Origin of the sequence: Kutzneria sp. 744 (assembly GCF_000568255.1) — a bacterium.
GTDB lineage: Bacteria > Actinomycetota > Actinomycetes > Mycobacteriales > Pseudonocardiaceae > Kutzneria.
In genome coordinates this window covers 10253935-10349476 of the sequence record NZ_KK037166.1, presented here as the reverse complement: position 1 = coordinate 10349476, position 95542 = coordinate 10253935, and the positions used below count along the sequence as shown (strand labels likewise).

Sequence of the window (95542 nt, the reverse complement as noted above, 5' to 3'; positions counted from 1 at the left end):
CGAACCACGGGTCGTCCGGGCCGGACAGCACGGCGGTCCAGGGCGCGTCGGGATCGTGCACCACGACGGCGAGCCATTCCGCGCGGGCACCGTTCACCTGATCCTCGCCGTAAGCGTCGGGGGTGAACACTTCCACGAGGCCGGGGTCGACCGTCGGCAGCCGCCAGAACCAGCCGCCGTAGCCGGCTCCGGGTCGACCGTTGCTGCCGGGGCTGTTCAGCACCACGTCGGTCTCGGCCGACAACACGCTGTGCCACACCAACTCCCAGCCGGCGGTGTGCGGCCGGAGCTCGATTCGGCGTCGTTCCCGCAGGAGTCCGTTGCCTGCGGCGTCGCACCACTCGACCACGTCCGGTTCGATCTCGCGCACCTGCCCCAACTCCCCCTCGACGTAGCCGAGGCCACGACGATAGGTCGGACCGCCCCACAGGTTGACCCCGTTGACGTCCGGCAGCGCCAGCCCGATCCCGCGGTGCCAGCGGTGATCCTCGGGGTGCTCGGCGGTGACCACGGTGCCGTGCAGGGTCCGCACCGGGTGCAGTGCGGGCCGAGGGACCACCTGCGGCAGGGACACTTTGTCCCAGCCGTACTCCGTCACGTCCTTGAGCAGGCCGGTCACCCACGGCGCCTCGAGTTCGGAGAAGGTGCGCAACTCCTCCGCGGCCAGGCCGACCACGGCGTCGACACCGACCACGTCGACATACTCGCCCCGTCGGCGCGCGTTTTCCGGGCCGATCGGCAGTGGATCGGGGGCGGTGCGGATCGTCTCCAGCACCCGCGTGAACCCGCCGCAACGCTGCACCGGCGACTGCAACGGCACGGCCGGATCCGCCAGGTGCGCCAAGAGATTCTCCAACGGGGACACGCAGCCGAAGTCCTCCGTGCGCCCTGGCCGGACCAGCCGGTTGAGGGTGTAGTGCAGCTCCGCGCGGCCCGCGGTGCCGTGCACGATCAGCACCGGTTCCTCCTCGTCCTCGGCGCACAGGGTCACCGCGATGACGACGGTCGTGCCACGCCCGGTCCGCAGCCGCAGACAGGAGGTGTCGTCGGCGTTGATGTCCCTGGCACGGAACAACTCCAGCTCGATCGACGGCACGTCGAGGACACCGGTGCTGCCGTCCAGTTCGAGCGCCGTGGCGATGCCGTGTGCGAAGGGATTGGCCAGCGCGCCGTCCCCGAGCTCACGCCGGCCGGCCCACGATGCGCGCCGGTAGTAGTCGTCGGGGCGCCTCCACCGGCCGCGCACCCCGATTCCGGTCACGATGCCCAACTCGCCGTCGCGAATGAGCGAAGCGAGGCGCGTGAACGCCTGCGATCCCAGGCTCTGGAAGCCGATCTGGCAGGCGACCCCGGCCTCCCCCACTCGCGTGACGAGCCGGTTCCAGTCCCCCAACGTCATCGTCGGCGGCTTCTCCAACAGCAGATGCGCCCCCGCGTCGAGGACCTGGTGCGCGAGAGGAACGTGCGTGGGGATCGGTGTGGCGACGATTCCGATGTCGGCGCCGGTGGCGGCGAGCAACCGTCCCAGCTCGGTGTCGACGGGTCGGGCGCCGACCAGAAGCCTTCCCTCGTGGTCCAACGGATTCACCTCGCACACCCCGACGAACCGGAGCCGGCCGGCTGCGTCGAGGTCGACGAGTTGCCTGAGGTAGCTGCGGCCGTAACCGGAGGCGCCGGCCAAGACCACCCGCGGCCTCATCGCGTACGCCTGCGGGCCACGGCCGCCGTCGACAGCACGAGCAAGCCAGGCGCCAGCACGACAAACGCCGGTGCCTGCGCGACAACAATCGCCAGCACCACCAGCGCGGCGGCCACCAACGCGCTGCCCCGCCAGTCCCGCAACGGAAGCGGGTCGGCCAGCAGCCCGGCCCATGACGTGCCGGGTATCCACCGCGCGGCACCGCGCACCACCACGACGGAGACCGCCAGCAGGGCCAGTCCGATCAGCGGGCCGCCGGGAACACCGGCCAGCAACGCCACCACGTCTACCGCACCGACGGCGAGAAGAACGGCCGGCACCAGCAGCGCCACCGGATCACGCAACGCCCGCCCCAGCAACGACACGAAGCGACCGACCGTGGGCGTCCGGCCTTCCTCGAGAAGTTCGCCCAACAGCGCCGACCCCGCCGCCACCGCGCCGAGCGACGTCACCAGCGGCGCGGACGCGACGCACACCAGCACGCCGATCAGCGCGACCTCCGCGAACAGCCCCAGTGACCGCGTCATCCCTTCAGCCCCGACGTCGCCGCGCCCTCCACCAAAAGCCGTTGGAATGCCAGGAAGAACAGTCCGATCGGCACCAGCGCGAGCACGGACATGGCGAACATGGGCCCGTAGGCCGACTGCGTGCTCTGGTCGACGAAGATCTGCAGCGCCAGCGGCAGGGTGAACCGGCTCGGGTCGTTGAGGTAGATGATCTGGCTGAAGAAGTCGTTCCAGGTCCAGATGAACGTGAAGATCGCGGTGGTGACCAGCGCCGGCCGCAGCAGCGGCAGCACCACGTGCCGGAACGTGCCCACCGGCCCGCAGCCGTCCAGCGTGGCGGCCTCGTCGAGCTCGCGCGGCAGGCCACGGATGAACTGCACCATCAGGAACACGAAAAAGGCATCCGTGGCCAGGAACTTCGGCAGCACCAGCGGCCAGAACGTGTCGACCATGCCCAGCTTCTGGAAGATGATGTACTGCGGGATCAGCACGACGTGCTGGGGCAGCATGATCGTGCCCATCATGAAGCCGAACATCGGCCCCCTACCGCGAAAGTGCAGACGGGCGAAGGCATACGCGGCCAGCGAGCACGAGATCACGTTGCCCAGCACGGCCCCGGCCGACACCAGCAGGGAGTTGCCGAGGTAGTGCCACACACTGAACCCGCCCACGCCGGCGAACACCTGGGCGTAGTTGTCCCCCGTGGGTGCCTTCGGCAGCAACGCGAGACCGGACAGCACCTCCTGCGCCGGCTTGAACGACGTGCTCACCAGCCAGATCACCGGGTACAGCAGCACCACCAGCACCAGGACGACGAAGACATGCCACACCAGCCTGCGTGTCATCGGTCCTCCCCCGCGTAGAACACCAAGCCACGCGCGCCCCGGAACAACAGCAGGGTGACGCCGGCGACGACGACCAGCAGCACCCACGCCATCGCCGAGGCGTAACCCATGCGAAAGTCGGTGAATCCCCGCTGGTAGAGGTAGAGCGTGTAGAGCAGGGTCGAGTCGCTCGGGCCGCCGCGCCCGCTGCTGACCACGAAGGCGCCGGTGAACGCCTGGAACGCGTGGATGGTCTCCAGCACCAGGTTGAACAGGATGACCGGCGACAGCATCGGCAGCGTGACGCTCACCAGCCGCCGCAGCGGCCCCGCGCCGTCGATCGCGGCGGCCTCGTACAGCTCACGGGGAATCTGCTTGAGGCCGGCCAAAAAGATGACCATCGGCGCACCGAACTGCCAGGCCGCCAGCGCGACCAGGGCCAACAGGGCGTACTGAGGCTGGTCCACCCAGCCGCCGGTGGTGATGCCCACCGCCGCGAGCACGCGGTCGACGGTGCCGCCGCTGGCGAACATCGCCCGCCACACCAGCGCCAGGCTCACGCTCGCGCCGAGCAGCGACGGCGCGTAGAACGCCGACCGGTACAGCCCGCTGCCGCGCCGCGGCCGGTTCAGCAGCAGCGCGACGGCCAGCGCGAGAACGAGCTTGAGCGGCACGGAGAACAGCACGTACCGGGCGGTGGTGCCGACCGCCGCCCAGAACCGGTCGTCCTCGGTGAACATGACCCGGTAGTTGTCCAGGCCGAGCCACTTCGGCGGGTCGAACAGGTCGTAGTCGGTGAGCGACAGGTACAGCGAGGCGAGCATCGGGCCGACCGTCAGCAGCGTCGCGCCGATGATCCACGGCGACAGGAACAGGTACGCCGCCCCCTGGGTGCGCCTCACGACAACGAGTTCTGGGCGTTCTGCACGACACGCTTCGCGCCGTCGGAGGCACTGATCCGGCCGAAGATGACGTCGTCGTAGGTACGCTGGAAGTCCCGCTTGATCGCCGACGACCCGGTGGGCCACGCCCCGAAGGCCGGCCCGACCTTGTCCCGCTGCGCGGCCTCGTAGTCGCACACCGCCTTGTTCGCGCCGGTCGCCGCGCCGCACACCTGGGTGCGGATGTCCTGGTTCGGCGGCAGGCCACGGGTGGCGCCGAGGATCTTGCCGGCGTCCGGGTCGTTGACGAGGAAGTCGAGCAGCTTCGCCGCCGCGTCCTTGTGGCTGGAGCGCTGCGAGACGGCGAACGAGACCGGCGGCATCGCGGCCATGCCGGTGTCCTTGCCATCGCTGGGCAGCGGCGCGGCGGCCAGCTGCGCGCCGTAGGAGGACAGGTAGCCCGTGAGGCTGGAGTCGTAATTGATCTCCGACGCGGACTGCTTGCCCACCAGCGCCGAGTTCTGCGTGGAACCGTCCATCTTGGTCGTCGCGGTCGCAGGCGTGACGCCCTTGCGGTCACGCAGCGACCCGGTCAGCGTCCAGAAGGTCTGGAGGTCGTTCGCGTCGAAGCCGAGCTTGCCCGCGGTGTAGAGGGACTTGCCGTGCTGGTGCAGCCACACCTCGAACCAGTCGATGGCCCAGCCGAAGTCGGTGGTGCCGGCCACGCCGGTCGCGCCGACCTTGGTGATCGCGTCGGTGAACTGCGCCCAGGTCCAGCTCTGGCCCTTCGCGGTCGGCACGGTCACGCCGGCTGCGGTGAATTTCGCCGGGTCTAGCACCAGCATCTGGGTGGTCTGGCCGGCCGGCACGGCGTACTGGCCGCCGTCGACCTTGCCACCGGCCAGCAGGTTGGCGTCGATCTTGTCGAGGTGCAGCGACATGCCGGCGAGGTCGGCCAGCACGTGTCGGTGCTCGTACTCGCCGATGGTGGCGCGGTCCAGCTGCATCAGGTCCGGCCCGGCGCCGCCCGCGACCTGGGTGGACAGCTTCTGGAAGTACGCGTCGTAGCCGCTGTACTCGGTCTCGACCTTGATGTCGGGGTGCAGCTTCTCGAACTGGGCCACCGCGGCCTTGGTGGCGGTGGCCCGGTCCTCGTTGCCCCACCATACGAAGCGCAGCGTCGTCGGGCCGCCCGACTCGCCGCCGCACGCGGTCAGCGTCGTGGCGGCCGCCGCCACGACGGTGGCCGCCACCACCGCTCTGACACAACCCCGGGACAGCCGTTCGAGCATGGCCACACCTCTCGTTGAATCGTTTCAATCTCGGTGAGCGACCCAGGGGCCGCCGCAGTGCCGCGGTCAGCCGGCCGTCAGCTCGGCGATCTGCAGGAACCCGTTGCCGGCGCCGGGATGGCTGCTCGCGAGGTCCAGCCGGATCTTCGTGGTGGACACCGGATCGAAGGCGACCCGCGTCGGTCGGTCGGAGCCGGCGGCCCAGGTGATCTTCGGGTTGGTCACCGGCACGAAGGCCCGGCCGTCCCACCAGGACACCTGGATCGATGCCGGCAGCGAATGCACCGCGTCCACCGTGAAGTAGGCCCCGAGCTCACCGACGCGGCGGGTCGCGGACCACGACTCGGAAACCCAGTCGCTCGCGTGGGCCTTACTCACGGCCGGCAGCAGCGCGGTGGCGGCCTTGCTGTAGTAGTTCGACCAGCCGCCACTGGTGGTGACGCCGTCCAGCATCGCGGCGGGCAGGGTGTTCGGAGCGCCGGAGAAGCTGGCGTCCGCACCCGGACTCGCCTTGACGGCGGGCCCCGCGGTCGACGGATTCCCGTTCAGCGAGCCGGAGAGCAGACCTGGCGAGGTCACCGTCAGGCTCAGCGGACCCCGGACCATGGCCAGCGCCTTGCCGTTGAACGCCGCCCGCGAACTGGACTGGTAGTTCTCGGCGCTCTCCTGTTGCCCGTTGTCGAGACCGACGAGCTGGCCGCCGGACGCGTGGAAGGTCAACTCGTTGTCGGCGTCGGGCACGGTCACGCCGTTCGCGTCGACGACCTCGGCCGTGACGAAGGAAAGTGAGCTCCCGCGGTCCGCGCTCAGCCGAATCGCCGCCGGTGCGCCGGCCGTCCGCAGCTCGTCACGGGCGACCTCCACGCCGCCGCGCTTGGCCACCGCCACGAGCTGGCCGGGAGCGAACGGCACCGTCCACGTGAGATTGAGCTTGCCGGCGCTGCCGTTCGGGCTGGTGTAACTGCCCGGATGCGGCCCGCCGGTGACGGTCTTGTCGTCCCCGGTGGCCTCGGTGGTCTCCAGGTACTGCCGGCCGTCGGCCGTCGTCTTCTGGTCGAACTTGCGTACGCCGAGGGACTTGCCGTTGAGGTACAGCTCCACCGTGTCGGCGTTGCTGTAGGCCCACACCGTCACCGGCTCGCCCGGCCGGTGGTCGGTCCAGTTCATCGGGACCAGGTGCACCATCGGATCGGCGCTCCACTGGCTGCGGAACAGGTAGTACTGGTCCTTGGGGAAGCCGGCGGTGTCGACCGCGCCGAAGAACGAGGACTTCACCGGGAACACGTCGTCGAACGGGGTCGGCTCGCCGATGTAGTCGAAGCCCGACCACAGGAACTGGCCGGCGAAGAACCGGCGGTCCCGGTCCTTCTTCAGCGAGTACTGCCCGCTCATCGTCCACGACGCCAGGTTGTTGTCGTACGAGGACGCCGTCCGCCGGCCCGGCGTGTAGTTCTCACCGGAGTTGAGCTGGTCCGGGCTGTCGTAGGCGCCCCGGGTCGAGGTCTCCGAGGAGGACTCCGACTCGAACAGGAACTTGGTCGGGTACTTGGCGTGCAACGCGTCCACGGAGGCGGCCGTGTTGTAGTTCAGGCCGAGACCGTCCAGCATCCGCAGGATCTGGTCCTGGGCCGAGCCGTTTGCCGGCACCGTACGGTACTTGTCCGAGCCCATCACGATCGGCCGGGTCGGGTCGGCGGCGCGGACGTCCGCGATGAGCCGCTTCGCGATCGGCACACCGATCGTGACCGAGGTGGAGTCGGGGATCTCGTTGCCGATGGACCACATGACCACCGCCGGCGAGTTCTTGGCGGCGTTGACCATCTCGGTGACGTCGGCGTCGCTGTTGGCGTCGAAGAAGCGGCCGTAGTCGTACCGCACCTTGGGGGTGCGCCAGGTGTCGAAGGCCTCGTCCATCACGACGATGCCCAGTTCCTCGCACACCTGCAGCATCTGCGGCGACGGCGGGTTGTGCGAGGTGCGCAGCGCGTTCACGCCCATGCTCTTCATGATCCGCATCTGCCGGCGCACCGCGTCCAGGTCGATGGCGGACCCGAGCGCGCCGAGATCGTGGTGCATGTCGACGCCGTGCAGCTTCATCGCCGTGCCGTTGAGGGAGAAGCCCTGGTCGGCGTCGAAGGTGAACCAGCGCACGCCGAACGTGGTGCTGGTCTCGTCGACCACCCGGCCGCCGACGGACAGTGTGGTGTCCACCGTGTAGAGATAGGGGGTGTCGGTCGACCACAGGTTCGGATGGTCCAGACGCAGGTCCAGCCCCGTGGTAGCAGCGTTCCTGCCCAGTCTGACGTCACCGGACCTGCTGGTCACCGGCCTGCCGGCGGCATCCCGCACCGTGACCGCCAGCTGGGCCGGGCTGTCGCCGGACTCGCTGACCGCCGTCGTGTCCACGTGCACGGTCGCGTAGCCGGACTTGATCGTGCCGGCCAGATTCGGGGTGGTGACGAAGGTGCCGTGCCGGGCAATGTGCACCGGGTCGGTGGCCACGAGGTGCACGTCGCGGTAGATGCCGCTGCCCGAGTACCAACGGCTGCTCGGCACCTGGTTGCGCACCTTCACGTCGAGCACGTTCGGCGTGTGGCCGTCGGTGTGCGCGAGCGCCGTCAGGTCGAGGTTGAACCCGGTGTAGCCGTAGGCGTGCGTGCCGATCGGCTTCCCGTTGAAGTACACCGAGGAGTCCATGTACACGCCGTCGAATTCGATCGACAGCTTCTTGCCCGCCATCGAACTCGGCAACGTGAACGTCTTGCGGTACCAACCGAGTCCGCCGGGCAGGTACCCGGTGCCGGCGGTCGTGTTCGGGCCGGCGGTGGGGTCGAGGCCGATGCTCCAGTCGTGTGGCAGGTCCACCGATCGCCAGGACGAATCGGTGGCCGCCGGCTCGGGCGCGTCCGCTCCCGTGGTGTTCACCAGGGCGAAGCGCCAGCCGTGGTCGAAGTCGACGGTTCGTTCGCCGGCCTGAGCCGGTGCCGCGACCACGGGCGTGCCCGCCGTCGTCAGGCCGAGCAGAACCGTTGCCACCGCCGCAAGAAAGCGCTTACCTGAGGTGAACATGAGCCCCCTGCCTTCCGGAACAGCGAGTCATGCTGCCCGTGCTTTCGCGGCACTGTCAACGAACCGTCGATATTCGACGATATTCGACAGCGCCGTGCAGCTCGGCCGGTCGTCAGCGACCACGGCGCCGGGCCGGCGCGCGGTCGCCGCGCGCCGGCCGACCGGCCAGCTGTAGGGGCACTTGCGTTCAGTACAGGTGTCGGCCCCGGAGATCTGCGCGAACAGGCTCCTCGTCGACGCCGGTGTGGCTTTCCCTTGGCCGGGCAGCCAAAGCGGTGAAGGTGGAGCCAGGCGCGCGAACCGGAGGCCTGGTCCCTACCGGATCGCCGCCGCGCTCACCGGCCCCACGCCCTGGCCAGGCGGTCGGCGCCACTGCCGTTGGTGACGGTCAGCGACAGCGCGGTGCCGGTGCCGTGGAGCGCGGTGAGGGAGTAGGTGTCGCCCGTGCGCAGACCGGGCCAGTAGACCGAGCCCATGTGCAGCTCGCGCAGCCGGGTGGTGACGGACTGGAGGTAGGCGATCTCGTTGGAGCCGTTGATCGGTCCGTTGTAGTTCAGCCCGGTGGTCATGCTCGCGCCGAACTCGTCCAGGATCGTCCGGCCGGAGCAGGTGCCGAGCCGCTGGTCGAAGTCGGCGAGCCACTGCCGCGGGTCGGTCCACGTGCTGTGCCAGAAGCCGTAGAAGTGCAGGGCGAGATGGGTGCCGGCCAGGCGGTTGTCGGCGCACACCGCCTTGACGTCGTCGGCGTAGCCGGTGCCGTCGACCACGACCCGGGACCGCGGCACGTACCAGTAGGTCGACAGCCAGGAGGCGACGACGCCAGTCCATTCCTGGGTGCTGTAGCCGAACGGCTCGTTCATCGGCTCGAAGTAGACGTTGGGGTAGATCGCGAACCGCGTGGTGATGCGCTGCCACATGGCGGCGAACGTGGACTGGTCGTCGATCCGGCCGTCCTTGGCGGTCGGCGACTCCCAGTAGCCCAGGATGACCTTGAAGCCCTTGGCCGTGGCGGCGTCGACGGCTGCGGTGTAGGACTGCCAGAACGGGCCGTTGACCGAGGCCGGGTTCACCGGCAGGCGCACGGTGTTGGCGCCGACCTTGGCCCGGAACTGGCTGATCACCGCGCTGGCCTTGGCGTAGGTGGTGGCGTAGCTGTCCGATGTGGACAGACCGGACGGCACCACCGCGTCGGCGGCGTAGTTGTCGCGAGGGTCGGCCCAGTTGACGCCGCGGAACTCACTGGTGGTGGCGGCGCCGGCGGCCGGAGCGCTGGCGACCATCGCGCCGGCGACGCCGACGGCACAGCAGACCGCGGCGAGCCGGCGACGCAACGTTGAGCTCATTGTCGACCTTCCTCAGGCTTCGGTGTGGCCGAGGCGCGCGTGCGGGGCGCAGCGGACCACGGGGTCGATCATCGTGTCGAGTTCGAGCACGACAACGTCGTTGGCGCCGGCCCGGACCAGCGGTGCGGGCACGTAGAGCGTTCGCTGCGGCCCGCGGCGCCAGTAGCGGCCGAGCAGGAACCCGTTGAACCAGACCATTCCCTTGCCCCACCCGGCGGTGTCGAGGAACAGGTCCGTCGAGTCGGCGACCGTCAGCCGGCCGCGGACCAGCACCGGTCCGGCCAGCGGCCCGGTGACGGCCGGGCCGTCGACGCTGCCGGGACAGCGGTCCGGCAGCGTCGCGGCGTCGATCGGGAGCACGTCCCAACCGGCCAGCGCCCGCCCGTTCAGGCTGACGCCGTCCATGATCCCCTTGGGTTCGCCGAGCCGAGGGCCGTAGTCCACGCGGCCGAGGTCCTCGATCAGCAGCGTCAGTTCACCGCTGGTCACCGGCATCCCGACGGCCTCGTCGTGATGCTCCCGCAACAGCGTGCCCAGCCGCACGTCGTCGAGGAAAACCGTGACCCGGTCCCGAATCTCGCCGAACACCAGCACCCCCGGCTCATGGCTGGCGATCCGCGTGCGCGCTAACATCAAGCGGGGAACCGGTGTCAGGTCGTCGAAGGCGGGCAGTGTCGGCCACTGTCCCCAGTGCCCCGACACAGCCAGCAGCGGGAACGGTTCGTGCAGGGACGTGACCGGCGTCGGCAGCGGCTGCGCCGGCGGCGGCACGCTGTCGGGCACCTTGTGGTACCGGGCGATGACGTCCCGGAACGCGTGGTACTTGGCCGTGGGGTTGCCGGCCTCGTCCAACGGCGCGTCGTAGTCGTACGAGGTGACGATCGGCTGGTACGTGCCCTTGTCGTTGGCCCCGTTGGTCAGGCCGAAGTTGGTGCCGCCGTGGAACATGTAGATGTTGACCGAGGCGCCGGCCGCCAGCAGCGCGTCCAACTCCGCCGCGGACTCCTCGACGCTCGTCGTGTGGTGGTGCGCGCCCCAGTGGTCGAACCAGCCGCACCAGAACTCGCTGCACATGAGCGGGCCGGTGGGTTGGTGGACGCGCAGGGTCGCAAGCCGTTCGGCGGCGCGGGAACCGAACGACGCCGTGCGGTGCAGGCCCGTCGAGACCGCCGGCCGCGAGCATGCTGTCCACCGGCTGGTCCACTGTGGTCAGTGGCACGGTGATGCCCGCTTCGCGGGTGTGCCGGGCGAGCTCGGCGAGGTAACGCTCGTCACTGCCGTACGCCCCGTACTCGTTCTCGATCTGGACCAGCAGCACCGGACCGCCCCGATCGACCTGGTGCGGCACAACCACTTCGTACACCTGGTCCAGGTACTCACGAACGGCGTCGAGGTAGCGGGGCTCGGAGGTGCGGGGGTCGCCCGGCAGCCACGTGGGCAGGCCGCCGTTGTCCCACTCGGCGCAGATGTACGGACCGGGCCGCACGATGGCGTGCAGGCCCGCGTCCGCGATCAGGCCGAGGAACCGGTCCAGATCGAGACCGCCGGACAGGTCGAACGTGCCGCGTTCGGGCGCGTGGGCGTTCCACGGCACGTACGTCTCGACGGTGTTCAGACCCATCCGCCGGGCCTTGTCGATCCGGTCCGCCCACTGCCCGGGGTGCACCCGGAAGTAGTGCAGCGCACCGGAAAGGATCCGGAACGGTTGCCCGTCGAGCAGGAAGTCGGTGTCGCCGATGGCGAACTCAGCCATGCGTGGTCGCGCCTCCGGTCAGGTCAGCCCGCGCTGACGGTGAAACCCTGCTGGTTGCCGTAGTCGACGAGCGAGGCCTGCCAGGCCTTCAGTCCACCGCCGATGGCCGTGCCGTCGAGATAGGACTTGCCGACGGTGTCGACGAAGATGGTGTTGGCATAGAGCTGGTACGGCAGATAGCTCCAGCCCTTGGCCACCGCGCCGCTGGCTGCGGTCAGCACCTGGTTGACCTGCTGGCCGCCGAAGTACGGGTCGGCGGCGTTCAGGAACGCCGGCGAGTTCAGATCCGCGGTGGTGGAAGGGAAACCGCCGCTGGCGATGAACGGCTTGATGCCGTTGCCGTGGTTGAGCCAGCGCACGAACGCCGCGGCCAGCGCCGGATTCGAGCTCTGCTTGAGCACCGACTGCGCGCTGCCGCCGTTCTCCGCGCTGACCGGCTGGCCGTCGTAGGTCGGCATCGGGGCGACCGCCCACTTGCCGCTGCCCGCGGTCACCGAGGACTTGAACACGCCGGGCATCCAGGCGCCGGTGACCAGGGTGGCGATCGTGCCGTCGCCCAGCTCCCGGTACCAGTCGTCGCTCCAGCCCTTGACCGTGGACAGCAGCTTGCCCTGGACCAGCTGGTCCCAGACCTTGGTCCACTTCTGCGCGCCCTGATCATTCAGGTTGATCTTGACGTTGCGGCCGTCCGTGCTGAACGGGTGGCCGCCGGCCTGCCAGATCATGCTGGTGGTGAAGCCGGGGTCGCCGGTGTCGGAGGTGATGAACTTGGTCGGGTCGGCGGCATGCAGCTTCTTGGCCGCGTCCAGGTACTCGTCCCAGGTCTTCGGCACGGCGATGCCGTACTTGTCGAAGTCCTCCTTGTTGTAGAACAACGCCATCGGGCCGGAGTCCTGCGGCAACCCGAACAGCGCGTTGCCGACGGTGACACTGGACCACGTCGAGGCCGTGTAGTCCTTCTGGAACGCGCCGAAGCCGTACTGGTTCAGGTCGACCAACGAGCCGGGCAGCGCGAACTGCGGCAGCGCCTGGTACTCGATCTGGACCACGTCCGGACCACCGGAGCCGGCCTTGATCGCGTTCTGCAGCTTGGTGTACTGGTCCTTGCCGGTGCCGGCGTTGACCAGGTTGACCTTGACGTTCGGGTACTCCTGCTCGAACGCGGCGACCTGCGCCTTGGCCGACGGCGTCCAGGTCCAGTAGGTGATCGAACCGCCGGCCTTGAGCGCGGCGTCGACCGAGTCCTGGGTTCCGGTGGCCTTGGCCGTGTCCTGGGCGGGCGAGCCGCAGGCGGTGGCGAGCGCGGCGGCCAGCGCCAGCGCGGCAATTGCTCTGTGGCGGCGGAATAGTGCCATCGGGAGGTTCCTTCGCGACGTGGTGACTGTTACTGCTTGACGCTTCCCGCGGCCAGCCCGGACTGCCAGAACCGTTGCAGGAAAAGGAAAGCGATCACGAGCGGGATGATCGTGAGCACCGAGCCGGTGATCACCAGGTGGTAGACCGGCTGCGCCGCGGCGCCGATGGCCTGTGCGTTCCACTGGTTGAGCCCGACCGTGAGCGGGTACCAGTTCGGGTCGCTGAGCATGATCAGTGGCAGGAAGTAGTTGTTCCAGGTGGCCACCACCGCGAACAGGGCCACGGTCACGATGCCCGGCGCCAGCTGGCGCAGTGTGACGGCGAGGAAGATGCGGATCTCGCCGGCGCCGTCGATGCGGGCCGCCTCCATCATCTCGTCCGGGATCGCGTCGACGGCGTACACCCAGATCAGGTACAGCCCGAACGGGCTGATCAGCGACGGGATGATCACCGCGAGCGGGGTGTCGATCAGGCCGAGCCGGCTGAACAGCAGGAAGGTCGGCACGGCGAGCGCCGTGCCCGGGACCGCGATCGCGCCCAGCACCACGGCGAACACCGCCTGCCGGCCGCGGAACCGGTACTTGGCCAGGCCGTAGCCGGCGGCCGTGGCCAGCACGGTCGCGCCGCCCGCGCCGACCACGACGTAGAGCAGGGTGTTGCCCAGCCAGCGCAGGAAGATCCCGTTGTCGTAGGTGAACGTCTGGCCGATGTTGTCGAACAGGGCGAAGACCCCGCCGAAGGACAGGCCCGGCGTCGACAACAGGTCGGGTTGGGTCTTCGTCGCGCTGATCACCAGCCACGCCAACGGAATCAGCGTGTAGAGCAGGTAGAGCGCCATCACCGCGGTCAGCGTGCGAGAGCGGCGGGGACGCAGCACGGAGGTCATGGTCACCGCTCCTTCCGCTGGCCGCGCAGCTGCACGGCGTAGGCGATGATCGCCGTGATCACGCCCATCACGATCGCGACCGTGGCCGAGTAGTTGTACTGCTGGCCCGCGAACGACAGGTTGTAGGCGTACATGTTCGGGGTGAAGTAGGTGGTGATCACGTTGGGCGCGAGCGAGCGGAGGATGTTCGGCTCGTTGAACAGCTGGAAGCTGCCGATGATGGAGAAGATGGTGGCGACCACGATCGCGCCGCGGATGGCCGGCAGCTTGACGCTCACGATCGTGCGCAGCGTGCCGGCGCCGTCGATCGCGGCGGCCTCGATCTGGTCCGGCGGCACGACCTTGAGCGCCGAGTAGAAGATCAGCATGTTGTAGCCGACGAACTCCCAGGTCACGATGTTGCCGATGGACGTGAGGATCCAGTTGGCGGACAACGGTTGCACGGCGTCCTGGCCGAGCAGGTGGTTCAGGTCGGCCGCCAGTCCGAAGTGGTCGCCGTAGATGAAGCCCCACATCAGGACCGCGACCACGCCGGGCACCGCGTACGGCAGGAAGATCACCATCCGGAAGAAGCCGGCGGCGTGCAGGCGGGCGCTGTCGATCGCGAAGGCCGCGATCAGGGCCATCAGCAACATGATCGGCACCTGCACGGCCAGGAACAGCAGCACGCGCAGGAAAGCGTCCCAGAAGTTGGCGTCGGCCAGCGCCTGGGTGTAGTTGCCGAGGCCGACGAACACCGTGCCGCCGAAGAAGGCCTGGTCTCGGAACAGGCTCAGGCCGAAGGCGTAGACCAGCGGGGCCAGGAACGTCAGCGCGAACACCACCGCGAACGGCGCGACGAAGATCCAGCCGCGCCGACCACGCGCTCGGACCGCGCCCACCCTGATCCGGGGTGGGCCCACGGTGGACGTCATCGTCCCTCCGGTTTCGAACGCCGAATCGACGACCCGGCACGGATGTTTACGTCAACATGAGTTGGGCGAGGCTAACCTGTTGACGTAAACATGTCCAGGGGCGGAAACCAGGGAGAGTTCGGTGCGACAGAGTCCCGGTGCAGGTCAGCGCGGGCCGTCCATGGCCGATGTGGCCCGGGAGGCCGGCGTTTCCGGGCAGACCGTGTCGCGGGTGGCCAACGGCCGGTCGAACGTGGACGCCGACACCCGCGAGCGCGTGCTGGCGGCGATGCGTCGCGTTGGCTACCGGCCCAACAGCGCCGCCCGCGCCCTCTCCCGCGGTTCCGCACCATCGGCGTGATCGTCTCGTCGCTGTCCACCTTCGGCAACAGCCGGACGCTGGACGCCATCGCCGCCGCCGTGGTCGACCAGGACTTCTCGATCGTGCTCATGACCGTGCCGAGGTCCACCCAGGGCGAGGTCACCGGGGCGTTCAGCCGGCTGGGCGAGCAGGCCGTGGACGGCGTGATCATCCTGATCGAACAGCACCAACTGGACCGCAACGAGATCGAGCTGCCGCGGGGCCTGCCCGTCGTGGTGATCGACTCCAGCGCGCGGCACCCCTCCCCGGTGATCGACACCGACCAGGCCGAAGGGGCCGCTTCCGCGACCCGACATCTACTGGAGTTGGGGCACAGCACCGTCTGGCACATCGCCGGCCCGCCCCAGTCCTACGCCGCGGAGCGCCGGCTCAAGTCGTGGCAGGCCGTGCTGGAGGCGGCCGGCCGGCCCGTGCCGCCCGTGCTCGTCGGCGACTGGTCCGCCGCGTCCGGCTACGCGCACGGCCAGCGGCTCGCAGCGGATCCGTCCGTCACCGCCGTGTTCGCCGCCAACGACCAGATGGCGCTCGGTCTCATCCGGGCCCTGCACGAGGCCGGCCGCGACGTGCCCGGCCAGGTCAGTGTCGTGGGCTTCGACGACATGGCCGAGGCCGCCCATTTCTGGCCCCCGCTCACCACCGTGCGCCAGTCCTTCGACGACGTGGGCCGGCACGCCGTCGCCGCGCTGGTCGGAGAGATCACGAACGATCGTCGGGAACCCGCCGCGGTCCGCATCCCGACCGAGCTCGTCATCCGGTCCAGCACCGCACCGCCGCCGAAGTGATCACCCCCGGCGGGGTGAGCGCGGGCTTCGAGCCTTGACCGTCGACCTAACAGGAACTTAATGTCGAGGTGCGCTCGGAGTGTTAGCGCTAACACAACTGTCATCCCAGGGCGCGCGGCGAGAAAGAAGACCACAACGATGAAGTTGTCCCTGTTACGCCGTCTCGGCGTCGCGCTGGCCGTGGCGGCCACGGTCCTTCCCCTCGGCGGAGGGATGGCCGACGCGGCGCCACGTTCCGCCGTCCACACCGAGGCCGACTCACCCGTGCGCGACGCGGCGAACGCGCTGTCCGTGCCGAACATCGACGATGTCCGCGGCAACCTGACCCTGCCCGCCGCCGGCCCGAACGGCGCTTCCGTCACGTGGACGTCGTCCGACCGCAAGGTGATCACGCCGACCGGCGAGGTCACCCGTCCCCCGGCGGGCGGCAAACCGGCCAAGGTCACGCTGACGGCGACGGTGCGGCTCGGACGGGACAGCGCCAGCCGGCGGTTCGCCGCCACCGTCACGCCGCTCCCGCCGAAGGAACCGCTGGCGGGGTACAGCTTCTTCTACTTCACCGGCGAGGGTACCTCGAACGGGGAACAGATCTACTCCGCCGCCAGCAAGGGCAACGACCCGCTGAACTGGAGCGAGCTCAACAACGGGCAGCCGGTGCTCAAGTCCAGCCTCGGCGAACTCGGCGTGCGCGACCCGTTCGTGATGCGCTCCCCCGACGGCGACAAGTTCTACCTGCTCGCCACCGATCTGAAGATCAACGGCGGCCGCGGCTGGGACGCCGAGCAGCGCACCGGCAGCCGGTCGATCATGATCTGGGAGTCCGACGACCTGACCCACTGGTCGCGGCAGCGCAGCGTGCAGGTCGCGCCGCCGAGCGCCGGCAACACCTGGGCCCCGGAAGCCTTCTGGGACGCCAAGCGCGGCGACTACGTGGTCTTCTGGGCGTCCAAGCTGTACGCGGACAACGACCCCGGCCACACCGGCGACAGCTACAACCGCATGATGTACGCGACCACCCGCGACTTCGTCACCTTCAGCGCGCCCAAGGTGTGGATCGACCCCGGCTACTCGGTCATCGACTCGACGGTGATCCAGAACGGCGGCAACTACTACCGGTTCACCAAGGACGAGCGGAACAACTCGTCCTCCTCGCCGTGCAGCAAGTACATCCTGGAGCAGAAGGCTGCCGACCTGCTCGACCCGGACTACGACTTCGTCGCCGAGTGCATCGGCAAGGCCACCGCGACCAGCCCCGGCCTGTCCGCCGGCGAGGGACCGACCGGCTTCAAGTCCAACACCGAGAACAAGTGGTACCTGTTCATCGACGAGTACGGCGGCCGCGGCTACGTGCCGTTCGAGACCACCGACCTCGACTCGGGCAAGTGGACCATGTCCACCGGCGCCCATCTGCCGGCGTCGCCGCGGCACGGCACCGTTCTCCCGGTCACCCAGGCCGAACTGAACCGGCTGACCGCTCCCCCGGCCCCGGTCAAGGCCGACCACGACGGCCTGGTCGCCCACTGGCCGCTGGACGCGAAGTCCGGCCTGGTCGCGGCCGACACCACCGGTCACGGCTACGACGGGGCACTGGCCGGCGACGTCGCCTGGTCCGGGGGCGCGCTGTCCTTCGGCGGCACGAACGGCCATGTCCAGCTGCCCAACAACCTGCTCACCGGAGCCGACGCCGCCACGGTCTCGGCCGACGTCCTCGTCGATCCACGGCAGCAGACACCGTACTTCCTCTGGGGCTTGGGCAATACGGCGCCGTCCGGCGTCGGCGACGGCTACCTGTTCGCCACCGGCGGCACCGCGGACGGCGGCCTGCGCGGCGCGATCGCGACCGGAAACTGGGCCACCGAACAACAGGCGCCCGCCAGTGGCGCGCTGCCACGCGGCGTCTGGAAGAACCTGACCCTGACCGTCGGCAACGGCGTTGAGGTGCTGTACCTGGACGGGGTCGAGGTCGGCCGGAACACCAGCGCCACGATCAAGCCGTCGGACATCGGCGGCGGCCTCACGGCGGCGAACTACCTCGGCCGCTCGGTGTACGCGGCGGACAACTACTTCACCGGCAAGATGAAGGACGTCCGCCTCTACGACCGGGCACTGTCCGGTGACGACGTCGCCGCGCTGCCGTCGAACAGCACCCTGATCCGCTCCGTCGACCTGGCCTCGCTCAAGGCCCCGGCCGTGATCGACAGCACCGCGGGCACCGTCGTGCTGCCCGTCCAGCCGGGCACCGACCTGCGCCGGCTGGCCCCGAAGTTCGGGCTCGCACCGGGTTCGCGGATCGAGCCGGGCAACGGCCGCCCCGTGGACCTGAGCCGGCCCAGGACGTACACCGTCACCGGGCCGAAGGGCGGCAGTCGCGTGTGGACGGTCGAGGCGCACGAGATGCGCAGCCCGGTGCTGCCCGGGCTCAACGCCGACCCGAACATCGTGGCGTTCGGCGACACGTACTACATCTACCCGACCACGGACGGCTTTCCCGGCTGGGGCGGCACCAAGTTCTCAGCCTGGTCGTCCAAGGACCTGGTCAACTGGACCAATCGCGGCGTGGTGCTCGACCTCGGCCCCGACGTGAGCTGGGCCGACAAGAACGCGTGGGCGCCGACGATCGCCGAGCGGGGCGGCAAGTACTACTTCTACTTCTGCGCCGAGGCCAAGATCGGCGTCGCGGTCGGCGACTCGCCGACCGGGCCGTTCAAGGACTCGGGCAAGCCCCTGATCGCCGCGAATCCCGACGGCGGCCAGGCCATCGACCCCGCGGTGTTCATCGACCACAGTGGACAGCCCTATCTGTACTGGGGCAACGGGAACGCCTACGTGGTGCCGCTGAACTCCGACATGGTCTCCTACGACCCGGCCCGGATCACCCGCCTCACCGGCCTGGCCGACTTCCGTGAGGGCATGTTCATGGTGGAGCGCCAGGGTACGTACTACCTGAGCTGGTCGATCGACGACACCGGCAGCGAGAACTACCGGGTCGGCTACGCCACCTCGGCCAGCCCGACCGGGCCGTTCACCAACCGCGGCGTGATCCTGAGCAAGGACCCCAAGCTCGGCATCCTGGGCACCGGCCACAGCTCGATGCTCCAGGTGCCCGGCACCGACGACTGGTACATCGCCTACCACCGGTTCGCCATCCCCGGCGGGGACGGCACGCACCGGGAGACCACCATCGACAAGCTGGTCTTCAACCGGGACGGCACCATCGCCCCGGTCAAGCCGACGCTGGAAAGTGTCAAACCGCAGTGGATCTCGCCGGGACACTGCGGCCACAACCGGTACTACTGAGCCCGGGCCTCGAACCCCGGTCGGTGACGTGAAGGAGGCCACCTCGACAGGTAAGCTCGTCGAGAACTGAGCAACCGACGAAGCGCCCCTCCCCGCACGGGGAGGGCGCTTTGTCGTGCCTCAGGGGATTCGGTGGCTCTCGGGCGGACCGAGGTAGCTCGGCCGCAGGCCGCCGGTGTCCACCACCAGCTTCTGCAGCACCACGGTCGGGTCCACCATCCAGAACTTCAGCACGTGGGCGCCGGGTCCGGTGACGGTGTGCTTCGTGTCGGTGAGGTTGACGTTGTCGGAGATGGTCCACTCCCACTGGCGGTTCATCGCGGTGGAGTCGGCGCCTGTTGCCTTGATGATGTCGACGACCTGCGGCTGCGCGTCGTCGAAGGCTAACGCGTAGCGCAGGCCCGGCGAGGCGAGCACGTTGCTCCGCGGCGAGAGATAGGCCCACACCGTCAGGGTTCCCGCGGTGAACAGCGTCATCCGGTACTCCAGCCGCGGACCCTGCCCCGGCACTTGGGAGGCCGCGGCGACGGGGAAAGGCTTCATCCCCGACCCGGTGCGGCCGAGGTCCGGGACGCGCCGCCACGACACCGCCGCCGTGCCCACCTGAGCGGTGCAATGCTCCGCCTCCATGGACACGTAGCCATTCGCCTCCACGAAACCGTTGCGCCACCTCGAAGGAAGCGATCGGTTGGCGACAACGGCGTGCACGGTCACGCTGCGGCCCGCACCGCTGACCACGATCGGCACCTGCGTCGTGCCCTGGGGCGCCTTGGACCAGTCGACCCGCAACGTCACGCGCACCTGCTTGTCGACCCGCCCACGCGCCGGCTGCGCCTGAAGCCACGACGCACCGGGCGTGATCGTGTAGTCGAATGCCGTCGTGCCGCGGTTGAACACGTCGATGTACTGCACGGGTTGCGACTGGTACGGGCTGAACTCGGGCAGCACCGGTGTCGTCGACTCCGCCGGCCACCAACGGTCCGAGCCGTCGATGGCGACGCCTAGTTCGGCGGCCTCGGACGGCGTGACCCGCCACACGGCGGGGAAGATGACGTCGGCGATAGCGGCGTTGTCGCGCTGCGGCTGTTGCCAGGACGCGTCCTGGCCGTAGCGGGCCACATCGCCGTAATCGATGTGCGGCTGTGTCTGGAAGCCTTTCCACTTCCCGCCGGCGATCGTCGCGTTGAACTTGTCGGCCAGCGCGAGATCGTCGGCGAAACGGGCCTGCGCGGTGGCCGCCAGGTCATTGGCCGAGGTCCTGCCCTGCGCGGCGTAGAGGATGTTGGTGAATTCCGCCCGCCGCAACGCATACAGGTTCGCGCTCGCCGTGACCTGGTAGAGCACCAGCTCGTAGTAGGCGTCCTGGTAGCTCGCGGGAAGCTCGCCCGCGATCCGCTCGGCGCGATCCGCCAGCTGCCGCCACTGCTCGGTGACCCGGTCGAGCTCCTGGTAGTCGACCAGGCTGAACGGGCTGGCCTGGTCGTCGTAGACGATCGCGGACCGGTCGGTCGCCGGGTCCTTGCCCGGGACGATGGTGATCTTCCGGTTGAGCAGCTCCGGCTTGCGCCGGGACTGGAGCATCCCGTACGTGTGCAGCACTCCGGCGATGTCGGCGGCGGTCCGCTCACCGAAGCTCTGCCGGGCGTACTCCTGCTCCCAGGCGGACAGCTGCTCCGCCGGGAAGGGGTTCCAGGCCTGGTCGAGAAAGAACTGCAACGGCAGCTCGTTGCCCTTCATGTCGCCGACATTGGCCACCCACAGCCGGTTGACGCCGTACCCGGCGGCCTGGTTCAGCTGCTCCCAGGCGTTGGCGATCAGGCTGGTGTCCACCCACTTGTAGCAGCGGGCGGCGCCGACGTAGTCGAAGTGGTAGTACAGGCCGTAACCGCCGGCTCGCGGCGGCAGCGTGGGGTCGGGCAGCTTGCACATGTTCCCCCAGTTGTCGTCGGGGAACACCACGGTCACGTCGTCCGGCGGCCGCAGCCCCTGCTGCCAGTACCGCAGAACCTCCTTGTAGAGCGTCCACACCTGCGGCGTGGTCGCCGGGTCCTTTCCGGTCTCCTCGGCCAGGATCGCGCGCTGTGCGGCGATGATCTCCTGCATCAGGTCCTTGCTGTCGCCGTCGGGCAGCGCGGTGTCGCCGTTGCCGCGCATCCCGACCGTGACGACACCGTCGATGCTCTGGTCGACCATGCGCCGGATGCCGTCGGTCCAGTACGCCCTCAGCGCGTCCGGGTTGCGGCGGTAGCTCCACTCCCCCGTGCCGCCGTACGCGTCGTGCCCCGGCGTCACGATCTTGCCGTCGGCGTCCCGCACCGCGGCCACGGCGTGCCGGTTCCATTCCTCGATGCCGCGCAGCATCGGCGCCTCGTGCGAGGTGCCCATGACAATGCCGTACCGGGTGGCGGTCGCGTGGTTGGCGGGGTCGTCCTCGGCGAAGGCACGGCCCCACACCGCCGGCCACAGGTAGTTCGCCCGCAGCCGCAGCATGGTCTCGAAGACCTGCTCGTAGAACTTGTGGTTGAAGCCGTCGGCGTGCCCGGGCGCCAGCCCGGGACCGAAGAACGCCGGCGCCCACGTGCCCAGCGCCGGGTTCTCGTCGTTGATGAACAGCCCCCGGTACTTCACGAACGGCGTGCCCAGGCTGTGTCGGCCGGCCTGCACGTGCAGCTCGTCCTGATGTGCCACGGGGACGTCGTCCCAGAAGTGCCAGGGCGAAACGCCGATCAGCCGGGAGATGTCGTAAGCGCCGAAGATGGCGCCCCGCTGGTCGCTGCCGGTGATCACCAAAGCCCGCGCCACTCCGGGACGCGGATCGGCCACGACCTCGGTCAGCGAGGTCTCCCACTTGCCGGCGATCCCGGTCACGTCGAGGCGGCCGGCGGACACCAGGTCGCGGACGAGCGGGCTGCGGTCGATCGACCCGATCAGCACCAGCTGCGAGGCCGTCGGCATCTCGTCGACGTGCAGGGCCGGCCGGATCCCGGTGACGCGTTCGAGGTCCGCCTGCAGGTCGCCGGCCACCCGGAGCACGCCGGGATGATCGCTGCCGCTGACGACCAGCGCGGTGGCCTTCCCGCCCGACACCAAGGGAAAACTGCCCGTGCCGGCCCGGTCGGACACGTAGCCGGGCGCGGCGAACGCCGTCCCGGCCCGCGCGGTCGCCGCGCCCGCGGCGAGGATTCCGAGCAGTCGCAGGAAGTTCCGTCTGGCCAGTTCGGCCGGTGAGGTCATCGTCGTCCTCCGGAGATCAGCGGCTGGAGCGGGTTCGGGCGAGCAGCCAGAGCCGCCACGGCACGCCAGGCGTGCGGTCAGCCCGCCGAAGGATCCAAGGCTTGGCGACGACCCCCGCACAAGGCCCGCCTCCACGGGGAGAACCTCGGTGTCGAAAACGTTCTCCTGATCAGGCCGTCGGATCGCGAATTCGACGGTAGAAGGCGGGGTCAGCCGAGTCAAGCTCGCTTCCTGCGAAACATTTTTCGATACTCCGTTCACCCGACCAGCCGTCCCCGGCGCCGCGACGAGGACGTGGGACCCGACGAGGCCAGGAGGCTGACGCGCTCGTCGCTCGTCGGTGGAACGCGGCGCCCGGCCCTGAAATATTTCAGTGCGAAACGGGAATCTTTCAGCGCGAAACCGGCGCTGACCTCGCGAGCCACCGTCGGAGAATTCAGTCCGTTGACTTCTCAATCGCGGCGGCCAACTCTCCGACCAGCCGTCCTCACGGTCGGTAGCCCCTTCCGCACCTCCGTCCCGGACACCGTGGCGGACGTCTTCAAGGAGTGAGGACCGAGTGTCCCGAACCATCCAGGCGCTACGCGCCGGCGCGGTGTCGCTGGCCGTCGCCGCGTCGGTGCTCTCGCCGCTGACGGTGACCGCGGCGCACGCGGCCACACACGTGGCCAACCCGTACGTAGGCGCCACCCAGTACGCGAGCCCGGACTACGCCGCCGAGGTCAACGGCCAAGCCGCCGCCGACCGGGGCACGAACCCGGCGCTGGCCACGGCCGAGGACAAGGTCGCGAACGACCCGACCGCGGTGTGGATGGACAAGATCGCCGCGATCACCGGCGACGGCGTCCACCACGGCCTGCAGTGGCACCTCGACCAGGCGCTGGCCCAGCGGCAGGGCAGCACGCCGATCACGGTCGAGGTGGTCATCTACGACCTGCCCGGACGCGACTGCGCCGCGCTGGCCTCCAACGGCGAGGTGCCGCCGACCGCCGCCGGCCTGACGACCTACGAGACCCAGTACATCGACCCGATCGCGGCGATCCTGGCCGACTCGAAGTACGCCGACGAGCGCATCGTCGCCGTCATCGAGCCGGACTCGCTGCCCAACGCCGTCACCAACGCGAGCAAGCCGGCCTGCGCCACCGCCGCCCCGTACTACGAGGCGGGCGTCGAGTACGCGCTGAACAAGCTGCACGCGATCGCCAACGTCTACAACTACGTGGACATCGCGCATTCGGCGTGGCTGGGCTGGTCGAGCAACATGCCGCCGGCCGCGCAGGAGTTCGCCAAGGTGGCCAAGGCGACGACCGCCGGTTTCGCCAGCGTGGACGGCTTCATCTCCGACACCGCCAACTACACGCCGACCACCGAGCCGTTCCTGCCGAACTCCACACTGCAGGTGGGCGGCCAGCCTCTGGACTCGGCGAAGTTCTACCAGTGGAACCCGTACTTCGACGAGAAGAGCTACGACGAGGCGATGTACTCGCAGCTGGTGGCCCAGGGCTTCCCCGCGACCATCGGCATCCTCATCGACACCTCACGCAACGGCTGGGGCGGGCCGAACCGGCCGACCTCGCTCAACTCCTCGCCGACCACGCCGGACGCCTACGTCGCGGCCAACAAGACCGACCAGCGGTCCTTCCGTGGCGACTGGTGCAACCAGAACGGCGCGGGCCTGGGCGCGGCGCCCACCGTCCAGCCCTACGGGGCGGCCGACCCGATCATCGGCTTCGTCTGGATCAAGCCGCCGGGTGAGTCCGACGGCGACTACCCGACCGCCTCGCACAGCCACGGCGATCCGCACTGCGACCCCGCCGGCACCAACTCCGACGGCAACGGCGGCACCTACCCGACCGGCTCGATCCCCGGCTACGACGTCCCGGCCGGCCAGTGGTTCGGCGCCCAGTTCCAGCAGCTGGTGACCAACGCCTACCCGTCGCTGATCTCCGGCACCGGCACCGGCTCGGTCACGGTGACCAACCCGGGCAGCCAGACCAGCACCGTGAACACCGTTGCCAGCCTTCAGATCTCCGCGACCGACACCGCCGGCGGCACGCTGACCTACAGCGCCACCGGACTGCCGGCCGGCCTGTCGATCGACGCCACGACCGGTCGCATCTCCGGCACGCCCACGACCGCCGGCGTCTCGACGGTGACCGTGACGGCCCGGGACTCCAGCGCCGTCGCCGGCTCGGCGTCGTTCACGTGGACGGTCACCTCGTCCACCGGTGGCGGTGGCGGGGGCTGCTCCGCCACGTACACGGTCGGCAGCTCCTGGGACACCGGCTTCACGGCGACCGTGACGGTGACCAACACCGGCGCCTCGGCCGTCCGGTCGTGGCAGGTCACCTGGACGTGGCCGGGCAACCAGCAGATCACCAACGCCTGGAACGCGACCGAGTCGCACAGCGGCCAGCACGAGACCGTGTCGAACGCGGCCTACAACGGCGCGCTCGCCCCGGGGGCCAACACCTCGTTCGGCTTCCAGGCCGGCTACAGCGGAACGAACACGAGCCCGACGCTGACCTGCTCGGCGAGCTGACCGGCGGGAGGCCCCGCCAGGCCGCCCGCATCGTCACGGCCGCCACCGTGACGCGTACCAGACCCCCTGCGCCACAGGCACTTCCCGGTCCGGCTTGGGCCGGGAGCGCTGCCGCCGCCCGAGTGCGGCGGACTTCCGAAAAAGGTGACACCTGATGTTCCTACGCTTCACCAGGCTCCGCGCGGCCGTGGCCGCCGCGGCGTTGACGCTGGCCGCCTCAGCGATCGCGGTGGCGGTCGGCGCGCCGACCGCGGCGGCCGCCACCTCCACCTGTTCCGGCAGCGGCACGATCTCGGCCGGGGACTACATCATCCAGGCCAACGAGTGGAACTCGTCGACCCAGCAGTGCCTCGACTACTCCGGCGGCACCGCGTGGTCGGTGAGCCAGGCCAACTTCAACCTGCCGACCAACGGCGCCCCGGCCACCTACCCGTCCATCTACAAGGGCTGCCACTGGGGCATGTGCACGGCCAACAGCGGCCTGCCGATCCAGGTGAGCAACCTCGGCAGCGCGGTGTCGTCCTGGAGCACCGTGCAGCCCGGCTCCGGGGCCTACGACGTCGCCTACGACATCTGGTTCAACTCCACCCCCACCACCAGCGGCCAGCCCGACGGCACCGAGATGATGATCTGGCTCAACAGCCGGGGTGGCGTGCAGCCGTTCGGCTCGCAGACCGGCACGTCCAACGCCGCGGGCCACAACTGGAACGTCTGGACCGGGCAGCAGTCCTCGTGGAAGATCATCTCCTACACGCTCGGCTCCGGCGGCACCTCGTTCGACAACCTTGACATCAAGGCGCTGGTCAACGACGCGGTCGCGCGCGGCTCGCTCAACCCCTCGCACTACCTGATCGACGCCGAGGCCGGCTTCGAGGTCTGGCAGGGCGGCCAGGGCCTGGCCACCACCAGCTTCTCCTTCAACGCCACCCCCGGCAGCAACGGTGGTGGCGGCGGCGGTGGCGGTGGTGGCGGCACCGGCGGTGGCAGTGGATGCTCGGTGGCCTACACCGTGGGCAACCAGTGGGCCACCGGCTTCACCGCCGACGTGACCGTCACGAACACCGGGACGGCGCCCACCCACGGCTGGAAGGTGACCTGGTCCTGGGGTGGCAACCAGCAGATCAGCAACGTCTGGAACGCGACCGAGAGCCACAGCGGTTCCAGCGAAACCGTGACGAACGCCGGGTACAACGGCGCGATCGCCCCGGGCGGCGCCACCTCCTTCGGGTTCCAGGCCGGCTATTCGGGCGCCAACCCGGCGCCGACGCCGGTCTGCACGGCAAGCTGACGAATCGAGTCGACGTGCATTCGACGGGTCCGGCCGACGCATCACGGCCGGACCCGTCCGTTCGTTCGAAAGTTACATGTCACCGACGTGGGCCCGGCCCGACACCGCCGCGGCCGCCCGCCGGCCCGGCGAGCAGGCAGGACAACCGATCGACGGTGGACCGCCTCCGGCGCACCGGAATTCGGCCTTCCCTGCCGTCAACGCGACTCTTTGACCGCCGACACCCTCGACCCTAGCGTCCGAATCGAATCGCTTCGATTCGAGGCCGCGCGTCGACGCACAGGTCGACCCGACGGCGACTCGCAGCGGCAGGGAGGGTCATCGATGCACCTGGCCGATCAACGCAGATCCACGTCACGACTGCTGGTTCCTCAGCGCACCGGGCTGGCCGGCCTGGTCGGCATCGCTCTGGCGGTGGTCACCGTGTTCGCGGCCACCACCGCCGGCGCGGCCACGCCGGCCGAGGTCGTCGCCGTGGCGCCGTCGGACTCCCCCGGCACGATCGTCGCGAACGCGGCGAACGTCGTGCCGTCGGCCCGGCAGCTGGCCTGGGAACGGGCCGAGCGGATGGCGTTCATCCACTTCGGTGTGAACACCTTCGACGGCCGGGAGTGGGGCACCGGCACCGAGGACCCGAACATCTTCCAGCCCACCGGGCTGAACACCGACCAGTGGGCGACCTCGCTGAAGGACGCCGGGTTCAAGGGCGCCGTCCTGACCGCCAAGCACCACGACGGCTTCCTGCTGTTCCCCTCGAAGTACTCCTCGTTCGGCGTCGCGTCGGACCACGCCTGGCAGGGCGGCCAGGGCGACGCGGTGAAGAACTTCACCGACTCCATGCACCGCGACGGCCTGAAAGCGGGCATCTACCTGTCGCCGGCCGACCTGCACGAGAACCAGCCCGGCGGCAAGTTCGCCAACGGCAGCCCGTCCCGGCCGGTGACCATTCCCAGCGACCCCTCCGAGGTCGTCAACGGCATCACGTTCCACCTCAACTCCGACGACTACAACGCCTACTACGAGAACACGCTCTACGAACTGATGTCCCGCTACGGCAGCATCGACGAGCTGTGGCTGGACGGCGCCAACCCGACCGGCCGCAACCAGCCGTACAACTTCAGCGACTGGATCCAGATCGTCCGCGCGCTGCAACCCACCGCGTCGATCGAGAACGACGGCGGGCCGGACATCCGCTGGGTCGGCAACGAGAACGGCTACGCCCGCCAGTCCGAGTGGTCGGTCGTGCCCTACAACGGCAACGCGGCGACCGCCGCCGACACCATCATCAATCCGCCCGGCGGCTACGCCGCGCCCGATCTGGGCAGCGACGGCCTGCTGTCCCAACGCAAGCAGGACGGGACCAGCGCCTGGAACCTGCTGCGCTGGTCTCCTCCCGAGTGCAACGGCACGCTCTCGGCCAACCACAACTGGTTCTGGCAGCCCGGTGACACCTGGCGCAGCGTGCCGGACCTGGAGGACATGTACTACAACTCGGTGGGGCGCAACTGCAACTTCCTGCTGGACGTCCCGCCGAACCGCCAGGGCGTATTCGACCAGTCGGCGGTGACCGTGCTGTCCCAGCTCAACGCCAGGATCACCGGGACGTTCGGCGTCAATCTCGCCGGCGGCGCCACCGCGGCCGACGACGGCGGCACCTCGAACACCACGGGCCACGCCCCGAACCTGACCCTGGACGGCAACCTGGACACCTCGTGGCAGCCCACCGGCGCCACCGGCGCGCTGGTGCTGACGCTGCCCGGCACACAGACGTTCGACGTCATCTCGGCACAGGAGGACCTGCACGTCGGCCAGCGCGTCGAGTCCTATGCCGTGGACGCGTGGAACGGCAGCTCCTGGAACCAGATCGCCAACGACACCACCATCGGCCAGAAGAAGCTCATCCGCCTGTCCTCGCCGGTCACCACCGATCGGGTTCGGTTGCGTATCACCGGTTCCCGGTCCACGCCGACCATCGCCGAGTTCGGTCTGTTCAAGCGTCCGGGCGGTGCCACCGCGCCCGGGAGCGTCGCCTCCGCCGCGTCCGGCAAGTGCCTGGACGTCAACGGGAGCAGCACGACGCCGGGCAGCCAGGTCCAGATCTGGGACTGCGACGGCGCGGCCAACCAGGGCTGGACCCACACCTCGGGCAACCAGCTCGCGGTGTACAGCGGAAGCAGCCAGCTCTGCCTTGACGCGTACGGCCAGGGAACCACGTCCGGCACGAAGGTCGTCACCTGGACCTGCAACGGCCAGGCCAACCAGCAGTGGAACGTCAACCCCAACGGCACCATCACCGGCGTCCAATCAGGACTGTGCCTCGACGTGACCGGGGCCGGCACCACCAACGGCACTCCGGTCGAGCTGTGGAGCTGCAACGGCCAGAGCAACCAACAGTGGCGGGTCGCCCCCGCGTAGCGAACTCACGACGCGGAACTCCCCGGTCCGGCGTGCGCACTGACCGCACGCCGGACTGTCGCGCGTCGGTCGCACGCTTCCGTCGAAACACGTCGAACGCCTGCGGCTGCTCACCGACAGACCTTCCGCGCGTCGAACGGGCGTCGAAAGCCTTGACGTGAGGGGAACTTCGTGCCGATGATTCGAAGCGCTTCACCCATACCTCAACGTAGAGGAATCCTCATGTCTCACACCCTGCTCAAGCGCCGGTTCACCGGACTGAAGCGAACAGTCATCGCGCCGGCGGCCGCGTTGCTCACCGCCTGCCTGGCCCTGACCGTGGCCGCCACACCCGCCTACGCCGCAACCTGGGGCTCCTCCGACCAGTGGGCGTCGTGGAGCAACGGCGGCTACACGCTGTACAACGACGTCTGGGGCAACGGGGCCGGCCCACAGTCGATCTGGGCGAACTCCTACAGCAACTGGGGAGTGTGGTCGAACCAGCCCAACACCGGAGGCGTGAAGTCCTATCCGAACGCCACCAGATGGGTCGGCACGCCGATCAACTCGCTGAACTCGGTAACCTCGGGCTTCACCGTCTCGGTGCCGTCGGGCGGCGCCTACGAGACCACCTACGACATCTGGGACTCGTCCAACTCCAACGAGATCATGTTGTGGCTCAACCAGACCGGACCGGTCGGGCCGATCGGCTCCTACGTGACGACCGTGTGGCTCGGCGGCTACAACTGGAACGTCTACAAGGGATGGAACGGAGCCAACAACGTCTACTCCTTCCTCAACACCGGCAGCTCGACGTCCGGGACCGTCAACATCCTCGACGTCATGAGATGGCTGGAGAACAGCGCACATTGGATCGGCAACGTCACCCTGGGCAACGTCCAGTTCGGCTGGGAGATCACCTCGTCCAGCGGTGGCATGAACTTCCAGACCAACGGCTACTGGGTCGCCTACAACTGATCGGCCGGCCCCCTCGACGCATCTTGACGACGCGTCCATCTGGGGGCGATAGTGATGGCCGCCACGCACGGTCCCCGAAGTCCATCCCGAGCCATCTCCTTCGCCCTCAAATATGTTAGCGCTAACAGTCCCTGCGGTTCCCGAGCACCGAAGCACCACCCGCCATGAACAAGGGAGTTCACATATGGCCTTACGACCGTGGAAGTCACGCACCGGGCGGCTGCTTCTGACCGCGGGCGCCGCGGCACTGCTCGCGGCCGTCACCGGTGAATTGATTAATCTTTATAACGGATGCAATTGATCTGCTCGTATGTGTTTTACGCAAGACGTTGGCCAGAGAAGAGGGCCCCCGTGGTCGATCACACGATTGATCACTGTAAACGTACGCTTACTCCATCTGATCCTTAGGAGGCACCCTGCGGGCTTCTACCAATCAGCGACAGTATAGGTTCCCGCAAAACCCCAGCGATGCTAAATCGGACTCGCGGCGGGATAAGCTGCCTAGAACCGTCTGGCACTCTGATCAATCTCGACTGCTAGGTTCGCTGGGTGATCGTCCCATCACCACCCGGGCGCTCTCCGGCTCGTACTCGGGCAGCCTCTACCAGGTCAGGCGCTCGTCGGACAACGCGACCAGGGACATCGGCGTGACCAGCGCCGGCGGATACGCCGACGCCGCCGCGCAGGACTCCTTCTGCGCCAACACGACGTGTCTCATCACGATCATCTACGACCAGTCCGGCAAGGGCAACAACCTCACCCAGGCGCCCGCGGGCGGCGCCGCCGGCGGGCCGGACAACCTGGCCAACGCCACCGCCGCACCCACAACCCTCAACGGGCACAAGGCCTACGGTGTCTACGTGGCCGCCGGCACCGGCTACCGGAACAACCACACCTCGGGCATCGCGACCGGCGACCAGCCGGAGGGCATGTACGCCATCCTTGACGGCACCCACTTCAACGGCGGCTGCTGCTTCGACTACGGCAACGCGGAAACCAGCAGCAACGACACCGGCAACGGGCACATGGAGGCCATCTACTTCGGCAACATCAAGGTCTGGGGCTACGGCGCCGGCAACGGTCCCTGGGTGATGGCCGACCTGGAGAACGGGCTGTTCTCCGGGGTGAACGCCGGGTACAACGCCAACGACCCGAGCGTCAACCACCGCTACCTGACCGCCATCGTCAAGGGAGAGCCGAACCAGTGGGCCATCCGCGGCGGCAACGCCCAATCCGGCGGTCTGTCGACGTTCTACAGTGGACAGCGGCCGAACGTCTCGGGCTACAACCCGATGCACAAGGAGGGCGCGATCATCCTCGGCATCGGCGGTGACAACAGCAAGGGCTCCGCCGGCACCTTCTACGAAGGTGTGATGACGTCCGGCTACCCGTCCGACGCCACCGAGAACGCGGTGCAGGCCAACATCACCGCGGCCGGTTACGGCGCCGGCGGCACCGGCGCGAGCAGCGGCCCGCTGCACGCGGTCGGCGCGGGCAAGTGCCTGGACGTGCCGAACGGGACCACGACCCTGGGCACCCAGACGCAGATCTACACCTGCAACGGCCAGGCCGCCCAGAACTGGACGCGGACGTCGTCCAACCAGCTGACGGTCGCGCTCGGCGGCACGACGTTGTGCCTGGACGCGTACGGCCAGGGCGCCACGGCCGGAACCAAGGTCGTGACCTGGTCCTGCAACGGGCAGGCCAACCAGCAGTGGAACGTCAACTCCGACGGCACGGTCACCGGCGCGCAGTCGGGGCTCTGTCTGGACGTGACGGGCGCGTCCACCGCCGACGGGGCGCTGGCCGAGCTGTGGAGCTGCAACGGGGGCAGCAACCAGCAGTGGACCCTGGGGTAAGCGAGGCTTGCCGCAGGTGCGTGCCGGGGCAGCGTTTATCGCGCCCCGGCACGTGACTATGTGCGGTCAGGCCGACTCACGGACCACGAGTCGCGTGTCCAGGACCGCTCGGCGGCGGTGCGGGGCCGGCGTCTGGATCAGTGTGAGCAGTTCCCTGACCATCAGGCCGCCCATGTCCTCGATCGGCTGGCGCACGGTGGTGAGCTGGGGTTCGGTCTGCCGGGCGATCGGCGAGTCGTCGAAACCGACGACGGCGATGTCCTGGGGCACCCGCCGGCCATGCCGGCGTAACGCGCGTAACGCCCCGGCGGCCATCAGGTCGGAGGCGCAGAAGATCGCGTCCACGTCGGGCTGCCGGTTCAGCAGCAGTTGCACGGCATGGTCGCCGGAGGACTGGCCGAAGTCGCCGTAGGCGATCAGCCGGGGATCGAACCGGCCGACGTCCAGCAGCGCGGCCCGGTAGCCGGCGAGGCGGTCCACTCCGACGGCCATGTCCCCGGGACCGGCGATCGTCGCGATCGTCCGTCGCCCGGATTCGATCAGGTACCGCACGGCACGCTCGGCGCCGCCGCGGTTGTCCGCGTCCACATAGCACAGGTTCTCGGCGTCCGGGCCGATCGGACAACCGCAGAACATCACCGGCACGGACACGTCCGCCAGGTCGATGGGACAACGCCCGTGCATGCTGACCAACAGCGCGCCATCGACGCTGCCGCCTCGCAGATAGCGCACGGCGGCGGACTGGTAGTCCTGGGGCGAGCGAAGCATGAGCAGCACCAACTGCAACCCGGTCGGCGCCAGCTCGCGGCTGGCGCCCCACAGCACGCGCGCGAAGAACGGGTCGGAGAACACGCGGGAGCCCTCCTCGCACACGATGAACGCGATCGAGCCGGTGCGCTCCGGTTCACTGTCGCGTGTCGACCGGCGTCGCGCGTAGCCCAGTTCCGCCATCGCGTTCTCGACCTGTCGCCGGGTCTCCGGCCGAACCTGGTGGAACCCGTTGAGCACACGGGACGCGGTAGCGGGCGAGACGCCGGCCGTGCGCGCCACGTCCGCCAGTGTCGGACGCTCGCCCGAAGTCGGCACCGTGGTCACAGCCACCTCCTGGTCACAACAGCACACACACCGTTACCCCGGTGTCACAGGATGGAACTTGTGGCGGCAATGTCCGTCAACCAGGAGGTGACCGAACCCAGGCACAGGCCATGAAAGTTTCAGAAGCGACCGGATGTCCGCCACAGGGCAGCGCCAGGCCGGTGGAGTCATGTCGATTCGCGCAGCACCAGGCTGGTCGGCAGGACAACCGTCCGGCACCGTCCGTCGGCGGCAAGCAGTTCGGCGACCGACCGCGCTCCCATCTCCTCGACCGGCTGTCGGACAGTGGTCAGCCGCGGCGTCGTGTGCCTGGCCAGTGTGGCGTCGTCGAACCCGATGACGGCCACCTGGTCCGGCACGCGCACGCCCAGCCGGCGCAGTGCGCGCAGCGCGCCGAAGGCCATCAGGTCCGAGGCCGCGAACACGGCGTCGAGCGCTGGATGTCGATCCAGCAAGCGCAACATGGCGTGCTCGCCCGACTCGACGGTGAAGTCCCCACGGCAGACGATCCCGTCCGGCGCCAGACCTCCCTCCGCCAACGCGCTGCGATAGCCGGCCAGGCGGTCGTCGGCCACGATCATGTTGCTCGGTCCCGCTATCGTGGCGATGGCCCGTCGGCCCGACGAGATCAGGTACGACACGGCCTGCCGGGCCCCACCCGTGTTGTCCGCGTCCACACAGGACAGTCCGGCCGCGGCGGGCCGGGCCGACGGAATGTGACAGAATCGGACCATGAGTGCCTTTTATGTCGCGACGTGAGGGTGCCGTACAGATCATAGTGAAAACGTTTCGCAAGCTCGACAAACAAGGTAGTAGAGGTCTCGAGACCCTCGTCTCGTTAGTTCTCCCTATTGCTAGACTAGGTTCACATGGGCTCGATGAGCGTAGCATCACTACAAGAAAGGCCAACTGCCTAATGGTGTATGAAGATGATATCCTCGGTTTGTTCGCAAAATGAAACTGCGGATTTACCTCACAAGGCTGGTGAAGCCCTGTGTTCGTTATAAAAATTGGCACTACCCGGCCGTACAGATGTTTAATTTCCACGAGACTGAATGTTTAGTTATTTTTTGGATGGCGACATAAATGTTCTCATCTGCGCAATATCGCAGGAGGAGGGCCTCGTATTGACTAGGCCTTGTGCTATTGCCTGAAAAAATGAACCGTGATCGGTTGTTCCATCTTCCTGGTATCGCAGCATGTCGTCGAACACGACCACCGACACCGCGCCGCTGTGCCCGCGCACGAGGTGCGGCGACCGCTGGCGCACGTAGCCCAGTTCGGCCACGGCCCGCTCGACGCGAGCCGCGGTGTCCCCGTTCACCGGCGCCGACCGGTTGAGCACCCGTGACGCTGTCGCCACGGAAACGCCGGCCCACCGAGCCACGTCAGCCAGCGTCGGCTGACGGTCGGGTGCGACCATCAAGACACTCCTCACCAGAGCGCGCGCCTCGCGACCTACGCGCTCACGCCGCCGCTCGAATCGAGCGTCCGACCGACGGCCGAGCCACCGGGCCATAATCGAGACAATCGACGCCGTGGATCACACAATGTCGATCGACTGCCACCGAAGGAGACAGGGGTGAATCGAACCACCGATGTCCGTTGTAAATGTTTACATTTCCGTATCCGGCGAACCGGCTGGCCTCGACCGCCCCGCATGCTCGGCAAACGTGGTGGAAGTCGGCGTCAAATGGGACACAGCTGGCAGGGCGGTCATTCGGGTTCTCCGGGAGAGTGCGCGAATTGACACCAAGGCTAGTCACGCACGTCGGTGTTCGACAACATTTCGACGAATGTCACGGCGTGAACGACGCGCATTCCGGCCCGACGTTGAGGGTTCGCCCGTTGAGAACGACGACACCGGCCTTCCTGCCCGGGGTCAGCGATCCGACCATGTCGTCGACATGGGCGGCTTCGACTCCGCCGAGGGTGGCCATGCGGAGGATCTCGCGGGCCGAGACCGGGGCGCTCGCCTCGGCCTGGTGCAGGCTGCCCCGCTGCAAGGCGAACGCCGTCCGCATCTGCGAGAACAGGTCGACGGCGCCGAGGCTGACCGCGTCGGCGCTCGGACCGGTCGCAACGGCGTGGTCGATGGCGGCCTGGATGGCCGGCCGCCCCATGCCCAGGGTCTGCTCGATCAGGCACGAGATCGAGACCTTGCCGCCGGTCCGGGCGATGGTGTGCCAGGTCGAGGTGTCCAGGCCGAGGCAGTGGATGTAGGTGATCCACGGCCCGAGCGGGCCCTCGGTCTCCAGCCCTTCGACGGCGCGACCGAACCAGTCGTTGTCGACGTGTGCGAACGCCGGCAGCTCAAGGTCGCGGGCGAGCCGGAAGTCCGTGGCGTCGGGCAGGTAGCCGGTTGCCGGTGTCCCGGCAGGACGAGTTCACCTTCGGACTGGGACTCCTCGTCAGCGGCCTTGACGAGCTGCGCACGAACCAGCCGTCCTAGCGGCGCAGCCGAGTGGGCACGAGGAGGACGAGCACCGCCGCTCCGCCATCACTCGCAGTCGGACCGGCTCGACAAGGTCGTCACCAGGGTTGGGCGACGCCCGATCGAGCGACGCCAGCCAGTCCCCCACCGGGCGCTCACCTGCGGAAACTCGCCCGCTAGCCAAGACGGGCGATCTCCCGTGCCATCGAAGCCAGAAAATCTATGGTGGCTGGGGTAGACATTCACGCCTGGCCGTGTGTAGTGTCCTCCTCATCACAAGAGAAGAAAACGTCCGTCAGGCACGGGAGATGACGAACTACCCGTGAAGCAGGTGCTGGACGGTCGATGACGGCGGAGCCGATCAGTGAACGGGGCTTCGGCGTCCGGCCAAGGATCGCGTCGGTGGATCGCTTCGACCACAGGATCCCGGCGGCGGTCGAGCAAGGAACGCAAGAGGGATGGACGCGGGAGATGACGAACTACCCGCGAGCATGACGCAGGACGGGGCCCGCCGGAGTCGATCGCCGGCCCGGCGGGCACCGAAGTTCAGCAGTGCAGTGTCGAAAACGCGGTACCGAAAGTGCAGTGTCGAAAACGCAGTGCCAGCAGGACGGTCAGGTGCGCCGGAGCCGATCAGTGAACGGGGTTCCGGCGGGTGGCCAGCGCCATCACGTGCTGGAACCGGAGTATGCAAGGGGTTTCGGCCGGTGGTGGACGCGCAAGCAGACGCAGGACCAGCAGTAGCAGCATCATCAGCAGTTGAAGCAGGTCGGAAAGTCAGAGGAGAAGGGAAGGGTCACACACCGTTGCCTCGCTCGCCGGTTGTGTCTCGCCGCGCGGGTGCCGCAGTCCCATCGGATTGGAAGGTGGTCTCCGGTCACGCAGTTGCGATCTCCGCGGGCTCGGCTTCACACGAGGGCCACGCGGAAACAGAGAACCGATCTGACGGTCGGTTGATGGTGGTGAAACCCTAACCCCTGGGGCCCCGGCGCGACATGCGCCGGGGCCCCTCGTGATGTGGAGGTGTCGATGGTTCCAGAACCCCGCAATTCCGGGGACATGTTCGACGACGAGCACTACCCGGCCTACACCATGGGCCGCGCCGCGGCGATGCTCGGCACCACGGCCGGGTTCCTGCGCAGCCTGGACGAAGCGAAACTGATCAACCCGCAGCGGTCCGACGGCGGCCACCGCCGCTACTCCCGTTACCAGCTGCGTATCGCCGCCCGCGTGCGGGAACTGGTCGACCAGGGCACCGCCCTCGACGCCGCCTGCCGCATCGTGACCCTCGAGGACCAACTCAACGAAGCCCAACGCCTCAACACCGAGCTCCGCGACCAGATCTGACCGGCCGGGCGCCGGCACGAGCGGAGCGAGCGAACCGTGTGGATGACCTGGCCGGACACGGCCGTGCCAGGGCCGGCAGGTCATCCCGAGTCGCTCAGGCCGACGGCGTCGCCGGCTGAAGCGACTCGTCCGGCGGCTCTCCGTCGGCCAGGCGCTGCCACCGCGTGGTTTCCGGTGCCGGGCGGTCGACCATGGTCCAGCCGGCCCCGGTCGGCTCAGGCCGTTGACTGCGGACACGGCCAGCGCATTCGCACCAGTGTGCCCGAGGCGTTGCGACACAACTCGACCTCGGCGGCCAGCTTCTCGATCATCAGCAACCCGCGCCCCCGCCACGACGGGGCCGAGTCCGGCTCTCGGGGCTTCCACCGACCGTGATCGGCGACGACGACGGTCAGGATGTCCGCCTCGCGGTCGGCGTACAGGTCGAACACCCGGTGTGTGGCGCCGGCGGGATACGCGTGGTCGATGACGTTGGCCATCGCCTCGTACACCGCCAGTCCGATGTCGTCGACGATCTCCCGCGACCGGCACACCGCCCGGGCCCAGCGCAGCACCGCCGCTCGGACCGCCCCGGCCTGCTCGGCGACTGCCGGCACCGCACGCAGGTGCAGGGCCGTTCCCACGGGATCGGTCGGCAAGCTACCGGGATCGTCCACCCGTTCCCCCACCTCCGCTCGGCGAACCTCACCGTGACAGTGTGCCCAGCCAACCCCGGAACTATCCCGGCGCAGTCGGAGCCGGTGGTGCTGGACCTGAGCAGCGTGACGTTCCTGGCCTCCGGCGTTCGGTCAGCACGGCTCAGTCGGCGCGTCCGGACGGAACCTGAGGAGCGCGCCGGTAGGTGGCCAGCGACACGACGGCCAGCGCGGTGTTCACCGCTGAGATGGCCGTGGTGAACTTCGCGGCCTTGGCCGGGAGCTCGCCCCGCCATCCGGCATACGCCGCCGCCGCGGTGTCGGAGGCGTGAATCAACACGGCCTGGGACAGGACTCGACGGGCGGACGCGTCACCCGCGCGCAACGTCAGCAGATCGAGCCCCAGCACGATCGTCCGCACCCCGAACATCCGCGCCGGATAGACGAACCGCTTGTCCTCCCCCAGCTCGCCGCCGAGCTGCGCGGCCATCCGCCGGGCCGCGAACAGCCCCACCACGCCGTTGAAGATCCGGATGCCCGCCAGCGCGGTCCGCGTCAGATCACCAGTGTTCATCTGTCCCACCGTCAGTTCTCGTCCGTCCGGCTCTCGCCGCTCGCATGTGCAGCCTTGCTCATCTCCGGTCCGTCCGCCCGCGACTCTGATCATGTGCGCGCGGCGGACAGCCCGTCGCGGCAGGCTCCGTCGGTTACGTTGAGGTAACCGACGCTCGGATGCGACGCTGAGCGCACGACCAGCACCCGGCATTTCGAGGAGCGCCTTGACCGACCCCGTGAAGCCCCGTGCCGGCCGGCGCACCGATCCAGCCTCGATCGAGGTACGCGGCGCCCGCGTCCACAATCTCCAGGACGTCGACGTGTCCGTCCCCTTGCGACAGATGGTCGCCGTCGTCGGCGTGTCGGGCTCGGGAAAGTCGTCGCTCGCGCTCGGCGTGCTGTACGCGGAGGGGTCACGGCGGTACGTGGAGGCGCTCTCGACGTACACCCGCCGGCGGCTGTCGCAGGCGGCCCGCGCGTCGGTCGACAGCGTCGAGCACGTGCCGGCCGCGCTGGTCCTCCGGCAGCGGCCCGGTGTGCCCGGGGTTCGCTCGACGTTCGGCACGTCGACCGAGCTGCTGAACGTGCTGCGGCTCTTGTTCTCCCGACTGGGCTCGCACCTCTGCCCCAACGGTCACCGGCAGGCGCCGACCATCGACGTCGCGCTCGGTCTGACGCTGACGTGCCCGGAGTGCGGGGTGGAGTTCGCCCCTCCGGGCGCGGAGTCGATGGCCTTCAACTCCGACGGCGCGTGCCCCCGCTGCACCGGCACGGGTGCGGTGCGGGAGGTGGACGAGGCCGCGCTCGTCCCCGACCCGACGCTGTCGATCAGCGACGGGGCGGTGGCGCCGTGGTCGATGTTCGGCCTGACAGTCATGCCGCAGGTGGTCGCCGAGTTCGGCGTCCGCGCGGACGTGCCGTACGCGGAACTCACCGACCGCGAGCGGGACATCGTCATGCACGGGCCCGCGGAGAAGCGGCACATCACCGTGCCATCGAAGAACGGCAAGCTCTTCGAGCTGAACTTCACCTACCGCAACGCCCGTCAGGCGGTGCTGGAGGCCCTGGACAACGCCACCAGCGAGCGCGGCCTCAACCGGGTCAACCGGTTCCTCAGCGTCCAGGTGTGCCCGGCCTGTCACGGCACCCGGTTGAGCGAACAGGTCCGGTCCACGCTCGTCGACGGCATCAACCTCGCCGAGGCCACCGCGAAGACGCTGACCGAGGTCCTCGCCTGGGCTCCCGGCGTGGTTCCCGCGTTGCCCGCGTCGATGACCCGGATGGCGGAGAACATTCTCGCCGAGCTGGCGCAGAACGCGCGGCGGCTGGTCGACCTCGGCCTCGGCTACCTGAGCCTCGATCGGGCCGGCTCGACCCTGTCCACCGGCGAACGACAACGCATCCAGCTCGCCCGCGCGGTCCGCAACCGCACCACCGGTGTGCTCTACGTGCTGGACGAACCCTCCGTCGGACTCCATCCATCCAATGTGGACGGACTGCTCGGCGTCGTGCGGGACCTGTTGGACGAAGGCAACTCCGTGGTGCTCGTCGACCACGACGTCCAGGTCGTCCGCGAGGCGGACTGGGTGATCGAGATCGGCCCGGGCGCGGGCGCCGGTGGCGGCCGCATCGTCGCCACCGGCACCGTGGCGGCCATCGGGCGGGCGCCCGAGTCCCTCATGGGCGGGTTCCTCACCGGGCGCGAACCGGTCGTGGTGCGGAAACGGGCGCGCGCGGACGAGATGTTCGCCCACGGCAAGGTGCGGCTCTCGACCGGGCCGCTGCACACCGTGCACGCCGTCGATCTGGCGTTGCCGGCCGGCCGGCTCACCGCCGTCACCGGAGTCTCCGGATCGGGCAAGACCACGCTCGTCCTCGACAGCCTGGTGCCCGGGCTGACCGCCCGGATCGCCGCCACGGCGCTGCCGTCCCACGTCCACGAGCTCGACGCGGGACGGATCACGCGCGTGAACGTCGTCGACGCCACCCCGATCGGCGTCAACGTGCGCTCCACCGTCGCCACCTACAGCGGGGTCCTCGACGATCTTCGCCGCGCCTACGCCCAGACCCCGCGAGCCCGCGAGCTCGGCCTGACGGCCGGTGACTTCTCCTACAACACGGGCTCGCTGAAATGCCCACGCTGCGAAGGCGCCGGCCAGGTTTCGCTCGACGTCCAGTTCCTGCCCGACGTCGACATCGTCTGTCCCGAATGCGACGGTTCCCGGTACGCGCCGGCGGCCGGCGACATCCGCCGCCCGGCCGACGACCTCGCGCTTCCCGAGGTGCTCGCGCTGACGGTCACGCAGGCGCTGGACCGGATCGGCGACATCCGCCGCGTCCGCACCCGGCTGCAGGCGCTCATCGACCTGGGCCTGGGGTATCTCACGCTCGGCGAAGCCACGCCCGCGCTGTCGGGCGGCGAGGCGCAACGCCTCAAGCTCGCGTCCGAACTCCACCGCGACCAGGCGGACACCCTCTTCGTCTTCGACGAACCCAGTGTCGGCCTGCACCCGCTGGACGTGCGGACCTTGCTCGACGTGCTCCAGCGCCTGTGCGACAACGGGGGCACCGTCGTGGTCATCGAACACGACCTCGACATGATCGCCAACGCCGACCATGTCATCGACATGGGACCTGGCGGCGGCGCGGACGGCGGTCGGATCGTCGCGACCGGCACGCCCGACCAGATCACCCACGTCGCCGACAGCGTGACCGGCCGCTACCTGCGCAGTCACCTCGCCGGCGCCAAGGAGCAGCAATGAGTCGTCGACACCGCAACGTCAAAGGCGGGCGTCGTAGCTCTCCCGCGCCGCGAGCACCCGCTCCATGTGCTCGTCGGCCCAGCGGCCCAACTCCTCCAGCGGCGCACGCAACGTACGCCCGAGTTCGGTCAGCTCGTAGTCGACCCGCGGCGGCACTTCGTCGTGCACGTGCCTGGCGACCAGCCCGTCACGCTCCAGGTGCCGCAGCGTCACCGTCAGAACCTTGTTGCTGATCCCCGCGACCGCGGCGCGAAGTTCGGTGAAGCGCAGCGTGTCGTCGCCGAGCGCGGCCACCACCATGGCCGTCCGCTTGTTCGCGATACGGGCCAACGACGTTCGCGACGGGCAGGTCACCGTGAAGATGTCGAACTCGGGCGGGTGAGACATCGGCTTCGTTCCTTCCGCGGTGGCCAGGACCCGGCCGCCGGTGCAACCATAGTCGACGAGGCCGGATCACCCAGCGGATGTGGACCATGACAGGCAAACCGAAGTGGCTCACGTCCACCGCGATCTGGTCGACCCGCGTGTCCCTGGCGCGGATCGACAACAAGTGGACCGCCATGGTGGTGCTCGCGCTGGGGAAGGGCGGGCTGCGCTTCGGCGACCTGCGCGTGAGGATCGGGGGAATCAGCGCGAAGATGCTCACCGAGACCCTGCGCGACCTGGAACGGGACGGGCTGGTCGCGCGCCACATCCACGCCGAGATGCCGCCCAGGGTCCAGTACGAGCTGACCGACCTGGGCCGCTCGCTCTACAAGCCCCTGCAGGCGATCGGCCGCTGGGCCGAGGAACACACCGCGGAGGTCCTCGCGGCCCGGGACGCCTACGACGCCCGGCAGTGAGCGACGTGGCGGCCCTCGTCCCGCGACGCGGCCCGGACAATCCGAGTACTGCTCATCCAGCACCCCAGAACGCGTCCTCCGCTGCCGGTTCCGAGGAGTACAGCCACACTTCGGCGACGCGGTCACCGTCGATTCGCAGCACGTCGACGCCGTCCTGCGACATCGAGGCACCCTCACGCTTCCCGCTGAAGTGAATCGGCGCGGCGACGAGCGCGCCGTTGACCATGAGAGGTCCGGTCAACTCCAGCGCGAACGTGCCTTCGCTGACGGTCATCATGCCACCGAGCATCTGGCCGACCGCGTCGCTGCCGTGACGTACGCCGGAGAACTGGTGGTCGCCGGGCTGATGCCAGGCGATTTCCTCGGCGAACAGGCCGGCGACCGTGCCGAAGTCCTTGGCGGCGAGGGCGTCGAAATACGTGCGAGCAACATCGAGCGCGGTAGGCGAGCCGGCCATCGTGAATCCTTTCCGAGTTTCTTTGACGGCCCCAGGGTGGCCAAACCTGATCGGTTACCTCAACGTAACCAATAGTGAGCGTGATTCACATCACCTGTCGAGGAGTGTCTGGTGCTGGAGGAGCGAGCTGATCGCGGCGGCATGTGGCGGATCAACGCCGCTGAAGCCGGCGCCGGCGAAGATCACCAGCTTGGGACGTCAACGCGCGGTGTGTCCGGAGGTGACGATCACGCCGAGCAGAGCCACGAACGCGATGACGATGCCGAAGCCGACGGCCATGGCGGTCACCCCGACGGCCCCGACGAACAGGCCGGCGATGATCGCGGAGACGCCCATCGTGAGGTAGCCGACCAGGTAGATCGCGGCGAACAGCTCAGCACGTTCGTGCGGCTTCACCTCGGGCACGAGGCCTCGGACGGCGCCGGAGAACGCCGCGCCGATCCCGCTGCCGCAGAACACCGACGCGGCCCAGAGCAACGGCAACAGCCCGGTGACGATGCTGCCGACGAACAGAAGCGCGCCGATCGTCATCAGGCTCACCCCGATGATCCGCAGCCAGTGCGGGCGCACCGCGCCGGTGACCGTGGACGCCAAGGCCGACGCCGCGAACGTCACGAACGCGGCCAGCGCGCCGACGACCGGGCTGCGCACCGCGAACACGGAGGCCAGCACGATCGGGACCAGGGCCAGGAACAGCGACATGATCATGAACGAGCTGATCGTCCCCGGCAGTGTCGTGGCGAACAGGACACGCACCTGCTTCGGCACCGAGACGCTGGGCGTCAGCGAGGCCAGCGCACCGGGTTTACGGGACGAAGTCTCCGGCGTGAACAGCGTGAAGACGGTGCCGGCAGCCATGATCACGACGAGCACCAGCCACACCGTGAACGTCGGGCCGGACACGAACTGGGCGAGGACGCCCGCGTACAGGGCGCCCAGTCCCAGCCCGGCCATCGGCGCCACGCTGGTCATCAGAGCCCCGAGCTTCTTCCGGCGCTCTGGGGCCAGTTCCACGACGGCGGCACTGAGCACGCTCGACGCCGCGCCCGTGGCGACACCCTGGATGACGCGGGCGACGATGAGCCACTCGATCGACGGCGAGAACAGGAACACCAGCATCGCGACCAGTTCCACGCCGAGCGCGCCGATCATCAGCGGCCGGCGGCCGACATGGTCGGACAGGGAGCCGATCACCAGGATGGCGACCAGCAGCGCGATGGCATACACGCCGAAGGCCAGCGTCAGCATCCAGGGCGCGAATCCCCACTGCCGCTCATAGATCGGCAGCAGCGGGGTCGGCGCGCCGGCCGCGACCAGGACCGCGACCATCGACACGGTGATGCCGACAAAGCCGACGGTGCGCGGCAGGTATGGCCATCGCGCCGTCGGGCGGCGGTCATCATCTCTGCGGGGATTGTGGACGACGGTGTCGTGGGCGCTCACGGAAGGCTCCTTCACTGCCGGCGCAGTGGTTGTCGGCGGTCATGCGCTGTCAGGGATCGCGAGCGCGTCCGAATCGGCCAGGCCAGCTGCCCACCAGCCCCGGTGCCACGCTGAACAGCTGACAGCACCGAGGACCGCCGCCGCCCGACCATCCGGCCCACGTCACCAGGAGCATCACTCTAACCATGTGTACTTCATTTTTGCAAGTACGCTTCAATCTAGGCGGTAACCATTGCCTCGACCTACTGCCGCGATGACCGCCTGAGCCGTCGCAGCCGTGACCAGGCCGACAGTCCGGCCCGCGCCGAACCTGCGCGCCGACTTCCGGTACTGAGTGACACTCGGCACGCACGTCGAGCCCCGCACTGAAAAAACAGTGCGCAACCCTGGAACAACTGATTACCCTCTACGCCGATGCTGTCACCGAACTCGCTCTGGAGAACCAGGTTCTCCGCGAGCAGCGGGCGGCCTTGGGCGCCACCGTGACCCATTCCGGCGCCGCGCCGGCCACGCCGATCAAGGCCCGCCGGGCGCGACGCACAGAACGGAGTAGCGGTGTCCAGGCAGTCCTCGGAGGCGCGCAGCCGGTCCATCCTGTTGGCCGAGAAGAACTTCCGCCGCTACTTTCTCGCCAGGACGGTGTCGCTGTGCGGCGACATGATGTTCCCGGTCGCGATCACCGCGGCGATGTTGGCCATCGGGTACGGGGCCAGCGGCATCGGCCTGGTGCTGGCCGCGAACCTCGCGCCGATGGTGGCGTTCATGCTTGTCGGGGGCGCACTGGCTGACCGCTTCCGGCCGAAGCCGTTGATGCTGGTCGCGGACGCGACGCGGCTGGCGGCACAGGGCGGGCTGGCCTTCGCGCTGCTGGTCGGGCGGCCGGATCTGTGGCTCATCCTGGTGTTGCAGGCCGTGTGCGGCCTGGCCACCGCGGCCTTCCAGCCCGGTATGGCCAGCATGGTCACCGAGGTCGCCCCCGGCCGCCTGCGACAGGCCAACGCGCTACTGCGGATCTCCGAGTCGATGACCGTGATGGGCGGGCCCGCGCTGGCCGGACTGCTGCTCGCGTTCGCCCAGCCGGCGGTGGTGGTCGCCGCGAACGCGGCCACCTTCCTGGCCAGCGGCCTACTGTTGGCCGCCGTCCGGATATCGGGCCGCACCACGACGGGCGGCCGGCCCTCGATGCTGAAGGACCTGCGTGCGGGCTGGCGGGAGTTCGCCTCCCGCCAGTGGCTGTGGGTGGTGATCGTGGTGTTCGCGCTACTCGGCCTGAGCATGTTCGGGCCGTACACCGTGCTCAGCGCCACCGTGCTGGCCGAGACGCACGGCGTCTCCGCCTATGGCCTGCTGGTGGCCGTGTTCGGCGCCGGCGCGGTCGCCGGCGGCGCGTTGGCCCTGCGCCGCTCCCCCAGCCGGCCACTGCTGGCCGGCGCGCTGGCACTGTTCGCGTACGTGCCGCAGTTTGCGCTGATCGCCCTGGGTGCCCCAGTCGGCTGGGTGGCCGCCGGCATGCTCATCGCCGGCGGCGGCCGCTCCTACTGGGCGGTGATGTGGTCGACCGCGGTGCAGTCACATGTCCCACGGTCCGTTCTCAGCCGGGTCTCCGCCTACGAGATCACCGGCTCGATGGTGCTCAACCCCCTCGGCCGCGCCATCGCCGGGCCGATCAGCGACGCCGTCGGGGCCAGTGCCGTGCTGCTTGCGGCCGGCCTGTTCGGGGCCGCCGGATGCGCGGTCCTGGTCTCCGTGCCCGCCGTCCGCGACCTGCGCCCGGCCGCGCCACACCCGACACGCTCCCCCCGCCCGATCTGATGGCAGCCGGCTGGTTCCGTCGTCCCTCAGCTGTCGTCGTGGAGATCCCGGCGCTTGTCCTGGAGCAGCCGCGCCTGGGATTGATGAAGGCCGCCTTGAACTCCCCGCTGGACCGCAGCACGCTCCACAGAGGACAGTTGACGAGTGCTCGGATCGATCAGTCGATCGCCGGTAAGACATCCTTGCCCTGACAAGCACTTCGACGCGGCGCCTGCGCGCCACACCACCCGAACGGCGGCACGACAGGCAAGATCACCGTCGTATGGCGCCAGGCGAGGCACGGCGGGGTCGACACGAGCTTCCACTACGACCGCAACCGGCTGGTCTCCGCCAGCTCGCAGGGCGTCACCGACGACTACGACTACGACCCGTACGGCCGGCTGCGCACCATCACCACCGGCGACACGCTCATCGCCAAGTACACCTACGACGGCTTCGACCACACCGTGCAGAATCGGAAGCTGCAGCGCAGCGGTTCCACCACGACCACGAAGTACGCCTACGACCCGATGGACCGGCAGGTCAGCCGGACCGAGGACGGCGGCAAGGAGACCGACCTCGCCTACCGCGGGCTGACCGACGACATCCAGACCGAGTCCGTCGGCGGCAAGGTCACCGTCGCGCACCTGTACGGGCCGAGCGGCCAGCACCTGTCGCAGGTGACGTACAAGGACGACGACCAGCAGGAGGCGTCCTACTACGGCTACAACGCCCACTCCGACGTCGAGACCCTGACCGACGAGAAGGGCGACACCCGCGCCACGTACGGCTACACCGCGTACGGCCAGACCGACGACAAGCAGACCACCGGCGTCGACAAGCCGGACATGTACAAGGGGGCGCTGTCCGACCTGGGCATGACCACCGACCCGTGGACGATGAACCGGTACGCCTTCGGCGGCGGCAACCCGATCAGCAACGTGGAGCTCAACGGCCACTGCTGGGACTGGCTGCAGGGTGCCTGCGACGTGGCCAGCGACGCCGGCAACTGGATCTCCGGCAACGCACACGCGATCGGCGAGACAGCGCTGGGCGTGATCGGCGGCGGCCTGCTCACCGGCGCCAGCCTCAGCCTGGACGTGATCGGTGGCGGCCTGTGCCTGACCGGCATCGGGTGCCTCGCCGGTGCGCCGCTGGCGGCGGTCGGGGCGTTGGGCGCGGCGACCGGCATCGCGCTGGCGGGCGTCGGGGCCGCGGCGATCGGCGAGGGCATCAGCCAGATGCACTCGACCAGCAGCTCAAGCTCCAGCAGCAGCAGCAGTTCCTCGTCGGGCAGCGGCCTGCGCACACCGCAGGCCGGCGCGACCGACAACGGGCCGGGCAGCTGGGTCAAGATCAACCGGGGTGGCAGCCCGGGATCCACGGCCTACCAGGAGAAGGCGACCGGCGTCGAGCAGGGCAACGAGTACCGGGTCAACGGCGTCGACTTCGACGGCTACGACAACGGAACCCTGTTGGAGGCCAAGGACAACTACGGCTCCTTCCTGGACAAGAACGGCAACTGGCAGTGGTGGTTCAAGAACGTCACCAAGAAGGGCGAGACCGAGTCCGGCTACGACAAGCTGATCGGGGAAGCGCGCCGCCAGCTGGAGGCCGCCGACGGGAACCCGGTCGAGTGGCGGGTGTCGGACCCGAAGCTGCAGTAGGCGCTCAGCGACTCGCTCCGCCAGGAGGGCATCGATATCCGGTTAGGGTCTGCCCATGATTCGGTGAGCACGTGCTGGTGCGGGTCATGTGGGGACCACGTGAGGAATCCGCGCAAGAGGTGACCGACCGGTTGCTGGCCGCGCTGCGCGCGCTGGCCGCCGTCGACGGCGACCTGCTGGGCCGCTGGGTCTGGCCGCAGGAGAACGACCAGGGCGGGGTGGACCTCCACCCGCTCGACGACCCGGAGTTCGCGCTGTCGGTGATCCGGGCCAGCGAGGCGAAGCCCCCGCAGACGGGCTACTCGGCGCGCGGCTGGAACGGCCGGCGCGGCGCCGGGGAGGTCAGCTTCAAGGTCACCGCCGGCAGCCGGAGCAAGGTCACGATGAACCTGGCCTATCTGGAGTTCGCGCCCCAGACGCGGGAGGAGGCCGAGCACTGGGCCGATATCGCCGAGCCGGCGTTGTGGGCACTGGTGTCGGCCTGGCAACCCGATCACGGCAGCGTGTGGACCAAGGCGGTGGTCGACGCGCAGCAGCCTGCGGTGCGTGACCCCTTCGCCGGATACGTCACCTACTTGTGCGCGGGCCGCCTGGCCGACGACCTGGCCGGCGGCACGAGAACATCGGACGGCGGCGTGGTGTTCACCGCGTCGTCGCTTGAGGACATCGTCGTCGGCCCGATCGACACCGCTGCCAGCCCCGCGACCGTCACCCTGAACCAAACCCCGGACAGCGCTTTCCAGGGCGCGCCGCTGGTCGTGTCGCCGACCGCCGACGCCGGGCCGGTCGTCGCCGCCCAGCCCGCGCTGAGCCTGTCCACCACCGCCGTCTTCGCCGTGGACGCCGGCACGCTGCACGCCGGCGCTTCCGGCACCGTCGCCGGCAGCAACCTCGCCGACGTCGCCGTCACCCCCGACGGCTCCGTTCTCTATGCCGCCGCCGGTTCACAGACCTCCGCCGCCGGCTTCGCCACCGCCGCCCGTGGCCTGGCCTTCTCCACCGACAGCAAGGAGCTGGTCGTCATCGTCGACGGCGCGGACGGTCCCGCGCTGAAGGTCGTCGACGACCCGACCGAGGCCTGCGGCCTGCTCTGCTGATCGCGCATGATCCGCAGGTCCATGACAACGACACCCGCGTCGATCCCGCGCGGGTGAGCTGGGGAAATCCCGTTGTGCGTGGGCGTTGATCGGGAACAATCTGCGCCCATGGATCTGGAGGAGTTGTCGGCCCGACTCGACTCACTGGCCTATCCGGCACGCCAGCGAGTCCTCGCCGACACCGCACGCTCGCTGGCCGGGTCGCCGACGCTGACCGCCCTGCTGGCCGAACTGGAGGCCCAGCCCGGCATCGCCCGCATGTGGGCCGTGACCATGGCGGTCGTCGCGGGTGACCAGACCTATCTGCAGCGCTGCCTGACCTCGCCCGACATCGCGGTGGCGGAGGCCACCGTGAACCACTGCGTACGGCAGGGCCTGCACCTCGACGTGATCGCGGCCGTGCTGCCGACCGCGCCGCTGGCCTGGCGGCGCTCCCTCTACCGTGCCATGCGCGGCAGCGAGAGCCTCGACTGGGCGAGCGGCCTGATGCCTTCGGTGCGCAAGCGGTTCGGCGACCACGAGGCGGCCGCCGTGCTGCCGGCATGCGACGCGGACACCGTCAGGGCGCTGCTGCCCGACTTGGACTTCGCGGTACTGAACGTGGACCTGCTCGCCCGCCGTCATCCGACCGTGCTGCTTGATCACCTGCGGCGCCGGCTGACCGGCGCGGGCGAGACCGCACGCGCCACCGTATGGGCGCGCTTCAGCCCGGCGGTCGGCGATCTTGCCCGGCACGATGTCGGGCAGGTCCTCGACCTGGTGGAACGCCTGGGCCCGGTGACCGGGCTGCCGACCGGGGCCGGCCGCTGGCTGGTCATGCTGGCCAAGGCCGACCCGGAGCGGGTGGCCGCGATCCTCGCCGACCCCGATCGGCGGATCCGGTTTCAGCCCAGCCGCGGCCTGTGCGAGGCATTGCGGCAGGCGTCGGACACGTCCTTGGCCGCACTGGTGCGTGCCACGATCGGCGACCATGGTCGCCTGACCACGCTGCTGCGCCGACTCCCGCCGTGCCGGCGGACCGCGGTGTTGGACGGCGCACTGGCTGGCCGGGACATGGTCGCGGCCGGACTGCCCACCTCGGTGTTGGATCTCCTGCCGTGGCCGGCGCGGCATGCCCACGCCCGCCTGCTGCTGACCACTCGGATCGTGGCCGACGACCCCCGGGCCCTGCTGGAGGTCACCGCCAGGCTGCCCTGGGCGGAGGCCGAACCGGTGCTGCGCGCGCGGACTGCCCGCTCGGTCGCCGCGGAGCGTGAGCACGCCTACGTGCTGCTGATCGGCGCGGCGAGGGCCACCCGTGACCCGAGCACGCTCGGACAGGCGTTGGCGTCGTTGACCCGACTGTCCAACGAGCAGGATCCGGTCCGCCGCGCCGCACTACAGGCGATTGCCGCGATCCCCGCCGGGCTGCTCGCACAGTCCGGCCTGTCGCAGCTGGAGAAGATCGCCACCGACGCCCTTGAGGCCAGGGACGCGTCCTGGACCACGAGGCAGGCCGTGGAAGCCGTTGCCATGAGCTTGATCCGACACGGCGCGACGACGACCGCATCCCCCGTGCTCGACTGCGGTCTGCGGATCATGGACCTGGCCGGCGGGCACAACCGCACGCTCAACCTGCACGCCCTGGACCGGAACCTGCCGCACGGCGCGGAACACACCGTGTTCCAGGTGCTGCGGCCACGCATCGCCGCCGACGTGCGAGTGGACCGCTACGAACTCGCCCTGTCACTGGCCGCGGGCCTGCGGCGACGCGCCTGGGCCATGCCGGACCTACAGAACTACCTCGGCACGGCCGTGACCGCCGCGGACGACAGCACGGTCCGGCGCGCGATCGACCTGTGGTTGGCGCCACCGGCCACACGGTCCGAACGAGTCGAGATCGTGTTCGGCCGCGACCCGTCGACGATCACCGTCGGCTCGGTCGCGGACGCGATCAGCTGCCGACGCACCGATCTGCTGGATCGCGTGCTGGCAGGGCCGGTGCATGGCCGGTTCGTCAATCCCGGCGTCCGGCTCGTGCCGATCTTCGACGACTCGCTGCGGCACTGGCTGCCCCGTCAGGTCGCCCGCTATGCGGAACTGTTGACCGACCTGGCGACCGCACCGGAAAAGACTGTCTGGGAACGAACAGCCGCCGTGCGGCGGCTGGGCCGCCTGCCCGGGGCAGGAGCCGACGCCGTGCGCCCGTTCCTCTCCGACGACGAGGTGGCCGTGGTCGAAACCGCCCTGGCCGCCTTGGCCTGGACCGATCGTCCCGACCAGGTGCTGGGCGAGCTGCTCGGCTACGCCGACACCGATCGTGCCCGGGTCGCGGTGTACGCGGCGACTCGCTGCGCCCGCGCCGTCGCACCGGACGTGCTGCTGGCTGCGCTGCGGCCGGTGCTCGCCGGCCGAAAGGTGACCTCCCGCAAGGAGGCCGTGCGGCTGATCGCCGAGCATCGCACGCCTGGCGCGGTGGACGAGTTGACGGCATTGTGGGCCGATCCGGAGCTGCACCGCGATGTCCGGCGCAGCATCGAGTCGGCGGCGCGGTGGGTGCTGGACGACGATCGCATGTGGACGGTGGCTCGGCTCACCTGCGAGTCCCGCCCCAGCTAGGGAATTCTCGGTTATCAAGCGAGTCGCGCGATAATTACGCTCATCTACTTGGTACATTTACTACATAAAGCATCTCATGTGCCCCTGAGCCTACAAAAACGCCGGATGTCGGGTTAGCAAGCTTGTTTTAAGCCAACTGAAAGTAGTGTTTGCGCTGAGCGGGACCGCGGCGGCGCGGCATCGCTGGCGACCGTGATCACGACCTGGACAACACCGCCACCTGGCGCTCAGCGGTCGACGGGCTGATCACCGCCTGCGCGGTCACCGGCGACCCCGCGCCTCTACGTGCCGCGGTCGCGGCGTTGGCCGGCGCGGACGACGTCATGGATCTTGATCGCGACCTGCCGGCTCAGCAGCGGGTGAGCTACCTGGTGAAGGGCCTCGCCGCACGCGTCGACGTGTCCGGTGAAGCCCTGCGCGGTGCGGCGGAAGCGCTGTCCGAGGCGCTGGTCTCCACTACGGACCACCGAACCGACGGGCTCACGCTGGCCGTGGCCGCGCTGCCCAAACGGGGCGACCTACTGCCGGCGTTGCGACGGATCGCCACGCTCGCGGATCGGCCGGTGCTGGCGTGGTGCGTCACCGACCGGGTGGAGAACTGGCTGGCCGCGCACGATCCGGGACGTCCGTCGTTGCTGTCCACCGCCCGCGACCTTTCGACGACGGCCGCCGGTGCGCTGCTGGCCGCCGGCATCTCCAACCTGGCCGGCCAGTACGCGGGCTGGCCGGCGCCGTGGCGTGATCTCGTGCTGGAGCTGCGCGAACACGCCGACCCCGATGTACGCGAACGCGCCCGACGAACTGCCATGGCACCCGAATGACGCGGTCATCGCCGTGCTGATGCATGTGGCGTCACAAGGCCCGCACGACGCTGCCCAGAAAGAACCGGCCGGGGTTGTCGAATCCGGGCCGTCTCGTTCGTCGCACAGGTGAGACAGCACCCGCCGGGGCGCCGTCACGACCCACAGGAGAGACCGATGTCGCACCCGCAGGCCAAGGTCCACCGCATGTTCGAGCTCATCGAGCCGATCGCCACCGTCTCCTACTCCGAGGCCGCGAACGAGCCGTTCCTGGCCGTGGGCATGCGCAACTTCTGGGACTGCTATTTCGCCGGCCGCGCCGCTCCGCTGGGTCTGGCGCCGGCCGAGGTGGTGCACGCGGTCTTCTACAACTTCGCCGACGGCGAGGTGGCGCGCCACATCCCGTGGGTCTGGGGGAAGGTCACCCCGCAGGAGGCGATCGCCCTGCGCGAGCAGGGCAGCACCGCCGCGCTGCGGCACAGGCTCGGGGAGCTGGCCGACTCCCCCGATCTGGCGCGGGCCGCCGACATTGCCGTCCGAGCTGCGGTCAGCGCGCCGACCGACGGCCGGGCGCTGTACGCCGGACTCCGGGCGCTCGATGTGCCCGAGGAGCCGGTGGCCAGGCTCTGGCACGCGGCGACGCTGCTGCGGGAGCACCGCGGGGACGGCCACAACGCCGTCCTGCTCGCCCACGGCATCGGCGGCACCGAGGCCCACGTCCTGCTCGCCCTCTCCCTCGGCATGCGGGCGGAGGAGTTCGGCCGCATCCACCACCTGCCCGCAGCGCAGCTGGGCGCCGTCGTCGACGGCCTGCGCGCCCGCGGCCTCGTGAACGCCGCCGGCGGCTTCACCACCGCCGGCCGGGAGATCAAGGAGCGCATCGAGGCCCTCACCGACGAGCTGGCGGCGCCGGCCTACGACGTGCTCAGCACGGACGACCTCGACGAGCTGATCACGACGCTCGAACCGCTCGCCGCCGCCGCGCAGTCCGCCGACCACTGAACGCTGCCCAGCTCGGCAAGCTCCACCGATCGCTCGCCGTCGACGACGAACCGGTCGACGTCGCGGATTTTCTCGTTTACCCGGCCGACTCATCCGTAGCGCTGGCCAGAGCACGATTGTTCAGCACGGGATAGAAGACCAGCGTGACCAGAATGAGAAAAACACCAGCGGCGACATACGAGACCTGGACGGCGAACAAGCTGGCGAGAATGCCGCCGAGTCCCGCACCGACCGGTCCCCCGGCCATTACCACCAGTCTGCTCGACGAGAGCACCCTCCCCAGCAGGTCACCAGGCACGATCTGCTGACGCAGGGTGCTCACCACGACTTTCTCCGCGGTCATCAGCGCACCGGTCGCCATCATCATCGCGGCCGCAATCCACACATTGGCGACAAGTCCGAGAACCAGAATGGCCGCGCCTACGCCGGCTTTGCCCGCGAGCATCACCGCGCCAGGGCCGAATCGCCTGCTGACGGCCGCGGCGGCCAATCCCCCGACCGTCGCGCCGACCGTGGTGGCCGTCAGCAACAGACCGAAACCGAAATCCGGAAGTCCCAGGACCTCCTTGGCCAACAGCGCGAGCATCGCGAACTGAGCGGTGACGGCCACGTTGCCGAGACAGGAAACCGTGGCCAGCGCCCGCAGGGTCCGGTTGCCGAACAACCACCGAATGCCCTCGACGATGTCGCTCCGCACACCCTTACGCGAAGCGTCGGGCGTCTCTTTCGGCTTGGCGTCCGTCCGAATCGAGAAGATCAACAGGCCGCTGGCGGCGAACGAGAGAGCGTTGCCGGCGAACGGCAGGAAGTTCCACACGCCGAACAGCGCGGAGCCGAGCGGAGGCCCCACGAAGTCCTCACCGTTGCTCTCCGCCGCGGCGATCCGCCCGTTCGCCGTGGCCAGGCTCCGCGGATCCCGCGACACGAAGTCGGGAATGGCCGACTGAGCGGCGAGGTCGAAGAAGACCTGGCCGATGCCCAGCAGGAACGCCGCGAGCACCAGCCATACCAGGTCTACCCGCGCGGTCAGGATCAGCACCGCGAGAGTGACCATGACGACGAACCGGCCCAGGTCGGCCCACACCATCACCCGCCGGCGGTCCAGCCGGTCCACCACCACACCGGCGTGCAGCGACAGCAGCACCCAGGGAATCTCGGCGGCCATGACCACGAAGCTCAACGCCATCGGGCTGCTGGTGCTCCGCAGGACCAGCAGGGGCAATGCGGCAGCGTGCATGCCGGTGCCGATGGCCGACACGAGCGTGGCGCCGAAGAGTCGGTGGAAGCGACTTCCCAGTCTCACCCTGGCGTTGCCGGATTCCTTCGTCGACACTCCGAGAATTCCTCCGGCCAGACTTTCACAACAGAAGACTCCACTGCCGACTACCGCGCTCCCAGAACCCGTCCACCTCGGCAAAGTCCCACGTAACCCGATTCTCAGCCATGCTCATCTACGGGCTGGCACCGTACGCGGCCGACTTTCGCCGGCCACTCCCGAGGTCGACCGCGGGAGCGGCCGGAAAAGCCGCTCGGAGGTCCAGCCGGGCCCCCTGCGCCGGTGGCTGGACAAACCCCGCCTGCTAACTACACCTGCTCGGCGTCGACCGTCGTCGCGGGCTGACTGCCGGGCTTCCGGCGGTCCTCGAACTTGATGCCGCACTTGCCGGCCAACGCGACACCGGCACCGACCGTGGTGGCCACCGGAGCGACCAGAGCCGCCACCAGCCCGAGAGCCACCGGCACCTCCAACACCACGTCGTCCTTGCTGTCCCGCACCACCACGCGACGGTTGATGCCCTCGCTGACCAGCCCGCGAACGGCGTCGACCACCGAGTCGACGGCGGTACGGGTGTACTCGGGCTTGGATTCGCTCATGACTCTCCTCGAACTGCGGATGTCCCCTTGCACCTCCAGCGTGCCCGCGGCCGGCCACGCTGCCATCAGGGTTTCCCCTGATCCGCGCCTGATTCCCCCGCGGGAACGGTCCCGAGGTGCGGATCAGGGTCCTTCCCGGGCAGGCCGCGGCGTCGCCTAGCCGGCTACTCGCCGAGCATCGAGCGGCGGATCTCGGCCAGCCGGTCCTTGCCCGCCTGCTCACGGTCGGCGATCTTCTTGTCCAGGGCTTCCGCCGTGTTCTCCGTGCCCAACCCGGCCAGCTCGGTCGAGCCCAGCGATGTCGTGTACCGGCTCTCGATCTTGTCCCGGACGAAGTCGAAGCCGGGCACGCCGCTCTCGTCGTAGTCCGGATCGGGCAACGACGGCGCGGGGACCACGAGCGCGGTGGTCGAGGTGTCGTCGACGACCTCGCCGTCCACCACGTCACGCTCCTGCTGGTGCTCGTCCATCGTCGTCTCCTCATGGCCGGTCTGACCTCCGACCTTAGCGCCAACCGAGCCGCCGATGCTTGGCCAGCAGTCGCTAGCTCGTCGCGCCGGTGTACCGCTTCAAACCCTGCCGCCACACGACTGTCGCCACCACCACCGCGATGACGCTGGTCCCCAAGGCGGCCACGACGGCGGTCACGTCGAGTGTGCCGGCCAGCGCTCGGGCCGGCACGGTGGCGATGAGCGCGACCGGCAGGACGTAGGTGAACAGGAGCCGGACCGGACGGGCGTAGATGTCGGCCGGATAGCGGGCCAGCTGCCAGGTGTTGCTGAACAGGCTGTGGAGATCGAGGCGAGGCGCCCAGAAGGCGATGCTGCCGAAGATCATGCCGACGGCCCACATCGTCGCGGTCGCGGCGATCACGAGCACCAGCCAGAGCACAACGGCGCCGAGACCGGGTGGGTGGGCGCTGAGGCCGACGACGACCAGCCCCAACGGGATCTGCACGCCGGCGAGCGGCGTGGCGGTGCTCAGGCTGACCAGGAACATGCTTGGCGCCGGCCGCAGCAGGTGGTGGTCGAGCCCGCCGTCACGGACGCCACGGGTGGGGAACGCGGCGAGGTTGGGGTCCACGAAGGTCGCCTTGATGCCGCTGAGCAGCTCGAAGGTGCCGATCAGGATGATCACGTCGGATTCGCTCCAGCCGACGAGGCTGTCGGTGCGGGAGAAGATCACCAGCGTGGTCGCGATGGTCGACAGCAGGGCGACCACGGCCAGCCCGGTGTCGAACAGCAGGTTCACCCGGAACGCCACGGTCTGCCGCAGCGACAGGGAGAAGCCGATGCCGAGCAGACGCAGGAGTCTCACGGCTCACGCCCCGACGACCGAGTAGCGGCGGATGCCGCGCCGCCAGACGACGGCGGCGAGCCCGGCGAACAGGCTGCCCCAGCCGAGAAGCAGCAGGTAGCCGGCGCCGACCGGGGCGCCGGTGGCGATGTCCGCCGGCAGGCCGAGCATCGCGTAGAACGGCAGCGCCAGGGCGATCCAGCGCCACGGCTCCGGCAGGTCGGCGATCGGGGCCGCAGTGCCGCCGAGCAGGTAGGCCAGGATGTGGGAGAAGGCGACGATCGCGTGCACCCGCTCGGTCCAGAACGCCGTCAGCGCCAGCAGCCATGTCCACAGGAACCGCACGATCGCGGCGCCGAGCAGCGCTGGCACGGCCAGCAGCAGCGCGGACGGCCGGTAGCTCGCGCCGGCGACTATCGCCACCACAATGGTCAGCGGCAGGCCGAAAAGCCCGAGCCAGAGCCGGATCGCGATGTTCTCGCCGGCCGGGCCGATGATCACCGGCTGCGGCTTGAGCAGGTCGTGGCTGATCCGGCCGTCGTACACCGCCTCGGAGAAGGTGTAGTCCTCGAACGAAGCCGTCACCAGGTACACGCCGACCAGCGCGACGAAGTAGTTCACCGTGTTCCGGTCGCCGGGCAGCACCGCGGTCCACACGACGAGGCCGATCAGCGGCCCGATGGCGTAGTTGACGGCGAGCGTCGCGGCGAACGTCCATGAGCTCGCCCAGTCCAGGAACTGGTTGCGGACCCGGAGCCCGAGCAGTCGAGCCAGCCGGGCGGTCATACCCCCTCCCGGTAGGCGAGATCGATCACTGCCTCCAGCGCCGGCTCCTCCACGGAGAGGTCGACGACGTCGATCGCGCGCAGCAGGGTCGACGTCACCTCGGCGACCTGGTCGCGCGGCACGCGGAGCTCCCAGATGTCGTCGTGGGCGGCGACAACCTCGGCCACGTCGAGGAAATCCCACATGGTGGCCGACGGGGCGGTGATCCGGATGATCTTGCACGGTGCCAGCCGGACCGCCAGCCGCTCCCGCGGACCGTCGTAGCGCACGCTGCCGTGGTCGATGAGGATCAGCCTGCGGCACAACGATTCCACGTCGGCCATGTAGTGGCTGGTGAGCAGGATCGCCGCGCCGGTCTCGGCGGCGTAGGCGGCGAGGAACCGCCGGATCGCCGCCGCCGCGGAGACATCGAGGCCAAGCGTGGGCTCGTCGAGGAACAGCACCCGCGGCCGGTAGAGCAGCGACAGGGCAAGCCCGGCGCGCATCTTCTCCCCCAGGCTCAGCGCCCGCAACTGCCGATCCAGCAACGGTTCCAGTTCGAGCATGACCACCAGCTCGTCGAGGGTGCGCAGGTACTCGGCCCCGGGGATCTCGTAGAGCACCTTCTGGTACAGCAGGGAATCCAGCAGGGTCAGCTCCTGCTGCCCGCCGGTGGGCTGGCTGCCGCGGACCAGCGCTATCTGCTTGAGGAACGGCGTCTGCCGCCGCCACGGCGTGTGGCCCAGCACCTTGACGTCGCCTCCGGTGGGGTGCAGCAGGCCGGACATCATCTTCATGGTGGTGGTCTTGCCGGCGCCGTTCGGTCCGATGAAGCCGACCACCTCGCCGGCGGCGACCTCGAACGACACACCGCGCACGGCGTGCACGTCACGAAAACGTCTATGCAGCACCGATTTGAACGCCGCAGCCAGCCCCGCCTCCCGGACCGGCACGCGGTAGGTCATGGTCAGGTCGTCGACGACGACGGCCGTCACGTCCATAGCTGCTCCAGCGGCAGGTCGGCGAACAGCGCGTCCCAGGCCTCGTCGTCGCCCTGCCAGCGGCCGGGCAGCAGCGGGACCTCGCGGAAGGCGATTCCCGGCGGCAGCTGGTCGAGATCGGCCGGCGGCGTGCGGCCCAGCCACAGAATCGCGAAGTCGTGGCCGGGATACCGGGTCGCGATGAGGTCGCGGAGCTCGACGATGTCGGCGACCTTCTCCACGCCGTTGGCGTCCTGCCGCACGTACAGCACACGGGCCGAGGACGCCGTCATCTCGCGCCAACGCTCGGCGAGGAAGGCGAACTTCTCCTGCGCCTTGGGAAGTTGCGCCTCGATGTCCGCGACCGTGAGCGGCTGTCCCTCCTCGGCGTGGAACTCGTGGTAGAACTCCATGCCGGCGTGCAGGTCCAGCGCGCCGTCGCCGTCGCTGGTCAGCGCCATCCGGCCGGACCGGAGCACCTCGCCGAAGTCGGTGGCGATGGCGTTCCGGACGTAGACCAGATCGATCTCCAGCCAGTCGAAGAAGTGCGCGCCGTCCTGACCGAGGATCCGACGGATCTGGTAGGTGGACTCGCAGTGCTGGCCGAGTCCGACACACAGGTCGAACGACCTCATGCCGGCTCCTTTCCGAGCGCCCGGACGCGCCGGCGCAGGGCATCGTGGTCGAGCAGGTCGCACTCGATGCCGTGCTGGCGATCGAGCGCGAGGCCAGCGAGCCGGCCGGATCCGCGCCACTCGACCGGTTCCAGCGCGGCGATCGGGTCCCGGTACGCCTCGTCCATCGACACGATCTGCCAGCCGGCGGCCCACAGCGCCGCGGCCGCGTCGGCGATGAAAAGCGCGTTCACATCGTTCTCGTGCAACAGGAACACGTGCGCCGGCGACCGCCCCAGCGCCCTGACCGCCAGCTCGTCGTAGAACTCCGCCGGCCCGAGCAGCGATTCCACGTAGACGTCACGCAGGGCGTCCAGGCCCATATCGGGTGTCGCGAGGGACTCCAGCAGCCAGTCCAGCGTCGGCACGGTGATGTAGGCGTTGGACCACCCCTGGTCGGCCAGCGCCGCGCTCACGGCCGACCGCTTCGCCGGATCGGCGTCGCCCTCGTCGATGTACGGGTAGCGGAACCAGGGCCGCCGGCCTTCACGGTCGGTGAACCAGGCCGCGGCCCGGTCGAGGTCCGCAAGGTAGTCCTCGACCGAGGTCTCCGACAGCGCCGGGTGGCTGTAGCTGTGGCTGCCGATGACATGCCCGGCCGCGGTGTAGGCCTTGATCCGCGCCTCGCCGCCGACGCCGCGTGGCTCCCGGAGGCCGCCGACCACCACGAAGAACGCCGCCTGGTCGATGCCCGCCCGGGCCAGGTTCTCGATCAACGTCTCGGTGCGCCGATCGGGCGAGAAGAAGGCGCCCGCGTAGTGCGGCACGTCGTCGAAGCTGAAGGCAATCCGTTTCACAGCCGCCCCTCTTCCAACACCGGAACCCGCACGTCACCGGTGCGGTCGAGCTTGTTCCAAGCCGCGCTGCGGCCGGTCAGCACTCGGTACCAGGCGACCCAGGTCACCAGCGAGCTCACCATCGGAACGACCATTGTGGACAGCAGCCCCGACTGCGTGTCCGGCAGCCCGGCGGCCGCCCGCCCCTCGGCATCGAGCGAATGCGCGAACCTTCGCGTCACCCGCAGGTAGACGTAGTTCAACAGCAGCACCGCGATCGCCACCAGCAGCACGGGCGCGGGCCCTTCCCGGACCAGGATCAGGACGGCCAGCACCGGCAGGAAAACGGTGCCCAGCACCGAGAACAACGGCAGGATCGAGTGGTTCCACAGCATGTAGCACCACATCAGCGCCATCGAGTCGCGGCGCCGCAACGCCGGTCCGGCCGTCTTCAGCATCACCTGCGTCTTGCCGGTCGCCCAGCGCAGTCGCTGTTTGCACAGACTGCCCAGTGTGTCCGGCGCCTCGGTCAACACGATGGCCGACGGGCGGTGCACAACCTCGAAACCGTTCATCAGCAACAACATCGTCAGGTGCGCATCCTCGGCCAGCGTGCCTTCCGGGTAGCCGCCGAGCCGGGCGACCGCCCGGCTGCGGAAGGCTCCGACGGCGCCCGGCACCACGGTGATCCGCCGGATCAGAGAGAACGCGCGGCGCTCGACGTTGTTGGCGAACTCGTACTCCCGCACCTGCGCGTCGAAGACGGTCCGGCTGGCGGGAAAGCGGTTTCCGACCAGCATGTGCCCGGAGACCGCGCCGACCCGGCCGGAGTCGAAGCCGGCGAGCAGGCTGGCGATCGTGTCCGGCAGCACCTGCGTGTCGGCGTCGATGGCGACGAAGAACTCGGTGTCCACCACGGTCAGCCCGTGGTTGAGTGCCGCGGCCTTGCCCCGGTTCTGCTGGCCCAGCACCGTGATCACGTCACCGTGCCGGCGGCACAGTTCGCGCATGACCTCGATGGTGCCGTCGGTGGAGCCGTCGTCGACGCAGATGACCCTGGCGATGTCCACGTGCCGCGACGCCAGGATCGACTCCACGGTCTGGCGCAGCACCTTGCGCTCGTTGAAACACGGCACCAGCACGGAGATCCGCCTCGGTGGTCCGGTGACCGGTCTGGTCGCCGCCGGATCGGGTTTGGACGCCATCACCAGCAGGACGAAGCCCTGCACGGACGCGTAAGAGGTGATCAGGGCAAGGAGAACGAAGCCGAAGTCGATGTTCACGGCTCACTGCACGCCGAGGTCGTCGGGCGTGACGGTGACGTCGGCGAAGGCCTCCAGGTAGGTGGTCATCGAGGTGCCGGCCTCGTCGTGGTGCGGCCGACCGTGCTCCAGATAGGCGACGACCCCGAACGGACCGGCGAGGTGCGCGGCCCCGAGGAGGCTGGCCGGCGAGGGGACGTCCGGCCCGGCCGTCCATATGTCGCAGCCGGCCGTGGCGAAGTGCCGGTCGAGGATGGTGACGGTGTGGCGCAGCGACCGGCGCAGGATCGCCAGCTGGCAGTCGTAGGTCCGCAGGTCGTCGAACGAGTGCACGCCGTCGCGGCCGGTGAAGGTGCCCTGCCAGCGGTTGACATCGGTCCCGATCTGCCAGCGGCCGGTGGCCTCGTCCTGGTAGAGCACGCTGGCCTTGCCGTCCCGCCAGGTGCTGTCGGGCAGCGTGCTGGCGTAGAAGGAGGGCACGCGGAGCTGCTGGCCGTCGATGACAACGTCCTCCATCGCCGGGCGGTAGTACTGGAGGTCGATCAGCAGCGGCTCGCCGAACTGGAAGCCGACGAAACCCCACGGGTTGATGACGGCGGCCTGCACCGCGGCCAGGCCGATCGTCTCGCGGTCCTGGAAGAGGTCGAGCACGCCCGTGGCGGCCAGAAACTCCGCGATCGTGCACCGCCTCGGCAGCGGCGCCCCGGTCTCGGCCGACCGCACCAGGCGGCCGGGCTGCCGCACGGCCCAGTAGTCCATCGCCTCGGTGTCGAGATTGACCGTGTACCAGCCCAGGTCGCGCGAGTCGATGCGCGACTCCATGTCGAGCAGGCGTTGAAAGAAGTCCGTCCGCCGCACCGTTTCCATGACTCCTACCTCAGAGGGTTGTCGTGGCGCGCGAGCAGTCGCCGGCTGCCGAAGAGCACGTTGTACTGCTGTGGCGTCTCCGCGTCGCGGGCCAGCGGCGTCAGGCCGTGCCCGGCCAGCTCGGCCACCACGTCGCCGACCAGCCACTGGTCGCGCCAGAAAGCGCTTTCCTCTACTTCGATCTTGAGCACGTCGCACTCGGACAGAAATGCGGCGGAGCCGGACAGCACGGTCCTGGCGGCGCCTTCCACGTCCATCCACATGGCGAACGGACCGGCCGTGTCCGCGAACTCGTGGTCCAAAGTGGTGGCCGCCACGGTCACTTCCTCGTACTCGACGTCGCCGAGCCAGTCGCCGCCGGCGCGGGTGAGCAGCGAGTTGTAGCCCTCGACCCGGTCGTCGCACCAACTGGAACTCTCCGCGACCACGAAGAACGAGACCTCACCCTTCTCCGCGGCCAATGCCTGGCGCCGATATTCGACCCGACCGGCCGCGAAGTCGGTAATGCGTGAAAATCGTGCGTAAACGTAGGGATTTGCCTCGAACGCGACGACCCTGCACTCGGGCAGCGCCCGCGCGACCCGCAGCGACGCGGCCGCCTCATAGGCGCCGGCCTCGACGAAGACGCGGGGTTCCACCCGTAGCACCAGGTCGTGAAATAGATCGTCGAGTTCGGCAACCGTCATTGGCAACAGCTCCACAGCACCGCTCACGAGATCCATACTCAGCCGGTATTCGCGTTTACGTCAAGCGGCCCGACCATTCGCACCAAAATCGCTGCCCGGTTCCCGGCGCTCACATCAGCATTGCCGTGGCAAGCACGCGACATACAAGACACATCAATTTCGGTGTTTTCCCTAGTGGTAGATCAGCCAGCGGCGGGCCGCTCGTCACGTGCGGTCGAGCCGGGCCACCAGTGCGTCGAGGGCCAGGTCGACGGCGAACTCGTACTCGGCGGCGCTGTCGAAGCGGGCGAGGTGAGGGGCGGCGGCGGCGATCGCGGGCAGGCCGCTGCGCTCCAGGACGGTGCGACGGTGGGCGATGCCGTCGGTGTCGGTGGTGCCGAAGGCGGGCCCGGCGTTGACCTCCCGAAGCAGGGCGCCGACGAGGGTTGCGACAAGCATGCGGAGGAGGCGCACGGATTCCTCGGCGGGACAGCCGGCGTCGCGCAGGACCGCCAGCACGGCCTCGACCGGCGCGAGCGCGGCGAGCGAGTCGAGCTGGCGGGTGAGGACGAGGGAAGCGGCCTCCGGATGTGCCAGTGCGGGCTCACGGAAGGCGTACGCGATGGCCCGCAGGTCGGTCCGAAGGTCCCCGGTGCGCGGCGGCGGCACGACGGCGCCGAGCAGGTGTTCGGCGACGGCGTCGAGCAGGCCGTCCTTGCCGTCGACGTGGTTGTAGAGGCTCTTGGCGTCCACCCCGAGCACCCGCCCGACGGCGCGCATGCTGACCGCGCCGACGCCGCCCTCGTCGATGACCCGCAAGGTCGCCCGGACGATGGCGTCGCGGGACAGCTGGCTCTCGCCCCTCGGCGGCCGCCCCCGGCGTCCGGTGCTGGTGGTCATGCCGCCCATGATGCCGGACGGCCTTGGGAAAATCCACAGTGTGGGTATACAGTGCCCGTCATATACCCACACCGTGGATAAAAGGGAGCTCGCCCATGTCCCGCTTCGCCCTGCCGCCCGAGGACGTCCTGCGCGCACGGGAGCGGCTCGTGCTCGACCACTTCCACGACGAGGTCCGTCAGGACTGGGACGCCACCCTCGCGACGTTCCCGCACCCGCACTACGAGCTGATCGCCCAGATGACCGTGCACGACGGCGACACCGAGGTCCGCGGCTACTACCACGACACCCGCGTCGCCTTCCCCGACCAGAACCACGAGATCATCGCGCTGCGCCACGCGCACGACGCCGTGATCGTCGAGTTCTGGCTGACCGGCACGCACAACGGCCCGCTCGGCAAGATCCCGCCCACCGGTTCGCGGCACCGCACCCGGATGACCGCGTACTTCGTCTTCGACGCCGACGAGAACCTGGTCACCGAGCGCATCTACTTCGACCAGCTCACCATCCTCAGGCAGCTCGTCGCCGGGCTGGACAAGAAGAATCCCGGCGACCTGCTCAAGCTCGGCAAGGTGGTGGCCGGCGCACTGGCCATGTCCGGCGGCGCGCCGGACCCGCGCCTGACCGACACCGTCGCCCCCGACCTCGGCGTGTGACCGTGCTCAAGGTCCATCACCTCAACTGCGGCACCATGCGGCCGCTGGCCACGCCCGGCGGGATCGTCTGCCACGTCCTGCTGGTCGAGACCCCGGGCTGCCTCGTGCTGGTCGACACCGGCGTCGGCCTGCGCGACGCCGACGACCCGGCGGGCCGCTTCGGTCCGAGCCGGTTCTACGTCCGCCCCGCCTTCGACCGGGCCGAGGCCGCCGTCAACCAGCTCGGCCGCCTCGGCTTCGACCCCCGCGACGTCCGGCACATCGTGCTCACGCACTTCGACGGCGACCACACCGGCGGCCTGGCCGACTTCCCCTGGGCCCAGGTGCACCTCACGGCCGCCGAGAGCCACGCCGCCCAACACCCCGCCGGCGCCGTGGAACGCGGGCGATACCTTGCCTCGCACCGTGATCACGGTCCGGTGTTGGTGGAGCACACGCCCTCGGCAGGCGAGGCGTGGCGCGGTTTCGCCGGGGCCGAGGAGCTCACCGACATTGCGCCCGGCATCGTGCTCGTCAACCTGCCCGGGCATTCCCGGGGCCACGCCGCAGTTGCGGTGGATGCCGGCGATCACTGGGTGCTCCACGTCGGCGATGCCTTCTTCCACCGCAACCAGATCACCGGGCACGGCCGGACACCCCTCGGCCTCGCCGCGCTGGAGCGCATGGTCGCCCACGACTGGCGCAAGGTCCGCGCCAACCACCGCCGGCTCGCCGAACTGTGGCAGGCGCCCGATTCCGACGTGCTGCTGGTCAACGGGCACGACCCCGAACTGCTGGACCGGGCGTTGAGCCGCTGAGCGGTGGCGCCGGCCGGCGCCACCGCTGCCGGGTCAGCCTGTGGTGGAGATGTCGTCGAGCTGCTCGGCCGCGGGACGCACCGGGTACAGATCCCCGCTCGGCGGGCGCGGGACGCTCGGCAGCGCCGCCCTGGCCTGACGATCACCGGCGTCGGCGGCGGCGTGGACGCTGTCCAGGGCCGCGTACTGGGTGAAGTTGAGATCCGGGTAGTGCCAGTTAACAACGCCGCCGGTCGCCGCCGGCAGCAGGAAGTCGACGGCCTTGAAGATGCTGCCGCCCTGCGGGTTGGTGTAGCCCCAGAGGTCGACGCCGACGTGCCGGCCGAGCTGGGCGAGCCGGGTCAGCGCGACCAGGTTGAACGTCGAGTAGTGGTACGTGCGGGTGCGCGCCACCTCCTCGGGCTGGCTGCCGTCGGCGGCGATCTGATGGTCGACACGGACGGTCTTGGCCTGCTCCACGATGTTCTTGGCCACGGCCGTCTGTCCGGTGTAGAGCGCGGTCGACGCGGTCAGCATGTCCATGAAGGTGCCGTGGTTGTTCTGCGCCGCGGCCTCGTCCTTGCCGTACTGGCTGGTGCGCAGCCAGGTCAGGAAGTCGCTCGACCAGCCCTTGAACCCGCTCTCGTCGCCCTTGGACCAGCCCGGGGCGCCGGTGCCGAGAATGGCGGCGGCGTCGAGCACCTGGGTGAAGGTGTAGGAGAACTCGATGATGCCGATCCCGCGCCCGTCGTTGCGGCACGGGATGCCCTGCGCGAAGTTCAGGTTCGGGTTCATCTTCGTTGCGGCGTCGAGGAACCAGGTGCGCAGGTCGAGCTCCGCGCGCTTGGCGTACTCGGGCTTGCCGGTGTAGTACCACGCCAGCGACAGCTGGTAGATCGCGCTGAACGCCTTGAGGCGCTCGGCCTTGTCAGGCACGGCCGTCGTCTCGGGGTTGAGGACGCCGTCCTTCTGCACGTAGGGACAGCCCATCGGGTTGTCCGGCGTCTTCGGCTTGCTGGGCCACCAGTACGGGGCGAGGCTCAGGTAGTCGTGCTTGTCGCCGCTCGGCGGCACGCGCTCCTTGTCGGCCACGGTCCACGGACCGTCCTTGACCGCGACGTCGGCCTGCTTGAGCAGGTCGGCCAGCGAGGCCTTGGTCGTCCGGTCCCCGAGCAGCAGGGCCAACCTGGTGAGCGCGAGGCGATCCCCGTCGAGGACGACGGTCTTGGGCGGGCAGAGCCGGGACAGCACGGGCAGCGAGCAGGCGCCGCCCGGGTCGATGGTCGCGGGGGCGGCCGACGCGACGCCGGTCAGCGGGAGGCTGAGCACAGCCACCGCGGTGGCCAGCGCGCCGACCCGTCGCAGGGATCTGAGGGACACCACAACCACTCCGTTCACATTCATGAACGCTGGACATATATGTGATTGCCGAGTAGATCCCTGGATCGCGGTGCAGCAGAAGTCGGATGACGGGGCCGTTAACCAACCGTTACCTGGGCCGCCTACTTCGGGCCGACCGCCCGGAGCACGGTGAGCACCAGGGTCCTGGCGACGTCGACGACCTCGTCCAGCGGAACCTGTTCCCTGGGCCCGTGAGCCAGCCGCACGTCTCCCGGCCCGAACTGGAGCGTCGGCACGCCGGCCGCGGCGTAGAGGCGGAGGTCGCTGCCGTAGGGTGCGCCGGATTCCTCCGGGGCTTCGCGGCCCGTGGCGTCCGCGTAGGCGTCCCCGACCAGGCCGCGCAACGGATCCCCCACCGGCAGCCGGCCGCTCGCGAACTGCCCGCCGGTCCAGGCCACGGTGGCCGGATGATCACGCAGCCACGGGTCGGCCGCGCACGTCTCGGCGACACACCGTTCGAGCTGTTCCCTTGCCACGGCGGGGTCTTCGTCCAGGCAGACGCCGATCCGCCCTTCGGCCGTGAGCAGGTCCGGCACGCTGCTGGCCCAGTCGCCGGCACTGAGCTTGCCCACCGACAGCGCGTACGGCACGCGGTAGCCGGCCAGCAGCGGATCGGTCGTCTGGTTGCGAACGGTCTCCAGCCGGGCCAGGGCCCGGTGGATCGGCAGGTAGGCGTCGATGGCGCTGACGCCGGCCTCACGGGTGCTCGCATGCGTGGCCTGGCCGGGAACTTCGATGCGGAAGGTCAACGCCCCCGCGTTGGCGGTCACCAGTTTTCCGCTCGTCGGCTCCGTGATGACGCACGCGTCGCCGGTGTACCCGCGCCGCAGCGTGCCGAACGCGCCGAGGCCGCCATCCTCTTCGCTGACAACGAAGTGCGCCGCGACCCGGCCTCGAAGCTGGACCCCGCTGGCCTTGATCGCCGCCAGGGCTGCGAGGTTGGCCACGACCCCCGCCTTCATATCGCAGGCACCTCGGCCGTGCACGGTGCGGCCGACGGTTCGCGGCGTGAACGGATCACCTTGCCAGCGCCCGGGATCGCCCGGCGGCACGACGTCGACGTGCCCCTGGAGAATCAGCGTCGGCCCGTCGTCCCCGGTCACGCCGACCAGGCCCCAGGCCTCGTCGCGTGGGGCCTCCGACCCCGGGAAGTCCGGATCTGCTTGCAGCTCAGGCAGATCCATGGACCACAGGTCGACGTCGAGCCCGAGTCGGCGCAGGCGCTCCGCGAGCCAGTGCTGCGCCTCCGACTCCGCCGCCGATCCCGTCACGCTCGGAATCGCCAGCAGCTCAAGCAAGTTCTCGGCGATCGCACCTTCGTCGACAGCGTCCAGGGCAGCCGACTCGGCCGGGGTTGTGTTCAAGACACCTCACTGTGCTCGCAGGGATCGCCTCGAATGCTAGGGTCCGGCCGATCACGCACTCAATCGCCATGCATTGCCGACGACCGCCACTTTTTTGCACGTCTTGTTATGCTGCGGCGGTTTTTTGCGTGAGAAGGGACCGCCATGGACAGCATCGACGAGGGCATCATCCGCTGCGTCACCGTGAACGCCCGCAGCACCTACGCCGAGATCGGCGAGGCCGTCGGGCTGTCCCCATCGGCGGCCAAGCGCCGGCTGGACCGGCTCGTCGCCGACGGCGTCATCGCCGGCTTCACCGCCCTGGTCAACACCGAGGCGCTCGGCTGGACCGCCGAGGCCTACGTCGAGGTGTACTGCACCGGCAACCCCACGCCGGCCGTGCTCCGCCGTGACCTGGAGGGCATCCCCGAGGTGATCGAGGCCTGCACCGTCTCCGGCCCCGCCGACGCGCTGTTGTACATGCGCGCCGCCGACATCCCCCACCTGGAGCGGGCGATCCAGCGCCTGCGCGAGAGCCGGGTCATCGACCGCACGGAGAGCGTCATCGTGCTCTCGCGCCTGATCAACCGTCCCCGCTCGACCTGACCGGCCTTCCGGCCTTCCGGTGACGCAACACACCGCCGCACCCCAAACGCACCGCACCAAGGGCCGGTCAGGCACAACCGCTCTGCTCCACCAGACGCTTCGCCGCGGACTCCTCTTCGACGGCTGCCACTGAGCCGTCGAAGGCCTCGTCGTCGGTCATGCCCATGAAGTGGACGATGACCTCGTGGTTGATGAAGGTCACGGCGTTGTGCGCCAACACGTGCTCGAAGTCGTGGGAGTCGCCCCGCTCGGAGGTGATGCCGTAGTCGTCCTTGTGCTCGGCGTAGTGCGTGTTCGGCAGCATCAGCAGCGGAGGTGCCCCTTCGACCGGCCGTTCCCCGCCTCCACCATGGGCCTCGACCAGGCGATCCCGGCCGCTTTCCCCAAATCCCGCCATTCACGAAACACACGATGACGACAATCCCCATGCCCCCACGCTCCCCACAGCAGGGTGTTGCCACAGGTCGCAACCGATGAACGTGGGTACGCCGGACCTCGCCCGGGTCTCGATCTACCGGCAGTAGATCGAGACCCGGGCGGCCGGGATCGGTCAGCGCAGGCCGGGCAGCACCTGCGTGTGCTCGGTCCGCACGGCCTGGAGCGCGTTCGGGTTCAGGCGCAGCAGGGCGAGGATGCTCGGCGCGATCTGCGTGGTCGCCACCGGCGCGGTGACGGTCCAGTGCCCACGGACACCCGCGCCAGAGACGATCAGCGCCACATCGCGGTCGTCGGGGGCGGCGCCGCCGTGTTCGGCGATCTTGGACTTCTTACCGGTGTACACGACGCCGTACTGCACGACCCCGACGAGGTCGGGAACCCGGGGGTCATTGGCCGCAGTGTGGAAATAGGACGGTCCGGTGTGGACGGATTGCAGGCCGGAAGCGGTGAAGGGCTTGGCCACGCCGGTGATGCCGTTGCCGGTGCCGTTCTGGGCGAGCAGATAGTGCCGGGCGAAGTCGAACGCGGCGGGCGAGCGGTCGTTGAGCCACAACAACATCGCGTCGTCGTCCGTCGAGTACGCCACGAGGTCGGCGCTGCCCGGGTGCGCCGCCTTCCATGCGGCGTTCAGGCCGTCCAGCAGCGGGCCGTCGGCGATGCGCGTGAGCGCCGCCGGATCGGTCGGCGACTGGCCGTGCTTGGCGGACAGGATCACCGTGGTCTTGTCGGCCAAGTGACGCTTGGCCAGCTCGGCGGTCAGCGACCCGATCTCGCCGTTGACCGAGTCCAAGGCGCTGGACAGCAGCGGGCCCGGCGTGCCGTCGGCGAGATAGCCCCCGCCGGGCAGCTTCTGCGCGGTGGACACGGTCTGGAAGTTGAGGCCGAACACCGCCGGCGTGCCGACGCGGGTGGCACCGGAGTGGTCGTAGCCGTCGATCTCGTTGCGCACGGCCAAAACCTTGTAGTGGTCGTACTGGCGGGTCGCGATGTTGTCGGTGGTCCAGTCGCCGCCGCCGACGTTGCTGTTGATCTCCGGCGTGAACAGGTCCTGAATGCCCGAGCCGGACGGGCCGTCGAGGATCGCGTACGCCGGGTGCTTGTCCGACCAGGCGGTGCGCAGGCCGGCGGCCCGGGCGACCTCGAAGACCGTGTTGACCTTGAGATACTGGTTGGGCTGCACGGGTTTGCAGGTCGCCGGGTCGACCGGCAGCGCGGACGGCTGGATCAGCGTCTGCGGCTTTCCGGTCATGCCGAGGATCGAGTTCGGCAGCCCGGCCAGGCCCTGGCCGGCGTCGAGGGCGGTCTTGTCCTTGTCCAGGTCCTCGGTGAGGTCGACTTCCGCACCCGGCTTCGCCGTCGCGCAGTCGGTCGTGCCGGCGGGCAGCAACGCGTGGTTGTACGTGGCGTCGTAGTAGATGCCGGTAGCGGCCGGATCTCCGCCGGTGAGCTGGCCGACCATGCCCGGGAACGAATCGGACGGGACGGGCGTCTTGGCGTGCGCGTAGTCGATGCCGTCCCGGGCGAGCGAGGCGAGCGCCGAGTGCGGATGCTGGCGCACGTACCAGGCCAGGTCGGTGGCGTGCAGGCCGTCCACGGAGATCAGCAGCACGTGCCGGTCCGACGGGGCCGCGACGGCGGACGGTCCGACCGCGGTCGCTAACAGGGCCGCCGCGACCGCGGCCACCACTGGTGTTCTGCGCATGCGTTGCACTCCCATCGACAACTACTACATGTAAGTAGAAGTTCTAGGCGACGATGGTGTACGCCACCTGAACGCAGCACGAACCGCGTAAGGCGTCCCGGAACCGCTACATCTGGCCGCATGCTCGAACGACAGCGCGGAGTCACCTCACGACTACACTGCTGTAGTAGCTTGCCGGCATGACCTCGCCAGCCTCGACGCCCCGCGCGCGTCCACAGTGGACACAATCGACGTCAACACCGTTGGCCAGAACGAAGGTTCCGCAGGTGACCCTGATCTTCTGGGTCATCAAGGTGCTGACCACCGGCATGGGCGAGGCGACGTCGGACCATTTCCTGCTCGACTACGCCGATCCGAGCATCGTTGTCAGCGTCGCGTTCCTGACGCTGATCGTCGCGCTGGTGGTGCAGATCGCGGTTCGACGGTACATCCCGTGGCTCTACTGGGCGACGGTGGTGCTGGTGAGCGTGGTCGGCACCATGGTGGCCGACATCCTGCACTACCTGCTCGATGTGTCCTTCGCGGCGTCGACGGTGTCCTTCGCCATCGCGCTGGCCGTGATCTTCGCGGCCTGGTACGGCACCGAGCGGACGCTGTCCATCCACAGCATCACCACGCGTCGCAGGGAGATCTTCTACTGGCTCACCGTGATGGCGACGTTCGCGCTCGGCACCTCGGCCGGCGATCTGGTCGCCGACACCGCGGGGCTCGGCTTCCTCGGCGCCGGCCTGCTGTTCGCCGTCGCGTTCGCCGTGCCCGGGGTTGCCCGGAAAGCGTTCGGCCTGAACGCGACCGTGGCGTTCTGGGCCGCCTACGTCATCACCCGGCCGTTGGGTGCGTCCTTCGCGGATCTGTTCGGCATGCCCACCGAGAACGGCGGTCTCGACCTCGGGCTCGGCGCGGTCAGCCTGGTTCTGACGACGGCGATCGTCGCGCTCGTCGGCTTCCTTTCGGTGACACAGAAGGACTCTGTCACCCCGTGACGCCGGTCCACCTCGGCGACGGCGGGCGCCGAGGTGGACCGCCAGTCAGCGGCGCCCCACCTCGGCCGTCGGCGTCTCCGCATCGGCCTGGACGTCGATCTTGGTGACGGCCAGGTAGGCGACGACACCGGCGATGAGCACTGCCAACGCCAAGCTGACCGGCCCGCCGCCCAGCCCGAGGCCGCCCACATCGGTCGGCTTGCCCAGCCAGTCCGCCACGGACGCGCCCAGCGGCCGTGTGAGCACATAGGCGCACCAGAAGCAGAAGATGGCGTTCCACCGCCACCACCGGTAGCCCGCGGCGGGCACCGTGATCGCCACGGCGAACAGCACGATGGACCAGAAGTAGCCCAGATGCAGCGTCATCGCGGTCAGGTCGCCGGCCGCCGTGCCCAGCGCGAACGTCGCGACCACCGCCGCCCAGTAGAACGCCTCGCGGCGCGGCCGGTCGACGCTGTGGATGGACAGGGTCCGCTCGACGCGGAACCAGATCACATAGACGGCGAGCAGGACGATCCCGTACAGCAGCGCGGAAAGCGTGTACGGGACGTCAAATCCGACATGCAGCACATCGGCGGCCATCGTGCCGAACACGCCCACCATCGCCACGGCGAACCAGTAGGCCCAGGCGTTGTAGCGACGCACCGCGAACTGCACGACCAGCGACACCACGAATCCGACAAAGCCCAGCAGCACGGCCGGAATCGGCGACAGCGCGGTCACCAGGTAGTCCGATGTCGACTCGCCCAGCGCCGTCGACAGGCCCTTGGCGAGCCAGAAGAAGGCGGTGATCTCGGGGACCTTGAGCGCACGGACGAGGTTCCGTGCCGGATGCATGCCGCTTGTCACGCCGAGAGCGTGCCACAGACCGTCGACAGACTTCTACATACGTGTAGTATCCGCTCCGGAGTTAAGATAGCCTTACCAAAGGAGCGTGTCGAGGTGTGGGTCGACGGACTGCCCAACCTGGTCATCGGCCTGCGTGAGGGCCTGGAGATCGGGCTGGTGGTCAGCATTCTGCTGGCCGCCGTGCGCCGCACCGGCGCCGGGGCGTCGGCGGTGTGGCTCGGCGTGCTGGCCGCGGCGCTGCTGTCGCTCGGCTTCGGCGCGGTGCTGGCGTTTTCCCGGGCCGAGCTGACGATCACCGCGCAGGCGGTGTTCGGCGGCCTGTTGAGCCTGGTCGCGATCGTGCTCGTGACGTGGATGATCTTCTGGATGCGGCGTGCCGCCCGCGGCCTGTCCGGTGAGCTGCGGGAGAAGATCGGCCTCGCTGCGGAGATCGGCGCCGGCGCGCTGGCCACCACCGCGTTCCTCGCCGTCGCCCGCGAAGGCCTGGAGACGGCGCTGTTCCTGTGGACGACCGTGCAGGCCTCCGGCGACACGCTCGCGCCGCTGGTCGGTGCCGCGGTCGGGCTGGCGGTGTCGTTCCTGTTGTGCTGGTTGATCGTGCGCGCCAGTGTGCGGGTGAACCTCGGCGTGTTCTTCTCCCGCACGGCGGTGCTGCTCATCGTGATCGCCGCCGGAGTGCTGGCCTACGGTGTCGGCGAGCTTCAGACCGCCGGACTGGTGCCGGGGCGGAACTGGGTGGCGTTCGATCTGTCCACCGTGGTGTCCACCGACAGCTGGTGGGTGTCGCTGATCTCCGGCATCACCAACCTGGCACCGCGCATGACCGTGCTTCAGGTCGCCGTGTACGTCGCGTACCTGGTCACGGTGTTGGTGGTCTTCCTACGCAAGCCCGGCACGGCAGCAGTGCCCGTCGAGCGGCCCGCCCGCCGACTGCCGCGATGGGTGTACGCGACCGCGGCGGTGGTGCTGCCACTGCTGGCTGTCGGGGTGCTCGCGCTGGTCACGTCACCGTCGGGCGATGGCTCGGCGACGCAGGTCACCGTCACGGCCGACGGCTGCGCCAAGGACTGGTCCGGCACGACCGCCGGCTCCTCGACCATCACCGTGGTCAACAAGTCCGGGCACGGCGGCGAGATCTACCTGATCCGGGCCGCTGACGGCGGCGTGATCGGCGAGATCGAGGGCCTCGGCCCCGGCACCCGCCGGTCTCTCACCGTCGACCTGCCAGCCGGCCAGTACAGCTGGCGCTGCCTGGTGCCGGGCGAGCTGGACCAGGTCTCCCCCGTCGCCGCCGTCACCGGTGGATCCGGCGGGACGGTGGTGCCGGCGGTCGCGCCGGTGTCGGACAAGGACCTCAAGCAGCCGGCGGACTCGTTCACGTCCTACCTGACGGACAAGCTGTCCACACTGGACACTCAGACCGGCGACCTCGCGGCCAAGATCACCGCCGGCGACATGGACGGCGCTCGGGCGGCGTGGCTGGCGGCGCAGCAGACCTGGGAGCGGCTCGGCGCCGCGTACGGGCAGTTCGAGGACCTCGGCGTGTCGATCGACGGCCTACCGCAGGGCCGTCCCCAGGGCGTCGAGGATCCCGGCTTCACCGGCCTGCACCGCGTCGAATACGGCCTGTGGCACGGGCAATCCGCCGCCCAGCTCGCACCGGTCGCCGCGAAGCTCCAGCAGGACGTGCAGGCGCTGCGTCAGAAGCTGTCGTTCGATCCGGCCGACCTGCCGCTGCGGGCGCACGAGATCCTGGAGGACGCGTTGCGGCGCATCCTCAACGGGCAGACCGACCAGGGGTCCAACTCCACGTTCACGCTGGTCGCGGCGGATGTCGATGCTACCAACGCGGTGCTGGACCGGCTCCAGCCGCTGGTCGACGCCCGCAAGCCGGGCCTGATCGCGACGGCCCGCACTCAACTCGCGGCGGTGGAGGCGGCCTGTCAGACCGGCAGCCGGCAGCTGGTCGACGCCCGGGTCGGCGCCGCCGTGGAAACGCTGTCCGCCATCCCCACCCTGCTCGAAGTCCGCGCCAGCTGAATCTGTTTCACCTGAAGGAGTCCCTGCCATGTCGCTGAGCCGTCGCCGCTTCCTCCTCGGCTCGGTTAATCACAGGATCAGGCAGAGCCATTTACCTCCTAGACGGAGCCTTTAACCGTGGGCCTTGGAAGAGGCCACTCTGAGTAAAGTGACACATATTACTGTATTGTACCATACTATGTAATCAGCTCCAAATATGGGGTATTAAGCTCATCTCCCGCGACGACGTTCGGAGCTGCGTATTAAGCCTTGCTATTCGTATCGTTTTCACCCAACATGCGCAACATACCTCAAAATTTCAAGCAGGACACACCAGCTTGCGACTACGTATTACAAAGACGGCATCGCCCTGATTTTCCTCCGGGTGGCTAACCAATGCAACGAACTAGATACCGAAAGGTGGAAGCCGAGGTTCCGCAGTCGTACCCGTTCCACGGGCCGCGCCAGGCCGGCGTCGACAGCCCGCCGCAGCGCTTCGGCACCTTCGCGGCATTCGACGCGACGGCAGCCAACCGGGCCGCGTTGACCGACATGTTCAAGGCACTGACCGACCGGGCCCGCTTCCTCACCGCCGGCGGCACCCCGCCCGACCTCGGCGTCGGCGCGCCGCCGTCGGACAGCGCCGTGCTCGGTCCGACCGTGCCGGCCGACGGCCTCACCGTGACGGTCTCCGTCGGCGCCTCGCTGTTCGACTCCCGCTACGGCCTGACGAAGCCCTCCGGTCTCTCCGCCATGCCCACCTTCCCCGACGACGTGCTGGATCCCGCCTGGTGCCACGGGGATCTCATGTTGCAGATCTGCGCCAACAACATCGACACCGTGCACCACGCGCTGCGGGACCTCACCCGGCACACCCGTGACGGCATGCAGCCCCGCTACCGCCTCGACGGCTTCGGCTCACCCCCGCGTCCGGCCGGCACACCCCGGAACCTGTTGGGGTTCAAGGACGGCATCTCCCAGCCCACCGCCGAGGTCGTGTGGCGGCCCGACGGCAGCTCATTCCAGGTCGTGCGGTTCATCCGGATGCTGGTCGAGTTCTGGGACCGCGTCTCGATCTCCGAGCAGGAGCGCATGTTCGGCCGCCGCCGCGACAGCGGCGCCCCGCTCGACGGCAGCGTCGAGACCGACATCCCCGACTACGGCAAGGATTCCGACGGCAAGGTAATCCCCCTCGACTCCCACATCCGCCTGGCCAACCCCCGCACCCCGAAGGCCGAGTCCAGCCGCATCCTCCGCCGCCCCTTCAACTACGACCGCGGCTTCCAGCCCAACGGCACCATCGACGCCGGCCTCTTGTTCTGCAGCTACCAGCAGGACATCGCCCGGCAGTTCGAGACCGTCCAGAACCGCCTCGCCGGCGAGCCCCTGACCGACTACGTCACCCCCTTCGGCGGCGGCTACTTCTACGTCCTGCCCGGCGTCCACGACAACACCGACCACTACGCCCGCGCCCTGCTGACGTGAGAGCTGGTTGGATGGGCGCAGGCTCCGCGTCGTGAGAGGCAGTTGAGGGTGATTTCGTGAGAGCGACGCGGGCGGCCCGGGTGGCGCGTCGTGCGGCACCCGGGCCATCCGCGTCGTCAGAGGGAAGAGGCTTCGCTGACCCGGTCGTAGGAACTGATCAGCGAGGCGAGGGCGGCCAGGACCTCGGACTGGTGGTCGCGGAGGTAGAAGTGGCCGCCGGTGAAGACCTGGTGGTGCTGGAGGTTGTGAGTGTCGCTCAGTTCACGCCAGCCGTCAGCCTGGAGGGTGGTCACCTCGGGGTCGGCGTCGCCGTGGAAGACGGCGAAGGGGGTGCGGATGGGCGGAGGAGAGGTGGGGTGGTAGGTCTCGATGAGCTCGTAGTCGGCCCGCACCATGGGGAGCAGGACCTCCAGGAGCTCGGGACTGTCGAGGACCACGGGACTGGTGGCGGCTTCACGGCGGAGCTCGGCGACGAGGGCGTCGTCGTCGACGAGGTGGAAGGTCTTGCGGGGACGGCGATGGGGCGGGGGCGAGCCGGAGACGACGAGCAGTTGGGGCTGGAGGCCGGCCTGCTCGCAGCGGAGGGCGACCTCGTAGGCGAGGGAGGCGCCGAGGCTGTGCCCGAACAGCACGACGGGGCGTGAGAAGAGCGGTTCTAGCGCGGGGGCGATGCCGTCGGCGAGGTCGGCCATGACCCGGAGGGTGGGCTCGGCGATGCGATCCTCCCGGCCGGGGTACTGCGCGACGTGCGTCTCGATCTGAGCGGGCAGGCCCTCGCCCCAACCCCGGTAGAAGCTGGCCGAGCCGCCGGCGTGAGGCATGCAGACGAGATTGACCGAGGCCTCCGGCCGCCTCAACAGGGTGCGTATCCACCGATCGGCCATGTCACGCACCCATCTCGTGGTCGATGAGATCGAGCAGCTGCTTCGGACCACGCAACAGCTCCCAGTGATCGCCGTCCAGGGTGTGGAAACTCGCCTGCACGCAACGATCCCAGCCCGGCGGCACCTGCTCGGCCGGCACGACCTCGTCCTTGGTCCAGCCGATGACGCAGACGGGGGCGCTGGTCCTGGCGGTGTCCTCGTAGCGGTACCGCCGCTGCACCTCGAGATCGGCCAGCATGGTCTCGGCGGCGATCTCGGCCAGCTCGGGGTCGATGGACCGCCCCATCGCGGCACACAGCGCCGTGATCTCCGCGACGAGGTCCACAGTGGACAGGTCGACGAAGTTGAGCGGCCCGTAGAGGCCCTGGTCCGGGGCGCCCCACGAGGAGGCGAACAGCTTGTGCGGCAACGGAAGGCCGCGCTTCTCCAGCTCGCCCGCGGTCTGCAACAGGTACGGCACCGCGCCGCAGTGGCCGAGCAGCGCGTACGGGCGGTCCGGCGTCAGCACCTCGGCCAGGGCGTCGGACAGCTGCTCGGCGTACTCCTGGTGGCTGGCCGGAACGGGCTGGTGCAGGCGGTTCTCCCGCCCGGGCGGCTGCACGGGGCAGAACCAGCCGCCGCCGATCTGCATCGGCCACTCGGCGAAGGACGACGCGCCGACGCCGGCGTAGGGCAGCCCGAAGACGATGAAGTCGCCGTCCGGCGGCGGCTGTCGGATGAACCACTTGTTCATGCCGCCGGCTCCACGTCGAAGGCGACCTCCATGCGGGTCATTCCGTTGATCCAGTTCGACACGATCTGTGTGGGCTCGGCGGTCAGCGCGAAGCTGCGGACGCGGCGGGCGAGGATGGAGAACACGATCGACAGCGCGGCCTTGGACACCTGCGCGCCGATGCAGTAGTGCGGCCCGACGCCGAACCCGAGGTGGGTGCTGGGCGTGCGGTCCAGCCGGAACTCGAACGGGTCGGACCAGATCGTGGCGTCCCGGTTGGCCGAGCCGACCCAGCCGCACATCCAGTCGCCCTCGGCGATCGCCACGCCGCCCATCTCGGTGTCCACGGCCGCCCGGCGGAGCAGGTGGTTGGTCGGCGAGGTCCACCGCGTGCCCTCGTTGACGAGATCCGGCACGAGGGTGGAGTCGGCCCGCACGGAGTCCCAGACGGCCTGGCGGTCGGTCAGCGCGACGATGGTCTGGCTGGCCACGTACGGCGTGGTGGCGTGCGCGCCCATCATCAGGCTGTAGCAGTTCAGCGCCACCTGCTCGTCGGTGAGCCGCTCGCCCTCCAGCTGGAGCTCGGTCAGCGCGGTCATCACGTCGTCCCCGGGATCGTCCCGGCGCAGCTTGATCGCGGCCTCGAACAGCTCCAGCATCTGGATGTGGGCCTGGGTGGACGCGACGTGCGCGTCGATGCCGCCGTTGAGCGTGGGCTCGTCCGGCGTCACGCTGACCGCCGTCCAGTGGGCGATCTCGTCGCTCATCTCCTCCGGGATGCCCATCATCGGCGCGAGCATGGCCATCGGCATCTTGTGCATGACGCCGACGAACTCGCCGCCGCCCTCGGCCAGCAGCGGCTCCAGCAGCGCGCCGATCCGGGACTCCATCTCCGCGCCGCAGCGGCGGATCACCTCGCGGCTCAGCTTGCGCAGCACGGGATTGCGCAGCTGGCCGTGGTACGGCGGGTCGGTGACCGTCATGGTCTGGCCACGGGCCAGGTCGCCGATGCCGACCGAGGCGAGGATCGTGCCGTACTCGGAGGAGAACGTCTCGTGATCCTTCAGCAGCCGCTCGCAGTCGTCGTACCGCGTGACCGACCAGAACGGCGTGCCGTTGGGCGCGTGCTGCAACAGCACCGGCTGCTCGTGCCGCAGGGTCTGCCACAGCGGGTGCTGGCAGCCTTCCTTGTACCGCAACGGGTCATACATGTCCACGTCGTCGAGCGGCACCCGGACGTCGGGCCCGGGGGTGCTGATCTTCATCTCATGTCTCCGACCCGGTCGTCCGTGATGCTCTCGATCGTCTTGGCCAGGCCGCCGATGGTCTCCTGGCCGATGAACTGCCGTGCGGTCAGCTTGATTCCCACCGCCCGCAGGCTTTCCAGGGCACGGATGCTGCGCAGCGAGTCGCCGCCGAGGGCGAAGAAGCTGTCGTCCATGCTGACCTCGTCCAGCGACAGCACGTCGGCGATCACCTGCGCCACCAGGCGCTCCGTGTCGGTCTGCGGCGCGACCGGCTCGTCGAGACCCATGTCACACCGGGACTTCCACGGCGGCGGCAGGGCCTTGCGGTTGACCTTTCCGTTCTGGTCCAAGGGAAGCTTGTCCAGCAGCAGGTAGTTGGACGGGGCCAGGTACGCGGGCAGCCGCTCGGCCATCCAGGAGCGCAGCCCGGTCGCGGTCAGGATCGCCGTGCCGGCGGGCGCGGCGTAGGCGACCATGCGCTTGTCGACCTCGTTGTCCCCCACCACAAGCACGGCGGCCGCGCTCACCGAGGGGTGCGCGTTCAGGGCCACCTCGACCTCGCCGAGCTCCACCCGGTAGCCGCGGATCTTGACCTGACGGTCGGCCCGGCCCACGAACTCGACCTCGCCGTTGGGCAGCAGCCGACCCAGGTCGCCGGTGCGGTACATGCGCGCGCCCGGCACCTCCGAGTACGGATCGGGCAGGAAGCGCTCGGCGGTCAGCCCGGGACGGCGGTGGTAGCAGCGGGCCAGCCCGGCGCCGCCCAGGTGGATCTCGCCGACCTCGCCCACCGGCAGCTGGTCGAGTTCGGCGTTCAGCACGCGCACGATCTTGTTCTGCAGCCCGCCACCCAGCGGCATGCGCTCGTAGTCGGCGTCGGGGTCCACCGCGTGCAGGGTCGCGAACACGGTGGTCTCGGTCGGGCCGTAGCAGGCGTAGACGGTGTTGCGGATGACCTTGGCCGCGGCCTGGACGTGTTGCGGGGAAAGGACATCGCCGCCGGTCAGCAGCACGCCGACGCTGGCGAACATGTCCACGTCGTGGTCGACGAGCAGGTGGAACAGGCCCGAGGTGATGAACATCCAGTCGGGCCGGGTCGCCCGCAGGGCATCGCCGAGCTCGCTCACGGAGACCTGCTGCGGGCTCAGGGCCGCGACGCGGCCGCCACGGCCCAGCGCGCACCAGATCTCGAACGTCGAAGCGTCGAACGCAGTGGGCGCGAGGTGGGCGACGACCTCGCCGCGGCCGACACCCAGCCGCGGGTCGGCCTGCACGAGATCGAGCACGTCGGCGTGGGTGATCGCGACACCCTTGGGCACGCCGGTCGAGCCGGAGGTGTAGATGATGTAGGCCAGGTTGCCGGGATCCACCTCGACGTCGAGGTTGGCGGCGTCCGTGCCGTCGCCGAGGGCGACGAAGTCCACCCCGGCGGGCAGGTCCAGCTCGGCCGTCGAGCCGACGACCACCGTCGCACCGGAGTCGGCCAGCATGAAGGCCCGGCGCTCGGCTGGGTACTCGGGGTCGAGCGGCACGTAGGCGCCGCCGGCCTTGAGCACGGCAAGCACCGCCACCACGAACTCGATCGACCGGGGCACCGCGACGGCCACCCGGGTCTCGACGCCGACCCCGCGGTCGGTCAGGCGGCGGGCCAGGCCGTTGGCCCGGGCGTTCAGCTCGCCGTAGCTGAGGGACGCCTCCCCCGCCGTGACGGCGACCGCGTCCGGACAGTCCGCGGCCTCCCTTTCCACCACACGATGTAACACATTGTTCACGGGCGTTCCGGTGTTCTGCGGCTTGATGTCCGTCCACACCTGGTCGACGTGGGCAAGGCACTCCGCACGGGTGCCGGTAATGCCCGCTTCATGCCACCCCAACGGCAGCGGGCGTTCGGCCGGCCAGATGGAAAACTGCTGCCCATCATTGCGAACAACGCTCAATTTTTCGTTCTCATCCGCCACGGGCGCTCCAAGGATTGGACAGGAGTGGGCGAGGGCACAGACGCACGCGAATCCCCCAAAGACGAGTCGATCGTACGGGACACGGCCCGCCGCGACAAAAGAGATTGACCGGCCGCCCCCTTGCGCTGTCCGGACGCAGAAGCGTTCGGCCGAAACCAGGTATTAAATCCGCCCCAAAGGGCGCATCCAGGCCCCCGAGAACCGCGCCAGCAATCCGACTCGTCATGCTATGGTCCGACATAGCGCGGACGGCCCGATCACACGCGCATGCGTGCGGCAGGATTCCCGAATGGAGTAGCGATGCCGGATCAGTCTTGCCCAAAAGGGCTGCCATTGTCGTTCGCACAGGAGCAGTTGTGGTTTCTCGACCTGCTGTCTCCCGGGGAGACCGGCTACAACGTCCAGATGAACTACCGGCTGCGCGGCCCGCTCGACGAGGCGGCGCTGCGCCGGGCGCTGACCTGGCTGGTCGCCCGGCACGAGGTCCTGCGCGCCACCTTCCGGGAGGCCGACGGCACGCCGTTCCAGGTCATCGAGCGATGGAACGAGGTGGAGCTGACGGTGGTCGACCGCACCGGGCTGACGCCCGAGAAGCGCGCGGCGACCGTGCGGGCGGACCTCGGCGCCGTCGCCGGCACCCCGTTCGACCTGGCCGCCGGCCCGCTGCACCGGTTCACGCTGGTCCGGCTGGCCGATGACGATCACGGCCTTGGCCTGGGCTTTCACCACATCGTCGTGGACGGCTGGTCGGTCGGCATCATCGGCGGCGAGCTGGCCGCGGCCTACGAGAGCTTCCGCGCCGGCACCGAGCCCGACCTGCCCGCGCCCGCCCTGACCTATCGCGATTTCGTCGCCGACCAGCGGGAACGCGGCACGGAGGAGGCTCGGGAGCTGGACTTCTGGGCCGAGCGCCTGGTCGGCCTGCCGGAACTGAGCCTGCCGACCGACCGGCCTCGCACCCCCGCCTCGGGCCTCGTCGCGGGCGACGTCGTGCGCGACCACGCCGCGGATTTCCACCGTGACCTGCGGCTTTTCGCCGAGCAGCATGACACGTCGCTGTTCATCGTGCTGGCCGCCGCCGTCGCGGTGGTGCTGGGCCGGCACACCGGGCTCCGCGACATCGCGATCGGCGTGCCGATGCTCGGCCGCACCGACCCGGATCTCGAAGACGTGGTCGGCATGTTCATCAACATGGTCGTGCTGCGCGTCGATCTCGGCGACGACCTGCGGTTCGACGAGCTGCTGGCCCGGGTCGCCGACGCCTCGCTCGACCTGTACGACCACCAGGAAGTGCCGTTCGAGCAGGTGGTGGACCGGGTTCGGCCGTCACGCGAGGCCGGGCGCAACCCGCTGTTCCAGGTGTCGCTCCAGGTGCTCGGCTCGGCCAATTCGCCCAGCGCGTTCGCGCTGCCGGGGCTGGCGGCCGAGTGGCTCGAACCGGTCACGACCAGCGCGACCTTCGACCTGAACATCAATTACTTCGAGCTGTCGGACGGCATGCGCGTGCACCTGTCGTACCCGGCCGACGTGTTCGACCGGTGGCGGGTCGACGCCTTCCTCGGGCATGTCGACCAGGTGCTGCGCTCGGTGCTGAAGGATTCCCGGCAACCCGTCTCAGGCATTGGAATTCTCACCGACGCCGAGTTGGACCGGGTGTTGTCCGCAAGCGACGAAAGGGCATACGTCGTGGACCCCAAGGGCAACCTGCTGCCCCGCGGAGTGCCGGGCGAGCTGTTGCTCGGCGGCGCCGAGAAATGGATCCGCCACATGCTTGACAAGGCCGAACTGGCGCCGGAGAACTTCGTGGCTGATCCGTTCCGAGAAAGCTTCGTCGTCTATCGCGGCGGCGATCGGGCAATCTGGTCATCCGATTGGGAGTTGGCCGTGATTCACGAAACGGAAACACCCGAAACGACCCCGACACAGACGGCAGCGGTGACCGCTGTCGCCGAAGCGGCGACGCCGACCGAATCGGCGCTGGTCGAGATCTTCGAGACGGTTCTCGGCGGACGGCGGATCGACCTCGACGCGAATTTTTTCGAACTCGGCGGCAATTCGCTGGACGCCAGCCGCGTGGTCAGCCGAATCAACAAGACCTTCGGCGTGAAGGCGAGTGTTCGGCTGCTGTACGGGGACAACACGGTGCGCGCGATCGCCGGCGCGGTCGACGAGCTGAAGGCCTAGTCATGCGGCCGCCGCCGGCATCTCCCGCAGTCGCGTGATCGAGGACAAGGCGACCGCCACGATCATCGCGACCGAGCCGGCGGCGAACAGCCAGAGCGCGGTGCGGACGCCGAGCTGCTCGCCGAGCAGTCCGGCGGCCGCCGTGCCGAGGGCGGCCCCGGCGTAGAGCAGGGTCCGCATGGCGGCGTTCATCCGGCCCAGCAACGCATGCGGCGTGACGATCTGCCGCAGGCTGCTGACCACCACGTTGGCCACCGAAACACCCAGGTAGGCCAGGAAGTACGCGACGAAGAAGACGCCGAGCGCGACCGGCCGCGGCCCGCCGGCGACGGGAACCAGGAGCAGGCCGAGGAAAGTCGTCGACATGAAGACGGCATAGGTCCGGCCCACGCCGAGCCGGCGCAGCACCTTCCCGGACACCGATGCGCCGATGACCCCGCCGACCGCGCCGATCGACAGCACCAGGCCGATCAGTCCCGGCGGCAGGCCGTTGTCGTGCAAGGCATACAGCAGGTAGAGGGTGTTCGTCGCATTGGACAGGAAGTTGCACAGGCCGCCGAACAGCGCGATCTGCCACAGGTAGCGGTTGCCGACGACCCAGCGCAGGCCCTCGCCCAGCTCCGACAGCAGCCGCCGTGGCGCGCCGTCCTTGGGCTCCGGCTTGGGTTCCCGGGTCTTGATCAGCAGCAGCGACACGACCGAGGCCAGGTAGGACACCGCGTCCACGGCCATGGCGATCGGGGCGGTCAGCGCGGTGACCAGCACGCCACCCAGTCCCGGCCCGGCGGCGGTGGCCGCGGCCGAGGTGGCACCGAGTTTGCCGTTGGCCTCGACGAGAAAGTCGCGGTCCCGCACCAGGGTCGGCACGTACGACATCCAGCCGACGTCGAACAGCACCGACGCGGTCCCGACCGCCGCGGTGATCAGCACCAGCGGCACGAACTCCAGTCGTCCCAGCGCGGCGAGCAGCGGGACCAGTCCGATGAGGACCATTCGGACCACATTGGACGCGATCATCATCGGGCGGTGTCGGCTGCGGTCCACCCATACCCCAAAGGGCAGCGCGAACAGCACGTAGGGGAACCACGTCACGAAGCCGAGCAGACCGAGCTGGCTCGGGCCGGCCGCGAACGCCGTCACCGCGGTCAGCGGCAGCGCCAGCGTGGTGACCTGCGAGCCGAACAGGGACACCGTCTCGCCGAACCAGAACTTGAGGAAGTCGGTGTTGCGCCACAACGCCGAGCGGCGGGGCGCCGCCTTGTCCAGGCCGGTCATCGGGCCACCGCGCCGACCCGGTCGAGGCTCTCCCCCACCAGGCGGCTCAGCTCGACCAGGCTCGTTCCCGTCCAGATCGAGTGATGGTCCCCGTCGACGACGTGTTTTTCCACGTCAGCGGCAAAAAGCTCCCACCGCATCGCGTCAGCGCTCGACTCCGCGGCCCGGATCGACACCACCGGGCCGCCGCCGTACCGACAGCCCTCGTACTCGCACACGGCCTGCATGTGCGCCCGGTAGACGGCGTAACGGTCAAGGAGGTACTCGGCGTCGATCTCCTCCGGCAGCAGTCCGGACCGCTCCACCGCGGCGAAAGCGCTCTCCGCGGTGTCACCGCGGGCAACGTCCTCGACGCGGGCCCAGTCCATGCCGCCGGCCGTGACCAGGTCGTACAGGAAGGAGTGGAACAGGACGGGCTCAGCCGGCAGCTCGGACCGTTGCGGCGTAACGGAATCCACGATGACCACCAGCGGCACCTCGGCCCCTTCGGACACCAGGCGCCGCGCCATCTCCAGCGCCACCACGCCGCCCATCGACCAGCCCAGCAGGTGATACGGGCCGTCTCTGTTGGCGCGCAAGGCATCGATGTACACGCTGGCCAGATCGGGCAGCGAGGTCATCGGCGTTCGCTCGTTGTCGCACCCCGGCGCCTCGAATCCGTACACCGGCTGCTGCGGATCCAGCAGCCGGACGAGTCCGTTGTACGCGTAGGGCGAGCCCGACACGGCCGGCACGCAGTACAGCGGCGGCCTCGTCCCGTTGGGCCTGATCGCCACGAGCGCGCCACCCCAGCCCGCGTCGGCGGACAGCCGCATCCGAACCCCCAGTCACGGCCGACACCCCAGTCAGCGACTACCGGTTATTTAACAGGCCGCACTCCGTCAACAACACCCTTGACTCCCCCTCCGCCCTTTCGCACCACCGGCCACTGCGCCCATCGGCACAGCCGGGGTACAAGATCACCCGTCCAGGGCCTTGGCCCCGTAGACCTCCAGGCAGTGCAGGGCGAGTTCCAGGTACACGCGCCGCTCGTGCACCGAATGGCCCAGCAGCTGCTCGGCCTGCTGGATGCGGTAGCGGACGGTGTTGCGGTGCAGGCTGAGTTCCTTGCCGGCCAGATCCGCGCTGCCGCCGGTGGCGAGGTAGCGGTGGACCGTGCGCCGCAGGCGGGCCGTGGCCTCGTCGGGTGCTGCCAAGCCGCCCAGCTCCCGTGCGACCAGCACGCGCAACGCCGCCATCCCGCCGATCCCGCCGGCCAGACAGGCCAGTTCTACGTCGGCGTACCAGGTGACCGGGGCGTCGCCCTCCCCCGCCAACGCCACCGACTGCGCCGCCAGCGCCTCCCGGTGGCTGCTCCGGAAGCCCGCCAGGCCCGGTGCCGGGCTTCCCACGGCGGCACGGATGCCCGGGCGCAGGGTCACCGACGCCAGCGCCTCCGGGACGGGCGGCGTCGGCGTGGCCGCCCAGCACCAGGATCCCCTCGCCCCGCTGGCGATGTTGAGCGGATGGGTGCACCCGAGCGCCGCGCCCAGCGCCGACATGGAGCCTTCCAACGCCCGTACGACATCGGAGCCGTCCGCCGCCCACAGCACGAAGGCCGTGTGGTGCTGGCGCAGCGGATGGCCGAGCAGTTCGCCCGTGGCGTCGAGGTCGACGTCGTCGCCGTGCAGGATCGCGTGTACGGCGTCCGCGCGCTGCGCCAGGGCCCCGCGCCGCCACAGCTCGCGCTCCTCGGCATAGGCGGCCACCAGCTCCTCCACCGAGCCGTCGATCCACCGGCTGACCCGGTCCCAGAACCGCACCAGCACTGCCGAGCGCAGGTCGCCGTCGGTGATGCCCTCCTGCACCGTCTCCGTCACGTACGACCACACGGCCCGCTGCGCCACCCGGTACGTCTTCAGCAGCACGGTCAGGCCGAGCCCGCGCCGGGCGATGGTGCGGGCCAGGTCGAAGGCCTCGTCCGGCGGGCGCACCCGGAAGTCCTCGCGGGTGACGGCGGCGAGGAAGGCCCGCCAGTGCGCTGCCGTGCTGGTGTGCAGGTCGCGGTCCAGGTCCCCGCCCTCGGCGTACTCGGGGACCTCGGCGATGATCTCGTGGTCGGTCATCGCCGCCAGCCGGGCCAGCTCCGCGGGAGCCGAGGCCTGCTCCGCGTAGCCGGCGATCCAGGCCGCCGCTTCCGATCGCATCTCCGCTTTGTACCGCCGCACAACGCCGCCGGCAAACATTGGACCCGCCGACCGTGCCCCCGACCCGACCACCGGCCGATGCTGGGTGCGACCACACGACGGCCGACCGGGAGGCAGCGTTGTCCACTCGAGAATCGTTCGACTACGTGATCGTCGGCGCGGGCAGCGCCGGCTGTGTGCTGGCCGACCGGTTGTCACGGGACCCGGCGGTCTCGGTGCTGCTGCTGGAGGCCGGCCCGCCCGACGAGGCCGACGAGATCAAGATCCCGGCCGCCTTCGCCGGGCTGTTCCGGACCCGCTGGGACTGGAACTACGAGACTTCGCCCCAGAAACACCTGGGCGGGCGGCGGGCGCTGTGGCCGCGGATGAAGGCCTACGGCGGCTGCTCGTCGATGAACGCGATGATCTACATGCGCGGCAACCGCGCCGACTACGACGGCTGGCGGCGGGACTTCGGCGCGGTCGGCTGGGGCTACGACGACGTGCTGCCCTACTTCGTCCGCGCCGAGACCAACACCCGCCACGGCGCGCCGTTCCACGGCACCACCGGCCCCCTGCACGTCGAGGACCGCCGCTACACCCACGAGCTGACCGACGCGTGGGTCGCGGCCGCGGTCGCCAGCGGGATGCCCGCCAACGACGACGTCAACGGCGCGAACCAGCTCGGCGCCGGCCTGTACCAGGTCACCTGCCACCGTGGGCAACGCTGGTCCACCGCCGACGGTTATCTGCGACCCTCGATGACCCGACCGAACCTCACGGTCCGCCCGGGCGCGTTCGTCACGCGCGTGCTGCTGGCGGGCCCGCGCGCGGTCGGCGTCGAGTACACCACCGACGGCCGGACCCAGCAGGTGTTCGCCGACGGCGAGGTGCTGCTGTCCGGCGGCGCGATCAACTCACCGCAGCTGCTGATGCTCTCGGGCATCGGCCCGGCCGCGCACCTGCGGGAGTTCGGCATCGACGTGGTGGCCGACCTGCCCGGCGTCGGCGAGAACCTGCACGACCACCCGGCCACTCCAATTCTGTGGCACACCAGGGGAACTACCGACATCGCCATCGATCATGTCAGCCCGCGCCGGCTCGTACAGCAGCAGGTGCTCGGCACCGGGCCCCTGACCTCCAACATCGGCGAGGGCGGCGGGTTCCTGTGCACCCGCGACGGCCTGAGCGCGCCGGACATGCAGTTCCACGTGGCCCCCACGGGGTTCTACGACAACGGCCTGCGCGAGCCGGTCGGCCGGATGTTCACCGCTGCCGCCACGCTGGTCGACGTGGCCAGCCGTGGCCGGCTGCGGCTGCGCTCGGCCGACCCGCGCTGGAAGCCCGACCTCGACCCGGCCTACTTCGCCGAGCCCGCCGACACCGACGCGATGGTGGCCGGGCTGCGCCGGCTCACCGACATCGCGCGGCAGGCCCCGCTGGCCCGCTACCTCGACGGCGCCTACCTTCCCTCCACTGTGGACGGTTTGAGCGACGAGGCCTGGCGTGAGCACATCGAATCCTGGACGCAGACGCTCTACCACCCGGTCGGCACGTGTGCCATGGGCACGAGCGAGCAGTCCGTCGTCGACCCGGAGCTGCGAGTGCGGGGCATCGAGGGCCTGCGCGTCGTGGACGCGTCCGTGATGCCCCGGATCGTGCGCGGCAACACCAACGCGCCGACCGTGATGATCGCGGAGAAGGCCGCCGACCTCATCCGCGACCGCAAGCCCGCCACCGTTTCCGCCGCCGAGGAGGCCGTTCAGTGACCACGATCCAGCCCGCACGCGCCTCCGAGTTCACCGTTCACGACCCCGGCAGCGGCGACCTCGTCGGCCAGTACCCGGTCCACACCGCGGCCCAGGTCCGCGACGCCGTCGAGCGCGCCCGTGTCGCGGGGGCGTGGTGGGCGGGCCTGTCATACCAGGCGCGCGGCCAGCGGCTCGACCGCTTCCGCGGCGTGCTGGCCCGGCGGGCCGCGCAGTTGGCCGGGGTGATCCACGACGAGACCGGCAAGCCGCATTCCGACGCCATGTTGGAGATCGCGCTGACGCTGGACCACCTGGCGTGGGCGGCGAAGAACGCGCCGAAGGTGCTGGGACCGCGTCGGGCCCGGACCGGGCTGATGATGGCCAACCATGTGGCCACCGTGGGCTACAAGCCGTACGGCGTCGTCGGTGTGATCGGGCCGTGGAACTACCCGGTATTCACCCCGCTGGGCTCGATCGCCTACGCGCTGGCCGCCGGCAATGCCGTGGTGTTCAAGCCGAGCGAGCTGACCCCGGGCACCGGTGCGTGGCTGGTGGAGGCATTCGGCCAGGTGGTCCCCGAGCACCCGGTGCTCCAGTTGGTGACCGGCGATGGCTCGACCGGCGCGGCGTTGTGCGGGGCCGGCGTGGACAAGATCGCGTTCACCGGCTCGACCGCGACGGCCAAGAAGGTGATGGCGGCCTGCGCGCCGACGCTCACCCCGCTGGTGGCCGAGTGCGGCGGCAAGGACGCGGTGCTCGTGGACGCGGACGCCGACCTGGACGCGGCGGCCGACGCCGCCGCCTGGGCCGGCATGGCCAACGCCGGACAGTCCTGCATCGGTGCCGAGCGGGTCTACGTGCACGAACGGGTCTACGAGAGCTTCCTGGGCAAACTCGTTACCATCGCTGGGAAAGCGCGTGCGGGCAGCGATCCCGGCGCGCAGCTCGGGCCGATCACGCTCGACCGGCAGGTGGAGATCATCCGCCGGCATATCGACACCGCGGTCGCCGCCGGCGGGCGCGTGGTGCTCGGCGGGTCCGACACGATCTCAGGCAACGTCGTGCAGCCGACGATCCTGGTCGACGTGCCCGAGGACGCCCCGGCAGTCACCGAGGAGACGTTCGGACCGACGCTGACCGTCACGGCGGTGCGGGACATGGACGAGGCGGTGGAACTGGCCAACGCCACCGGTTACGGCCTGGGGGCGACGGTCTTCAGCCGGCGCGGGCGGCAGCTGGCCGGGCTGCTGCGGTGCGGGATGGTCGCGCTGGACTCGGTGTTCTCCTACCCGCGGATCCCGTCGCTGCCGTTCGGCGGCTGCGGCGACTCCGGCTTCGGCCGGATCCACGGGCCGGATGGGTTGCGGGAGTTCGCCTACGCGCAGTCGGTTGCGCGGCAACGCTTCACCGCGCCACTGGCCCTGACGACGTTCGCACGCACGCCCAAGACCGACGCGCTGGTGGCCAAGGTGATGACGCTGCTGCACGGCCGGCACTGAACACAAAAGGAGTGGCCGGCAGGGAAGATTCCCTGCCGGCCACTCCCTCCGCTGACCCCGTCATGCAGGGAAGGACGCCTTACCCGCGTTGAACGAGGGTAAGGCGTCCTTCCCTGCATAACGTCAGGAGGGCCAAGAATCAGGCGCTGGCGTGACGAGCCGCGATGCCGCGCACGAGGTTCTCGGCGGTCTTGCGGGCCGCGGTGCTGACGAACGGCATCAGCGTGCGCTCCATGGCCTTGCCCGCGATGCCGCCGGGCAGCTGGAACTCGATGCGGAAGGCGACCTGGCTCCGGTTGCCGTCGATCGGCGTCAGCTCGAAGCTGGTGGCCGAGTCCATGCCGGCCACCGAGCGGTAGGCCAGGCGGACGTTCTCCTCCCACTCCACCGTGCGGATGGTCGACTTCAGCGTCGACGGCCCGACCTTGGTCTCCGACCGGAATGTCGCACCCAGGCCGCGGTCGAGGTCGCCGACCGGCTCGAAGGTGGTCATGCCGTGCCAGTAGTCGAGCACGTTGCGGTAGTCGGCGAGGTAGGCGAAGGCCGCCTCGACCGGCGCGGCGCACTCCTGCACGAAACGGACTTCGGTCATGCCGGGATTCCTCTCGCGATGCGGTTACGCGGAAGGGGCAGGATTCGAACCTGCGTGGGCGAGAGCCCGACCGGACCGAGGTCCGGCCCCCATCGGCCGCTTTGGGTACCCTTCCCGAAAAACGCGGGTCAGACGATGTTCGTCACCCGCAGCACACTCCACAGCGATCGCGGCGAGATGCCACCGTCGAACGCGAAGTACTCCGGCAGCACCGCCGTCGGATTCCACTTCATCTTGTACTCCAGCTGGCTTTTCGCCGGATAGACCCGGTCGCCGTGCTCGGCCAGCAGTGTGATGATCTTCGCCGCCGCCCGGCTCGCGGTCGGCAGCCGGTAGGACTCGTCCAGGGTCGTGAAGGGCGTGAACCCGAAGTGCAGCCAGGCCGCGCCCAGCTCCTTGACGTGCTCGATGACGTACGCGTTGATCGCCTCCATCACCCCGGGCGGGCAGGCCGGCAGGCGCCGGCTCAGGTCGTGCAGCCAGCCCGGCCGCGAGCCGAACACCGGCGCGTACGAGATGTAGGCGATGGGCTCGCCGGCGATCCGCCCGACGAACAGCTTGCGCAGCGGCTGCCACGGCCCGCCGATCTCGCCGATCAGGAAGGCCAACTCCTTGGTGTGCTTGCCTTTCTCGTGCAGCCACTGCCGGTCGATGTGCTCGATGTCGCCGGCCACCGCCGCCGGGTCCGCCTCCTCGATCTCCAGGCCGGCCCGCAGCGCGCGGGAGATCTTGTTGCGCAGGCTGACGAACTTCTTGCCGCGCAGGCTGTGCCCGGCCAGCTCCACCGCGTAGGACGCGCCCACCTGGTTGACGGTCAGGCCCTGCTCGGCCATGAGCTCGGCGTCCGCCCGCTGCAACTGGACGCCGACGACCTTGCGGCGGTTGGCGTGCGCCTGGTCCAGGAAATCGCGTTGCAGCCGGGCCCGGCTGGCCTCGGGGGTGAACGGGCCGCCGAACTGGATCCAGCGCTTGCCGTGCTCCCGGTAGCACACATAGCCTTCCACGCCCTCGACGCGGAAGTACTCGTTGCCCCCGTTGAGCGCGAGGAAGGCGCTGGGGTTGTCCGAGTGCCGCTGGAGAGCGGAAAGCGTCGAGCTCTGCTGGTGCGCCGCTGCCGGGACCGTCACGTCCTGCCTCCCTGCTCGGTGTCGTGCTGGGGACGACGCTAGCCAACGCCTCTGACGCGGCGGCGAAACCGCCGGCCGTAACGCGTCAGGGGCGTTTCAGGCCCCCGGCCGATACTTCGAGCCGAATCGTCGTCGGAGACGGGATTGTGGGGGCGTGTTGAGCACGAAGGTCGAACCGCACCAGCTGCCGTCGTTGGGCAGTTTCGTGCGAGGGAAAGACGTGGAGAGCGGCAAGTGGGTGTACTCGCTTTCCGCGCGCGCGGTGCTGGACGACTCGTTCGCCAACCTGACGCTCAAGCGGAACCTCGAGGCGGGTCGCGTCTCCGCGGCCGATGTCGCGCCGGGTGTGCTGGTCGGGCGGGTGTCGGTGGCGGATCCGGACACGGTGCAGGACGCGCTGGCCGCCGCGGCCGAGGCGACCAGACTGTGGCGCTCGGTCCCGCTCTCGGTGCGGCTGGAGGACTGGAACCGGCTGCTGCGCGAGGCGATCCACGACAACGAGCGTGAGCTGATCGACATGCTCACCCTGGAGGGCCATCCGCTGGAGCTGGCCCGCTGGGAGCTGTCCGGGATGTACGAGCTGACGCGGCCGGAGACCACGGGGTTCCTGCGTTCGCAGCTGTGGCAGGAGTTCGCGATCGGGGCGCGGCGCAACATCGTGCGCCGCCAGCCCGACGGCGTGGTCTGTGTGAATCCGCCGGCCAACGCGCCGCTGGTCAGCGCGCTGCTGGGCGTGACGAGCATCGCCGGCGGCAACGCCGTGGTCTTGCGCGCGCCGCGAACCGCGCCGTTCGGCGTGTCCTCGGTGCTGCGCAACGTGATCGCGCCGGTTCTCGACGAGCTCGGCGCGCCGCCGGGGCTGCTCAACATCGTGTGCGGGCATCCAGGCCCGATGCTGGACGCCTGGATCGCCAGCGAGCACGTGGACGACATCATGTACTTCGGCGATGTCGGGCCGGGCCTGAAGATCGAGCGCCGCTGCGTGGAGGCCGGCAAGAAGCCGATCCTCGAACTGGCCGGCAACGACATCGTGCTGGTCTGGCGCGACGCCGATCTGGAGGGCGCGGCCGATGCGATCGTGGAGGGCTTCTACGGCTCCGGCCAGCTGTGCATGGTGCCCAATCGGGCGATCGTGCACCCGGCCGTGGCCGACGAGCTGATCGAGCTGGTCAGGGTCCGGGCCACGGCGCTCAAGCCGGGCTACCCGGACGAGGAGGGCGTGCTGCTCTCACCGGTGCTACGCCACGACAAGTTCACGCGCTACCTGGAGGACGCCGTCGAGAAGGGCGCGACGGTGGTCACGGGCGGCAAGGGCATGCAGATCGACGGCACCCTGGACGAGGCGGGCTTCTTCCTCCAGCCGACCGTGCTGCGGGTGGACGGGCTGAGCCGGGCCGGCGAGCTGTCGGCGGTGGCGGACGAGACGTTCTTCCCGCTGATGCCGATCATCGTGCCACACGCGGCCGAGGACGCCACGCTGTTCGACAGCTTCCTGGAGTTCGTCAACGCCAGCCCCTACGGCCTGCGGAACTCCTTGTGGGCCAGGGACGACGCGGTGATCGACCGGTTCGTCGCGCAGACCGTCAAGGGCGGGCTGCTCAAGGTGAACGACTCGCACATCGCGTTCACCGCGCCCCTGCCCTCGCACGGCGGCACCGGCCTGACCGGCGGCGCCTTCGGCGAGGCCAACTTCCCCGTGCTGCGCACCACCCACCTGCAGGGGGTTTCCATCATTCGACCCGAGCACAGGGAAGGCCACGATGCGCACACTCGATGAGGCCCGCGAGCTCTGCGAGAACCGCCTCCCGGGCCTGCTGGGCAAGCTGGCCGACGTCGGCCTGGCCGAGCTGGAGAAGCCGGGCAACCCCGGGCTGGAGCTGTTCAAGGCGGCGGGCGGCCCGGCGCTGGTGATCCCCAAGGAGTACGAAGGCCTCGGCGCCTCGCCGCTGGAGGCGATCCAGGTCACCCGGGCGATCGGGGCCGTGTCGCCGTCGCTGGCCGTCGCCTCGACCATGCACCACTTCTCCGTCGCGACGATCTTCACCCTGGCCGAGAGCCTGCGCGCGAGCGGGCTGGAATGGGCGCTGCTGGAGGGAATCGCCACGCAGAACCTGCTGGTGTCCTCCGGTTTCGCCGAGGGCAACCCCGGCCAGGGCATCCTGTCCCCCACCGTCGGCGGTGTCCGGGCCGACGGTGGGATCCTCGTCAACGGCTCGAAGAAGCCGTGCAGCATGTCCGCGTCGATGGACCTGCTCTCGGCCAGCGTGTCGGTGCCCCGCAAGGAGGGCGGCACGGAGAACCTGGCCATGCTCATCCCGGCCGACAGCCCGGGCATCTCGGTGCATCCCTTCTGGCGCAGCAATGTTCTGGCCGGGGCGGAGAGCGACGAGGTGCGGCTGACCGACGTCCTGGTGGACGAGCGGCTGCTGGTGCCGACCGAGGTCGGCGACCGCGGCGAGGTCGACGAGCTCCAGACCATCGGCTTCATGTGGTTCGAGATGCTCATCACCGCCTCCTACCTCGGCATGGCCAGCTCGCTCGTGAACCGGGCGCTGGCCAGTGAACGGCTGGGCGCGGAAACCAGGGCGGATCTGGGTGTGCGCCTGGAAACCGCAACCCTGCTGCTGGAGGGAATCGCCCGTCAGCTGATGGCCAAGGAGGGCGACAACGCCGCGCTGACCAAGGCGATGATTGCCCGCTACGGCGCGCAGGAGGCGATCACCGACGCCGCCGGCCGGGCGGTGGAGGCGTTGGGCGGCATGGCTTTCATCGGCTCCCCCGACGTCGCCTACCTCATCGCCGCCTGCCAGTGCGTGAACTTCCACCCGCCGGCCCGCGCGGCCACCCGCCGGGCCCTGGTGGAGAACTTCACCGGCGACGTGCTGAGGATCGCGTGAACGCCGACATCGACGTCGTGGACCGCGAGGAGGTGTCGCGCGTCTACCGGCGGCGGCTCAGCTCCGGGCGGGCGCGGCTGGCCGACGTCCTCGGCGGTCACGTCGAGGTGGCGTCCGACAGCGCCTGGCTGACCATGAGCGACGGGCACCGGATCCTCAACGCCGGCGGCTACGGCGTGCTGATCACCGGGGCCCGGCACCCGACCGTGGTGGCTGAGGTCGAGCGGCAGCTGCACACGCATCCCATGGGCACCAGGATCTTCCTGGAGCCGGCGGCCGCCCGCGCGGCCGAGGCGCTGATGTCGGTGGTGCCGCCGGGTCTGGAGCGCGTGCACTTCTCGTGCTCCGGGGCCGAGGCGACGGAGGCAGCGATCAAGCTGGCCCGGCTGGCCGGGCGGCGGCACCTGATCTCCATGACCGGCGGGTACCACGGCAAGACGATGGGCGCGCTGTCGGTGACGGCCAAACAAGCCTTCCAGGACCCGTTCCGCCCGTTGCTGCCGGACGTCACGCACGTGCCGTTCGGCGACGTCACCGCGTTGACCGCAGCGCTGGAACGGCACCCGGGCGAGGCATGCGTGATCGTCGAGCCGGTACAGGGCGAGGGCGGGGTGCACATCCCGCCGCCCGGCTACCTGTCCGCCGTGCGTGCGGTCTGTTCGGAGTACGGCGCGCTGTTGGTGGTCGACGAGGTGCAGACCGGGCTTGGCCGACTGGGCGCGTGGTGGGGCTGCACGGCGGAGGGCGTGCGCCCGGACATTCTGTTGTCCGGCAAGGCACTCGGCGGGGGCATCGTCCCGGTCGCGGCGACCGTCGCGACCGAGGAGGTCTTCGGCGCGCTGAACCGGGACCCGGTCCTGCACACGTCGACGTTCTCGGCGGCGCCGCTCGGCATGGCGGCCGTCAGCGGTGCGATCCGGGCCATCAAGGAGGACGGTCTGGTCGAGCGGGCGGCGGCGCTGGGTGAACGGCTGACGCCCGCGTTCCAACGGATCGTCGCGGACCGGCTACCCCATCACCGGTGCGAGGTGCGCGGCGCGGGCCTGTTGATCGGCGTCGACTTCGCCGACCCGGCGCTGGCGGCGGACCTGCTGCTGGCGTTGGTGGCCAACGACGTCATCGCCAACATCTCCCTCAACTCCGATCACGTCGTGCGGTTCACGCCGCCGGCGACGCTGACCGAGTCCGATGTGGACTTCCTCATCGACCGGTTCGAGCGCGCGGCCGCCGAGGTCGCCGCCAACAATCCCGAGGTGACCGATGCGTAGCCTGGAACTGACCCTGCGGGCCGACACCGTCGGCGCCGCCGAGGCCTACCGGCGGATCTGCGAGTTCGAGCGATATCCCGAGCTCGTCGACGAGGTCAACGCCGTGGTGGTGCACGGCCGCGAGGACGGCGGCCCGCTGCTGAGCGACTGGGAGATCTTCTTCCGCAACGGCCTGCTGCGCTGGACCGAGGTCGACTACTTCCAGTCCGAGCAGCGCCGCATCGTGTTCGAGCAGACCACCGGGGACTTCGAGGTCTTCCGCGGCTCGTGGGGCGTGACGGCGGCCCCGGGCGGCTGCCAGGTGCGCTTCGAGGCGACCTTCGACTTCGGCATCCCCAGCCTGGCCGGCGTGCTGGAGCCGATCGCCACCAAGGTGCTCAAGGAGGGCATCGCCCTGATCGTGCACCAGCTGCTCGGCGAGGCCACGGTCGTCGGCGATCCAGCCATCGCCGCGGCGGTGAGCGCCCGGCTGCGGCGCCGGCGCGAGCCCGACCCCGTTCTGACCGCCTGACTCCGGGAAGAAGGCCGAGATGGACCACATCAACCGCTTCGAGAGCCGGACCACGCTGCTGTTGCTGCGCGCGGAGTACGGCGTCGCGCTCGTGGTGGGCGTCGTGCTGCTGCTCATCCACATCGGCGAGATCCGGTGGATCCCCGCCGTGGCGCTGTTCGCCTACATCGACGTGATCGGCTACATCCCCGGCGCGATCGCCTACCGGCGCTCGCCCGACAAGAAGATCTCCAAGGTCTACTACGTCCTCTACAACACCATGCACAGCCTGGTCACCCAGGCGGTCGTGGTGGGCCTGTGGATCTGGCTGTTCGGCTTCGAGTGGGCGCTACTGATGGTGCCGGTCCACCTGTGCGGCGACCGCGCGATCTTCGGCAACTTCCTCAAGTCGTTCCGGGTGCCGTTCGAACCCGAGGCGACAACCGGGTTCGCCGAGTTCGACAAGACCATCACCCGGGCGCCGCGGCGCCCGCAGCAGCCCCAGCCGGAGCGGATCTGACCCATGAGCAACCTCGTGTCGCTGAGCAATGCGCGCCCGATCGTCATCGGCGCCGGTCCCGCCGGTCTCGCGGCGACGTGGACGCTGAAGGAGGCCGGGCTGGCCCCGCTGGTCCTCGACCGGGCGCAGTTCGCCTTCTCCACCTGGACCTCCTACTACCCGTCGCTGCGGATGAACTCGTGGCGGCGGCTGAGCCACCTGCCGGGCATGAAGCTGTCGGCCGAGTTCGGCCCGTGGCCGATGCGCGACGACTTCGCCAACTACCTGCGCAAGTACGTCGAGAGGCTGGACCCGGACGTCCGCTACGGCACGGAGGTGCACCGCGTCGATCGCGAGGGCGGCCGGTGGCTGGTGCGCAGCTCGATCGGCGACCTGGCCACCGACCACCTGGTGATCGCCACCGGCCTGCACCGCACGACCTTCGTGCCGGACTGGCCGGGCCTGGCCGACTTCGAGGGCGAGTTCCTGCACGCCCGCGACTACACGGTGCCGGAACCGTTCGCGGGCAAGGATGTTCTCGTCGTCGGCTGCGGCCCGACCGGCATCGACATCGCCGTGGCGGCGGCCGCGGCCGGGGCGTCGCGGGTGCGGATGTCCATCCGGCACAACCCGTTGCTGTTCAAGCTCAGCCCGCTGACCTCGCTGCTGAGCCAGTCGGTCAAGCACGCGAAGATGCCGCCCTGGCTGGTGAACCGGGTCAGCCTGCTGATGCACCGTCTGCAGTGGGGCGACCTGAGCGCCTACGGGCTGAACCCGCCCGTCGAGGGCACGATGGCCGGCATCGCGCGCTCCGGGCACACCTACGGCTCGATCGACCGGGGCCTGGTCGAGGCGGTCCGTGACGGCACGGTGGAGATCGTGCGCGCGGTCAA

Annotated in this window: 77 protein-coding genes, 1 tRNA gene and 3 pseudogenes; 31 read left to right on the top strand and 50 right to left on the bottom strand. The window is 69.5% G+C overall.

Annotated features, from left to right (window positions below; all coding sequences use genetic code 11):
- From KUTG_RS47030 to KUTG_RS46980, 12 genes and pseudogenes are all read right to left on the bottom strand, one after another.
- Positions 1-1699: DUF6807 family protein (locus tag KUTG_RS47030; protein WP_084580668.1), on the bottom strand; the 1699-nt coding region annotated here is incomplete at its 3' end.
- Complete coding sequence (locus KUTG_RS62560; protein ID WP_043726409.1) at positions 1696-2226, bottom strand: hypothetical protein; 531 nt, start codon at positions 2224-2226, stop codon at positions 1696-1698. The genes KUTG_RS47030 and KUTG_RS62560, both read right to left, overlap by 4 nt.
- Complete coding sequence (locus tag KUTG_RS47020) at positions 2223-3050, bottom strand: carbohydrate ABC transporter permease (protein WP_043726408.1); 828 nt, start codon at positions 3048-3050, stop codon at positions 2223-2225. The genes KUTG_RS62560 and KUTG_RS47020 overlap by 4 nt, the downstream gene beginning before the upstream one ends.
- Complete coding sequence (locus KUTG_RS47015; RefSeq protein ID WP_052396267.1) at positions 3047-3931, bottom strand: carbohydrate ABC transporter permease; 885 nt, start codon at positions 3929-3931, stop codon at positions 3047-3049. Before KUTG_RS47015 ends, KUTG_RS47020 begins: the two co-directional genes overlap by 4 nt.
- Positions 3928-5202: an ABC transporter substrate-binding protein gene (locus KUTG_RS47010; protein WP_043733200.1), complete on the bottom strand. Its 1275-nt coding sequence runs from the start codon at positions 5200-5202 to the stop codon at positions 3928-3930. The genes KUTG_RS47015 and KUTG_RS47010 overlap by 4 nt, the downstream gene beginning before the upstream one ends.
- Before the next feature lie 66 nt (positions 5203-5268).
- Positions 5269-8238: a glycoside hydrolase family 2 TIM barrel-domain containing protein gene (locus KUTG_RS47005; RefSeq protein ID WP_232241313.1), complete on the bottom strand. Its 2970-nt coding sequence runs from the start codon at positions 8236-8238 to the stop codon at positions 5269-5271.
- A gap of 368 nt (positions 8239-8606) precedes the next feature.
- A complete protein-coding gene (locus KUTG_RS47000) occupies positions 8607-9614 on the bottom strand; it encodes a glycoside hydrolase family 5 protein (RefSeq protein WP_043726405.1) in 1008 nt (335 codons plus the stop codon).
- Between the two features lie 12 nt (positions 9615-9626).
- Complete coding sequence (locus KUTG_RS65550; protein WP_304413689.1) at positions 9627-10769, bottom strand: beta-galactosidase; 1143 nt, start codon at positions 10767-10769, stop codon at positions 9627-9629.
- Positions 10770-10866: 97 nt separating this feature from the next.
- Positions 10867-11367, bottom strand: a pseudogene (locus KUTG_RS65545) (beta-galactosidase); the annotation flags it as partial.
- Positions 11368-11390: 23 nt separating this feature from the next.
- Positions 11391-12722 (bottom strand): ABC transporter substrate-binding protein, encoded by a 1332-nt coding sequence (locus KUTG_RS46990; protein WP_052396266.1) that lies wholly within the window; start codon positions 12720-12722, stop codon positions 11391-11393.
- A gap of 29 nt (positions 12723-12751) precedes the next feature.
- The gene (locus KUTG_RS46985; protein ID WP_043726404.1) at positions 12752-13609 is read right to left on the bottom strand and encodes a carbohydrate ABC transporter permease; all 858 of its coding nucleotides are present in this window, start codon (positions 13607-13609) and stop codon (positions 12752-12754) included.
- Positions 13610-13611: 2 nt separating this feature from the next.
- Positions 13612-14523 carry a carbohydrate ABC transporter permease gene (locus tag KUTG_RS46980; protein ID WP_084580666.1) on the bottom strand — a complete coding sequence of 304 codons (912 nt, stop codon included), beginning with the start codon at positions 14521-14523 and terminating at the stop codon, positions 13612-13614.
- 160 nt (positions 14524-14683) lie between these two features.
- Between KUTG_RS46980 and KUTG_RS46975 the strand changes: the two are divergent.
- Positions 14684-15666, top strand: a pseudogene (locus KUTG_RS46975) (LacI family DNA-binding transcriptional regulator).
- Positions 15667-15804: 138 nt separating this feature from the next.
- Positions 15805-18963 carry a family 43 glycosylhydrolase gene (locus KUTG_RS46970; protein WP_043726402.1) on the top strand — a complete coding sequence of 1053 codons (3159 nt, stop codon included), beginning with the start codon at positions 15805-15807 and terminating at the stop codon, positions 18961-18963.
- A gap of 120 nt (positions 18964-19083) precedes the next feature.
- Here the strand turns inward: KUTG_RS46970 and KUTG_RS46965 are convergent, their stop codons facing one another.
- Positions 19084-22197, bottom strand: coding sequence for a glycosyl hydrolase 115 family protein (locus tag KUTG_RS46965; RefSeq protein ID WP_043726401.1), 3114 nt, complete (start codon positions 22195-22197; stop codon positions 19084-19086).
- A gap of 559 nt (positions 22198-22756) precedes the next feature.
- Between KUTG_RS46965 and KUTG_RS64755 the strand changes: the two genes are divergently transcribed.
- From KUTG_RS64755 to KUTG_RS46940, 5 genes are all read left to right on the top strand, one after another.
- Complete coding sequence (locus tag KUTG_RS64755; protein ID WP_157495284.1) at positions 22757-24739, top strand: glycoside hydrolase family 6 protein; 1983 nt, start codon at positions 22757-22759, stop codon at positions 24737-24739.
- A 154-nt stretch (positions 24740-24893) separates the two neighbouring features.
- A complete protein-coding gene (locus KUTG_RS46955) occupies positions 24894-26027 on the top strand; it encodes a GH12 family glycosyl hydrolase domain-containing protein (RefSeq protein ID WP_043726399.1) in 1134 nt (377 codons plus the stop codon).
- A 324-nt stretch (positions 26028-26351) separates the two neighbouring features.
- On the top strand, positions 26352-28442 hold the full coding sequence (locus KUTG_RS66825; RefSeq protein WP_052396264.1) for an RICIN domain-containing protein: 2091 nt from the start codon (positions 26352-26354) through the stop codon (positions 28440-28442).
- Positions 28443-28664: 222 nt separating this feature from the next.
- Positions 28665-29399, top strand: a complete 735-nt coding sequence (locus tag KUTG_RS46945) for a GH12 family glycosyl hydrolase domain-containing protein (protein ID WP_043726398.1) — start codon at positions 28665-28667, stop codon at positions 29397-29399.
- A gap of 533 nt (positions 29400-29932) precedes the next feature.
- Positions 29933-31258 (top strand): arabinofuranosidase catalytic domain-containing protein, encoded by a 1326-nt coding sequence (locus tag KUTG_RS46940; RefSeq protein ID WP_232241551.1) that lies wholly within the window; start codon positions 29933-29935, stop codon positions 31256-31258.
- Positions 31259-31324: 66 nt separating this feature from the next.
- Here the strand turns inward: KUTG_RS46940 and KUTG_RS46935 are convergent, their stop codons facing one another.
- The 4 genes from KUTG_RS46935 to KUTG_RS57425 form a co-directional block, all read right to left on the bottom strand.
- Positions 31325-32353 (bottom strand): LacI family DNA-binding transcriptional regulator, encoded by a 1029-nt coding sequence (locus KUTG_RS46935; RefSeq protein WP_043726396.1) that lies wholly within the window; start codon positions 32351-32353, stop codon positions 31325-31327.
- Positions 32354-32520: 167 nt separating this feature from the next.
- Entirely contained in the window at positions 32521-33087 is a 567-nt protein-coding gene (locus tag KUTG_RS46930) for a substrate-binding domain-containing protein (RefSeq protein ID WP_052396263.1), read from the bottom strand.
- A gap of 329 nt (positions 33088-33416) precedes the next feature.
- Positions 33417-33776 (bottom strand): LacI family DNA-binding transcriptional regulator, encoded by a 360-nt coding sequence (locus KUTG_RS66820; protein ID WP_198047587.1) that lies wholly within the window; start codon positions 33774-33776, stop codon positions 33417-33419.
- Positions 33777-34152: 376 nt separating this feature from the next.
- A complete protein-coding gene (locus KUTG_RS57425; RefSeq protein WP_255361057.1) occupies positions 34153-34557 on the bottom strand; it encodes an amidohydrolase family protein in 405 nt (134 codons plus the stop codon).
- A 1259-nt stretch (positions 34558-35816) separates the two neighbouring features.
- On the opposite strand from KUTG_RS57425, the gene KUTG_RS46915 reads away from it, so the two are divergent.
- Entirely contained in the window at positions 35817-36134 is a 318-nt protein-coding gene (locus KUTG_RS46915) for a MerR family transcriptional regulator (protein WP_043733181.1), read from the top strand.
- A gap of 215 nt (positions 36135-36349) precedes the next feature.
- Here the strand turns inward: KUTG_RS46915 and KUTG_RS46910 are convergent, their stop codons facing one another.
- Positions 36350-36790, bottom strand: a complete 441-nt coding sequence (locus KUTG_RS46910; RefSeq protein ID WP_198047586.1) for an ATP-binding protein — start codon at positions 36788-36790, stop codon at positions 36350-36352.
- 142 nt (positions 36791-36932) lie between these two features.
- Positions 36933-37343: a hypothetical protein gene (locus KUTG_RS46905; protein ID WP_052396260.1), complete on the bottom strand. Its 411-nt coding sequence runs from the start codon at positions 37341-37343 to the stop codon at positions 36933-36935.
- Positions 37344-37548: 205 nt separating this feature from the next.
- Here KUTG_RS46905 and KUTG_RS46900 point away from each other — a divergent pair, with 205 nt between their 5' ends.
- On the top strand, positions 37549-40086 hold the full coding sequence (locus KUTG_RS46900; protein ID WP_052396259.1) for an excinuclease ABC subunit UvrA: 2538 nt from the start codon (positions 37549-37551) through the stop codon (positions 40084-40086).
- Positions 40087-40104: 18 nt separating this feature from the next.
- On the opposite strand, the gene KUTG_RS46895 is transcribed toward KUTG_RS46900, so the two are convergent.
- Complete coding sequence (locus KUTG_RS46895) at positions 40105-40473, bottom strand: winged helix-turn-helix transcriptional regulator (RefSeq protein ID WP_043726391.1); 369 nt, start codon at positions 40471-40473, stop codon at positions 40105-40107.
- 86 nt (positions 40474-40559) lie between these two features.
- Between KUTG_RS46895 and KUTG_RS46890 the strand changes: the two genes are divergently transcribed.
- A complete protein-coding gene (locus KUTG_RS46890) occupies positions 40560-40928 on the top strand; it encodes a winged helix-turn-helix transcriptional regulator (RefSeq protein ID WP_043733176.1) in 369 nt (122 codons plus the stop codon).
- A 52-nt stretch (positions 40929-40980) separates the two neighbouring features.
- On the opposite strand, the gene KUTG_RS46885 is transcribed toward KUTG_RS46890, so the two are convergent.
- Complete coding sequence (locus KUTG_RS46885; RefSeq protein ID WP_043726390.1) at positions 40981-41385, bottom strand: nuclear transport factor 2 family protein; 405 nt, start codon at positions 41383-41385, stop codon at positions 40981-40983.
- A gap of 198 nt (positions 41386-41583) precedes the next feature.
- On the bottom strand, positions 41584-42828 hold the full coding sequence (locus tag KUTG_RS46880) for an MFS transporter (protein ID WP_157495283.1): 1245 nt from the start codon (positions 42826-42828) through the stop codon (positions 41584-41586).
- A gap of 555 nt (positions 42829-43383) precedes the next feature.
- On the opposite strand from KUTG_RS46880, the gene KUTG_RS46875 reads away from it, so the two are divergent.
- The 6 genes from KUTG_RS46875 to KUTG_RS46850 all read left to right on the top strand — a co-directional run bounded on the left by KUTG_RS46875 (position 43384) and on the right by KUTG_RS46850 (position 51783).
- A complete protein-coding gene (locus KUTG_RS46875; protein WP_052396257.1) occupies positions 43384-44640 on the top strand; it encodes an MFS transporter in 1257 nt (418 codons plus the stop codon).
- Between the two features lie 446 nt (positions 44641-45086).
- Complete coding sequence (locus KUTG_RS46870; protein WP_043726388.1) at positions 45087-46286, top strand: Tox-REase-5 domain-containing protein; 1200 nt, start codon at positions 45087-45089, stop codon at positions 46284-46286.
- A gap of 86 nt (positions 46287-46372) precedes the next feature.
- Positions 46373-47383 carry an Imm52 family immunity protein gene (locus KUTG_RS46865; RefSeq protein WP_157495282.1) on the top strand — a complete coding sequence of 337 codons (1011 nt, stop codon included), beginning with the start codon at positions 46373-46375 and terminating at the stop codon, positions 47381-47383.
- A gap of 108 nt (positions 47384-47491) precedes the next feature.
- Positions 47492-49981, top strand: coding sequence for a hypothetical protein (locus tag KUTG_RS46860; RefSeq protein WP_052396256.1), 2490 nt, complete (start codon positions 47492-47494; stop codon positions 49979-49981).
- A gap of 323 nt (positions 49982-50304) precedes the next feature.
- Positions 50305-50802, top strand: a complete 498-nt coding sequence (locus KUTG_RS46855) for a hypothetical protein (RefSeq protein ID WP_157495281.1) — start codon at positions 50305-50307, stop codon at positions 50800-50802.
- A 156-nt stretch (positions 50803-50958) separates the two neighbouring features.
- The gene (locus tag KUTG_RS46850; RefSeq protein WP_043726383.1) at positions 50959-51783 is read left to right on the top strand and encodes an SCO6745 family protein; all 825 of its coding nucleotides are present in this window, start codon (positions 50959-50961) and stop codon (positions 51781-51783) included.
- 76 nt (positions 51784-51859) lie between these two features.
- On the opposite strand, the gene KUTG_RS46845 is transcribed toward KUTG_RS46850, so the two are convergent.
- The 12 genes from KUTG_RS46845 to KUTG_RS46790 form a co-directional block, all read right to left on the bottom strand.
- Positions 51860-53116, bottom strand: coding sequence for an MFS transporter (locus KUTG_RS46845; RefSeq protein ID WP_232241312.1), 1257 nt, complete (start codon positions 53114-53116; stop codon positions 51860-51862).
- 251 nt (positions 53117-53367) lie between these two features.
- On the bottom strand, positions 53368-53658 hold the full coding sequence (locus KUTG_RS46840; RefSeq protein WP_043726382.1) for a DUF4342 domain-containing protein: 291 nt from the start codon (positions 53656-53658) through the stop codon (positions 53368-53370).
- Between the two features lie 164 nt (positions 53659-53822).
- Positions 53823-54128, bottom strand: coding sequence for a hypothetical protein (locus KUTG_RS46835; RefSeq protein WP_043726380.1), 306 nt, complete (start codon positions 54126-54128; stop codon positions 53823-53825).
- A 73-nt stretch (positions 54129-54201) separates the two neighbouring features.
- The gene (locus KUTG_RS46830; RefSeq protein ID WP_043726379.1) at positions 54202-54975 is read right to left on the bottom strand and encodes an ABC transporter permease; all 774 of its coding nucleotides are present in this window, start codon (positions 54973-54975) and stop codon (positions 54202-54204) included.
- Positions 54976-54978: 3 nt separating this feature from the next.
- A complete protein-coding gene (locus KUTG_RS46825; protein WP_043726377.1) occupies positions 54979-55740 on the bottom strand; it encodes an ABC-2 family transporter protein in 762 nt (253 codons plus the stop codon).
- Complete coding sequence (locus tag KUTG_RS46820) at positions 55737-56720, bottom strand: ABC transporter ATP-binding protein (RefSeq protein ID WP_043726375.1); 984 nt, start codon at positions 56718-56720, stop codon at positions 55737-55739. Before KUTG_RS46820 ends, KUTG_RS46825 begins: the two co-directional genes overlap by 4 nt.
- On the bottom strand, positions 56711-57334 hold the full coding sequence (locus KUTG_RS46815) for a DUF1796 family putative cysteine peptidase (RefSeq protein ID WP_043726373.1): 624 nt from the start codon (positions 57332-57334) through the stop codon (positions 56711-56713). The genes KUTG_RS46820 and KUTG_RS46815 overlap by 10 nt, the downstream gene beginning before the upstream one ends.
- The gene (locus KUTG_RS46810; protein ID WP_052396255.1) at positions 57331-58170 is read right to left on the bottom strand and encodes a polysaccharide deacetylase family protein; all 840 of its coding nucleotides are present in this window, start codon (positions 58168-58170) and stop codon (positions 57331-57333) included. Before KUTG_RS46810 ends, KUTG_RS46815 begins: the two co-directional genes overlap by 4 nt.
- The gene (locus KUTG_RS54890) at positions 58167-59432 is read right to left on the bottom strand and encodes a glycosyltransferase family 2 protein (RefSeq protein WP_052396254.1); all 1266 of its coding nucleotides are present in this window, start codon (positions 59430-59432) and stop codon (positions 58167-58169) included. Before KUTG_RS54890 ends, KUTG_RS46810 begins: the two co-directional genes overlap by 4 nt.
- Positions 59433-59435: 3 nt before the next feature.
- Positions 59436-60278, bottom strand: a complete 843-nt coding sequence (locus KUTG_RS46800; RefSeq protein WP_043726372.1) for a hypothetical protein — start codon at positions 60276-60278, stop codon at positions 59436-59438.
- A 5-nt stretch (positions 60279-60283) separates the two neighbouring features.
- On the bottom strand, positions 60284-61000 hold the full coding sequence (locus KUTG_RS46795) for an FkbM family methyltransferase (RefSeq protein WP_052396253.1): 717 nt from the start codon (positions 60998-61000) through the stop codon (positions 60284-60286).
- Positions 61001-61168: 168 nt separating this feature from the next.
- Positions 61169-61843: a TetR/AcrR family transcriptional regulator gene (locus tag KUTG_RS46790; RefSeq protein WP_043726370.1), complete on the bottom strand. Its 675-nt coding sequence runs from the start codon at positions 61841-61843 to the stop codon at positions 61169-61171.
- 95 nt (positions 61844-61938) lie between these two features.
- Between KUTG_RS46790 and KUTG_RS46785 the strand changes: the two genes are divergently transcribed.
- Positions 61939-62499 (top strand): ester cyclase, encoded by a 561-nt coding sequence (locus KUTG_RS46785; RefSeq protein ID WP_043726368.1) that lies wholly within the window; start codon positions 61939-61941, stop codon positions 62497-62499.
- Positions 62496-63296, top strand: a complete 801-nt coding sequence (locus KUTG_RS46780; RefSeq protein WP_232241311.1) for an MBL fold metallo-hydrolase — start codon at positions 62496-62498, stop codon at positions 63294-63296. The genes KUTG_RS46785 and KUTG_RS46780 overlap by 4 nt, the downstream gene beginning before the upstream one ends.
- Positions 63297-63329: 33 nt before the next feature.
- On the opposite strand, the gene KUTG_RS46775 is transcribed toward KUTG_RS46780, so the two are convergent.
- Both KUTG_RS46775 and KUTG_RS46770 read right to left on the bottom strand, forming a co-directional pair.
- On the bottom strand, positions 63330-64655 hold the full coding sequence (locus KUTG_RS46775) for an alginate lyase family protein (protein ID WP_232241310.1): 1326 nt from the start codon (positions 64653-64655) through the stop codon (positions 63330-63332).
- 122 nt (positions 64656-64777) lie between these two features.
- Positions 64778-66040, bottom strand: coding sequence for an ArgE/DapE family deacylase (locus tag KUTG_RS46770; protein ID WP_043726364.1), 1263 nt, complete (start codon positions 66038-66040; stop codon positions 64778-64780).
- Positions 66041-66184: 144 nt separating this feature from the next.
- Here KUTG_RS46770 and KUTG_RS46765 point away from each other — a divergent pair, with 144 nt between their 5' ends.
- Positions 66185-66625 (top strand): Lrp/AsnC family transcriptional regulator, encoded by a 441-nt coding sequence (locus tag KUTG_RS46765; protein ID WP_043726363.1) that lies wholly within the window; start codon positions 66185-66187, stop codon positions 66623-66625.
- Between the two features lie 67 nt (positions 66626-66692).
- On the opposite strand, the gene KUTG_RS46760 is transcribed toward KUTG_RS46765, so the two are convergent.
- Positions 66693-66929, bottom strand: coding sequence for a hypothetical protein (locus KUTG_RS46760; RefSeq protein ID WP_043726362.1), 237 nt, complete (start codon positions 66927-66929; stop codon positions 66693-66695).
- A gap of 246 nt (positions 66930-67175) precedes the next feature.
- Positions 67176-68765: an alkaline phosphatase family protein gene (locus KUTG_RS46755; RefSeq protein WP_369794598.1), complete on the bottom strand. Its 1590-nt coding sequence runs from the start codon at positions 68763-68765 to the stop codon at positions 67176-67178.
- A gap of 266 nt (positions 68766-69031) precedes the next feature.
- Between KUTG_RS46755 and KUTG_RS46750 the strand changes: the two genes are divergently transcribed.
- The gene (locus tag KUTG_RS46750) at positions 69032-69748 is read left to right on the top strand and encodes a COG4705 family protein (RefSeq protein WP_232241309.1); all 717 of its coding nucleotides are present in this window, start codon (positions 69032-69034) and stop codon (positions 69746-69748) included.
- A 45-nt stretch (positions 69749-69793) separates the two neighbouring features.
- Here the strand turns inward: KUTG_RS46750 and KUTG_RS46745 are convergent, their stop codons facing one another.
- Positions 69794-70597 (bottom strand): COG4705 family protein, encoded by an 804-nt coding sequence (locus tag KUTG_RS46745; protein WP_232241308.1) that lies wholly within the window; start codon positions 70595-70597, stop codon positions 69794-69796.
- 93 nt (positions 70598-70690) lie between these two features.
- On the opposite strand from KUTG_RS46745, the gene efeU reads away from it, so the two are divergent.
- Together efeU and KUTG_RS46735 are read left to right on the top strand one after the other, a co-directional pair.
- On the top strand, positions 70691-72637 hold the full coding sequence (gene efeU / locus KUTG_RS46740; protein WP_043726359.1) for an iron uptake transporter permease EfeU: 1947 nt from the start codon (positions 70691-70693) through the stop codon (positions 72635-72637).
- A gap of 399 nt (positions 72638-73036) precedes the next feature.
- On the top strand, positions 73037-74101 hold the full coding sequence (locus KUTG_RS46735; protein ID WP_052396251.1) for a Dyp-type peroxidase: 1065 nt from the start codon (positions 73037-73039) through the stop codon (positions 74099-74101).
- 116 nt (positions 74102-74217) lie between these two features.
- Here the strand turns inward: KUTG_RS46735 and KUTG_RS46730 are convergent, their stop codons facing one another.
- The 5 genes and pseudogenes from KUTG_RS46730 to KUTG_RS66815 form a co-directional block, all read right to left on the bottom strand.
- Entirely contained in the window at positions 74218-74922 is a 705-nt protein-coding gene (locus KUTG_RS46730; protein ID WP_198047584.1) for a thioesterase II family protein, read from the bottom strand.
- 64 nt (positions 74923-74986) lie between these two features.
- Positions 74987-75718, bottom strand: a complete 732-nt coding sequence (locus KUTG_RS46725) for a thioesterase II family protein (RefSeq protein WP_063753649.1) — start codon at positions 75716-75718, stop codon at positions 74987-74989.
- Entirely contained in the window at positions 75715-76962 is a 1248-nt protein-coding gene (locus KUTG_RS46720; RefSeq protein ID WP_043726356.1) for a cytochrome P450, read from the bottom strand. Before KUTG_RS46720 ends, KUTG_RS46725 begins: the two co-directional genes overlap by 4 nt.
- Positions 76959-78692, bottom strand: a complete 1734-nt coding sequence (locus KUTG_RS46715; protein ID WP_232241307.1) for a non-ribosomal peptide synthetase — start codon at positions 78690-78692, stop codon at positions 76959-76961. The genes KUTG_RS46720 and KUTG_RS46715 overlap by 4 nt, the downstream gene beginning before the upstream one ends.
- A 75-nt stretch (positions 78693-78767) precedes the next feature.
- Positions 78768-78902 (bottom strand): annotated as a pseudogene (locus tag KUTG_RS66815) (MbtH family NRPS accessory protein); the annotation flags it as partial.
- A gap of 333 nt (positions 78903-79235) precedes the next feature.
- On the opposite strand from KUTG_RS66815, the gene KUTG_RS46710 reads away from it, so the two are divergent.
- A complete protein-coding gene (locus tag KUTG_RS46710; RefSeq protein ID WP_052396249.1) occupies positions 79236-81086 on the top strand; it encodes a condensation domain-containing protein in 1851 nt (616 codons plus the stop codon).
- Here KUTG_RS46710 and KUTG_RS46705 read toward each other — a convergent pair whose 3' ends face one another.
- The 3 genes from KUTG_RS46705 to KUTG_RS46695 all read right to left on the bottom strand — a co-directional run bounded on the left by KUTG_RS46705 (position 81087) and on the right by KUTG_RS46695 (position 84547).
- Complete coding sequence (locus KUTG_RS46705; RefSeq protein WP_043726355.1) at positions 81087-82361, bottom strand: MFS transporter; 1275 nt, start codon at positions 82359-82361, stop codon at positions 81087-81089.
- Entirely contained in the window at positions 82358-83176 is an 819-nt protein-coding gene (locus KUTG_RS46700) for a thioesterase domain-containing protein (protein ID WP_043726354.1), read from the bottom strand. The genes KUTG_RS46705 and KUTG_RS46700 overlap by 4 nt, the downstream gene beginning before the upstream one ends.
- A gap of 144 nt (positions 83177-83320) precedes the next feature.
- On the bottom strand, positions 83321-84547 hold the full coding sequence (locus tag KUTG_RS46695) for a PucR family transcriptional regulator (RefSeq protein ID WP_043733148.1): 1227 nt from the start codon (positions 84545-84547) through the stop codon (positions 83321-83323).
- Positions 84548-84666: 119 nt separating this feature from the next.
- Here KUTG_RS46695 and KUTG_RS46690 point away from each other — a divergent pair, with 119 nt between their 5' ends.
- Together KUTG_RS46690 and KUTG_RS46685 are read left to right on the top strand one after the other, a co-directional pair.
- A complete protein-coding gene (locus KUTG_RS46690) occupies positions 84667-86295 on the top strand; it encodes a GMC family oxidoreductase (protein ID WP_043726352.1) in 1629 nt (542 codons plus the stop codon).
- A complete protein-coding gene (locus KUTG_RS46685; protein WP_043726351.1) occupies positions 86292-87776 on the top strand; it encodes an aldehyde dehydrogenase family protein in 1485 nt (494 codons plus the stop codon). The genes KUTG_RS46690 and KUTG_RS46685 overlap by 4 nt, the downstream gene beginning before the upstream one ends.
- Before the next feature lie 139 nt (positions 87777-87915).
- On the opposite strand, the gene KUTG_RS46680 is transcribed toward KUTG_RS46685, so the two are convergent.
- The 3 genes from KUTG_RS46680 to KUTG_RS46675 form a co-directional block, all read right to left on the bottom strand.
- Positions 87916-88368 carry an SRPBCC family protein gene (locus tag KUTG_RS46680; RefSeq protein WP_043726350.1) on the bottom strand — a complete coding sequence of 151 codons (453 nt, stop codon included), beginning with the start codon at positions 88366-88368 and terminating at the stop codon, positions 87916-87918.
- Positions 88369-88397: 29 nt separating this feature from the next.
- Positions 88398-88483 (bottom strand) — tRNA-OTHER (locus KUTG_RS59860).
- Between the two features lie 13 nt (positions 88484-88496).
- Positions 88497-89495 (bottom strand): bifunctional lysylphosphatidylglycerol flippase/synthetase MprF, encoded by a 999-nt coding sequence (locus tag KUTG_RS46675; RefSeq protein ID WP_043726349.1) that lies wholly within the window; start codon positions 89493-89495, stop codon positions 88497-88499.
- A gap of 154 nt (positions 89496-89649) precedes the next feature.
- On the opposite strand from KUTG_RS46675, the gene KUTG_RS46670 reads away from it, so the two are divergent.
- From KUTG_RS46670 to KUTG_RS46645, 6 genes are all read left to right on the top strand, one after another.
- Complete coding sequence (locus KUTG_RS46670; RefSeq protein ID WP_198047583.1) at positions 89650-91272, top strand: aldehyde dehydrogenase family protein; 1623 nt, start codon at positions 89650-89652, stop codon at positions 91270-91272.
- Positions 91256-92392 (top strand): acyl-CoA dehydrogenase family protein, encoded by a 1137-nt coding sequence (locus KUTG_RS46665; RefSeq protein WP_043726348.1) that lies wholly within the window; start codon positions 91256-91258, stop codon positions 92390-92392. Before KUTG_RS46670 ends, KUTG_RS46665 begins: the two co-directional genes overlap by 17 nt.
- On the top strand, positions 92389-93660 hold the full coding sequence (locus tag KUTG_RS46660; RefSeq protein WP_052396247.1) for an aspartate aminotransferase family protein: 1272 nt from the start codon (positions 92389-92391) through the stop codon (positions 93658-93660). The genes KUTG_RS46665 and KUTG_RS46660 overlap by 4 nt, the downstream gene beginning before the upstream one ends.
- Positions 93653-94171 carry an SRPBCC family protein gene (locus KUTG_RS46655; RefSeq protein WP_052396246.1) on the top strand — a complete coding sequence of 173 codons (519 nt, stop codon included), beginning with the start codon at positions 93653-93655 and terminating at the stop codon, positions 94169-94171. Before KUTG_RS46660 ends, KUTG_RS46655 begins: the two co-directional genes overlap by 8 nt.
- Positions 94172-94190: 19 nt before the next feature.
- The gene (locus KUTG_RS46650; RefSeq protein ID WP_052396245.1) at positions 94191-94670 is read left to right on the top strand and encodes a hypothetical protein; all 480 of its coding nucleotides are present in this window, start codon (positions 94191-94193) and stop codon (positions 94668-94670) included.
- A gap of 3 nt (positions 94671-94673) precedes the next feature.
- Positions 94674-95542: flavin-containing monooxygenase (locus KUTG_RS46645; protein WP_043726347.1), on the top strand; the 869-nt coding region annotated here is incomplete at its 3' end.

Excerpts from the sequence above, each read along its gene's own strand:
- KUTG_RS46895 (WP_043726391.1), bottom strand. The coding sequence starts at position 40,473 with ATGTCTCACCCGCCCGAGTTCGACATCTTCACGGTGACCTGCCCGTCG.
- KUTG_RS46835 (WP_043726380.1), bottom strand. The coding sequence starts at position 54,128 with ATGGACGAGCACCAGCAGGAGCGTGACGTGGTGGACGGCGAGGTCGTC.
- KUTG_RS46795 (WP_052396253.1), bottom strand. The coding sequence starts at position 61,000 with ATGGATCTCGTGAGCGGTGCTGTGGAGCTGTTGCCAATGACGGTTGCC.
- KUTG_RS46760 (WP_043726362.1), bottom strand. The coding sequence starts at position 66,929 with ATGCTGCCGAACACGCACTACGCCGAGCACAAGGACGACTACGGCATC.
- KUTG_RS46825 (WP_043726377.1), bottom strand. The coding sequence starts at position 55,740 with ATGACCGCCCGGCTGGCTCGACTGCTCGGGCTCCGGGTCCGCAACCAG.
- KUTG_RS46705 (WP_043726355.1), bottom strand. The coding sequence starts at position 82,361 with ATGACCGGCCTGGACAAGGCGGCGCCCCGCCGCTCGGCGTTGTGGCGC.
- KUTG_RS46965 (WP_043726401.1), bottom strand. The coding sequence starts at position 22,197 with ATGACCTCACCGGCCGAACTGGCCAGACGGAACTTCCTGCGACTGCTC.
- KUTG_RS46785 (WP_043726368.1), top strand. The coding sequence starts at position 61,939 with ATGTCCCGCTTCGCCCTGCCGCCCGAGGACGTCCTGCGCGCACGGGAG.
- KUTG_RS46970 (WP_043726402.1), top strand. The coding sequence starts at position 15,805 with ATGAAGTTGTCCCTGTTACGCCGTCTCGGCGTCGCGCTGGCCGTGGCG.
- KUTG_RS46905 (WP_052396260.1), bottom strand. The coding sequence starts at position 37,343 with ATGAACACTGGTGATCTGACGCGGACCGCGCTGGCGGGCATCCGGATC.
- KUTG_RS46800 (WP_043726372.1), bottom strand. The coding sequence starts at position 60,278 with ATGGAAACGGTGCGGCGGACGGACTTCTTTCAACGCCTGCTCGACATG.
- KUTG_RS46840 (WP_043726382.1), bottom strand. The coding sequence starts at position 53,658 with ATGAGCGAATCCAAGCCCGAGTACACCCGTACCGCCGTCGACTCGGTG.
- KUTG_RS46985 (WP_043726404.1), bottom strand. The coding sequence starts at position 13,609 with ATGACCTCCGTGCTGCGTCCCCGCCGCTCTCGCACGCTGACCGCGGTG.
- KUTG_RS46990 (WP_052396266.1), bottom strand. The coding sequence starts at position 12,722 with ATGGCACTATTCCGCCGCCACAGAGCAATTGCCGCGCTGGCGCTGGCC.
- KUTG_RS46885 (WP_043726390.1), bottom strand. The coding sequence starts at position 41,385 with ATGGCCGGCTCGCCTACCGCGCTCGATGTTGCTCGCACGTATTTCGAC.
- KUTG_RS46860 (WP_052396256.1), top strand. The coding sequence starts at position 47,492 with ATGGATCTGGAGGAGTTGTCGGCCCGACTCGACTCACTGGCCTATCCG.
- KUTG_RS46725 (WP_063753649.1), bottom strand. The coding sequence starts at position 75,718 with ATGAACAAGTGGTTCATCCGACAGCCGCCGCCGGACGGCGACTTCATC.
- KUTG_RS46865 (WP_157495282.1), top strand. The coding sequence starts at position 46,373 with ATGTGGGGACCACGTGAGGAATCCGCGCAAGAGGTGACCGACCGGTTG.
- KUTG_RS46790 (WP_043726370.1), bottom strand. The coding sequence starts at position 61,843 with ATGACCACCAGCACCGGACGCCGGGGGCGGCCGCCGAGGGGCGAGAGC.
- KUTG_RS46700 (WP_043726354.1), bottom strand. The coding sequence starts at position 83,176 with ATGCGGCTGTCCGCCGACGCGGGCTGGGGTGGCGCGCTCGTGGCGATC.
- KUTG_RS46720 (WP_043726356.1), bottom strand. The coding sequence starts at position 76,962 with ATGAAGATCAGCACCCCCGGGCCCGACGTCCGGGTGCCGCTCGACGAC.
- KUTG_RS62560 (WP_043726409.1), bottom strand. The coding sequence starts at position 2,226 with ATGACGCGGTCACTGGGGCTGTTCGCGGAGGTCGCGCTGATCGGCGTG.
- KUTG_RS66820 (WP_198047587.1), bottom strand. The coding sequence starts at position 33,776 with ATGGTCGCACCCGACCGTCAGCCGACGCTGGCTGACGTGGCTCGGTGG.
- KUTG_RS46980 (WP_084580666.1), bottom strand. The coding sequence starts at position 14,523 with ATGACGTCCACCGTGGGCCCACCCCGGATCAGGGTGGGCGCGGTCCGA.
- KUTG_RS46855 (WP_157495281.1), top strand. The coding sequence starts at position 50,305 with ATGGATCTTGATCGCGACCTGCCGGCTCAGCAGCGGGTGAGCTACCTG.
- KUTG_RS47000 (WP_043726405.1), bottom strand. The coding sequence starts at position 9,614 with ATGAGCTCAACGTTGCGTCGCCGGCTCGCCGCGGTCTGCTGTGCCGTC.
- KUTG_RS46680 (WP_043726350.1), bottom strand. The coding sequence starts at position 88,368 with ATGACCGAAGTCCGTTTCGTGCAGGAGTGCGCCGCGCCGGTCGAGGCG.
- KUTG_RS46820 (WP_043726375.1), bottom strand. The coding sequence starts at position 56,720 with ATGGACGTGACGGCCGTCGTCGTCGACGACCTGACCATGACCTACCGC.
- KUTG_RS46765 (WP_043726363.1), top strand. The coding sequence starts at position 66,185 with ATGGACAGCATCGACGAGGGCATCATCCGCTGCGTCACCGTGAACGCC.
- KUTG_RS46915 (WP_043733181.1), top strand. The coding sequence starts at position 35,817 with ATGGTTCCAGAACCCCGCAATTCCGGGGACATGTTCGACGACGAGCAC.
- KUTG_RS47010 (WP_043733200.1), bottom strand. The coding sequence starts at position 5,202 with ATGCTCGAACGGCTGTCCCGGGGTTGTGTCAGAGCGGTGGTGGCGGCC.
- KUTG_RS46730 (WP_198047584.1), bottom strand. The coding sequence starts at position 74,922 with ATGCCTCACGCCGGCGGCTCGGCCAGCTTCTACCGGGGTTGGGGCGAG.
- KUTG_RS46850 (WP_043726383.1), top strand. The coding sequence starts at position 50,959 with ATGTCGCACCCGCAGGCCAAGGTCCACCGCATGTTCGAGCTCATCGAG.
- KUTG_RS46890 (WP_043733176.1), top strand. The coding sequence starts at position 40,560 with ATGACAGGCAAACCGAAGTGGCTCACGTCCACCGCGATCTGGTCGACC.
- KUTG_RS46650 (WP_052396245.1), top strand. The coding sequence starts at position 94,191 with ATGGACCACATCAACCGCTTCGAGAGCCGGACCACGCTGCTGTTGCTG.
- KUTG_RS46930 (WP_052396263.1), bottom strand. The coding sequence starts at position 33,087 with ATGGTCCGATTCTGTCACATTCCGTCGGCCCGGCCCGCCGCGGCCGGA.
- KUTG_RS46945 (WP_043726398.1), top strand. The coding sequence starts at position 28,665 with ATGTCTCACACCCTGCTCAAGCGCCGGTTCACCGGACTGAAGCGAACA.
- KUTG_RS46815 (WP_043726373.1), bottom strand. The coding sequence starts at position 57,334 with ATGAGGTCGTTCGACCTGTGTGTCGGACTCGGCCAGCACTGCGAGTCC.
- KUTG_RS66825 (WP_052396264.1), top strand. The coding sequence starts at position 26,352 with ATGCACCTGGCCGATCAACGCAGATCCACGTCACGACTGCTGGTTCCT.
- KUTG_RS46755 (WP_369794598.1), bottom strand. The coding sequence starts at position 68,765 with ATGCGCAGAACACCAGTGGTGGCCGCGGTCGCGGCGGCCCTGTTAGCG.
- KUTG_RS46655 (WP_052396246.1), top strand. The coding sequence starts at position 93,653 with ATGCGTAGCCTGGAACTGACCCTGCGGGCCGACACCGTCGGCGCCGCC.
- KUTG_RS46665 (WP_043726348.1), top strand. The coding sequence starts at position 91,256 with ATGCGCACACTCGATGAGGCCCGCGAGCTCTGCGAGAACCGCCTCCCG.
- KUTG_RS47020 (WP_043726408.1), bottom strand. The coding sequence starts at position 3,050 with ATGACACGCAGGCTGGTGTGGCATGTCTTCGTCGTCCTGGTGCTGGTG.
- KUTG_RS46955 (WP_043726399.1), top strand. The coding sequence starts at position 24,894 with ATGTTCCTACGCTTCACCAGGCTCCGCGCGGCCGTGGCCGCCGCGGCG.
- KUTG_RS46695 (WP_043733148.1), bottom strand. The coding sequence starts at position 84,547 with ATGCGATCGGAAGCGGCGGCCTGGATCGCCGGCTACGCGGAGCAGGCC.